The organism is Burkholderia sp. Bp9090, assembly GCF_003857985.1.
Classification (GTDB): Bacteria; Pseudomonadota; Gammaproteobacteria; order Burkholderiales; family Burkholderiaceae; genus Burkholderia.
Genome location: NZ_QTPV01000014.1, coordinates 1 through 115,343, shown reverse-complemented (window position 1 = coordinate 115,343; position 115,343 = coordinate 1). Strand labels below are relative to the sequence as shown.

At 67.9% G+C, this 115,343-nt stretch carries 100 protein-coding genes and 1 pseudogene; 62 read left to right on the top strand and 39 right to left on the bottom strand.

All coding sequences use genetic code 11. The annotated features are described in order from the left end of the window. Positions 1–273 precede the first annotated feature (273 nt). The 8 genes from DIE16_RS15825 (at position 274) to DIE16_RS15790 (ending at position 7,489) form a co-directional block, all read left to right on the top strand. Positions 274–1,284 carry an AraC family transcriptional regulator gene (locus DIE16_RS15825; RefSeq protein ID WP_124892679.1) on the top strand — a complete coding sequence of 337 codons (1,011 nt, stop codon included), beginning with the start codon at positions 274–276 and terminating at the stop codon, positions 1,282–1,284. Between the two features lie 11 nt (positions 1,285–1,295). Continuing rightward, on the top strand, positions 1,296–1,970 hold the full coding sequence (locus tag DIE16_RS15820; RefSeq protein ID WP_124892677.1) for an NAD(P)H-binding protein: 675 nt from the start codon (positions 1,296–1,298) through the stop codon (positions 1,968–1,970). 41 nt (positions 1,971–2,011) lie between these two features. Beyond that, positions 2,012–2,956: a patatin-like phospholipase family protein gene (locus DIE16_RS15815; protein ID WP_260434395.1), complete on the top strand. Its 945-nt coding sequence runs from the start codon at positions 2,012–2,014 to the stop codon at positions 2,954–2,956. A 108-nt stretch (positions 2,957–3,064) separates the two neighbouring features. Continuing rightward, complete coding sequence (locus tag DIE16_RS15810) at positions 3,065–3,682, top strand: START domain-containing protein (RefSeq protein WP_044847693.1); 618 nt, start codon at positions 3,065–3,067, stop codon at positions 3,680–3,682. A gap of 112 nt (positions 3,683–3,794) precedes the next feature. Then, entirely contained in the window at positions 3,795–4,628 is an 834-nt protein-coding gene (locus DIE16_RS15805) for an oxidoreductase (protein WP_124892673.1), read from the top strand. A 41-nt stretch (positions 4,629–4,669) separates the two neighbouring features. Then, positions 4,670–5,518, top strand: coding sequence for an SDR family NAD(P)-dependent oxidoreductase (locus DIE16_RS15800; RefSeq protein WP_124892671.1), 849 nt, complete (start codon positions 4,670–4,672; stop codon positions 5,516–5,518). A gap of 451 nt (positions 5,519–5,969) precedes the next feature. Beyond that, the gene (locus DIE16_RS15795) at positions 5,970–6,383 is read left to right on the top strand and encodes a DoxX family protein (RefSeq protein ID WP_044847690.1); all 414 of its coding nucleotides are present in this window, start codon (positions 5,970–5,972) and stop codon (positions 6,381–6,383) included. A gap of 161 nt (positions 6,384–6,544) precedes the next feature. After that, entirely contained in the window at positions 6,545–7,489 is a 945-nt protein-coding gene (locus DIE16_RS15790) for an SDR family oxidoreductase (RefSeq protein ID WP_124571242.1), read from the top strand. Between the two features lie 454 nt (positions 7,490–7,943). On the opposite strand, the gene DIE16_RS15785 is transcribed toward DIE16_RS15790, so the two are convergent. Further along, positions 7,944–8,558 (bottom strand): cytochrome c, encoded by a 615-nt coding sequence (locus DIE16_RS15785; RefSeq protein ID WP_124571241.1) that lies wholly within the window; start codon positions 8,556–8,558, stop codon positions 7,944–7,946. 519 nt (positions 8,559–9,077) lie between these two features. On the opposite strand from DIE16_RS15785, the gene DIE16_RS15780 reads away from it, so the two are divergent. Then, the gene (locus tag DIE16_RS15780; RefSeq protein WP_124521235.1) at positions 9,078–9,659 is read left to right on the top strand and encodes a hemerythrin domain-containing protein; all 582 of its coding nucleotides are present in this window, start codon (positions 9,078–9,080) and stop codon (positions 9,657–9,659) included. A gap of 70 nt (positions 9,660–9,729) precedes the next feature. Here the strand turns inward: DIE16_RS15780 and DIE16_RS15775 are convergent, their stop codons facing one another. Beyond that, complete coding sequence (locus DIE16_RS15775) at positions 9,730–10,101, bottom strand: DUF3564 family protein (protein WP_124892669.1); 372 nt, start codon at positions 10,099–10,101, stop codon at positions 9,730–9,732. A 190-nt stretch (positions 10,102–10,291) separates the two neighbouring features. On the opposite strand from DIE16_RS15775, the pseudogene DIE16_RS37105 reads away from it, so the two are divergent. The 4 genes and pseudogenes from DIE16_RS37105 to DIE16_RS15755 form a co-directional block, all read left to right on the top strand. Next, positions 10,292–10,469, top strand: a pseudogene (locus tag DIE16_RS37105) (RNA-directed DNA polymerase); the annotation flags it as partial. Between the two features lie 366 nt (positions 10,470–10,835). Continuing rightward, a complete protein-coding gene (locus DIE16_RS15765; RefSeq protein ID WP_044847685.1) occupies positions 10,836–11,165 on the top strand; it encodes an H-NS family nucleoid-associated regulatory protein in 330 nt (109 codons plus the stop codon). A gap of 226 nt (positions 11,166–11,391) precedes the next feature. After that, complete coding sequence (locus tag DIE16_RS15760) at positions 11,392–12,639, top strand: MFS transporter (RefSeq protein ID WP_124667149.1); 1,248 nt, start codon at positions 11,392–11,394, stop codon at positions 12,637–12,639. A gap of 85 nt (positions 12,640–12,724) precedes the next feature. Continuing rightward, the gene (locus DIE16_RS15755; protein WP_124892667.1) at positions 12,725–13,291 is read left to right on the top strand and encodes a DNA-binding protein; all 567 of its coding nucleotides are present in this window, start codon (positions 12,725–12,727) and stop codon (positions 13,289–13,291) included. Positions 13,292–13,487: 196 nt separating this feature from the next. On the opposite strand, the gene DIE16_RS15750 is transcribed toward DIE16_RS15755, so the two are convergent. The 4 genes from DIE16_RS15750 to DIE16_RS15735 all read right to left on the bottom strand — a co-directional run bounded on the left by DIE16_RS15750 (position 13,488) and on the right by DIE16_RS15735 (position 16,869). After that, positions 13,488–14,564 carry a polyamine ABC transporter substrate-binding protein gene (locus DIE16_RS15750; protein ID WP_409362230.1) on the bottom strand — a complete coding sequence of 359 codons (1,077 nt, stop codon included), beginning with the start codon at positions 14,562–14,564 and terminating at the stop codon, positions 13,488–13,490. A gap of 268 nt (positions 14,565–14,832) precedes the next feature. Continuing rightward, on the bottom strand, positions 14,833–15,003 hold the full coding sequence (locus tag DIE16_RS15745; RefSeq protein ID WP_221622533.1) for a hypothetical protein: 171 nt from the start codon (positions 15,001–15,003) through the stop codon (positions 14,833–14,835). 448 nt (positions 15,004–15,451) lie between these two features. Next, the gene (locus tag DIE16_RS15740; protein WP_124892665.1) at positions 15,452–16,144 is read right to left on the bottom strand and encodes a pentapeptide repeat-containing protein; all 693 of its coding nucleotides are present in this window, start codon (positions 16,142–16,144) and stop codon (positions 15,452–15,454) included. Between the two features lie 86 nt (positions 16,145–16,230). Continuing rightward, positions 16,231–16,869, bottom strand: a complete 639-nt coding sequence (locus tag DIE16_RS15735; protein WP_124488064.1) for a TetR/AcrR family transcriptional regulator — start codon at positions 16,867–16,869, stop codon at positions 16,231–16,233. A gap of 229 nt (positions 16,870–17,098) precedes the next feature. Here DIE16_RS15735 and DIE16_RS15730 point away from each other — a divergent pair, with 229 nt between their 5' ends. From DIE16_RS15730 to DIE16_RS15715, 4 genes are all read left to right on the top strand, one after another. Beyond that, complete coding sequence (locus DIE16_RS15730; RefSeq protein WP_124892664.1) at positions 17,099–18,223, top strand: Rieske 2Fe-2S domain-containing protein; 1,125 nt, start codon at positions 17,099–17,101, stop codon at positions 18,221–18,223. Between the two features lie 12 nt (positions 18,224–18,235). Beyond that, positions 18,236–19,963 (top strand): FAD-dependent oxidoreductase, encoded by a 1,728-nt coding sequence (locus tag DIE16_RS15725; protein ID WP_124892663.1) that lies wholly within the window; start codon positions 18,236–18,238, stop codon positions 19,961–19,963. Positions 19,964–20,076: 113 nt separating this feature from the next. After that, a complete protein-coding gene (locus DIE16_RS15720; protein WP_124892661.1) occupies positions 20,077–20,976 on the top strand; it encodes an acetoacetate decarboxylase family protein in 900 nt (299 codons plus the stop codon). Between the two features lie 54 nt (positions 20,977–21,030). Next, the gene (locus DIE16_RS15715) at positions 21,031–22,281 is read left to right on the top strand and encodes a trans-acting enoyl reductase family protein (protein WP_124892660.1); all 1,251 of its coding nucleotides are present in this window, start codon (positions 21,031–21,033) and stop codon (positions 22,279–22,281) included. A 232-nt stretch (positions 22,282–22,513) separates the two neighbouring features. Here DIE16_RS15715 and DIE16_RS15710 read toward each other — a convergent pair whose 3' ends face one another. Then, positions 22,514–23,608: an AraC family transcriptional regulator gene (locus tag DIE16_RS15710; RefSeq protein ID WP_124892659.1), complete on the bottom strand. Its 1,095-nt coding sequence runs from the start codon at positions 23,606–23,608 to the stop codon at positions 22,514–22,516. Between the two features lie 239 nt (positions 23,609–23,847). Here DIE16_RS15710 and DIE16_RS15705 point away from each other — a divergent pair, with 239 nt between their 5' ends. From DIE16_RS15705 to DIE16_RS15695, 3 genes are all read left to right on the top strand, one after another. Then, positions 23,848–25,239: an APC family permease gene (locus tag DIE16_RS15705; protein ID WP_124892658.1), complete on the top strand. Its 1,392-nt coding sequence runs from the start codon at positions 23,848–23,850 to the stop codon at positions 25,237–25,239. A gap of 64 nt (positions 25,240–25,303) precedes the next feature. Then, positions 25,304–26,701: an aspartate aminotransferase family protein gene (locus tag DIE16_RS15700; RefSeq protein ID WP_124646393.1), complete on the top strand. Its 1,398-nt coding sequence runs from the start codon at positions 25,304–25,306 to the stop codon at positions 26,699–26,701. Positions 26,702–26,737: 36 nt separating this feature from the next. Then, positions 26,738–28,162 (top strand): aldehyde dehydrogenase family protein, encoded by a 1,425-nt coding sequence (locus DIE16_RS15695; protein WP_124892657.1) that lies wholly within the window; start codon positions 26,738–26,740, stop codon positions 28,160–28,162. A 67-nt stretch (positions 28,163–28,229) separates the two neighbouring features. On the opposite strand, the gene DIE16_RS15690 is transcribed toward DIE16_RS15695, so the two are convergent. Then, positions 28,230–29,084, bottom strand: coding sequence for a FadR/GntR family transcriptional regulator (locus DIE16_RS15690; RefSeq protein ID WP_124892656.1), 855 nt, complete (start codon positions 29,082–29,084; stop codon positions 28,230–28,232). 233 nt (positions 29,085–29,317) lie between these two features. On the opposite strand from DIE16_RS15690, the gene DIE16_RS15685 reads away from it, so the two are divergent. The 8 genes from DIE16_RS15685 (at position 29,318) to DIE16_RS15650 (ending at position 38,089) form a co-directional block, all read left to right on the top strand. Further along, positions 29,318–30,526, top strand: coding sequence for an ABC transporter substrate-binding protein (locus DIE16_RS15685; RefSeq protein WP_124488055.1), 1,209 nt, complete (start codon positions 29,318–29,320; stop codon positions 30,524–30,526). A 69-nt stretch (positions 30,527–30,595) separates the two neighbouring features. Further along, positions 30,596–31,456 carry a branched-chain amino acid ABC transporter permease gene (locus DIE16_RS15680; RefSeq protein WP_124521209.1) on the top strand — a complete coding sequence of 287 codons (861 nt, stop codon included), beginning with the start codon at positions 30,596–30,598 and terminating at the stop codon, positions 31,454–31,456. After that, the gene (locus tag DIE16_RS15675; RefSeq protein WP_124892655.1) at positions 31,453–32,496 is read left to right on the top strand and encodes a branched-chain amino acid ABC transporter permease; all 1,044 of its coding nucleotides are present in this window, start codon (positions 31,453–31,455) and stop codon (positions 32,494–32,496) included. Before DIE16_RS15680 ends, DIE16_RS15675 begins: the two co-directional genes overlap by 4 nt. Beyond that, positions 32,493–33,260 (top strand): ABC transporter ATP-binding protein, encoded by a 768-nt coding sequence (locus DIE16_RS15670; protein ID WP_044847065.1) that lies wholly within the window; start codon positions 32,493–32,495, stop codon positions 33,258–33,260. Before DIE16_RS15675 ends, DIE16_RS15670 begins: the two co-directional genes overlap by 4 nt. Beyond that, a complete protein-coding gene (locus DIE16_RS15665) occupies positions 33,257–33,958 on the top strand; it encodes an ABC transporter ATP-binding protein (RefSeq protein WP_044847066.1) in 702 nt (233 codons plus the stop codon). Before DIE16_RS15670 ends, DIE16_RS15665 begins: the two co-directional genes overlap by 4 nt. A 34-nt stretch (positions 33,959–33,992) precedes the next feature. Continuing rightward, on the top strand, positions 33,993–35,273 hold the full coding sequence (locus tag DIE16_RS15660) for a Zn-dependent hydrolase (protein WP_124892654.1): 1,281 nt from the start codon (positions 33,993–33,995) through the stop codon (positions 35,271–35,273). Then, positions 35,270–36,772: a M81 family metallopeptidase gene (locus DIE16_RS15655; protein WP_124892653.1), complete on the top strand. Its 1,503-nt coding sequence runs from the start codon at positions 35,270–35,272 to the stop codon at positions 36,770–36,772. Before DIE16_RS15660 ends, DIE16_RS15655 begins: the two co-directional genes overlap by 4 nt. Positions 36,773–36,892: 120 nt before the next feature. Further along, entirely contained in the window at positions 36,893–38,089 is a 1,197-nt protein-coding gene (locus DIE16_RS15650; protein ID WP_124892652.1) for a beta-propeller fold lactonase family protein, read from the top strand. A gap of 146 nt (positions 38,090–38,235) precedes the next feature. On the opposite strand, the gene DIE16_RS15645 is transcribed toward DIE16_RS15650, so the two are convergent. Continuing rightward, a complete protein-coding gene (locus DIE16_RS15645) occupies positions 38,236–38,427 on the bottom strand; it encodes a hypothetical protein (RefSeq protein WP_185735474.1) in 192 nt (63 codons plus the stop codon). 340 nt (positions 38,428–38,767) lie between these two features. Between DIE16_RS15645 and DIE16_RS15640 the strand changes: the two genes are divergently transcribed. The 14 genes from DIE16_RS15640 to DIE16_RS15575 all read left to right on the top strand — a co-directional run bounded on the left by DIE16_RS15640 (position 38,768) and on the right by DIE16_RS15575 (position 52,339). Further along, positions 38,768–39,199, top strand: coding sequence for a hypothetical protein (locus tag DIE16_RS15640; RefSeq protein WP_124892650.1), 432 nt, complete (start codon positions 38,768–38,770; stop codon positions 39,197–39,199). Between the two features lie 107 nt (positions 39,200–39,306). After that, positions 39,307–40,119, top strand: a complete 813-nt coding sequence (locus DIE16_RS15635) for an alpha/beta fold hydrolase (RefSeq protein ID WP_124892648.1) — start codon at positions 39,307–39,309, stop codon at positions 40,117–40,119. A gap of 185 nt (positions 40,120–40,304) precedes the next feature. After that, positions 40,305–41,474, top strand: coding sequence for a class C beta-lactamase (ampC, locus tag DIE16_RS15630; RefSeq protein ID WP_124892646.1), 1,170 nt, complete (start codon positions 40,305–40,307; stop codon positions 41,472–41,474). A gap of 389 nt (positions 41,475–41,863) precedes the next feature. After that, on the top strand, positions 41,864–42,121 hold the full coding sequence (locus DIE16_RS37100; RefSeq protein WP_260434394.1) for a hypothetical protein: 258 nt from the start codon (positions 41,864–41,866) through the stop codon (positions 42,119–42,121). A gap of 12 nt (positions 42,122–42,133) precedes the next feature. Beyond that, positions 42,134–42,580: a contractile injection system protein, VgrG/Pvc8 family gene (locus tag DIE16_RS37095; protein WP_260434398.1), complete on the top strand. Its 447-nt coding sequence runs from the start codon at positions 42,134–42,136 to the stop codon at positions 42,578–42,580. Continuing rightward, positions 42,478–44,868 carry a T6SS effector BTH_I2691 family protein gene (locus DIE16_RS15620; protein ID WP_311769723.1) on the top strand — a complete coding sequence of 797 codons (2,391 nt, stop codon included), beginning with the start codon at positions 42,478–42,480 and terminating at the stop codon, positions 44,866–44,868. Before DIE16_RS37095 ends, DIE16_RS15620 begins: the two co-directional genes overlap by 103 nt. Positions 44,869–44,871: 3 nt before the next feature. Further along, a complete protein-coding gene (locus tag DIE16_RS15615; RefSeq protein WP_124892644.1) occupies positions 44,872–45,960 on the top strand; it encodes a DUF6708 domain-containing protein in 1,089 nt (362 codons plus the stop codon). Between the two features lie 9 nt (positions 45,961–45,969). Further along, positions 45,970–46,461 carry a hypothetical protein gene (locus DIE16_RS15610; protein WP_124892642.1) on the top strand — a complete coding sequence of 164 codons (492 nt, stop codon included), beginning with the start codon at positions 45,970–45,972 and terminating at the stop codon, positions 46,459–46,461. A 69-nt stretch (positions 46,462–46,530) separates the two neighbouring features. Continuing rightward, positions 46,531–46,791 (top strand): PAAR domain-containing protein, encoded by a 261-nt coding sequence (locus DIE16_RS15605; protein ID WP_069220720.1) that lies wholly within the window; start codon positions 46,531–46,533, stop codon positions 46,789–46,791. Positions 46,792–46,802: 11 nt separating this feature from the next. Further along, positions 46,803–47,942: a hypothetical protein gene (locus DIE16_RS15600; RefSeq protein ID WP_124892640.1), complete on the top strand. Its 1,140-nt coding sequence runs from the start codon at positions 46,803–46,805 to the stop codon at positions 47,940–47,942. Positions 47,943–47,946: 4 nt separating this feature from the next. Next, positions 47,947–49,824 (top strand): type VI secretion system baseplate subunit TssF, encoded by a 1,878-nt coding sequence (tssF, locus tag DIE16_RS15595; protein ID WP_124892638.1) that lies wholly within the window; start codon positions 47,947–47,949, stop codon positions 49,822–49,824. Between the two features lie 3 nt (positions 49,825–49,827). Next, positions 49,828–50,046: a hypothetical protein gene (locus DIE16_RS36890; RefSeq protein ID WP_221625267.1), complete on the top strand. Its 219-nt coding sequence runs from the start codon at positions 49,828–49,830 to the stop codon at positions 50,044–50,046. A 140-nt stretch (positions 50,047–50,186) separates the two neighbouring features. After that, a complete protein-coding gene (locus DIE16_RS15585) occupies positions 50,187–51,098 on the top strand; it encodes an NAD-dependent epimerase/dehydratase family protein (protein ID WP_124892636.1) in 912 nt (303 codons plus the stop codon). Positions 51,099–51,436: 338 nt separating this feature from the next. Then, the gene (locus DIE16_RS15575) at positions 51,437–52,339 is read left to right on the top strand and encodes a LysR substrate-binding domain-containing protein (protein WP_124892635.1); all 903 of its coding nucleotides are present in this window, start codon (positions 51,437–51,439) and stop codon (positions 52,337–52,339) included. Positions 52,340–52,477: 138 nt separating this feature from the next. Here DIE16_RS15575 and DIE16_RS15570 read toward each other — a convergent pair whose 3' ends face one another. The 7 genes from DIE16_RS15570 to DIE16_RS15540 form a co-directional block, all read right to left on the bottom strand. After that, positions 52,478–53,872, bottom strand: coding sequence for an efflux transporter outer membrane subunit (locus tag DIE16_RS15570; protein WP_124892634.1), 1,395 nt, complete (start codon positions 53,870–53,872; stop codon positions 52,478–52,480). Then, on the bottom strand, positions 53,869–57,060 hold the full coding sequence (locus DIE16_RS15565; RefSeq protein WP_124892632.1) for an efflux RND transporter permease subunit: 3,192 nt from the start codon (positions 57,058–57,060) through the stop codon (positions 53,869–53,871). Before DIE16_RS15565 ends, DIE16_RS15570 begins: the two co-directional genes overlap by 4 nt. Then, entirely contained in the window at positions 57,057–58,292 is a 1,236-nt protein-coding gene (locus DIE16_RS15560) for an efflux RND transporter periplasmic adaptor subunit (RefSeq protein ID WP_124892630.1), read from the bottom strand. The genes DIE16_RS15565 and DIE16_RS15560 overlap by 4 nt, the downstream gene beginning before the upstream one ends. 280 nt (positions 58,293–58,572) lie before the next feature. Then, positions 58,573–58,914, bottom strand: coding sequence for a DUF4148 domain-containing protein (locus DIE16_RS15555; protein WP_124571222.1), 342 nt, complete (start codon positions 58,912–58,914; stop codon positions 58,573–58,575). Between the two features lie 176 nt (positions 58,915–59,090). Further along, positions 59,091–60,233, bottom strand: a complete 1,143-nt coding sequence (locus tag DIE16_RS15550; RefSeq protein WP_124892628.1) for an FAD binding domain-containing protein — start codon at positions 60,231–60,233, stop codon at positions 59,091–59,093. 37 nt (positions 60,234–60,270) lie between these two features. Next, a complete protein-coding gene (locus DIE16_RS15545; protein ID WP_124892626.1) occupies positions 60,271–61,146 on the bottom strand; it encodes an alpha/beta fold hydrolase in 876 nt (291 codons plus the stop codon). 132 nt (positions 61,147–61,278) lie between these two features. Further along, positions 61,279–61,998: a TetR/AcrR family transcriptional regulator gene (locus DIE16_RS15540; protein ID WP_124529639.1), complete on the bottom strand. Its 720-nt coding sequence runs from the start codon at positions 61,996–61,998 to the stop codon at positions 61,279–61,281. A 362-nt stretch (positions 61,999–62,360) separates the two neighbouring features. Here DIE16_RS15540 and DIE16_RS15535 point away from each other — a divergent pair, with 362 nt between their 5' ends. From DIE16_RS15535 to DIE16_RS15525, 3 genes are read left to right on the top strand one after another with little or no spacing between them, the layout of a single operon-like run. Next, the gene (locus DIE16_RS15535; RefSeq protein WP_124488034.1) at positions 62,361–63,092 is read left to right on the top strand and encodes a YoaK family protein; all 732 of its coding nucleotides are present in this window, start codon (positions 62,361–62,363) and stop codon (positions 63,090–63,092) included. 48 nt (positions 63,093–63,140) lie between these two features. Continuing rightward, positions 63,141–64,082: a glyoxalase gene (locus DIE16_RS15530; protein WP_124488033.1), complete on the top strand. Its 942-nt coding sequence runs from the start codon at positions 63,141–63,143 to the stop codon at positions 64,080–64,082. A gap of 14 nt (positions 64,083–64,096) precedes the next feature. Further along, entirely contained in the window at positions 64,097–65,557 is a 1,461-nt protein-coding gene (locus DIE16_RS15525; protein ID WP_185643551.1) for an alginate export family protein, read from the top strand. 28 nt (positions 65,558–65,585) lie between these two features. Here DIE16_RS15525 and DIE16_RS15520 read toward each other — a convergent pair whose 3' ends face one another. Next, complete coding sequence (locus DIE16_RS15520; protein WP_044847188.1) at positions 65,586–66,491, bottom strand: LysR family transcriptional regulator; 906 nt, start codon at positions 66,489–66,491, stop codon at positions 65,586–65,588. A gap of 104 nt (positions 66,492–66,595) precedes the next feature. Between DIE16_RS15520 and DIE16_RS15515 the strand changes: the two genes are divergently transcribed. Continuing rightward, positions 66,596–67,246 (top strand): DsbA family oxidoreductase, encoded by a 651-nt coding sequence (locus DIE16_RS15515; RefSeq protein ID WP_124488031.1) that lies wholly within the window; start codon positions 66,596–66,598, stop codon positions 67,244–67,246. Positions 67,247–67,424: 178 nt separating this feature from the next. Continuing rightward, a complete protein-coding gene (locus DIE16_RS15510; RefSeq protein WP_124892625.1) occupies positions 67,425–68,465 on the top strand; it encodes an MBL fold metallo-hydrolase in 1,041 nt (346 codons plus the stop codon). 22 nt (positions 68,466–68,487) lie between these two features. On the opposite strand, the gene DIE16_RS15505 is transcribed toward DIE16_RS15510, so the two are convergent. After that, the gene (locus tag DIE16_RS15505) at positions 68,488–69,396 is read right to left on the bottom strand and encodes an AraC family transcriptional regulator (protein ID WP_124892623.1); all 909 of its coding nucleotides are present in this window, start codon (positions 69,394–69,396) and stop codon (positions 68,488–68,490) included. Between the two features lie 396 nt (positions 69,397–69,792). On the opposite strand from DIE16_RS15505, the gene DIE16_RS15500 reads away from it, so the two are divergent. The 3 genes from DIE16_RS15500 to DIE16_RS15490 all read left to right on the top strand — a co-directional run bounded on the left by DIE16_RS15500 (position 69,793) and on the right by DIE16_RS15490 (position 75,517). Continuing rightward, entirely contained in the window at positions 69,793–72,708 is a 2,916-nt protein-coding gene (locus tag DIE16_RS15500) for a winged helix-turn-helix domain-containing protein (RefSeq protein ID WP_124892713.1), read from the top strand. Positions 72,709–72,873: 165 nt separating this feature from the next. After that, positions 72,874–74,766 carry an amidohydrolase gene (locus DIE16_RS15495; RefSeq protein ID WP_124892711.1) on the top strand — a complete coding sequence of 631 codons (1,893 nt, stop codon included), beginning with the start codon at positions 72,874–72,876 and terminating at the stop codon, positions 74,764–74,766. A 79-nt stretch (positions 74,767–74,845) separates the two neighbouring features. Continuing rightward, positions 74,846–75,517, top strand: coding sequence for a phosphohydrolase (locus tag DIE16_RS15490; RefSeq protein ID WP_124488029.1), 672 nt, complete (start codon positions 74,846–74,848; stop codon positions 75,515–75,517). 249 nt (positions 75,518–75,766) lie between these two features. Here DIE16_RS15490 and DIE16_RS15485 read toward each other — a convergent pair whose 3' ends face one another. From DIE16_RS15485 to DIE16_RS15420, 14 genes are all read right to left on the bottom strand, one after another. Further along, positions 75,767–76,879 carry an alkene reductase gene (locus tag DIE16_RS15485; protein WP_124646369.1) on the bottom strand — a complete coding sequence of 371 codons (1,113 nt, stop codon included), beginning with the start codon at positions 76,877–76,879 and terminating at the stop codon, positions 75,767–75,769. 161 nt (positions 76,880–77,040) lie between these two features. After that, positions 77,041–78,258: an MFS transporter gene (locus tag DIE16_RS15480; RefSeq protein WP_044847102.1), complete on the bottom strand. Its 1,218-nt coding sequence runs from the start codon at positions 78,256–78,258 to the stop codon at positions 77,041–77,043. 184 nt (positions 78,259–78,442) lie between these two features. Next, positions 78,443–78,775 (bottom strand): hypothetical protein, encoded by a 333-nt coding sequence (locus tag DIE16_RS15475; protein WP_124488027.1) that lies wholly within the window; start codon positions 78,773–78,775, stop codon positions 78,443–78,445. Between the two features lie 141 nt (positions 78,776–78,916). Further along, a complete protein-coding gene (locus DIE16_RS15470; protein WP_044847103.1) occupies positions 78,917–79,834 on the bottom strand; it encodes a LysR family transcriptional regulator in 918 nt (305 codons plus the stop codon). Between the two features lie 71 nt (positions 79,835–79,905). Then, entirely contained in the window at positions 79,906–82,167 is a 2,262-nt protein-coding gene (locus DIE16_RS15465; RefSeq protein ID WP_124646368.1) for a molybdopterin cofactor-binding domain-containing protein, read from the bottom strand. Then, complete coding sequence (locus DIE16_RS15460; RefSeq protein ID WP_044847105.1) at positions 82,167–82,667, bottom strand: (2Fe-2S)-binding protein; 501 nt, start codon at positions 82,665–82,667, stop codon at positions 82,167–82,169. The genes DIE16_RS15465 and DIE16_RS15460 overlap by 1 nt, the downstream gene beginning before the upstream one ends. Further along, the gene (locus DIE16_RS15455; RefSeq protein WP_124529621.1) at positions 82,664–83,947 is read right to left on the bottom strand and encodes a cytochrome c; all 1,284 of its coding nucleotides are present in this window, start codon (positions 83,945–83,947) and stop codon (positions 82,664–82,666) included. The genes DIE16_RS15460 and DIE16_RS15455 overlap by 4 nt, the downstream gene beginning before the upstream one ends. 653 nt (positions 83,948–84,600) lie before the next feature. Beyond that, positions 84,601–85,725 carry an FAD-dependent monooxygenase gene (locus DIE16_RS15450; RefSeq protein WP_124892622.1) on the bottom strand — a complete coding sequence of 375 codons (1,125 nt, stop codon included), beginning with the start codon at positions 85,723–85,725 and terminating at the stop codon, positions 84,601–84,603. A 146-nt stretch (positions 85,726–85,871) separates the two neighbouring features. Continuing rightward, complete coding sequence (locus DIE16_RS15445) at positions 85,872–87,017, bottom strand: amidohydrolase family protein (protein WP_124892620.1); 1,146 nt, start codon at positions 87,015–87,017, stop codon at positions 85,872–85,874. Between the two features lie 29 nt (positions 87,018–87,046). After that, positions 87,047–88,693, bottom strand: coding sequence for a cation/acetate symporter ActP (gene actP / locus DIE16_RS15440; protein ID WP_124892618.1), 1,647 nt, complete (start codon positions 88,691–88,693; stop codon positions 87,047–87,049). Continuing rightward, entirely contained in the window at positions 88,690–89,049 is a 360-nt protein-coding gene (locus tag DIE16_RS15435) for a DUF485 domain-containing protein (protein ID WP_124892616.1), read from the bottom strand. The genes actP and DIE16_RS15435 overlap by 4 nt, the downstream gene beginning before the upstream one ends. 107 nt (positions 89,050–89,156) lie before the next feature. Then, positions 89,157–90,383, bottom strand: a complete 1,227-nt coding sequence (locus DIE16_RS15430; protein ID WP_124892614.1) for an FAD binding domain-containing protein — start codon at positions 90,381–90,383, stop codon at positions 89,157–89,159. 1 nt (position 90,384) lies between these two features. Beyond that, on the bottom strand, positions 90,385–90,867 hold the full coding sequence (locus DIE16_RS15425) for a VOC family protein (RefSeq protein WP_124521102.1): 483 nt from the start codon (positions 90,865–90,867) through the stop codon (positions 90,385–90,387). A 134-nt stretch (positions 90,868–91,001) separates the two neighbouring features. Next, positions 91,002–91,274 carry a ubiquitin carboxyl-terminal hydrolase 14 gene (locus tag DIE16_RS15420; RefSeq protein WP_124892612.1) on the bottom strand — a complete coding sequence of 91 codons (273 nt, stop codon included), beginning with the start codon at positions 91,272–91,274 and terminating at the stop codon, positions 91,002–91,004. A gap of 207 nt (positions 91,275–91,481) precedes the next feature. Here DIE16_RS15420 and DIE16_RS15415 point away from each other — a divergent pair, with 207 nt between their 5' ends. Continuing rightward, a complete protein-coding gene (locus tag DIE16_RS15415) occupies positions 91,482–92,753 on the top strand; it encodes an NAD(P)/FAD-dependent oxidoreductase (protein WP_124892610.1) in 1,272 nt (423 codons plus the stop codon). A 40-nt stretch (positions 92,754–92,793) separates the two neighbouring features. Here the strand turns inward: DIE16_RS15415 and DIE16_RS15410 are convergent, their stop codons facing one another. Then, the gene (locus DIE16_RS15410) at positions 92,794–97,878 is read right to left on the bottom strand and encodes an ATP-binding sensor histidine kinase (protein WP_124892608.1); all 5,085 of its coding nucleotides are present in this window, start codon (positions 97,876–97,878) and stop codon (positions 92,794–92,796) included. 357 nt (positions 97,879–98,235) lie between these two features. Between DIE16_RS15410 and DIE16_RS15405 the strand changes: the two genes are divergently transcribed. From DIE16_RS15405 to DIE16_RS15395, 3 genes are all read left to right on the top strand, one after another. Then, on the top strand, positions 98,236–99,705 hold the full coding sequence (locus tag DIE16_RS15405; RefSeq protein ID WP_185643550.1) for a winged helix-turn-helix domain-containing protein: 1,470 nt from the start codon (positions 98,236–98,238) through the stop codon (positions 99,703–99,705). A 101-nt stretch (positions 99,706–99,806) separates the two neighbouring features. Next, positions 99,807–100,178 carry a response regulator transcription factor gene (locus tag DIE16_RS15400; RefSeq protein WP_124488014.1) on the top strand — a complete coding sequence of 124 codons (372 nt, stop codon included), beginning with the start codon at positions 99,807–99,809 and terminating at the stop codon, positions 100,176–100,178. A 118-nt stretch (positions 100,179–100,296) separates the two neighbouring features. Beyond that, entirely contained in the window at positions 100,297–100,965 is a 669-nt protein-coding gene (locus DIE16_RS15395) for a response regulator transcription factor (protein ID WP_260426280.1), read from the top strand. Positions 100,966–101,069: 104 nt separating this feature from the next. Here DIE16_RS15395 and DIE16_RS15390 read toward each other — a convergent pair whose 3' ends face one another. Both DIE16_RS15390 and DIE16_RS15385 read right to left on the bottom strand, forming a co-directional pair. After that, positions 101,070–102,512 carry an efflux transporter outer membrane subunit gene (locus DIE16_RS15390; protein ID WP_124892606.1) on the bottom strand — a complete coding sequence of 481 codons (1,443 nt, stop codon included), beginning with the start codon at positions 102,510–102,512 and terminating at the stop codon, positions 101,070–101,072. Then, positions 102,509–103,537 carry an HlyD family secretion protein gene (locus DIE16_RS15385; protein WP_124892604.1) on the bottom strand — a complete coding sequence of 343 codons (1,029 nt, stop codon included), beginning with the start codon at positions 103,535–103,537 and terminating at the stop codon, positions 102,509–102,511. The genes DIE16_RS15390 and DIE16_RS15385 overlap by 4 nt, the downstream gene beginning before the upstream one ends. Before the next feature lie 83 nt (positions 103,538–103,620). Between DIE16_RS15385 and DIE16_RS15380 the strand changes: the two genes are divergently transcribed. Next, positions 103,621–105,207 carry an MFS transporter gene (locus DIE16_RS15380; RefSeq protein WP_124892602.1) on the top strand — a complete coding sequence of 529 codons (1,587 nt, stop codon included), beginning with the start codon at positions 103,621–103,623 and terminating at the stop codon, positions 105,205–105,207. 130 nt (positions 105,208–105,337) lie between these two features. Here the strand turns inward: DIE16_RS15380 and DIE16_RS15375 are convergent, their stop codons facing one another. After that, positions 105,338–106,159, bottom strand: a complete 822-nt coding sequence (locus DIE16_RS15375; protein WP_185640873.1) for an alpha/beta fold hydrolase — start codon at positions 106,157–106,159, stop codon at positions 105,338–105,340. A 549-nt stretch (positions 106,160–106,708) separates the two neighbouring features. On the opposite strand from DIE16_RS15375, the gene DIE16_RS15370 reads away from it, so the two are divergent. Then, positions 106,709–107,134, top strand: coding sequence for a DUF3331 domain-containing protein (locus DIE16_RS15370; protein ID WP_124646356.1), 426 nt, complete (start codon positions 106,709–106,711; stop codon positions 107,132–107,134). A 67-nt stretch (positions 107,135–107,201) separates the two neighbouring features. Then, positions 107,202–108,023 carry an alpha/beta fold hydrolase gene (locus DIE16_RS15365; protein WP_124892600.1) on the top strand — a complete coding sequence of 274 codons (822 nt, stop codon included), beginning with the start codon at positions 107,202–107,204 and terminating at the stop codon, positions 108,021–108,023. 49 nt (positions 108,024–108,072) lie between these two features. On the opposite strand, the gene DIE16_RS15360 is transcribed toward DIE16_RS15365, so the two are convergent. Beyond that, positions 108,073–108,318 (bottom strand): hypothetical protein, encoded by a 246-nt coding sequence (locus tag DIE16_RS15360; RefSeq protein WP_124892598.1) that lies wholly within the window; start codon positions 108,316–108,318, stop codon positions 108,073–108,075. A gap of 56 nt (positions 108,319–108,374) precedes the next feature. On the opposite strand from DIE16_RS15360, the gene DIE16_RS15355 reads away from it, so the two are divergent. The 3 genes from DIE16_RS15355 to DIE16_RS15345 all read left to right on the top strand — a co-directional run bounded on the left by DIE16_RS15355 (position 108,375) and on the right by DIE16_RS15345 (position 112,431). Beyond that, the gene (locus tag DIE16_RS15355; protein WP_124521076.1) at positions 108,375–108,797 is read left to right on the top strand and encodes a hypothetical protein; all 423 of its coding nucleotides are present in this window, start codon (positions 108,375–108,377) and stop codon (positions 108,795–108,797) included. A gap of 192 nt (positions 108,798–108,989) precedes the next feature. After that, entirely contained in the window at positions 108,990–110,795 is a 1,806-nt protein-coding gene (locus DIE16_RS15350; RefSeq protein ID WP_124521276.1) for a winged helix-turn-helix domain-containing protein, read from the top strand. Positions 110,796–110,967: 172 nt separating this feature from the next. Continuing rightward, positions 110,968–112,431 carry a mechanosensitive ion channel domain-containing protein gene (locus DIE16_RS15345; RefSeq protein WP_124892596.1) on the top strand — a complete coding sequence of 488 codons (1,464 nt, stop codon included), beginning with the start codon at positions 110,968–110,970 and terminating at the stop codon, positions 112,429–112,431. Between the two features lie 55 nt (positions 112,432–112,486). Here DIE16_RS15345 and DIE16_RS15340 read toward each other — a convergent pair whose 3' ends face one another. Beyond that, positions 112,487–113,395 (bottom strand): LysR family transcriptional regulator, encoded by a 909-nt coding sequence (locus DIE16_RS15340; protein ID WP_124488003.1) that lies wholly within the window; start codon positions 113,393–113,395, stop codon positions 112,487–112,489. Positions 113,396–113,617: 222 nt separating this feature from the next. After that, positions 113,618–113,899, bottom strand: a complete 282-nt coding sequence (locus DIE16_RS15335; protein WP_124488002.1) for a XapX domain-containing protein — start codon at positions 113,897–113,899, stop codon at positions 113,618–113,620. Positions 113,900–114,207: 308 nt separating this feature from the next. On the opposite strand from DIE16_RS15335, the gene DIE16_RS15330 reads away from it, so the two are divergent. Continuing rightward, a complete protein-coding gene (locus tag DIE16_RS15330) occupies positions 114,208–114,894 on the top strand; it encodes a hydrolase (protein WP_044847130.1) in 687 nt (228 codons plus the stop codon). 170 nt (positions 114,895–115,064) lie between these two features. Then, positions 115,065–115,232, top strand: a complete 168-nt coding sequence (locus DIE16_RS15325; protein ID WP_044847131.1) for a DUF1427 family protein — start codon at positions 115,065–115,067, stop codon at positions 115,230–115,232. The last annotated feature ends 111 nt before the right edge of the window (positions 115,233–115,343 follow it).

Below are 115,343 nucleotides of genomic sequence, written 5' to 3'. Positions count from 1 at the left end.
GATGAACGGGCCGCCGGGAGAAAGCCGCGTTGCCGAGTATGAACGGTCATCGCGACGCGACGGTTGACAGTAAGCACGCCGTAAAGAATCGTTTGGATTCTTCGCATGCCTTGCGCCCGCCCGCTATCTCTTGTGCAACTGCCGCCCCCTCTCGAATGTCACATCCTGCGATCGATTTGGCGCGCATTGCATGTATCCGATCGCGGTTCAACAGCTAAGCTGTTACCGCACACCGGACCAGGTCCGGCCATCATCGACTTTTGGTGCACACCAATGGCACGCAATCTCACTTTCTCTCTGGATATCGCATGGCGCACGCTGCTGAAGGACTTCGGCGTGCAGCCCGACCACGTGCTGCGCAGGGCGCGTCTGCCTGAAGACCTGTTTCATCGCGCAGATCGCGGGCTCGACACGGACGAGTACTTCCGCTTCTGGCGCGCGCTGGAGCTGGAAGCGAACGACCCCATGTTTCCGTTGCGCCTCGTCGAGATGGTCTCGGCCGAGGTATTCGATCCGCCGCTGTTCGCCGCCCTGTGCAGTGCCAACCTGATGCAGGCGGTGCAGCGCCTGGCCAAATACAAGCAACTTGTGGCGCCCATGAGGCTCGAGGTCGACGTGGATGAGGCCGGATCGCTGACGGTGTCGCCGCGCTGGTTGTCGGTGCAGACCGAGTTGCCCTATTCGCTGCAGGTGGCCGAGGTCGCGTTCTTCCTGCGGCTGGCTCGCCTGGCCACACGCGAGCCCGTGCAGGCATTGCGGGTGGCCCTGCCACAGCTTCCGCCCGCCAGCTGTGCGCCGCGCTACCAGCGCTTCTTCGGCGTGCCCGTTCAACGTGGCGAGCGTCCGGCCATTACCTTTGGCGCCACCGATGCCCTGCGCCCGTTCCTGACCGTGAACGAAGGCATGTGGCGCGTGTTCGAGCCCGAACTGCGCCGTCGGCTCAGCGAACTGGACGCAACGGCCACCATGGCCGAGCGCGTGCGTGCGGTGCTGCTGGAACTGCTGCCCGGCAACACGGCCACCATCGAGAAAGCCGCCGAGCGCCTGGGGCTGAGCAAGCGCACGCTACAGCGCCGCCTCGAAGACGAAGGGGAGAATTTCCGCTCGCTGGTGAACACCACCCGGGAAAGTCTTGCCCGCCACTACCTCGGGAGCACGACGATGACTGCCGGCGAAATCGCCTTCCTGCTTGGTTTCGAGGATCCCAACTCCTTTTACCGCGCCTTCCTGGAATGGACCGGGCAGACGCCGGATACCGCGCGCAATGCCATGCGCCTGAACTGAGAACGACACTCATGACCCTGCAAGAGAAACAACGCAAAGTGCTGCTGGCAGGTGCCACCGGACTCGTGGGCGGCCTGATGCTGAAGGCCCTGCTGGCCGACCGGACGGTCTCGGAGGTCCATGCGCTGAGCCGCCGCCCGCTGGCTGTGCGCGACCCCAGGCTCCAGGTCCACCAGGTGGATTTCGGCTGCTTGCCCGCGCTTGCGCAGGTCGACGAGGTGTACCTGTCCATGGGCACAACGATCAAGGTGGCCGGCAGCAAGGCGGCCTTCCGCGCGGTGGACTTCGATGCCAACCTGGCCGTGGCGCAGGCCGCATTTGCGGCGGGCGCGCGGCGCGTGGGGCTGGTCAGCGCCGCAGGGGCGAATGCCCGGTCGTCCATGTTCTATACCCGCGTCAAGGGCGAACTGGAAGATGCGCTCAAGGCCATGCCCTTCACGGCGCTGGTCATCGCGCAACCTTCGCTGCTGCTGGACTACCGGGACGGCCTGGGCCAGGCCACGCGGTACGGCGAGATCATCGCGATCCCCGTCGCCAGACTGCTCGCGCCGATCCTCCCCGGCGCCTACAAGCCCGTACACGCCGAGGCCGTTGCCCAGGCGCTGGTACGAACCGTTCCCACGTCCCGGGGCGTGGTGATTCTGCCTTCTGCCGAACTGGCCCGGCTCGGCGCCGCGCAGAATTGAGCGGGATGGGAACGCGTTGGCTGCGCGCAGGCTTGCCTTGGATGCTGGCGGTCAGCCTGCTGAGCGCATGTGCCGGCGCGCCGAAGCGGGCGCGGCCCGGCTTCGAGGGCCTCTGGCTGGTCGACGGCGTCTTGCAGGCGCCAGCGGCCGTGCCGCCTGTCGCACCGCTTGCCGCCAGACCCCGGTTGGCCCTCGTGCTGGGTGGCGGGGGGCTGCGCGGCTTTGGGCACGTCGGCGTGTTGCAGGCGCTGGAAGAAGCCGGCATCCGCCCGGATCTGGTCGTGGGCACCTCCGTCGGCGCCATCATCGGTGCGGCCTATGCGTCGGGCCGCTCGCCCGGCCAACTCGGGCAGCAGGCCAACAGCATGCGGATGCGCGCGCTGGTCGATGTTGCCCTCGGCGGTCCCGGCTTCGTCAAGGGCGAGGCGCTGGCGAGCTGGGCCAACGGCCTGGTCGGCGGGCAAGCCATCGAGCGCTTCCCGGTGCGTTTCGCCGCCGTCGCCACGGACCTCGACCAGTCCCGGCCCTACGTGATCACGCGAGGTGACGCCGGCCAGGCGCTGCGTGCGTCGGCCGCGATTCCCGGCGTGTTACTGCCGGTGCAGGCCGGCGGCCACCTGCTGGTCGATGGCGGCGTCGCCGCACTGGTGCCGGTGCGGGCAGCGCGTGCGCTGGGCGCCGACGTCGTGATCGCAGTGGACATCTATTGCCACGGACCGCAATACCCCTCCAGTTCGGCGGTGTCGATGTGGTTGCGTGTGTCGCAGGCACAAAGCTGCTTGCTCTCGGGTCCGGAGGCCGCGTCGGCCGACGTGCTGATCGCTCCGCCGATCGCGCCCGCGGGCATGGACGATGCCGAGGGCCGGGAAACGGCACGGCGCCTGGGCTACGAGGCTGTCGTCGCGCAATTGCCTGCCATCCGGTCGGTCTTGCAGCGCCACGGCCTTGCAGCCCAGGTTGCACAGGCGCGAACGAAATCGCCCTGAGCCGCGTTCAGGCTGGCGCCGATCGCCATCCCTCTGGCGCGCGTGGCGAGTTCGCTGCGCAGCGTGGCCCTCTATGGTGAAGGCATCTTCACTCCATGAGGTTTCGCGATGATCGCCCGACGCAATCTTCTTTCCGCCGCCCTGCTGATTGGGCTGCTGGCCAGCCAGACGACCTTCGCGCAGGACGGCTGGTCGCTCGCCAGGCAGGCCGATGGCATCAGGGTCTACGTGCGCAACGTCGACGGATCGCCGCTGCGCGAATTCCGCGGCGAGGTGCAGATCCGGGCTACCCCCGATGACGTCGTCAAGGTGCTGCGTGACGCCGATGCCTACCGTCAGTGGATGCCCGACGTGGCCGCTTCCGAACTGCTCAAGGCCACCGACACCGAGCAGTTCCATTACCTCGACAACAAGGCGCCCTGGCCGGTCTCCAACCGCGACGGCATCTACCACTTCACCTACACGAAGGCCGGCGACGGCGCGGTCACCGTGCGCGTGGAGGCGGTCCCCGACTACCTGCCGTTGCGCGAGGGCAAGGTGCGGATTCCGCAGGCCAAAGGTCAGTGGAAGCTGGTGCCCGACGCGGAGGGTGTGAAAGTCACCTATCAGATGCATGCATCCCCCGGCGGCGCCATTCCCGACTGGCTGGCCAACCGGACAGTGGTGGACACGCCGTACGGGACGCTCAAGGCACTGCGCAGCCGTGTGCAGGAGGCCGGCCGATGACCATCGCGCCTCGTGCGGCGGCGCGGATCGCAAGCCGTTTGGCACATGACGCGAGGCAAGCGGCCTGCTTTTCCTGAAAAGCTAGCGGCAATTCAACAAAACGAGGTGCGACATGTCCACCACAGGAAAGAGAAAAACGGCTTTGGTCACCGGCGCATCGTCAGGCATGGGCAAGGCCATTGCCCAGCGTCTGATCAAGGACGGCTATCGGGTCTATGTCGCTGCACGCAGTGTCGACAAGATGGACGACCTGGCGCGACTCGGCGCCGAGCCTCTGCGCATGGACCTCTCCAGGGACGACGAGATCGTCGATGGCGTCAAGTTCATCCTGTCCCGGACGGGCGGGGTGGACGTGCTGGTCAACAACGCGGGCTTCGGCCTGTATGGGCCGGTCGAGGAAATCGGCATCGACGAGGCGCGCTACCAGTTCGAGGTCAACCTGTTCGGCGCCGCGCGGCTCACGCAACTCCTGCTGCCGGCCATGCGGGCCAGGCGCTCCGGATACATCGTCAACATCACCTCGATGGGCGGCAAGATGTACAGCATCCTGGGGGCCTGGTACCACGCGACCAAACACGCACTGGAAGGCTGGTCGGACTGCCTGCGCCTGGAAGTGGCCGAGTTTGGCATCAAGGTCGTGATCGTCGAACCGGGCGTGATCGAGACGGGCTTCGGTGATGCCGCCACCGACAGCATCGTCAAGCGCTCGGCCAGCGGCCCGTATGGCCGCCTGGTGCAGATGGTGGCCAAGTCGATCAAGAAGACATACGGACACGGCACCGGTAGCGATCCGCGCGTGATCGCGGACGTGGTCTCCAAGGCCGTCTCCAGTCGCAAGCCGCGCACGCGCTATGCGGCCGGCAAGTTCGCCAAGATGCTGATCCGCATGCGCGTCTGGCTAGGCGACCGCATGTTCGACCGCATCATCCTCAGTCAGACGCGCTGACAGACCGTACGGCTCTTTTCCCCAACATGGAGGTATGCGATATGACATCGAAAGTCTGGTTCATCACGGGCGCCGCACGCGGATTCGGGCGCATCTGGGCAGAAGCCGCGCTGGCGCGCGGCGACAGGGTGGCTGCAACGGCCCGCAACGCCGGCTCACTGGACGTGCTTGCGCAGCGCCATGGCGACCGCGTACTTCCCCTGGCCCTGGACGTGACCGATGCGCAGCAGGTTGCGGACGCAGTCACGCAGGCGCACCAGCATTTCGGGCGACTCGACGTGGTGCTGAACAACGCCGGCTACGCGTTGGTCGCCGCCATCGAAGAAGCCACGGTCGACGACGTGAAAGCCGAATTCGAGACGAATTTCTTCGGTGCGCTGCGCGTCATCCAGGCTGCGCTGCCAGTCCTGCGCAGCCAGCGCCGCGGGCATATCCTGGGCGTTTCCAGCGTAGCGGGCATCGTGGCCGGTCCCATTTCCGGCTTCTACAACGCCTCCAAGTGGGCGCTGGAAGCCCTGCACGACAGCCTGGCGCAGGAAGTCGCCAACTTCGGCATCAAAGTGACGCTGATCGAGCCCGGTGCCTACGCGACCGACTTCGCGAGTCCCGCGTCCCTGAAGATCGCCGAGGGGCTGGAGGCCTACGCAGCGCTGCGTCAGCAAGCGTTCGCGCGGGGTGCGGCCATGGAATTCGGCGAGCCGCAGGCCACGGCGCAGGCCGTGCTGCAGGTCGTCGATACGGACAAGCCGCCGTTGCGTCTGTTCCTGGGTACCGAGGGCATGCCCGTCGTGCGTGCGGCCTATGCGGCGCGACTGGCCGAGTGGGAGCAATGGGAGGCCGTATCGAATGCGGCCCAGGGCGTCTCGATCCGCCAGGCCATCGTCACCTGAGGTCATGCCGTGGCCGGTGCCATCGGCATGTCCGGCGGGTGCCGTCCGGCGTATTCGCGGGCCGAGGGGGCTTCGACGCTGCGCTGGCCGGACCCCCGCCGATCTCCGGCTGCCTTTGCATGGAAGGGAAAGCCGCGATAGCCCTTTCGTATGCGATGCCCCGCCGGCCGCCTATGACGCGTTTGTTACGTGACAATTGTCCACTAAATCGAGACAGCAAATCTTGTTATGGCGGATTGATGATTTCCGGTGAGACAGTAGACTGCACCCGTGCTTCGCCAGAACCGTTCCGCAGCGCGCCACGACGGCGCGACCGGACGGATTCTTCGGCAGCGGGCCGGCCGGCCCGCGGTTCGATCGTGCGAGGCGGGTTCGTTGTCGATCAGTGAGTTCGCCGTTGCGGCGGACGTCGGCACCGAATGCGTCAAACCGTCAAATCAAGGTGATTGCTATGCGTTACGTTTCGCTGGAGTCGAAGAAGGACGAGCTGCTGCTGGCGGCTCGCGTGCTGCTGATGATCCTGTTCGTGCTGTTCGGCTGGCAGAAGCTGAACGGCTTCTCGGGCACGGTCGCGTACATGGCGTCGACGGGTGCGCCGTCGCCGGAGCTGTCGGCGGTGATCGCGGTGGCGGTCGAGCTGGTCGGCGGCGCGCTGATCGCGGTCGGCTTCTATACGCGTCCGCTCGCGCTGGTGTTCGCGGTCTATACGCTCGCGACCGCGTTGATCGGGCATCGCTACTGGGCGCTGCAGGGCATGGACCAGTACCTCGCGATGATCAACTTCTACAAGAACATCAGCATCATCGGCGGGCTGCTGTTGCTCGCGGTGAGCGGGCCGGGGCGGTATTCGTTCGACCGGAAGTAAGCGGGCGCGAGAATTCGTGCTGCACGACGGGCCCGGTGCGTGGAAGCGCACCGGGCCCGTGTTTCATCATCCGCCCGTCGTCGACGGGCGAGCGAAATCGACATCGGTTGCCGGTTCTCGTATAGATTGGGGCCCCTCATCCGCTCTCATCGTTGGCTACCGTGTCGCACCCGACCATCCTTCTCATCGGCGCGTCCGGCCTGCTCGGCCGTGCGGTCGCCGCATCGTTGTCCCGCGCAGCGTCGCTGACGCTCGTCGCAACCATCCGGAACCCGGACGCCGCGGGCGCACGGCGCCTCGCATTGCCGCCGGAAAACATCGTCCGACTCGACGTGCTCGATCAGCCGGCACTCGAACGTCTGTTCGACACGCGCCGCCCGGCCGCCGTGATCATCTGCGCGGCCGAGCGCCGCCCGGACGTCTGCGAACGCGACCCCGCGGCCGCGCGCGCGATCAACGTCGACGCGCCGGCCCGCATCGGCGCGCTCGCCGCGCGCTACGGCGCCTGGACGCTCGGCATCTCCACCGACTACGTGTTCGACGGCAAGGCCGCGCCGTACCGCGAAGATGCCGTGCCGAACCCGCTGAACATCTACGGCCGCACCAAGCTGGAAGGCGAGGCCGCGTTGCTCGCCGCGTCGCCGCTTGCCTGCGTGCTGCGCCTGCCGTTGCTCTACGGCCCGATCGTCGACTGGCGCGAGTCGGCCGTCACGAGCCTCGTGCCGGCGATCGTCGCGTCCGCGCGAGCGGGCGCGGATGCGGTCGGCATGGACGCGTGGGCGATCCGCTATCCGACCTACACGCCGGACGTGGCGGACGTGATCCGCGACCTGACGCTGCGCCAGCTCGCGGGTTCGCCGGTCACGGGCATCCGTCATTGGTCGGGTGAGGAACCGATGACGAAGTACGACATCGCGCAACGGATCGCGGCCGCGCTCGGCATCGACGCCGCGCTCGCGCGGATCGACACGCCGGCCGATGCGACGCCGCGTCCGTACGACTGCCATCTGGATGCATCGCGCGTGCGCGCACTCGGGATCGATCATGTGACACCGTTCGCGACGGGGCTGCAAGCCGTGTTGCGCGACGCACCGCCGCTGCCGTAAGCGCGGCGCGCCGCAATGCCGCAACGTGTGGCAGCGGTCGGCGCCGGGGCGCGGCTGGACGTTACACCGCGCAACATTCCCGTTTGGGGGAAGCGTCCGGGCCGCAAGGCGGCCCGTCCGGTTCGCCGATACCCTGGCGCATTCGAAAAATCACGCGAGCAAGCGAGAGCCGATCGTGGCGTGTCTTCGTATCGGACGCGATCGCGCGCGACCTCGTGCGTGCCCGTTCCCGACCGACTGCTTTCTGGTCGAGTTGCCGGACGAAGCGGAACGTTACGTTATCCATATCGATATCGGCACGTTCCATGCACCGTGGCTAGGGACGAGCCGGGCTGAACCGGGATCGATCGTGTCAACTGTCACCGTGGTTGCATCCGCAACTGTGGGTTGCGGACGCAATCGTGGATCGATTCGGCAGTGCCGGCGACGTGCGGAGGATTTCGCGCTGACGACCCTACTGCGATTCGAGCCATGTGGCGACCGCATTGGCGTCGTCGGCATCCAGCGTATGAGCAACGGCTGTCATGACGGGGGAATTGGCACGTGTCTCGTTCTTGAAGAACTCGATCTGCCGAAGCAGATAGTTCACGTGTTGTCCGGCAAGCCGCGGGAACGCGCCGGCACCCTGGCCCTGCGGGCCATGGCACGACGCGCATGCCGGGGTCCCCCGGTCCGGTACGCCATGCTCGAAAATATCTTTCCCCCTGGCCATCAGCGCGGCGTTGCCTGCCTTGCCATGCACCGGTTCCTGATGCGAGTAATAGGCTGCAAGCGATGCAATCGTCGCATCGTCGAGCCGCGACGCAATACCCCACATATACTCGCGCGCATGCGTCTCGCCCCGCGTGTGCTCGCGGAAGCCCTTGAGCTGCACAGTGAGATATTCCGGTGTCTGGGCGCTTAAGCGCGGGAACATGGGTGATTCGCTGTGTCCCCGTGCACCGTGGCAAGTGGCACAGACCTGCCGAGCCAGTTGCTCCCCGTCCTCGGCGCGTGCGTGCGACGGGACGCCGCCGATCGCGATGACGATCGGTAGCAGTGACATTGGCAAGAAAAACATCTTGTTCATCTTTCTTTGCTTCCAGTCGAACCGCGGTACAGCCAAACAGCCGGTATCGGTCGCTTGCGTTGGTATCGATGTCTTCCCTGGCGGCCTCATGCTTGCGTAGCGATACTGAATACAGTGTGAGAGCGCCGGAGACGGATATCTTGATTGAAGTCAAATACGAGTGTATTTCGCCGCTCGCCGCGGGTGCTTTGCCGGTCCATCGCTGTCGCCCGTCTTTCACACGATCGCGCTGGCGGCGGAGCGCACCCGGACCTCGAAAACCAGGTGCCGGATCGATGACAAGCACGAGCGATTCAGTCGGCAGGGCACCTGTTCGAATCGGCCGACGCATGCCGACTTCGCGCGTTGCCGGGCCGGCATGCTCTTTGATCTCCCTCAAGGCCGTCGCGTCGGCACACTTTGATGTCGAGCCGCAGCCGACCAAGATGGAAATTGTGGGCACTGGCTGACGGGCTCGCCGCGCAAGCGAGTCGATCGAGCGATCGCCAGTGCATTCCGCCTGTTTCCGTGAGGTCTGGTATGTCGTCGTTGGGGCCGAGGGCCGCGATCACCGTCATCCTCCGTGAGCACGAGCGGCTGTCTGCCGTCGTCGAGGGCATGCGGCGCTATGTCCATCTGCTTGCGGCTGGCAAGCCCGTTCCGGGTCTCATGGTGTTCCGGGCGATGCTCTATTACATTCGAGAGTACCCCGAGCAGATACATCATCCGAAAGAGGAGCGCTACCTGTTTGCACCATTGCGGGATGTGGCTTCCGAATTCGACGGCGTGATCGACGAACTGGAGACTCAGCACGCGCGAGGTGACGGGATGTTGACCAATCTCGAACACGCGCTGACCCGGTACGAGTTGAAGGGCGCGCCCGCATTAGCGGCACTGGTGGCGCTGGTGGATGAATATGCCGAGTTCTATTCGGATCACCGGTTTACCGAGGAGACGCTGATTTTGCCGGCCGCGAGACGTTTGCTGTCAAACGAGGACTGGGCGGAACTTGACCTCGCCTTCGGAGCCAATCGCGATCCATTCGACGGGGTCAAGCTCGAAGCCGATCTCGGCAAGCTGTTCTCGATGATCGTCAATGCGATTCCGGAAACGGAAGATTAGCGGTTCGCGCGTGGGTCTGGGCCGAGGCCCTCGACCGAGCCAGGATTCCGGCTCCGTGTGTGCGACGCACTCAGCATGCGTCGTCTGCAAACAGCCGGTGCTCGGGTTCGGCCTGCTCGGTATCGAGACATTGCACGCGCCAGCGACCGGCATCCGGCGCGTGATGGGCATGCGGGTACCAGCGTGCCATGCCGGATGCACCGACAGTTGGTGCTTGGGCATTGCCGGACGCGAAGCCGTCAAGGACGACGAGCGGACGGCTGGCATCGGGCACGGCAAGCCGGATGCCGTCGCCGGTCCGGGCAAGCGTCCCCCATGAGGGCATTGCCATCGCGTAGTGGCCTTCACACGACCACTTTTGCTCGTCGAAATCAAGCCAGACGATCGCATACGCCGACGGGCCGGCATGCGCGAACGTGTCGAGATGAACGGTGATGCGCATGGTGGATTCCTGTGATGAGTGACTGCCGACATCCGGTGAGAGGGCATGGGTCCAGTCTAGGTTTGGCCGTGCGGCCGGCCTTGACGCACGTCAACCGGTCAAGCGGCATGACGGCCATCGACGATCGCTGGCTTGACGACTTCGGTCGTGGTTTTCTCGTGACGCTGACGACAAGCGTCGCGGCGGCTGCCGCCTGATCCTGACCAACTGGATCCGCCGCGGGCCGGCGTCGCGGAACCCGCGCCGCGCATCCGGATTTCCGCGGACATCTGGCCGGACGCGTCGGCCATGCAAGCGCGCTGAACGCCGCGCGCGGTCCGAAGCTGCATGCGCGGATCGCGCGGGACGGGTGCCGCTTCGGCACGTGAAACGCCGCGCCGGCGTCGAGGCTCGCGGGCCAAGGCCGGCGAGTGTGCGCCGGACCGCAAAAGTCCTCGAACATGACGGATGCGCACTGCTATCATTCGCGCCATGCCGCGCCTGTGCCAGGGTGCGGCGCCAGGCGGCGAGGAGGTCGCCGCCGAAGGCTCGCCGCGCGTTCGAACGCGGCGCGCCAGGTGTTGCGTGCCGATGTCATGCGGTTTTCGACGATGGTGTCGCGTTCGGCACACTTCGAAACCCTTACAGATGCCGGCAAACGATTCACACATCGCAACACAGATTGGCGGAACTTCGTGATAGGTTCTGCCATCGGAGGTTTTTTGAATAAAAACATGCCCAAAGAGGATGAATACATGACCCAGGCTCTGCAGGAACTCGAAGCACAACTTCGGGACCTGAACATCAAGCTGTCGGAAGCCAAGCAGAAGGAGAAGCAAGCCGCACTGGCGGCATTCAGGGAGCAGGTCCAGCTGTTGGGCATCTCGCAGCAGGAAGTGCTGAGCGCCCTCGGCTACATCGTCCAGCGAAAACGCAAGGCGCCTGCCAAGTATTACGATCCGACGACCGGCCGCTCGTGGTCGGGCCGCGGCCCACGACCCAAATGGCTCGAAGGCCGGGATCTCGATACGCTGCTCGTCGACCGCGAGGCCAAAACCTGGTGGCCCGGGGACGATCAGGGCTGAGGCAGCACCGCGCCGGCCTCACCACTCCCGTTTCATCCCGTTCTTTCGGTGTCCCAGCCTGCTGCGGGATCGCCGGCTTCAACATCTTTCAAATTCATTACCGCCGCTGCCCGCTTCCGTTCCCGGAAGCGGGCAGCGCGGCGCTTTCTGCGTGCGCCCGTGCACGGGCCCGTCATGCGCGGGAACAGGCTTTAGAATGTCGCCCGGACATTTCCGGCGGGACACCATGGCAGCAAACATGAAATCTTCGGCGCTCGACGATCCGGCGGCGCCGCGCGGCGGGCAGGTCGGGGCGTACGCGTGGAAGGCGCTGGCCGGCTCGGCGATCGGCTACGCGATGGACGGCTTCGACCTGCTGATCCTCGGCTTCATGCTGCCGGCGATCACCGCGGCTTTGCAGCTGACGCCCGGGCAGGGCGGCGCGCTCGTCACGTGGACGCTGATCGGCGCCGTCGCGGGCGGCATTTTGTTCGGTGCCCTGAGCGACCGCTACGGCCGTGTGCGCGTGCTGACCTGGACGATCATGCTGTTCGCGGTCTTCACCGGCCTGTGCGCGTTCGCGCAGGGCTTCCGGGACCTGCTCGTGTATCGCACCATCGCGGGCATCGGCCTCGGCGGCGAATTCGGCATCGGCATGGCGCTCGCGGCCGAAGCGTGGCCGGCGAGCAAGCGGGCGCGCGTGTCGTGCTACGTCGCGCTCGGCTGGCAGGCCGGCGTGCTGCTGGCCGCGCTGCTGACGCCGCTGCTGCTGCTCCATATCGGCTGGCGCGGGATGTTCGTGGTCGGCGTGTTGCCCGCGCTGCTCGCGTGGGTGCTGCGCAACCGGCTGCACGAGCCGGAAGTCTTCGTGCAGCGCGCGACGCGGCCGCGCGCCAACGCGTTCCGGATGCTCGTCGCCGACGCGCGCACCGCGCGCACGAGCCTCGGCATCGTGATCCTGTGCTCGGTCCAGAACTTCGGCTACTACGGGATCATGATCTGGCTGCCGACCTTCCTGTCGAAGCAGATGGGCTTCTCGCTGACGAAGTCGGGGCTGTGGACCGCGGTGACCGTCGTCGGGATGATGATCGGCGTCTGGACCTTCGGGCAGCTCGCCGATCGTATCGGCCGCAAGCCGACGTTCCTGCTGTACCAGCTCGGCTCGGTCGTGACGGTCATCGCCTACGCGCGCCTGTCGGACCCGACGGCGATGCTGTGGGCCGGCGCGCTGATGGGGATGTTCGTCAACGGGATGGTCGGCGGCTACGGCACGCTGATGTCCGAGGGCTATCCGACCGCCGCGCGCGCGACCGCGCAGAACGTGCTGTGGAATATCGGCCGTGCGGTCGGCGGCTTCGGGCCGGTGGCGGTCGGCGCGCTGGCCGCGCGCTACTCGTTCCAGACGGCGATCGCGCTGCTCGCCGGCCTCTACGTGCTCGACATGGTCGCGACGCTGTTCCTGATCCCCGAGCTCAAGGGCGTCGAACTCGAATGACGACGCGCGATGCGTGGCCGGGTTTCGCAGCCAGGTGCCGCGCCGCGGTTCAATTCAACGATTCATCACATCACCGGAATACATGATGCAACGCAACCACCGAACGATCGGCGTGATGGGCTCGGGCAAGGAACCGTGGCTCGCGTTTTCCGAGCCGCTCGGCGCATGGCTCGCGCAGGCCGGCTTCAACCTGCTGACGGGCGGCGGCCAAGGCGTGATGCTGGCGGTCGCGCGCGCGTTCGCCGGCGTGCCGGGGCGGGCCGGCCGGTCGATCGGCATCCTGCCGACGCAGGCCGATCCGCACGCGGGCTTCGTGCCGCTCGACGGCTACCCGCATCCGTTCGTCGAGATCCCGATCCTCACGCCGCTGCCGCGCCGCGAACCGGGCGCCGATCCGCACACCATCAACCGGAACTACGTGAACGTGCTGAGCAGCGACCTGATCGTCGCGCTGCCCGGCGGGCACGGGACCGCCGAGGAGATCGCGCTGGCGCAGCGCTGGCGCAAGCCGCTCATCTGCCTCGGGCCCGACGGCGCGTTTCGCGAGCTCGCCGCGGGCGCGACGTGCACGTCGTCGCTCGACGACGTGATCCGCTTCATCGACGCAGCGTTCGCGGCGGAGTTGCCGCATGCGGAGCCGGCGCAGCGATAGTGCGGCGAGGCCGGGCATCAGTCGCCGGGTGCGAGTGCCGACGGCGGCTGGTCGTGCAGCCGGTCGAGCACGGCCCGTTCGGATCGGCGGTCGTGCATCCGCGGCCGTTTCCCGAACAGCGGATGATCGTCGCGGGAACGCGTCGGTGCGTGCCGGCGATCTGTCGGGGCGGCCCGACTGAGCCGCCCCGTGCTGGTCAGCGCCCCGTCTTCAGTTGCGCCCACAACCGGTTCTGGAGCCGGCGAATCTCGGGCGGCATCGGCTTGAGCAGCGTCATCTTGCTCAGCACCTCGTCGGCCGGATAGACCGACGGATCGCGCGCGATCGCGGGCTTCACGAACTGGCGCGCGGCCTTGTTCGCGGTCGGATAGAACACCGCGTTGGTGATCCCCGCGTTGACCTTCGGGTCCTGCAGGTAGTTGATCCACTTCAGCGCGGCATCGCGGTTCGGCGCGTCCTTCGGGATCACCATCATGTCGAACCACAGCAGCCCGCCTTCCCGCGGATTCGCGAAGCGGACCTCGTACGGACGCTTCGCTTCCGCCGCACGGCGATGCGCGATGCCGACGTCGCCGGAATAGCCGAACGACACGCACAGGTCGTTGTTCGCGAGATCGTTGATGTAACCCGACGAGTTGAACTGCGTGATGTACGGGCGCACCTTCTTGAGCACCTCGTATGCGGCGCGGTAATCGGCCGGATTCGTGCTGTTCGGATCCTTGCCCATGTACTGCAGCGTCGCGGCGAACACGTCGACGGCCTGGTCGAGGAACGATACGCCGCAGCTCTTCAGCTTCGCCATGTTGGCCGGGTCGAACACCAGCGCCCAGCTGTCGACCGGCGCCTTGTCGCCGAGCGCCTTCTTCACCGCCTGCACGTTGTAGCCGATGCCGTCGGTGCCATACGCCCACGGCACGCCGTACTGGTTGCCCGGATCGGCATCGGCGACCATCTTCATCAGCAGCGGATCGAGGTTCGACAGGTTCGGCAGCTTCGTCTTGTCCAGCGGCTGGTAGACGTTTGCCTGGATCTGCTTGGCCATGTAGTTCGACGTCGGCACGACGATGTCGTAGCCGGAGTTGCCCGACAGCAGTTTCGCCTGCAGCGTGTCGTCGCTGTCGTAGTTGTCGTAGCGCACGTGCAGGCCGGTCTGCTTCTGGAAATTCGGAATCGTGTCCGGCGCGATGTAGTCGGACCAGTTGTAGATGTTCAGCTCGCCGGCGGCCTGGGCGTGCGTGGTGACGAAGGAGGCGATGCCCGCGACGGACATCATGGCGGCGGTTGCGATGGTGCGGCGAAGGGTGCGGAGTTGCATGGCTTGTCGTTCGTATCGGGAGGCTCGGCGGTTGGCTGCTCGCCGCGCCACGGTTCAAGGGATGGACGTGTGCAACCGGCCGGCGCTCGAAACGAACGCCGGCGGTGCATGATGATCAGGAGTCGGCTCGGCCTGCGAAGCGAATCGTGAGGGCACGCAACGCGAGCCGACCCTGTCGCGAGTCACGCGACACGATGCGCAGGTCGAACGGAACGGAGGGGGCGCGCTAAGGCAGCAGCGACGCCACGTCGTCGGTGTGGATCGCGACGTATGCGCGCGCGGCGACGGCGTTGTGACGGCGGACGGAACGGCGGGACAGGATGGTGTAGATCGACAGATGCAGGCGAGGACTTTGCCGGCGGTCACTGTCGCCGGTGGACGAGATCGATGCCCGCACGTTGCGCGCATCGCCTCGTCTCCACCGCACCAGCGGGCCACGGATTCTCACGATTGCTCTCGACCGGGTTGTTGAAAGTATTGAACACCTGGCGACTCGCGGACGCTGGCCGTTTCACGTGTCGATCGCAGCATTTGCCGCGCGGCGGCAGCGGGACCGTCAAGCAAAACGAAAGCATGATGCAAAGCGAAATCGCCGAAACATCGCGTTCCTGTGAATCATCAGGTAAATCGCTGTAAGGATGTCTCCGGATTTTCCCTAGTGATTCGCGCGTCGACGGATCGGGTCGTCGAGCGTGAGCGCAAGGGCGTGCGTGACGTGTGCCGTTCGGGATGCGGTCGAAGTGATGAGAATATTCGACAGATTGCCGGCAGCACATGCGACATGCGCGGTTCGCGGCCGGCGTCGCGCATGTCGGCCGCGGGGCGAAGCAACGCGCGTGCGGTCGTCAGGCGACCCGGATCCCCAGATTCTCGATCAGCATCGCGGCCTGGTCATACGAGATGGTCGCGCCGCGCAGCACGCCCGACGCGAGCAGCTTCGGCGTGCCGCCGAGTTCCACGTCGCGCAGGTCGGCCCCGTCGAACCGGGCGTCGTTCAGATGCGCGTTGCGCAGGCTGCCGCCTTCGAACACGGCGTCGCGAAAGTCCGTGCCGGCGAGATCGGCATCCGAGAAGTCGAGCGCCACGAGCCGCGTTTTCCGGAACGAGAAGCGGCGCAGGCTCGCGCCGACCAGCAACGTGTTCGCGAATTCGATGCCGAGCGACTTGCATTCCTCGAAGTCGGCGCCGGTCAGCCTGCATTCGTCGAAGCGCGCCGAGCCGAGCTTGCTACGGCGCCAGTTCGTGTTGTTGAGATCGCAGGACTGAAACTGCGCGTCCTCGAGGTCGGCCGACGAGAAGCTCGTCTGGCGCGCGCGGCAGCGAATCCAGGCGGTCTGCGCGAGCGTCGCGCCGACGAACGACGCTTCCGCGAGCGCGCAGCGCTCGAATCGCACGCCGCGCAAATCGAGCCGCGACAGGTCCGCACCTTCGAGATCGCAGTCTTCGAGACGAAGCGGCGCAGGCGAGCCTTCGACGAGAAGCAGCAGGTCGGCGCGATCGAGCGTTCGGCCGGAGACGGAAACTCCGCAGGTCGTCATGGGGTAGTCCGGTGTGAGTTGAAATGTTCGAGGCCGGTATCGGATGGTATCGGCCGGGCTGCGCGACATCGCGCGGGCGCCGCCGCTCAGCGCGCGGCCTTCATCCGGGCCGCGACCGGCTTGCCGGCCGGCTCGCGCTGGAACGTCCACAGGATGCGCATCTGCGCGCGCATCGCCTGTTCGTCAGCCGGAACCAGGCAGTACGCGAGCCCGATACGGCTGATCAGCGCGATGATGTCGTCGAGCGCGGGCACCCGCGCGCCGTGCACGGCGACGTATTCACGGTACGGCTTTTCGAGCACGCGCTGCCACATCGGCGCGATGTTCTCGACGATGTAGCCGAACACGTCGGTGGACAGGCTCGTGGCCAGATAGTTGTGGTGAAAGCCGCCGTGATGACGGTCGCGATAGCGCACCGCGAAGCACACGCTCTCTTCGCAATAGGCCTCGAAGTCGTGCTCGAAGGCGGTGAGCGCGCGCTGCATCTCGTCGAAGAATTCGGCGTTCTGGATGCCGATCACGCCCTGGATCAGCTCCTTTTTCGTGCCGAAGTAGCGGTACAGCGTGCGCCGCGAAATGTTCGCGCGGCGTGCGACGTCGTCGATCGACAAACGGTCGATCCCGTGCTCGATCATCGCGTCGAGCGTGGCGCGCAGGATCGCGCTTCGCCCGTCGTTGACGCTGTCCATCCTGCTGGCGTCGCCCCAGCGCAGTTGCCGATCCATACCTTTCCTCGTTGCCGTGCGTTGCGCGGCGTGTGCCGATGAGCCGACCGAATGCGTCGGTTCGGAATTTTCGCATACGTTGTCACAAAAATGGAATTTGTGCCATTATGCGTCACAAAATAAATGTTTTGTGACATAGCGCCGGGTGCATCGACCCGCCCGGCATATTCCCGGCAAGGTCCGCCACGCAGGTGCAGGGCTGCGCCTTTCGACTGGAAGGAGACGATCCATGACCGAATCATCCGCGCCGGCCACCCGGCATCCCGTTCACCGGATTCATGCCGCACCCATCGACGCGCGCTACGCGCGCGGCTGGCATTGCCTCGGGCTCGCCGACGACTACCGCGACGGCCGCGCGCACGGCCTGTCGATCTTCGGCACGCGCGTGGCGGTGTTCCAGGGCGAGGACGGGCAGTTGCGAATCCTCGACGGCTACTGCCCGCACATGGGCGCCGACCTCGGGCGCGGCCACGTCGACGGCAACGCGCTCGTGTGTCCGTTTCACGGCTGGTCGTGGGCCGGCGACGGCACCTGCACTGCGATTCCGTATTCGCAGCGCATCCCGCCGAAGGCGCGCATCAAGTCGTGGCCGGTGATGGAGCAGAACCGCCTGCTGTTCGTGTGGAACGATCCGGAGGGCAATGGGCCCGATCCGGCGGTCGAGATTCCGCGCATCGACGCGTGCTTCTCCGATGCGTGGAGCGACTGGGCGATCGTCAAGTGGGTGATCGACACGAACTGCCGCGAGCTGATCGACAACCAGTCCGACATGGCGCACTTCGGCCCCGTGCATGGCGCGCCGATCGACTACTTCTGCAACACGTTCGCGGGCCCGGTGGCCTACCAGAAGCTGCGCGGCGGCAGCACGCGGCTGGCCGGCAGCGGCGGGTTGACGGCCGACTCGGCCTACTTCGGCCCGGCATACCACGTCACGCTGATGACGGGCGAAGCGCAGGGGCAGCCGCTCAGGTCGATCCTGCTCAACAGCCACGTGCCGATCGATACGAACAGCTTCGAGCTGCGCTTCGGCGTGATGGTCGAGAAGAATCCGGCGCTGACGGACGAACAGAATCGCGCGATGGTCGACGGCTACGTGCTGGCCGCGCAGTCGGCATTTCGCGAGGACGTCGCGATCTGGGACCACAAGACGCGCGTCGACAATCCGCTGCTGTGCGAAGGCGACGGCCCGATCTATCGGCTGCGCCAGTGGTACCAGCAGTTCTACACGGACGTGGGCGAGCTGCCCGCGCGGCACGCGAGCGTCGAGGTGCACGAATACCGCGGCGAGCACGGCGCCTGGCGCCAGCTCGCCGACGTGCCGGCCGATGCGGCAAGCTGCCTTGCCACGATCTGAGCGGAGGCGATCATGTACGACGATCGACACGATTCGTTCGGCGACGCCACGTACGACGTGGTGGTGGTCGGTTCCGGCGCGGGCGCGATGACGGCGGCGCTGCGCGCGCATGACCAGGGGCTGTCGGTACTGGTGGTCGAGAAGAGCACCGTCTATGGCGGCACCACGGCGGTGTCCGGCGGCGGCATCTGGATTCCGTGCAACGACCAGATCGCCGCGCTCGGCGGCAGCGATTCGTACGACGAAGCAATCATGTATTTGCGCGACGTGGTCGGCGAGGATTTCGACGCGCAGCGCATCGATGCGTATCTCGACAACGGCCCGAAGATGGTCGCGTATCTCGCGAAGCACGCGCACACGCGGTTCAATGCGGTGCCGCGTTATCCCGACTACTACCCGGACCGCAAGGGCGGCAAGCCCGGCTACCGGACGATGGAGCCGGCGGCGTTCGATGCCGCGCGTCTCGGCGCGCATTTCGACACGTTGCGCGCGCCTTCGCCGGCGACGCTGATCGGCGGGCGCATCGCGATGACGCAGATCGAGGCGCACACGATCCTCACGAAGGAGCGCGGCTGGCTGCGGCTCGCCGCGCGCCTGATGCTGCGCTATGCCACCGATTTCAAATGGCGGCGCCGCACGCCGCGCGACCGGCGCCTGACGCTCGGCAATGCGCTCGTCGCGAGCCTGCGCGCAGCGCTCGAGCAGCGCGGCATCGCGCTGTGGCTCGCAACGCCGATGCGCTCGCTGCACACCGACGGCGCACGCGTGAACGGTGTGGTCGTCGAGCGCGACGGCCGACCGTTCGGCATCCGTGCGACGCATGGCGTCGTGCTCGCGTGCGGCGGATTCGAGGCGAACCAGGCGATGCGCGACCAATTTCTGCCGAAGCCGACGCGCGCCGAGTGGAGCGCGGCGCCGCCGATCAACACCGGCGACGGCATCCGCGCGGGGCTCGCGCTCGGGGCCGACGTGGCGCTGATGGGCTTCGTCTGGGGCGTGCCGACGGTGCGCGTGCCGGGCGAGGAGAAGCAACGCGGGCTGTTCGTCGAGCGCTCGGCGCCGCGCTGCGTGATGGTCAACCGGCTCGGGCGGCGCTTCGTCAACGAATCGGCGCCGTATCCGGACGTGATCCACGCGATGTATGCGGACCATGCGAACACGCAGGCCAACGTGCCCGCGTGGCTGATCTTCGATGCCGAATATCGCAGGCGTTATCCGTGCGGCGTGCTGCTGCCGGGCAGCGTGCAGCCGGACAGCAGAATCCCGCCCGGCTGGCTCGACTCGGTCATCTATCGCGCGGGCACGCTGGCCGAGCTGGCCGCGAAGATCGGCGTGGATGCGCGGGGGCTCGCGCAGACGGTCGAGCGGATGAACGGTTACGCGCTCACCGGCATCGATACCGAATTCGGCAAGGGCGGCAACCTGTTCGATCGCTACTACGGCGATGCGTCGTCGAAGCCGAATCCATGCCTCGGGCCGATCGAGCGTGCGCCGTTCTATGCGCTGCGGGTCGACCCGGGCGAGATCGGCACGAAGGGCGGCTTGCGTACCGATGCGCATGCGCGCGTGCTGCGTTCCGACGGTTCGGTGATCGACGGCCTCTATGCGCTCGGCAACACGTCGGCGGCCGTGATGGGCAAGACCTACCCGGGCCCCGGCTCGACGATCGGGCCGGCGATGACGTTCGGCTATGTCGCGGCCGATCACATCGCGGCCGCGCGTTCCGACCGCTTCCTCTAGTCGAGGCCTTGACCTTGAAGTCGGGTTGAATCTTAGAGTGCCTGCTGACGGCAGTGAATCGGCAGGCCCGCACGTTGCCTGCGACGATCAATCTTCGACGAGAGGCAACGCAGATGGACAGGCGCTTTACACAGGTCGAATTCGGGCCCCACAAGGTCGATGTGCCCGAAGGCGGGTACTACGACCGGTTCCGGATGAATCCGGATCTCGACGCGGTCGCGTGCGATCCCGCCGCCGGGAACATCGATTTTTTCCGTCGGATCCCGAAGCGTCAGGTTGCGTCGCGCGTCGGTCCGACCTGGGCGCCAAATTTCTACTATCGCTCCAGCAGCATCCAGGTGCTGTTTCTCGCGCCGCTCGAGCGCCTGCGTACCACGCTGCCGGTGCCGCTCGAACCGCTGCGCGCATTTCCCGGTTACGGGCTGGTCGCGCTGACGTTCTTTTCGTATTCGGTCTGCGACAACGATCCGTATGACGAGGTGTCCGTCGCGGTCGTGATTCGCCGGCCGGGTGCGCGCGGCTCGCATGCGCTCGAGCTGCTCGACGCGATGCGGCGCCGGAGCTTCTTCGCGCATGTGCTGGCGCTGCCCGTCACCACGGAAATCGCACGGGTGCGCGGCGTGCACGGCTACCAGCTGCCCAAATGGCTCGCCGATATCGACATGAACATCGGCGCACGCGTGAGCGCGCGGATCGCCGGGATGGACGGCCGGCTGGACCTGACGCTGAACGCACCGTCGCCCGCGCTGATCGACGTGCCGTCGCAGTCGCGGATGGGCACGAATACCATGGTCAATCTCGTCGACGGCGTGTGGCACCAGAGTTCGGTGCAGACCAATACGCTATCGTTCGCACAGCGCGTGTTGCCGCGCGGCCTCGAGCTGGTGCGGCACGGTGGGCCGCTGAGCCAGCTGCTCGACGGGCTCGGTGTATCCACCATCGTGCGGTTCGACGTGGTCAAGGATGCCCAGCTGGTGCTGAATCTGCCGACGCCATTGGGGAGCGTTCGATGAACCCGTTCGATGAATCCGGCTGCTCGTAACCAACCCGTTTCGGAGGAAACATCGATGACCCAGCCGACCCGTGATCTGGATCTCGTCGTATTCGGTGCCACCAGCTTCGTCGGGCAGATCCTGACGCGCTACCTGTCCGAATACCTGTCGGGCAGCGGAGAATCGCTGCGCTGGGCGATCGCCGGCCGCTCCGAGGCGAAGCTCCGGCAGGTCAGGGACGCGCTGGGCGCAGCGTGGCAGGCGCTGCCGATCATCGTGGCCGATGCAGCCGACGTAGCGCGCTTGCGTGCGTTGTGCGAGCGCACGCGCGTCGTCGTGTCGACCGTCGGGCCGTACGCACTGTATGGCGAGCCGCTGGTGCGGATCTGCGCGCAGACCGGCACGGACTACTGCGATCTCACCGGCGAGACGCAGTGGATCAAGCGGATGATCGAACGGTACGAACCGGCGGCCAGGCAATCGGGCGCGCGCATCGTGCATTGCTGCGGTTTCGATTCGGTGCCGTCGGACATCGGCGTCCTGTTCCTGCAGCAGCACGCGCGGCGGCAGTGGGGCCGGCCGGCCACGCAGGTGAAGATGCGCGTGAAGACGCTGAAGGGCGGCGCGTCGGGCGGAACGGTCGCGAGCGTGATCAACGTCGTGCGCGAAGCCGCGGCCGATCCCGCGTTGCGCCGCGAACTGCTCGATCCGTATGCGCTGTGTCCGAAGGATCATCGCTTTACGGTGCGGCAGCACGCGGTCCGGTCGGCCGAATTCGATCGCGACGGCGGCACGTGGATTGCGCCGTTCGTGATGGCGGCCATCAACGAGCGCGTCGTGCATCGCTCGAACGCGCTCGCGGACGACGCGTACGGCAGCCGGTTCGCGTATGACGAAGCGGTCATCACGGGCACGGGTTTCAAGGGCCGCCTCGCCGCGCTCGCGATGATGGCCGGCCTCGGCGCGTTCATGGCGGGCGTTCTCGTCAAGCCGGCGCGCAGCCTGATGGAGCGCTTCCTGCTGCCGAAGCCCGGCGAGGGGCCGAGCGTCGCCGCGCAGCTGGCCGGCCGTTTCGATCTGCGCTTCTTCGGGCGCGCCGACGACGGGCGGACGCTGCGCGTGAAAGTCACCGGCGATCGCGATCCGGGCTACGGCTCGACCGGGAAGATGCTGGGCCAGGCCGCGCTCAGCCTCGCGCTGGATTGCAGCCGCGACGGCGAGAAGACCGGGCGCGGCGGGGGCTTCTGGACGCCCGCGACGATGTTCGACGAGCGCTTCGTCGAGCGCCTTGTGCGTCATGCCGGGTTGCGTTTCGAGGTGCTTTGAGCGCGTGGCGCACGCGTCCGGGTCGACAGGAATCGACGCGCCGCCATTTTGTCGGATGGCAGGACACATACCCATGGCCTCGATACGCTTGCCGAGGCAAACCGTAACCTTTAAGTGAAGTTCAAGGGCAGGCGCTTTTCGCCTTGCCTTTGCGCGGGCGCGCGTTGCCCATGACGAGGCCGGGAAGTGCCGGTACGGCGCGGAGTGGCTGACGTTCGCGCGCCGCGCGATTTCAGTCGTTCGCGCCCGCGCGCGGCGTCTTGCCGGTCCAGCGCCGGTACGCATGGCGGAAGCTGCGCGGCTCGCTGTAGCCGAGCCGCTCCGCGATCGCGGCCACGCTCAGCGCCGGTTCTTCGAGCAGCCGCACCGCCTCCTGGCGACGCACGTCGTCGAGCAGCGACTGAAACGTGATGCCGTCCTTGTCGAGCCGGCGTCGCAAGGTGCGCTCGGTCAGGTGCAGCGCGTTCGCGAGCGACGTCATCGACTTGAAGCGCGCGAGGTCGCGCGCCATCAGCTCCTTCGCGCGATCGGCGAAACGCGTGCCGACCGACGCGGCCCACTGCCGTTCGAGCGCTTCGCATTGCCCGTGCAGCGCATTGAAGCTGACTTCGTTCGCGAGCCGCGGGGCTTCCGTGCCGTTCACGCTCGTGAACACGAGCCGGTTCTCGCCCGCATTGAACGTGACCGGGCAGTCGAAGTGGCGCGCGTAGTCCGCGCCGTTGCGCGGCGTGCGGCGGGCGAGATGCAGCTGCGCGGGCCATACCGGCTTGCCGACCAGATCGGACACGATCAGGCGCAGGCTCGACAGGCACATGTCGGTCTGGAACACCTCGAGGTCGGGTTCGCCGTTGTAGCGGCCGATCGTCACGCTCATCCCTTCCGCGTCCGCGTGCGCGTGCACGCGCACGTCGAAATACAGCCCCATGAACAGCGGAAACTGGCTCATGCACCGGAACGCCTGCATCACGGAGCCGCTGATCAGCATCGCGTAACCGGCGAGGCCGAGCGTCGACACATGGAGCCGCGCGCCGATCGACAGGCCGATCGACGGTACGCCGCTGCAGCGCAGCAGGTTGCGGAAGCAACGCTGCTCCTGGCCGCGATTCACGTGCAGGTTCGGCGACGCGACTTCGGCCGCGCCGAGGCCGGTGCCCTCGAGCAGCGCGGCACCGTCGATGTGCCGGACGCGGCATTCGTCGAGCGCGACCGCGATCGCGTGCACGGTGGCGGGAATGTCTTCCTGGCGTCCGGCCGGACGCGCGAGGCCGAGCGCCGAACGCAGGCTGCGTTCGGCGCGGCTTTGGGGTCGATGGGACTTGCTGTCCATGGCGAAGGGCGGCAACGGGTTCGCGTAGAACATAGCCGGAATGTCCGCGAAACGCCAGAGGGCCCGCATCAGCGGGGGGCGGCCGCCCGCCACGCGTCCGGAAATATCCCCCGATTACGTCCGCTTTTCTCATTCGTCGTCGATTTTTTGGCGCACCACACTCGTTTCCGGATCGCGCAATGCCCGCATTGCCGACGAGACGAGTGTTGATGTCATGGACCACGCCACGTGAGGACAGCATGAAAGACACCAGGCCGGCGCAGCGCACGCCCAGCGCCGCGACAGACGACGTGCGGGCACGCACGGACGGGCACGCCGACGCAGGGCCACGCGCCGCGCATTCGCTCGGGCTGTTCACGCTGGTGATCTTCGGCCTCGCATACATGCTGCCGATGACGGTGTTCACGACCTACGGGATCGTCACGCGCGAAACCAACGGACACCTGACGATCGCGTATGCAGTCACGCTGGTCGCGATGCTGCTGACCGCGCGCAGCTACGGCCACATGGCGCGGCTGATGCCGAGCGCCGGTTCCGCCTATACGTTCGCGAGCCGCAACTTCGGCACCTCGGCCGGCTTCATGGTCGGCTGGGCGCTGCTGATGGACTACCTGTTCATCCCGATGATCAGCTACCTCGCGATCGGCATCTACATGAAACAGCTGTTCCCGGCCGTGCCGGCCAGCGTGTGGATCGTCGCGAGCATCGCGCTGGTCACCGGGCTGAACATCGTCGGCATCCGGCTCGTCAACCGCGTGAACCTGATCCTGATCGCGAGCCAGCTCGTGTTCATCGCGGTCTTCGTCGCGGCGGCCGCGCATGTCGCGAGCGGCGAGGGGCTGGCGCCGACGCTCGCGCTGCCGTCGTCGGGCGACGCACGGGCGATCTTCGCCGGGTCCGCGATCCTGTGCCTGTCGTTCCTCGGTTTCGATGCGGTGTCGACGCTGTCGGAGGAAACGCGCGAGCCGCGCCGCACGGTGCCGCGCGCGATCCTGCTCTGCACGCTCGCGAGCGGCCTGCTGTTCATGCTGATCGCGTATGCGGGACAGGTGGTGTTCCCGGACTGGCATGCGTTCAAGGATCTCGATTCGGCCAGCCTCGAACTGATGCGGCGCATCGGCGGCGGCACGCTGTCGGCGCTGTTCGTCGCGGTCTACGTGGCCGGCTGTTTCGCGAGCGCGATGGCCGGCCAGGCGAGCGTCACGCGCGTGCTGTTCGCGATGGGCCGCGACCGGGTGCTGCCCGAGCGCGTGTTCGGCCACCTGCATGCACGGTTGCGCACGCCGGTGCGCGCGACGCTCGCGGTCGGTGTCGTGTCGCTGTCCGCGCTGTTCATCTCGCTCGATCTCGCGTCGACGATGATCAGCTTCGGCGCGCTCGTCGCGTTCGCGGTCGTGAACCTGTGCGTGATGCGCAGCTATCTCGGCCGCCCGGAACATCGCCGCTTCGCGGGCTGGATCAGGTTCGGCGCGGTGCCGGCGCTCGGCTTCGCGATGAACGTCTGGCTGTGGTCGGGCCTGTCGCGCCAGACCTTCTACGTCGGCATCGGCTGGCTCGCGATCGGGCTGTGCCAGCTGCTGTGGCTCACGCGCGGCTTCACGCGCCCGGCGCCCACGCTGTCGATGAACTGAACGACCGGCCGGCGGCTTCCGGCTGCGGGCCGCCGGTCTCGAATCCCTGAAGGAGGAATGACCCATGAACGGTGTTGACGTCAATCTCGATGCGGACCTGCAGGCGCTCGGCAAGCGCCATCTGCTGATGCACTTCACGCATGCCGATGCGTATCGCGACCACGCGCTGACGGTGTTCGACCGCGGCGAAGGCTGCTGGCTCGTCGATCGCAACGGCAAGCGCTACTTCGACGGGCTCGCCGGGCTGTACTGCGTGCAGGTCGGCTACAGCCACGGCGCGGAGATCGGCGACGCGATCCGCGAGCAGATGGTGCGGCTGCCGTTCGCGACCAACTGGGGCTACGGCCACGAACCGGCGATCCGCCTCGCGCACAAGCTCGCGGCGCTCGCGCCGGACGGCCTGAACCGCGTGTTCTTCACGTCGAGCGGCTCGGAGTCGAACGAATCGGCGATCAAGCTGGTGCGCCAGTATCACCAGGCGCGCGGCGAGCCGCAGCGGCGCAAGTTCATCGCGCGGCGCGTCGCGTATCACGGCACGTCGTTCGGCGCGCTCGCGCTGAACGGGATGACCAACTTCCGCAAGCATTTCGAGCCGCTGATGGCGGGCGTGCGGCACGTGAGCAACACGAAGCGCTACGGGCGGCCGGAAGGCGAGACGGAGGCGCAGTTCACGCGCCATCTGCTCGACGAGATCGAAGCGCTGATCGTCCAGGAAGGGCCGGACACCGTCGCCGCGCTCGTCGTCGAGCCGCTGCAGAACGCGGGCGGCAGCCTGACGCCGCCGGCCGGTTATGCGCAGGGGCTGCGCGCGCTGTGCGACCGGCACGGCGTGCTGCTCGTGGCCGACGAAGTGATCTGCGGGTTCGGCCGGCTCGGCGAATATTTCGGGTCGACGCGTTACGGGCTGAAGCCGGACCTCATCACGTTCGCGAAGGGGATCGCGTCGGGCTACGTGCCGCTCGGCGGCGTGATCGCGAGCGACACGGTGGTCGACACCGTGCTCGCCGGCCCGCAGCAGATGTTCCTGCACGGCGCGACCTACGGCGGCCACCCGGTCGCGTGCACGGCAGCGCTCGCGAACCTGGCGATCATGGAGCGCGAAGGCGTGCTCGCGAACGTCCGCGCCAACGAGGCGGTGTTCCGCGAGACGCTCGACGGCCTGCTCGAGCTGCCGTGTGTCGGCGACGTGCGCGGCGACGGCTACCACTACTCGCTCGAACTCGTGACCGACAAGGCCGCGCGCCGCTGGGCGGCCGGCATCAGCGCGCAGACGTTCGTGTCGACGCTGCTCGCGCCCGCGATCTTCGAAGCCGGGCTGTTGTGCCGCGCGGGCGTCGACCACGAAGGCACGCCGATCGTGCAGTTCTCGCCGCCGCTCGTGATGTCGCGCGACGAGATCGTATGGTTCGTCGCGAAGATCCGCGACATTCTCGCCGACACTTACGCGCGTGCGACGCGCTGAGCGCGGCAGCACCGTTCGTCATTCCAGGAGCCTTCGATGCGAACCTCACAACAGAGCTATATCGCCGGACAGTGGTGCGATCCGGTCGATGCGCGCGCGATCGACGTGATCGATCCGGCGACCGCGAAGCCGTATGCGCGGCTCGCGATCGGCGGGCCGGCGGACGTCGACCGCGCGGTCGGCGCGGCGAAGCAGGCATTCGACGCGTATTCGCGCTGGACGGTCGACGCGCGCGTCGCGCTGCTGCAGCGCGTGCTCGAGATCTACCGGCGCCGCTACGACGAAGTCGCGCGCACGATCAGCCAGGAGATGGGCGCGCCGATCGCGTTCGCGCGCGCGATGCAGGCCGCGGTCGGCACCGCGCATCTCGAACAGACGATCCGCGCGCTGCAGTCATTCCGGTTCAGCACGCAGACCGATTCGCTGCTGGTGTCGCACGAGCCGATCGGTGTGTGCGCGCTGATCACGCCTTGGAACTGGCCGATCAACCAGATCGTCTGCAAGGTCGCGCCGGCGCTCGCGGCGGGCTGCACGATGGTGCTCAAGCCGAGCGAGATCGCGCCGTTCAGCGCGATCCTGTTCGCGGAGATCCTGCACGAAGCCGGCGTGCCGCCGGGCGTGTTCAACCTCGTGCATGGCTACGGGCATGAGGTCGGCGATGCGCTGTCGCGGCATCCGGACGTCGACATGGTGTCGTTTACCGGCTCGACGCGTGCCGGTGTCGAAGTCGCGAAGGCTGCGGCCGATACCGTGAAGCGCGTGCACCAGGAACTCGGCAGCAAGAGTCCGAACCTGATCCTGCCCGATGCCGACATCGAGGATGCCGTCACGCGCGGCGCGCGCAGCTGCTTCAGCAACAGCGGACAGTCGTGCAACGCGCCGACGCGGATGTTCGTGCACGTCGATCAGCTGGCCGCGGCCGAGGCGGCGGCGCGCGATGAGGCTGCGCGCACCGTCGTCGGCGATCCGCGTTCGCCGGAAACGGGCATCGGGCCGGTCGTCAGCCGCACGCAGTTCGACCGCATCCAGCAGCTGATCCGGAGCGGCATCGACGAGGGCGCGACGCTCGTCGCGGGCGGGCCCGGCCGTCCGGACGGGCTCGGCGACGGCTTCTACGTGAAGCCGACGGTGTTCTCGAACGTCACGCCGGACATGACGATCGCGCGCGAGGAGATCTTCGGGCCGGTGCTGTCGATCCTGACCTACCGGACCGAGGATGAAGCCGTGGCGCTCGCGAACGATTCGGTCTACGGGCTCGCGGCTTACGTGCAGACGAAGGATCTCGAGCGCGCCCGCCGCATCGCGGCGCGCTTGCGCGTGGGCAACGTGCACATCAACTATCCGGCGTGGAACCCGGCCGCGCCGTTCGGCGGCTACAAGCGTTCGGGCAACGGACGCGAGTATGCGGAGTTCGGCCTCGTCGAATATCTGGGGACGAAAGGCACGACGGGGTACGCGTGAGCGGCGCTGGCCGACCGTCGCCGGACGGTCGGCTTTTGCCGCGAGCCGGCTTCGCGTGTGCCGACAGTCAGTTGTCCTCGCCATCCGTCGCGGCCGCATCGGCGCCCGGAACGGGCGCGGCGGCCCGCCTGCGGATTTCGGAGTCGAGGATCAAGCGCCCGCGCAGCTTCCCTTTCATTCGTTTCACGTGCTTGGGCGCCTCGGTCATGTGCTCGACCATCAGCGCACGTACGCGCTCGGCATCGCGCGCTCGCGCGGCCAGCAGGATTTCCTTGTGGATCGACACGTTCGCTTCGCCGAAGCGCTTGTGCTCCGCGAGCGGCGTATCGTTCCTGAACTCGATCAGCTGCCGGATCATCTCGTTGATCAGCTCGCAGCTGAAGCGCAGGAAGGGGTTCGGGTTCGCGGCCGCGAGGATGTCGTGGAACGTCGTGTCCTCCTGCCGCTGGCGCAGCATGTGGCCGCGGTCGTGCACGCCCGACGCGCCGTCGCAGCACGCGATGTTCGCCTCCAGCGCCGCGAAGTCGCGCTCGGTCAGGTGCGGCACGGCGCCCGCCGCCAGCTCGGGTTCGAGGAGCTTGCGCACCGTGTAGATGTCGTCGATCGTCACGTCCTTGAAGAACAGGTAGTTCTGCAGAAGTTGCAGCGTGCGGTCGAGCGGCACCTCGACGACCATCCCGCCGCCCGACGGCCCCGTCGTAACCTTGATGAGCCCCTGCACCTCGAGCGACTTCAGCGCCTCGCGGATCGTGCTCTTGCTCACCGCGTACAGCTGCTGCAGTTCCGCCTCGCGCGGCAGGCGGTCGCCCGGTTTCAGATCCTTCTCGGTGATCAGCCGCTTGATCTCCTCGGCGACGAGATCCGCCCGCTTCGGCTGCTTGATTTCGACCGCGAGGCCCGCCCTGGCTCGGTCCATGACCATCTTCAAGACTCCTTTGTCTGACTGCGCGCCACATCGTCGTCGACGATCCGTTCGGGCGCGGGGTACGGAATTTTGCCTGATTGACACCAATTTTGATCAACTCTAGCATCAGGTTCATTCTATTTATAATGATAAATAGGATCAACCGGCAACGCGCATCCTGCAGGGCGTGGATACGGTTTGGGTTTGGCAGTCGGTCGCATCGTGTGTCCCCCTTTATCAGGAGCGTCAACTTGAATCGCCGAGAACTGTTGAAACTGGCCGCGTTGTCGGCCGTGCCGGGCGCGCTCGGCAGCATGTCGTCCCGTGCCGCATTCGCGCAGGGTTCGACCATCCAGCTTGCCTGCCCGGTGCCGATGTCGGGGCCGTTCGCCGCCAATGGCAAGTACGCCGATCTCGGCATGCAGCTCGCCGTCCGGCAATACGGCAAGGTGCTCGGTGCGCCGCTCGCGTATACGGCACTCGACACCGAGGGCAAGCCCGCGACCGCCGTGCGGCGCGTGCAGGAGATCGCGCAGCAGAAGGGGGCCCGCTTTTTCGCGGGCGGCATCCTGTCGTCCGAATCGCTGGCAATGGGCAAGGAAGTCCAGAAGGCGGGCGGCGTGTTCATCACGACGGCGGGCGCGGATGAACTGACCGGCAAGGACTGCAACGATGCGACGTTCCGCTGGTCGGTGCCGACCTTCGGCGCGATCGAGCAGACGGTGCGGCCGTTGCTCCAGATGCTGCCAAAAGCGAAGCGCTGGTACACGATCACGCCGCAATACGTGTTCGGCGAGGGCCTGCTGTCCGCCGCGAAGGCGATCTTCAAGGAGAAAGGCATCGAGCATGTCGGCAACAGCTACCACTCGCTCGCCGAGAAGGAGTTCAGCGGCTACCTGACGAACGCGGCGGCCGCGCAACCCGACGTGCTGCTGATCCTGAACTTCGGCTCGCAATCGTCGGACACGCTGCGCCAGGCCGTCAGCTTCGGGATGAAGCGCAACTGCACGATCCTGCTTGCGTGGGCGTCGGGCCTCGAGCAGTTCGAGGCGCTCGGCCCCGACATCTGCGACGGCGTGTATTTCGGCGCGCAGTACTGGCACGGCATCGATTCGCCGCTGAATCGCGACTTCGTGAAGCGGGCGAACGCCGCGTTCAAGGCGAACCCGAACTACAGCCTCGCGGGTTCGTACATCTGCTCGAAGATCCTGCTCGACGCGATGGTGAAGGCCGGCAGCGCCGATCCGAAGAAGGTCGTCGCGGCGATGGAAGGCATGAAGTACGACGGTCTCACGGGCCCGGAGGAAATCCGCAAGGGCGACCACCAGGTGCTGAAGAACTACTACCTGCTGAAGGGCAAGCCGAAGAGCCGGATGAAGAACGCGGACGACTACGCGGATATCGTCAGCTCGGGGCAATCGTTCCTGTCCGTCGACAAGACGGGGTGCAAGCTCGCGTAACGCGATGCGCGCGTTCGCGGCCGTCGCGCGCCGCGGACGTCCGTTTCACTCCTTTCCGGTACGGAAGCCATGAACGTCTATCTGCTGCAGATCGTCAACGGCATCGGTGTGGGCATGCTGTATTTCCTGCTCGCCGTCGGCCTGTCGATCGTGTTCGGCCTGCTGCGCTTCGTGAACTTCGCTCACGGCGCGTTCTATCTGCTCGGTGCGTACCTTTGCTACCAGGCGCTGCAATGGTCGGCCAACTTCTGGGTTGCGCTCGCGGTCGTGCCGCTCGTCGTCGGCGCGTTCGCGTGGATCGTCGAGAAGCTCGTGCTGCGTCACGTGTATGCGCAACAGCATGAATTCCACATCCTCGCGACCGTCGGGCTCGCGCTCGTGCTGCAGGAGTGCGCGATCCTCGCGTGGGGCCCGCTCGGCGACAACGTGCCGCCGCCCGACGCGCTGAACGGCGTCGTGATCTGGGGCGGCTTCGTCTACCCGAAATACCGGCTGTTCGTGATCGCGTTCACGGCCGTGCTTGCCGGACTGCTGTGGTGGGTGCTCGAAGGCACGCGGCTCGGCAGTACGGTGCGCGCGGGCAGCGAATCGACGGAGATGGTGTCGCTGCTCGGTATCAACGTGACGCGCGTGTTCAGCCTCGTATTCGCGCTCGGCGCGGCCACCGCCGCGCTCGCCGGCGTGCTCGCGGCACCGATCCGCGGCGTCGATCCGTTCATGGGCATCGAGGCGCTCGGCGTCGCGTTCGTGGTGGTCGTCGTCGGCGGGATGGGGAATTTTCTCGGGGCGCTCGTCGGCGGGCTGCTGGTCGGCATCGTGCAGAGCCTGATGAGCACGCTGTGGCCGGAAGGCGCGCGCTTGATGATCTACGTCGCGATGGCGGCCGTGCTGCTGCTGCGTCCGAACGGATTGCTGGGGAGGGCTGCATGATCGAATCGTCGAAACCGCTGCCGCCCGCGGCGGCAGCCTCGCCGCGCGCGCGGCCGTGGCACGGCGCGCTGCGGCGGCCGGAGGGCTGGCTCGCGGTGGCCGTCGCGTGCGTGCTGCCGCTGGCGCTGAGCTCGGGCTCGCTCGCGACCGAAGTGCTGGTGTTCGCGCTCGCCGCGCTCGGTTGCAACCTGTTGCTCGGCTATACGGGGCTGCTGTCGTTCGGGCAGGGCATCTTCTTCGGGCTCGGCAGTTATGCGGCGGGGCTGGTCCTGACGCACGGCGTCGGGTCGGTGACGGTTGCGCTCGTCGCGGCCGCCGTGCTCGGCGCCGCCGCGGCCGCGCTCGTCGGCTGGTTCTCGATCCGGCAGCGCGGCACTTACTTCGTGATGCTGACGCTCGCGTTCGGGCAGCTGTTCTACTTCCTCGCGTATACGACGCCGGATGTGACGGGCGGCGACAACGGGCTGCTCGACATCCCGCGCCCCGCGCTCGCCGCATTCGGGCATCCGCTCGTCCCGCTCGATTCGCCGTGGCGCTACTACGGCTTCGTCGCGGTGCTGTTTGTCGCGGTGTTCTGGCTGCTGCTGCGCGTATCGCGCTCGGTGTTCGGCCGGACGCTGCTCGCGATTCGCGACAACGAGGCACGCGCGGCGGCGGCCGGCTACGACGTGCAGCGCTTCAAGCTCGCGGCGTTCGTGATATCGGGCGCGGTCACGGGCCTCGCGGGGGCGCTGCACGCGCTGATGACGGGCATCGCGCCGCTGTCGAACATCGACTATCACACGAGCGAGATGATCCTCGTGATGACGGTGATCGGCGGCACGGGCAACCTGTTCGCGTCGGTGCTCGGCGCGGCATTCTACGTGCTGTTCGCGGATTGGCTATCGACGCTGTGGCCGCGCTGGCTGCTGCTGCTCGGCCTCGTGCTGATCGCGGTCAGCCTGTTCATGCAGCGCGGATTGTGGGGGCTCGGCGAACGCGTCGCGGCATCGCTGCGGCGCGCCGATCGTACTGCGGCTACGGCCAGGGAGCGGCAATGAGCGAAGCGATTCTCGAAGCGCGCGGCATCGTCAAGCGCTACGGCAAGTTCACGGCGCTGGGCGGCGTCGATCTGCGGATCATGCCGCGCACCGTGCATTCGGTGATCGGCCCGAATGGTGCCGGCAAGACGACGCTGTTCCATACGCTGACCGGCACGCTGCCGATCACGTCGGGCTCGATCCTGTTCGATGGTCACGACGTGTCGCGCGAACCCGATCACAAGCGCGTGCGGCGCGGCATCGCACGCTCGTTCCAGGTGACGAGCCTGTTTCCGAACCTGAGCGTGCGCGAGAACCTGCGCGTCGCCGCGCAGGGCGTCGAATCGCGGCGCGCGTTGAATCCGTGGACACCGCCGCGCGGCGCACTCGCGCATGGCGGCATCGTCGACGAGGTGCTCGAGCGGCTCGGCCTGCAGCGCTTCGCCGACACGGCGGCCGGCGTGCTGTCGCACGGCCAGCAGCGCCGGCTCGAGGTCGGGATGGCGCTGGCGGCGCGGCCGCGCGCCATCTTCCTCGACGAGCCGACGTCGGGCATGGGCATCGACGACCTCGACGACATGAAGGCGCTGATCCGCGGCTTGCGCGACGACTACACGGTCGTGCTGATCGAACACAACATGGGAATCGTGATGGACATCTCGGACACGATCACGGTGATGCAGCAGGGGCGCGTGCTGGTCGAAGGCAAGCCCGATGCGATTCGCGGCGACGCGCGCGTACGCAGCGCGTATCTCGGCAACATGATCACCGGAGGCCGCGCATGATGCTCGACGTGAAGGAGGTTCACGCCTGCTACGGCAAGAGCCACGTGCTGCAGGGCATTTCGCTGAACGTGAACGAAGGCGAGACGGTGACGCTGCTCGGCCGCAACGGCGCGGGCAAATCGACCACGCTCAAGGCGATCGCGGGTGTCGTCGCGCCGACCGGCGGGACGGTGACGTTCGCCGGCCGGCCGGTGTCCGGGCAGCCCGCGCACCGGATTGCCGCGTGCGGCCTGTGCTTCGTGCCCGAGCATCGCGGCATTTTCCGGCTGCTGTCGGTCGAGGAAAACTTGCGGCTCGGCGCGCGCCGCGATTCGCCGTGGCAACTCGACGATATCTACCGGATCTTCCCGCGCCTGAAGGAGCGCCGCCGCAACGGCGGCGCGCAGTTGTCGGGCGGCGAGCAGCAGATGCTCGCGATCGGCCGCGCGCTGATGAACCACCCGCGGCTCCTGATGCTCGACGAGCCGGTCGAAGGGCTCGCACCGGTGATCGTCGAGGAGATCGTCGCGCAGCTGAAGCAGATCAAGGCGGCCGGCGTCGCGATCCTGCTCGTCGAACAGAACCTCGAAGTGTGCACGCAGCTTGCGGACCGCCACTTCGTGATCGAACAGGGCGTGATCGTCTACGAAGGCAGCAACGCGGCGTTCGCGGCCGATCACGAGGTGAAGGACCGTTACCTGGGTGTCGGCGTCGCGTAAGCGCCGGGCCCGTTCATTGCGAGGAATTCCACCGATGCAAGTTCTGGATTCGACACAGGGCGCCACGGCGTCCGGCCTGCGCGTCGACGGCGCGCGGCTGTGGGACAGCCTGATGCGTCTCGCGCGAATCGGCGCGACCGACAAGGGAGGCGTGTGCCGCCTCGCGCTCACCGAACTCGATCGCGAGGCGCGCGACCTGTTCGTCGCGTGGGCGAAGGAAATCGGCTGCACGGTACGCATCGATGCGATCGGCAACATTTTCGCGCGACGTGCGGGCGAACGCGACGACCTGCCGCCCGTGACGACGGGCAGCCATATCGACACGCAGCCGACCGGCGGCAAGTTCGACGGCAACTACGGCGTGCTCGCCGGCCTCGAAGTGCTGCGCACGCTCGACGACGCGGGCGTGCGCACGCGTGCGCCGCTCGAGGTCGCCGTGTGGACCAACGAGGAAGGCTCGCGCTTCGTGCCCGTGATGATGGGCTCCGGCGTGTTCGCGGGTGCGTTCACGCTCGACCACGCGCTCGCGCAACGCGATCGCGACGGCACATCGGTGGGCGATGCGCTGGCCGCGATCGGCTATGCGGGCGACGCGAACGGTGTGCATCCGGTCGGCGCGTATTTCGAAGCGCATATCGAGCAGGGGCCGGTGCTGGAGGCGCACGACACGACGATCGGCGTGGTCGAGGGCGCGCTCGGGCAGCGCTGGTACGACGTGACCGTACACGGGATGGAGGCGCATGCGGGACCCACGCCGATGGAACTGCGGCGCGACGCGCTGCTGGTCGCGGCCGATCTCGTGCGCGCGGTGAACGGCATCGCGCGTGCGCACCCGCCGCACGGGCGCGGCACGGTCGGCTGGGTCGACGTCCATCCGAATTCGCGCAACGTGATTCCGGGCCGCGTGACGCTGACCGTCGACTTGCGCGCGGCCGACGATGCGACGCTGGCGGCGATGGATGCGGAACTGCGCGCGGCCTGCGCCGATCTAGGGGCGGTGGCCGACATGCGGATCGACGTCGAGCAGGTCGTGTATTTCGCTCCGCAGCCGTTCGACGCGGCACTCGTCGAGCGGGTGCGCGCGGGCGCCGGTGCGCTCGGGCTGTCGTCGATGAACGTGATCAGCGGCGCGGGTCACGACGCGGTGTATCTCGCACGCGTCGCGCCCACCGCGATGATCTTCGTGCCGTGCAAGGACGGGATCAGCCACAACGAAATCGAGGACGCCGATCCCGCCCACCTCGAAGCGGGTTGCAACGTGCTGCTGCATGCGATGCTCGGCGCGGCGGGCGTGGCGGAGGGCGCCACGCGATGAAGATCCTGATCGCCCGGATGAACCACGAAACCAATACGTTCTCGCCGGTGCCGACGCCGCTCGCCGCGTTCGGCCGCAACGGCCCCGACTGGGGTGACGACGCGTATCGCGCGAATCGCGGGATGCGCACCGCGATGGCCGCGTTCATCGATGCGGCGGCTCGCGCAGGCGCGGAGATCGTCACGCCGGTGTCGGCGGCCGCGAACCCGAGCGGGCCGGTCGCCGCCGACGCGTATGCGGCGATCTGCGACGCGATCGTCGCGGCCGCGCCCGGCTGCGACGCGGTGATGCTCGACCTGCACGGCGCGATGGTCGCCGAGCAGAGCGCGGACGGCGAGGGCGACCTGCTCGCGCGCGTGCGCGCCGCGCTGCCCGATGCGCCGATCGCGGTCGCGCTCGACCTGCACGCGAACGTCACGCAGAAGATGATCGACCATGCGGACGTAATCGTCAGTTTCAAGACCTATCCGCACGTCGACATGTACGAGACGGGCGAGCACGCGGCGCGTGTGCTGCTCGACCGGCTGCACGGCCGCGCTCGGCCCGTGCTCGCGTGGCGGCAGCCGCCGCTGATGACGTCGACGCTGCGCAGCGCGAGCGCCGAAGGCGCGATGCGGCGCGCGGTGGAGGCCGCGCGTGCGGCCGAAGCCGACGGGATGCTGGCGGTATCGGTGCTGCCCGGCTTCTCGCTCGCGGACATTCCCGCGCCGTGCATCAGCATCGTCGTGGTCGCCGATGGCGACCACGCGGCGGCCGATGCGGTGGCCGAGCGCATCGCCCGGCAGATCTGGGACGCACGCGACGCGTTCGTCTACCGCAGCGCGCCGCTCGCCGAATCGGTCGCGCAGGCCGCGGCGCTGGCGCGCGGTGCGGACCGTCCGGTGCTGATGCTCGATCACGGCGACAACTGCATGTCGGGCGGCCCGTGCGACACGATGGACCTGCTGGAGGAAGCGCTCGCGCAGGGGCTCGACGGGATCGTCAGCGGGCCGCTGTGCGACCCGGATGCAGTCGCGGCGCTGATCGACGCGGGCGTCGGCGCGACCGTGACCGTGCCGGTCGGCAACCGGATGCCGTCGCACGGCGGCGCGCGGCGCGCGCCGTTTCGGGCGACGGGCATCGTGCGCGCGATCACCGACGGCGAATACGTGATTACCGGGCCGACGTATACGGGCCAGCGCGCATACATGGGCCGCGCGGCGGTGCTCGATATCGGCGACGCGACGCTGGTCGTCACCGAGCGCACGCAGGAGCCGTGGGATCTCGGCGTGTTCGAGAGCGTCGGCATCGATCCGCGCCGGGCGCGATTCCTGCTGCTGAAGTCGCGGATGTACTGCCGGCCGGTGTTCGTGCCGATCGCGGCCGCGCTCGTCGAGTGCGACAGCCGCGGCGTGACCGGATCGGATTACGGGCTGTTCCGCTACGAGCGGCTCGCGCGACCCGTGTATCCGCTCGACGACGTCGATCGGTGGGACAGCGCGGACGTACGCACGACCTGAGCGGCGGGCGCGAGACGCCGGTTTCGCGCGCTTTCGTGCATCATGCGGTGGCATCGACCCGTCGAGCAGCAGGGTCGTGCCAGTCCTTGCATCCGCAACCGATCCGGAGAACCGACCGCCATGCATTCGAATCGCTTTCGCCTTCGTCGCGCCCGCCTGCTCGCCGCGCTGACGCTCGCTACCACCACCGTCACCGCCGTCACCGCGCACGCGGCCGACTGGATCGTGTCCGGCAACGACGGCAAGTATCAGCGCGTCGAAGGGCGCGACACCTATCTCGCGTCGCCGCCCGCCGACACGCTGACGTTGCTCGACGCGAGCGTGTTTCCGCCGAAGGTCGCGCTGCAGGTCGACGTCGAGAACGGCATCCAGGGCCCGCCGCAGGCCGTCGCGATCGCACCCGACGCGAAGCTCGCGCTGGTCGGCGCGCCGACGCGCTACGACCAGACCGCGAAACAGCTCGTGTTCGACACGTTTGTGCAGGTCGTGAACCTCGCCGCGTCGCCGCCGGCGATCACGCGCATCGAACTCGGCACGCACCCGCAGGGGATCGCGATCGACCGGTCGGGCCGGCTCGCGCTGGCGGCGAACCTCGACGGCAGCGTGTCGATCCTGCGGATCGACGGAACGCAGGTGACGCTCGACGGCAACCTGAAGATCGGCAAGAAGCGGCTCGCCGGGATCAGCTTCACGCACGACGGCAAGCATGCACTCGTGTCGCTGCGCGACGAGCAGGGCATCGCGGTGCTGAACGTCGACGACGGCAAGGTGACCGACAGCGGCACGCGGCTGAGCACGGGCGTCGCGCCCTACACGATCGACGTGTCGAGCGACAATCGCTGGGCCGTCGTCAGCAACGTCGGGCTCGCGGGGCTGCCGGGCTATACGGGCACGCTCGCGGGCGATGCCGATTCGGTCGCGCTGATCGACGTGTCGCGCACGCCGTTCCGCACGGTCCAGTACCTGACGGTGCCGTCGCTGCCGGAAGGCGTCGCGATCTCGCCGGACGGAAAGTGGATCGCCGTGCAGGCGATGGACGGCTCGAACCTGACGCCCGACAACCCGGGCCGCCACAAGCTCGGCAAGGTGGTGCTGTTCGAGATCCGCAACGGCCGTGCGGTGCAGACGAGTGAAGTGCCGGGCGGCGAAGCCGCGCAGGGCATCGTGTTTACCGCCGACAGCCGGCACGTGATCGTGCAGTTCAACGTCGAGCGGCAGCTCGCGCTGTATGCGGTGGAGGGCGGCAAGCTGCGCGATACGGGCAAGCGCATCGCGCTCACGGGTGGGCCGTCGTCGTTGCGGACGTTGCCGCGGTGATGGGTTGAAGCGTTCGACGGGCTGGCCGACGCGTGCGGCGCGCCGGTCCGGGATGCCGGCATCTTGCGCCGGGCCGTGGCCCGCCGGTCGGCGTTTTTCAGTGCGGCGGCGAAGCGCGTCCGCCGCTGCCGCGCGCGCCGCCGTCGTTACGGACGCAGCAGGTCGAATCCGCCGAACACGACCACGCCGCTGAGCGCAATCATCGCGACCGAATGCTGGCCGAAATAGAGAATCGCGGCCGCGAGCCACGTGGTCAGGCAGAAGGCGCCGATGCGGGCCATCGTGAATTCCTCGAAATGCGTGATGAAGGGGGGCGTGCCGAAGTCGGCGCGTCGCATGTCGATGCGGGCGCGGGGCTCGCGTTGCGACGGCGCCGGACGGCATCGCGTATCGGGCCCGACCGGGCGGGCACCGACGCGGGGTAGCCCGCGCGGCCTTGCCGGAAGCAGCCGGTGTGCTGCGGCAGCAGGCCAGCCGGCGATTTTACCAGCGTCGACGGCCGGCTAATCTGGCCCCTTCGCGACGATCGGCGGTACGCGTACGGCGCGGGCATCTCGGGGCATCTCAGGGCAGCTGGAAAGGCGGGGCTCAAGTTTCATCCGACGAATACCGTAAACCGGTTGCAAGGTATCCCCTGTTCAACCGACTCGAGTCACACACTCACTACGGACCGACACGATGCAGATCGACCCTTCTTCCGCCGCGCAGACCTCGCCCGCCACCGGCAACGCGACCGCCAACCAGTCCGGCACCGGTGCCGCGTCGACGGCGACGTCCGCCGCGTCGTCGCCGGCGGGTGGTGCCGCGCAGTCGGACGGCGCGGGGCAGACGCCGGGCGCGTCGGGATCCTCGGCCGAGGATCCCGCGGTCAAGCAGTTGAAGCAACTCATCGAGCGCCTGCAGAAACAGCTTGCGCAACTGCAGCAGCAGATGGCGGCGGCCGCGCAGCGCGCGAAGCACGATCCGGCCGCGGCACTCGAGCAGCAGACGCTGGGCGCGGAAGCCAGCACGATCTCCGCCGCGTTGTCGACGGCGATCGCACAGCTTGCGCAGGCGATCCAGAAGTCGGGCGGCTCGACGTCCGGCGCGCTGGTGTCGACGCAGGCCTGAAGGCACGGCGCCGCGCCGTCGCGCACCGCAGCGCGCGGACGCGTCGCGGCACGCCATCGCGCGCATTACAATCGCAAGCTCGTCTCCCTCGCAAGGACGGCAGAACGATGAACGCGGAATTCGCCGACGACGACCTCGTCCGCTTCGACGCGCAAGGCGGCGCGCCGCTGCCGGCGGCCGACGCCGAAGGATGGCTGGACCACGACGGCGCGCGCATCTGGCACGCGTCGTTCGGCCACGGCCCGCCCGTCGTGCTGCTGCACGGCGGCCTCGGCCACGGCGGCAACTGGGGCAACCAGGTGCCGGCGCTGCTCGCGGCCGGCTACCGCGCGATCGTGATCGACAGCCGCGGCCACGGCCGCAGCACGCGTGACGATCGCCCCTATTCCTACGAACGCATGGCCTCCGACGTGCTGGCGGTGCTCGATGCGCTGCGCATCGGGCGCGCACGCTTCGTCGGCTGGAGCGATGGCGCGTGCGTGTCGCTCGTGCTGGCCGCCCGCGCGCCGGCGCGTGCGGCGGGCGTGTTCTTCTTCGCGTGCAACATGGATCCGGGCGGCACGAAGGAGATGATGCCGAGCCCGCTGATCGACCGCTGCTTCGCGCGGCACCGCAAGGACTACGTGCGGCTGTCCGCGACGCCGGACCGTTTCGACGCGTTCGTTGCCGCCGTCAGCGAAATGATGCGCACGCAACCGGATTACAGCGCGGCCGACCTCGCGGCGATCGCCGTGCCGGTCGCGATCGTGCAGGGCGAGCACGACGAGTTCATCCGCCCCGACCATGCGGCGTATCTCGCGAGCACGATTCCGGACGCAACGCTGACGATCCTGCCGGGCGTGAGCCACTTCGCGCCGCTGCAGCGGCCGGCGCGCTTCAATGCCGCGATGCTGGCGTTTCTCGACCGCTTGCCGGACTGACATGCGCGGGACCGGTTCACGCGCCGCATAAGATTTTCTTTAGGCTCGCGCAACATATCGTCGATTGTCGGTTGGCGGCCGGCAGCGGATAGTCCTGCTTCGACGGGACGGCTGGCGCGGCGTCCGCGCGGCGCGACCAAATCCGTTGTTCATGCAACCATCTGAAAATCGAAGGAACCGCACCCATGCGATTCAACGCGATCCGCATCGCCGCGACCCTGTTCGTCGCCGCATGCGCCGCCACCACGGCCGGCCGCGCGGCCGCTGCCACGCAGGACGAGATTCACGACACCGTAACCCGCCACGTCGCACCGCTGATGAAGCAGTTCGCCATTCCCGGCATGGCGATCGGCATCGTCGCCGACGGCAAGCCTTATGTGTTCGACTACGGCGTGATGTCGACGCAAACCGGCCAGCCGGTGACCGGCGACACGCTGTTCGAGATCGGCTCCGTCAGCAAGACGCTGACCGCGACGCTCGCATCCGACGCGCAGGAGGGCGGCGAGCTGTCGCTCACGGATCCGGCCGGCAAGTATCTGCCCGCGCTGCGGGGCAAGCCGTTCGGCCGCGTGACGCTGCTCGAGCTCGGCACGCATACGCCCGGCGGGATGCCGCTGCAGGTGCCCGACAGCATCCGCGACGACGCGGGCCTGATGCGCTATCTCGACGCGTGGCGCCCCGCGTACGAGCCGGGCACGCGGCGCACCTATTCGAACGTGGCGATCGGGATGCTCGGGCAGCTCACCGCGATGGCGATGAACCGCGACTTCGCGGGGCTGATGGAACAGCGGCTGTTTCCCGCGCTCGGGATGGCGCACACCTACATCAACGTGCCCGCCGCGCGCCAGGCCGACTATGCGCAGGGTTATACGCAGGACGGCAAGCCGATCCGGATGACGGGCGGCATGCTGTGGCAGCCGGCGTACGGCGTCAGGACGACGGCGGCCGACCTGCTGCGCTTCGTGCAGGCGAACATGGGGCTCGTCGAAACGGCGCCGCGGTTGCAGCGTGCGCTCGAACGCACGCACACCGGCTATTTCCACGCGGGGCCGTTCACGCAGGACCTGATCTGGGAACAGTATCCGTATCCGGTCGCATTGCCGACGCTGCTCGCGGGGAATGCGCCGCCGATGCTCCACGACGCGACGCCCGCGACCGAACTCAAGCCGCCGCTCGCACCGCGCCCGGACGCGTGGATCAACAAGACGGGGTCGACCAACGGCTTCAGTACCTATGTCGCGTTCGTGCCCGCGAAGCGGCTCGCGATCGTGATGCTCGCGAACCGCAGCTTCCCGATCGAGGATCGTGTGAAGACTGCGTACCGGATCGTCGAGTCGCTGGGCGGCAAGCCGTAATCAGCGTCGGCACGAGCAGTAGTTGCAGCGTACGGCGGTGGACGATCAGAACCCGATGTTCGGATGGCTATCGCTCGAGGTCGAAGAGCGCCGTGCCGCGATCCTGTCGCCCGACGGACGCTCCTTTGAGCCAGCGCACGACGGAGCGACAGCGCACGCGACGTACCCAGATCGGGCGGATCGATGCCGAGTTGCTCGCCGAGATGCGCCGTCCACCATTGGCTCAGCGACCGAACCCCTTCCGATGGGCCTGTTCCGTGCTTTGTGGTATACGTCTGAGCTTATGTTGTGCGCTGGGGCGCGGCAGTTCAAATTTGATGCGCCCCCTTTTCCGAGGGCGCACGGGCGGCCCAGCGGCATTTCGCGCCCGGATCAACGGATAAAAAGCAATGCAGAACACGGCACAAGCCCTGAGAGACCTTGCGCTGGGGCCGCAGCACAACCGGCAAGTGCAAATCAACTTTCCGGACGATAACGCGCCTTGCAGAATCTTGCTGCCGAACGCATTCGAGGCGGTTGAAGCGCTATCAAAGGATTTCGCGTACAAGATCGAAATCCTGTCGGACAACGACCAGCTCGCGCCGAAGGATTTCATCGGTAAGCGCGTGACGGCCAGCATGGCATGTGGCGACGGCAGCCAGCGCTAATTCAACGGTTATATTTTTGCATTCCGACACATTCGCACGGACGGCGGCTGGGTTTTCTATGAGGCGCACGTCGGCCCATGGCTGCGCTATCTGAAGTACAGCCAGCACAATCGCCTGTTCCTCGATCAGAACCTGCACGACCAGACTGCGACGATCTTCCAGGACTACGGCGCGTTGCCCGAATGGGATTGGCAGGTCGGCGAAGACGATCCGCGTATGACGATGGCCTGTCAGTTCGACGAAGACGATCACAATTACGTGCATCGGCGCTGGGAACACGCCGGCTATCTGTACTGGTACGAGCACACCGCCACGTCGCACAAGCTGACCGTCTCCGATCCGACACGCTGCGCGCATTGCGCCCTGGCTATCTGTACACGTACGACGAGAAGCGGAAGAAGCTGGCCGCCTATATGGTTCTCGACGACGGGATCATCTGGAATTTCCCGCCGGACGTGACGCCGCCGCCGGGCGACGCGGAGAACGCGCTTACCCAAGGCTGCGCGATGAACGGAGACTTGGCTTTCGAATCGTTTGGCCGTTGTGTGAGCGTTGAACACACGCCCGGAAGTGACGAGGCGGCCAACCTCTGGATTGGCTGGTCGAGTGTGCGATGGACCAAGGACCTCGTACACAACAAAATCAATGACGCCGCTTGGCGCAAGCAGCATATGCAGTGCATCAGCGTTCCCGCGATGCTGGCCGGGGGCGCGACCGATACGGGCGAATTTCAGGCCACCCAGAGCAAGATCGCGCATTTCGCGATGGACGCTCAGGCGATGAAGTCGGCGTTTGGCTTTAGCAACCGCGCGCCCAAGGACGAGATTCGCTTACGTCAGCGCAACGTCGCCAAACGAATCGGCGATGCGATGGCCGAGTCGCCCAACAAGAAAGGTTTTGTGGTCGCGGTCAACGACCCTGTCGGCCTCACTAACGATCTCGCGGAACTGACGGTTCCCAACCTGAACAACGGTTTCGACGAACAGGTGTATTGGAAGTGGACATCGGCACAACTGCTCGAACGTGCTGAAGCGGGAATCCGAGCGAATGCGAAGGCCGTTACGGGACTGACCTATGGAACCTCGAAAACCATCGCGGACGCCAATGCAGTCAATATGAAGGTCGGCGCACCAATTGCACCGGATGCGATTGGTTTTTTCCACGTGATGCGCTCCTGGATTAGAACGGGAAGTCTTGAGCAGGCAATGAAGGAAGAGGATCGAAAGACCGAGAACGTTCCCGCAACGCAGGAAGATGCGGCGAACGAGGCTTGGGAGGACGCAGCATTCAAGGTCGGTCCCGATGGGAAGCGAACCAGCGTGCTCGATGAAGAGGCGTTGAAACGCTTCCCGCAGGAGTATCAGCAAGCGCTCGAAGCCTTCAAGTCGAAGTGGCAACCGCTAGTGCAAGCGCACGCGGATTGGCTCAAGTCGCAATTGCTCGCTGAATGGATGGCTGGTGTTCACGATTCGCAAGATCTTCGGAGCGGCTACGCGTACAGTGAATCGTGCGCACAGGCTATTGGCGCTGCTGTCGGTACCGAGGCTTGCAAGAAAGTGCTCGATGACTGGTTGAACGGTCAAGCTTCGAATATCCGCAATCTGTACGTGCGTGCCCTGATGTTCAATCAGGACACGCTGATGAAAGCGGCGGATGCACAGGTGCACGGTTCTGATATCCAGTATGAGAACTTCCTGAACCTCTACAAGGAAGCGTTCAAAAAGATTGAAAAACTCGGTAACGCGGCCGACCTGCGCGATCGACTCATCGTGACGACCGCCAATCAGATCGTCGGCGTACTCACGAAGGCAACGCGGGGGGCCGCGCTCGGCTTCGTGACCATTCGTTTGGCGATACAGTCAGGTGTTCGACTCAAACCGTCACAAGTCAGCAAGCTTGCCATTCGCGACTGGGCTTTACAGCAAGCCCGGGAGTTGGGCGTCAAACTGGACGGCAACCGGACCGAACAGCGCGCGTCGGCGACCCAAGTCGGGAAGCAGGTTCTGAGGACGGCACCACCGAGTGATCCGAATATCGTCGCCTACGAGATGGACGTCGACGCTCTGGTCCGGGACGGGAAGTTGGAGGCCAGCGCGATCAAGGCCGTTAAAGTTCCGGGAGTGGACTCAGCTAAGAAGTGGCTCAATTCGTCGACCGAGTTCAATTTGGGCGTCGTGACTGTAATCTTCCAGATGACCACGCTCACGTTTGCCACCCTAGATTGGAAGGACCGAGATCAGTTCAATCAGACCGAAACCACTCTGAAGGGCATTGGTGCTGTTGTTGCGATCGTCGGCACTCTCGTCGAATACTCGTCGGAGACCGTAGTGAAAACACCGGCTCATCCTTTGTCAGCATATCTCATGAAAGCGTGGGGCGTCTCCAAGGGAGGCGCTGAGGCGGGGGTAAAGTTTGGCCGTGGACTCGGCGCGGCCGCAGGCATCTTCTTGGCTGGGTATGACATTTTCAAGAACGCGCCTGAGGCTTTCCAAAATCACGAGAAGAAATTGGGATGGCTCTATATCGGCAGTGGAAGTCTTGGCGCGTACGTTGCTATTGCCGCACTTTTCAGTTGGCCCCTATTCTGGCCGGCCCTGATTTTGTCGATTCTGATAGCAATTGCGATTGCAATTTTCAAGGCGTCAGCCCTCAAGGATTGGGTCTCACGTTGCAAATTCAGCAAGGGGGAGCACTACGACTCCCTTGAGGCGGAACTCAAGGCATTTAGCGCGGCGGTGGGAGGCTGACATATGGACGAACGCGTCATGAAGAAGTGCATCGGCAAGCCGATACCAAAGTGGGATCTAGCACATCGCTTGCCGATCGATCGATTTGTCGGTCCGGATGTTCAGGATTGCGGGGCAACATTCAGCATTAACTCGATCTTTATGGATGTGATCGAGCCTTCCTTTCTCGAAAAACAATGGTTTGTCACTGGCGTAGTGTTCGCCTTCCTGTGTATAGGGATCGGGCCATATGTCTATTGGCTCACTCATATTCGCTACCCATACGCGGCTGATTCACTGGGCGATGTTTTTGCGGTATGCATTTCTCTAGGATTTGGTTTCATAGTCTGGAAACTTGGGCGCGGCCTGTTCTTTGGTCTCCGCCACCGCCCGATCCGCTTCCATCGCGAAGCCCGCAAGCTTTTCGCGATTCGCGCGCGGCGCTTTTTCGCGAAACCCGGCGAGGGTGACATCGTTTGGCAAGCACCGTGGACGGAAGATTCGATCTTTTGCCTGCACCGCGAAGACACGTCCTTCGGAACGATCTTCCACATTCGGCACTATACGGTCGACGACCACGGCAATGTCACTCGCGTGTTCTCGATCGGTCGGGAATGGACCGGCAAGCGGCAGGTCGAAATGGCGCTCGCGCAGTGGAACTATTGGTGCGCGTACATGAATGACGGCCCGAACGGCTTGCCCAAGCCGATGCTGTTTCACACGCAGCATGAGACGCCGCGCGAGTCGTTCCTGTTTTCGTTGTATAGCTTTGGGATGCGTGCGCCGGTCTTCATACGTCTGTTGATGATGCCGCTGATTCTGGTTTTCACCGTCATGCGAATCCTTGCGAATGCAACGTGCCGCGATCCCGTCTGGCCTGCCGCGATCGAGCAAATCTCCGCGATCGCTCCCGACGATCTTTACGCGGAACCCCGCTCCGGAACGCCTGTCGGATGGGGGGACACCGTGCTGGCCCAGCAGCGCGGCGAGTACCCGGATGATCCGAAAGCACGGGTCGAAGACTGGGCGGGAGAACCCGATGGCGGAACGTATGCAGCAACTTGGCTCGAGAACCCTGATGCCGACATGATGCACGCGGCGACCCGCAGCTAACGATGAATGATGAAGAGGGTTTCCGGCATGATAGAGAGGCGAATCGTAGCGACACTAGCCACTACGCTTGCGTTGTTCGTTGGATGCACACCAAGTGCGTTCGCAAAATACGATGCTGCGGAAAAAGCGGTTCGGGCAGCACTGTCCGATGACCAGGACGTCGAGTTTTCCGACTTATATGAAAGCACTCCCGATTTGCGTGGGATAAGTCAAACGCCGAACGACAAGCACACGTTCATTTGCGGTTACGCCACCTACAAAAAACAGGATGGCAAACCAGTTCGAGTACGCTTTATCTATGTGGTCCATTCGGATGATCCGTCTCTCGCCGACTATGGCCCACTCAACCTGGAGAAGCCTGAGTTGAATTACGGCATTCGTGATGAAAGCAGTGGAGGCAGGTATGCGACCGCGTTCGAATTCTCCGGGTGGAATCGCGTTTGCGCCAATGCTCAGCATCCGAAAACTTTTAGCGGAGTCGCTCCGAAGAGCGACGGTTGACCTGGATGCGGTACCGATCGGGTCTCGCTAGTTCAACAGCATGGCAATGCAAACGATACGGAAAGGATGATGAAGGATGAAAACGGACGAGGCGTGATCCGCCTGCACGACAAAACGACCCACGGCGGCGAAGTCATCACCGCGAGCGACGATCTGACAGCGCTTGGTGTTCCGGTTGCGCTGAAGGATCACCTGACATGGTGTCCGAAGTGCGGCGGGCAGTTCAGGATCATTCCGCAAAACAGCACGCGCAACCATCACGGTACGCCAGTCGCCTTTCACGACGATTTGACGGAGTGCGGGGCGCGACTGATTTCGTCGCTTGAATAGAGGTATCGCGCATGAGCGGTTCGGTAGGTCGGGTGGAGAAAGTAACTTTGACGGGTGCGTCGTCCCGCAATCCCGTTTTGATATCCGAGGCCCAGCGTCAAGCGCTGCGCGCCGACATTCGTCAACGGCTCGTGACTGCGCTGATGCGCTCGGGCGACGCCGTCACCGATCCGAAGCTCGCTCGCTTGCCCGGACCGGTTCGCTATCGGGTCACGGGTGCGCTCGCCGCGTGGGACGCGCTGCGAGCTGAAACAGATTGCGTGGCGTCGCCGACCCTAACCGAGATGCTGCGGTCGCACGGCATCCTTCGTTTGACGCGCTATTTCGATCGGTTCACACGGGACCTCTTGCCGCACGGCGCTGACGGCCGCCCGGCCGACGTACTCGCCGGGGTCGCTCAATACAGCGCCGTGTGGCTGGCATTCGAGGTACGCAAAGGAGCTTTTTACGAGCCGACCCCACCGCTGCACCGTCTGCTCGACGCCACCTATATCGCGGAGGATGTGCCGATCGGCATGCTCAAGATGCCGACCGATACGCTGTGCATCATTCCCGAACCTACCCGCTGGAAACAGGCTGGCGACATCGAGGCGATCGCGATTTTCAAGAACGACCGGTCGATCGGGTTTGCGACATGGCTAATGGCCGGTGGTCCCGATGATGGTGCGACGATGGATTCGATTACGCTTCCGCTGGAAGACCCCGACAAGACGATCCGTGAGTTGGTGGACGACTTGTTCCAGCGGCCTGCGGCTGACGGAATGCCCGATCCGCCTGCCGCTCAGCGGTTCTGGCGCGACGCCCTGGACTATGCGATCAAGATGTTGTTGTACCTCAACGTACGCGATGCACAGGTCGTCGATGATCGCGCTTATTCGAACGCGCCGCGACACTTTCCCGGGCTCGGCAAGCGCAAGCGCACGGAACGGCTCGCCGAAATCGAACAACTCTACGATCGCCACGTCGTCGGCCCCGCGATTCTCGACGCCGAGGCGGCCGGATCAGTCCCATCGGACAGCGTACAGCGCGAAGTAAGCGGCCACTGGCGGCGGCCGCACTTCCGGATGCAGCCATACGGCCCACAAGCGGCATTGCGCAAACTCATCTTCGTCGGCCCAACGCTCGTGCGTCCCGATCGACTGGGGCTGTAGCTGAATGGATCACCTGCTGTCGCATTACGAATACGAACTCGGGTTGTTCGCGCGGGCGTTGGGCGATTTCGCGATCCGCTATCCGAAGATTGCCGCTCGGCTGGGCATCCAGAGCGGCCGGGCCGACGATCCGCATGTGACGCGTCTGATTCAGACCTTTTCGTTTCTTGCCGCGCACCTCGATTCGAAGCTGGCCGACGACTATCCCGAATTCACCGAGGCGTTGCTTGAGGTTGTCCACCCGCATTATCTGCGCACGGTGCCATCGTGCGCGATTGCCCGATTCGAACCAAGGGCGCTCGTCGGTCAACTGACAGAGCCGGTCGTCGTGCCGCGTGGCGTGGAGTTGAATGCACGCACAGCCCCGGTGCGATTCCGGTCGGCCTACGACGTGACCATCTCGCCATTGCAAATCCGGTCCGCGCGGTATGCGCCGACGACGCTGGCACCGTCGGCCGTGAGATTGCCCGCCGACGCAACTGGCGTGCTGTCGATCAGTTTTACGTCGGCTGCCGGCCCGTTCACGGCGGCCATTACAGACGGCCCCATACGTGTCTACCTTTCCGGCGAGCGGCCGTTTGTCTCGTCGCTGCTGGATGCTTTGCTGCTGCGTGCCGCCGCCGCGTATGTTGAGGTCGATCAATGTGGGCGCTGGCGGGCCATATCGAAGGTGCCGTTTGAACCGGTCGGTTTCGCAGATGACGACCGCTTGCTGCCGGGTAGCCGAACCACCAGTCGCACCGCGACCACCTATCGCTACTTGCTGGAATACTTCGCGTTTCCCGAATTGTTCGATTTCGTCGATCTCGACATCGGCCGCGTGCGGCGTGCAGCAAGCGCCCCCGATGCTCGGGAGCTGACCTTGCACGTCGTACTGCGCGATACGCCCGCCGATTCGGTCGCTGCGCTGGCGCTCGCGTCGCTCGACGCAACGGCGTTCAAGCTGTTTTGTACGCCGGTCGTGAATCTCTTCTCTCAACCGGCCCAGCCCATTGTGTTGAAGGGGCAGGGCGCCTATCCGGTTCAGCCCATGCGACTGGCGAAACATTCGCCGCTGGGCGTGTATTCGGTCGACGCGGTCTATCTGGGCGAGCTGTCCAATAAGAAGGACAAGGACGAGGACGTGTCGCTCGACAGTGATCGGCCTAGAACCCTGGTGAGACCCTATCAGGCACTGAGTCACGATCCACGCCCCGATGCGGCGACGGTCTATTGGGTTGCGTTTCGTGATCGCGACGCGGGATCGCCCGATCGTCAAACCATGATGCTGTCGCTGGTCGGACTGGACGGACAGTCGGCCCGGCCAAAGCTGCCTCAAATCGATGTGGTGACGACAGTGACCAATCGCGACTTGCCGGCGCGCTTGTCGATCGGCAATTCGGTGGGCGATCTGCTGCTCGAAAGCAAGGCGCTGGATTGTCCGATTCAGTTGATTACTCGACCGACATTGACGGCCGAGTTGCCGCGCGGCAACGGCGCGCTGTGGCGTGTGCTGTCGACGTTATCGCCGCATCCGCTGGATCTGACGCGGGACGGGCTGCCGGCCCTGAAAGCATTCATGCGGCTGCACGCGGTGCGCACGACGCCGCTCGCGCAGCGCTGCATCGACGCGATCACCGGCCTGGACTACAAGCCGGCGATCAAATGGATGTCGCTCGATAGTCAGTTTCCGTCGTTCGTGCGCGGCATCGAAATCATGCTGTCATTCGACGAGACCGCACTGCGAGAAGTCAGCTTGGTCGTGTTCACGAAACTGCTCGAACGGTTCTTCGCGCCGTACGGGCCGATGAACAGCTATGTTCAACTGGTGGTTCGTTCGGCGCAGACGGGCCGGGAACTGACGCGAGGCGTGACCACGCCCGGCACGCAGCCGCTGATTTGATCGTTGTATGCCAAGCCGCTTACCTGCGGACGCAATATCGACTACCTGATCACGCAGGTCCCGGTGACGACGCTGCTCGTGTCTGCGATTTCGATCGCGATCGGCATCGCGTCGTTCTACACGTCGCTGTTTCGCGGGCTGCCGCCGCCGATCTTCCCGCCCGGATCAAAACTCTTTTCACGATCGGCCTCTTTCGCCGCCCGCGCGCGGCATCGATACTGACGCGACAGGCCGCGTTGCGCAGGTTCGACGCGCTGCACGGCCGGCATCGACGGCCCGCGCCCATCCGACACCGGTGCGCGCGGGCCGACTCATTTCCGCGAGGCGCGGGCAGTTTCGCGGCCTCGCCATCGGAGCGGTGGATGAAGGGCATCAAGGTATTCGTGACGGGCGCGGCCGGCTACATCGGCGGCTCGGTGGCCACACGGCTGGTATCGGAAGGGCATGTCGTCACCGGGCTGGCGCGCGACGGCGAGAAGGCCGCGGCACTCGCGGCAGCCGGCATCATGCCGGTCATCGGCACGCTCGACGACGCGGCGCTGCTGCATGCGTTCGCGAGCGACGCGGACTGCGTGATCAACGCGGCGAGCAGCGACCACCGCGCATCGGTCGAGACGATCGTCGCGGCGCTGAGCGGCTCGGGCAAGACGTTCCTGCATACGAGCGGCACCAGCGTGATCGCGGACGACGCACAGGGCGCGCACGGCGACGCGCCGGTGTTCGACGAAGCGACGCCGGTCGTCGCGCCGGCCAAGCCCGAGCGCCGTGCGATCGATCAGCTCGTGATGTCGGCGGCGACGCTCGGCATCCGCTCGGCGGTGATCTGCAACAGCATGATCTACGGCGACGGGCTCGGCATCCGGCGCGACAGCGCGCAGCTTCCGCTGCTTGCGGCGATCGCGCGCGAGGCCGGCGCGGTCCGCGTGATCGGCAAGGGGTTGAACCGCTGGTCGAACGTGCATGTCGAGGACGTCGCCGATCTCTACGTGCGCGCGATGCGGCACGCGGCGCCCGGCGCGCTGTATTTCGCGGAGAACGGCGAAGCGTCGTTCGCGGACATCGGCGCGGCGCTCGCCGCGCGTCTCGGTTTGCCGTCGGTCGTCGAGTGGGACATCGCCGAGGCCGAGCAGGTGCTCGGCCACTCGCGCGCGCATTTCTCGCTGGCGTCGAACAGCCGCGTGAAAGCCGTGCGCGCGCGGCAGGAACTCGGCTGGGCGCCGCAGCATGGCGCGATGCAGGACTGGATCCGCCACGACATGCCGATCGCGGCCTGACGCCGCAGAATTGCTTCGCAGCACGCAGCACGCAGCACGCAGCACGCAGCACGCAGCACGCAGCACGCAGCACGCAGCACGCAGCACGCAGCACGCAGCACGCAGCACGCAGCACGCAGCACGCAGCACGCAACACGCAACACGCAACACGCAACACGCAACACGCAACACGCGCCCTCCCGGGCGCGTGCGCCCCCGGCCCGCGATCGCATTGCTCGGACAATATTACCCGCGCATTCTTGAATCTGAATCAACTATGATTCGCGCCGGCTTCCGCTTATCAAACGGGCGCTGCGGCACTATCGTGACGATTCTGAAACCGTCACCGATTCCCGACCATGAAGACCACTCTCGACGAGATGCTCGCATTCGTGACCATCGCCGATACCGGCTCGTTGACGGGGGCGGCGGACAAGCTCCACCAGCCGACGTCGGTGATGAGCCGGATCCTGCGGCGTCTCGAGGAAAAGCTCGACACGACGCTGATCCGCCGCACGACGCGCCGGCTCGAAGTGACGGAAGAGGGCACGCTGTTCCTCGAATACGCGCGCGAGATCATCGCGTCGGTCGAATTCGCCGAGGAACAGCTCGCCAGCCAGCGCGAGAAGCCGGCCGGGCGGTTGCGCATCAACGCGGCGATGCCGTTCATGCAGCACGTGATCGCGCCGATGATGCCGGGCTTTCGCGAAGCGTTTCCGGCGATCGAGGCCGAACTGCATACCAGCGACGAAATCATCGACTTGCTCGAACAGCGCGCCGACGTCGCGATCCGGATCGGCGAGCTGCGCGATTCGACGCTGCACGCGCGCAAGCTCGGCAGCAGCCGGCTGCGCATTCTCGCGAGCCCCGCGTACCTGGAGAAGGCCGGCGTGCCGACGCGCGTGGCCGATCTCGCGGACCATACGCTGCTCGGCTTCGTGCAGCCCGAAACGCTGAACCACTGGCCGCTGCGCACCGCGGACGGCGACGTATACCGGATCCATCCCGCGCTGCAGGCGTCGAGCGGCGAGACGCTGCTGACGCTCGCGCTTAACGGCGCGGGCATCGTGTGCCTCGCCGACTACATGACGGGCACCCATCGCCGCGACGGCAGCCTCGTCGAAGTGCTGGTCGACGACACGACCGAATTCCGCCAGCCGATTCACGCGGTCTACTATCGCAACGCTACGCTGTCGTCGCGCATCGTCAGTTTTCTGGACTACTTGAGCGCACAGCTGAAGGAAGGCGGCGATATCGACTGAAGGGGCGCGCAAACCGCCGCTCGTCTCGTGCGAAGGGCGACGTGTTCGATCGATATCGGGCACGTCGCCCTTTTTTCATGGCGACCGACGCGACCAACGCGACCGATGCGCCGCACCAGCCGCATCGCACCAACCCGACTATTGTCCGAGCGCGGTCATCAGCCTGACCTGCGCGAGCATCTCGTCGGTGCGCGCCTGCGCGAGCGAATCCTCGGCCGCGAGCAGCGAGCGCTGCACCTCCAGCGTGTCGATGAACGCCGATTCGCCGCTGCGCCACGACCGGTTGATCTGCGCATAGGCATCGCGCGCATTCGACGCCGCGCGTTCGAGACGCTCGGTCCGGCTGTGATCGCGGGCGGTTGCGGCGAGCGACGTTTCGACGTCGCTGACCGCGCCGAGCACGGCGGAGCGATAGGCGGCGACGGCCTGATCGGCCTGCGCGCGTCGCAACGCGACGATGCTGCGGCGCCGTCCGCCGTCGAACAGCGGCGCGCTCGCGCCGGCGCCGGCCATCCAGGCGAGCGAACGCGCGAGCGTCGCGCCGGAGAAGCCGTCGACGGCCGCGCCGATCACGCCGATCAGCTGCAGGTGCGGCCTGAGATCGGCTTCGGCCACGCCGATGCGTGCATACGCGGCGACGACCCTCGCTTCGGCGGCGCGCACGTCGGGCCGGCGGCGCAGCAGGTCAGCTGGCGTGCCGATGCCCGGCGCCGCTGCCGTCCACACCGGCCCCGGCGCGGGCGGATCGAGTTGCGCATAGACGTCCTGCGGCGTCGCCGCGGTGATGATCGACAAGCGGTGAATCGCGGCCTGCCGCTGCAACTGCAGCGCGGGCAACTCGGCGAGCGTGGTTTCCGCCTGCGCGGCGGCGCGGTCGACGTCGGCGATCGGCACGACGCCCGCGTCGAACAGGCGCCGCGTCGATGCCTCGGTGCCGCGCTGACTCTCTGCGTTCGCCTCGACCAGCGCGAGCCGCTGCTCGAGCCCGCGCACCGTCACGTAGGTGCGCACGGTTTCGTCGATCGTCGCGATCCGCACGGCCGCCGCGTCGTTCTGCGCGGACGCGATGTCGGCGTCGGCGGCCGACACGCCCTGGCGGATGCGCCCGAAGATGTCGATTTCCCACGCGACGCTCGCATTCAGGTCGAACGCATTGCCGGTCGTCGGCGTGTCGGTCGGGAACGCCTGCGACGCGGACAGCCGCTGACGGCCGGCGCCCGCATTCAGATCGAGCGACGGGAACCACTGCGACGCGGCGCCGATCCGTACCGCGCGCGCCGCGTCGATGCGCGCGACCGCCGCCTTCAGGTCGAGGTTGTTGGCGAGCGCGCGATCGACCAGCCGGTCGAGAATCGGATCGTGAAAGCCGTGCCACCACGCGTCGGTCGCGGCGGCAGGGCCGGCGGCGACGAGATCCGCGTTCGCGTAGGTCGCGGCGAGCGGCGGCGGGGCGACGGTGGCGACCGGCGCGCTCGTGCACGCGGTCAGGACGGCCGCCGCGGACAGCGCGGCCACGAGTCGGATGAATTTCATTGCACCACCTCCGCGGCCGCCGCCGCGACGCCGGATTTGCGTGTCGCGAGCCGGCGGACCAGCACATAGAACACAGGCGTGAACAGCAGCCCGAAGAACGTCACGCCGATCATCCCGAAGAACACGGCCGCGCCGACCGCCTGGCGCATTTCCGCGCCGGCGCCTTCGGAGATCACGAGCGGCAGCACGCCGAGAATGAACGCGAGCGACGTCATCACGATCGGGCGCAGCCGCTGCACGCACGCGTCGACCACCGCGTCGACCAGCTCCCTGCCGTCGGCCTCGAGCTGCCGTGCGACCTCGACGATCAGGATCGCGTTCTTCGCGGCGAGCCCGACCAGCACGATGAAGCCGATCTGCGTGAGGATGTTCACGTCCTGGCCGAGCGCGCGCACGCCGAGCGACGCGGCCAGCAGGCACATCGGCACGATCAGCAGGATCGACACCGGCAGGCTCCAGCTGCCGTACTGCGCGGCGAGCACCAGATAGACGAGCAGCACGCACAGCGGGAACACGAGCAGCCCCGTGTTGCCGGCCGTGGTCTGCTGGTACGACAAGTCGGTCCATTCGAACGAGATGCCCGGCGGCAGCACCTGCTTCGCGAGCGTCTCCATCGTCTTGATCGCAAAACCGGAACCGAGGCCGGGTGCGGTATCGCCGTTGATCTCGGTGGCCGGATACAGGTTGTAGCGCGGTGCGCGATCGACGCCGAGCGTGTCGTCGATGCGCGTGACGCTGCCGATCGGCACCATGTCGCCGTCGCGGTTGCGCACCTTCAGGCGCCCGAGGTCGGAGGCCGTCACGCGGAACGGCAGGTCGGCCTGCGCGGTGACGCGATAGGTGCGCCCGACGATGTTGAAGTCGTTGATGTAGGTCGAGCCGAAATACGTTTCGACCGCGTCATTGATCTCCTGGCTCGGCACGCCGAGCATCTCCGCCTTCTCGCGATCGAGCTCGACGTGAACCTGCGGACTCGTCGCCGAGTAGGGCGTGTAGACGCCGACCATGCCGGGCGTGCGGTTCGCGGCGTCGACGAGATCCTGCGTCGCCTTCGCGAGCGCGGCCGTGCCGAGGCCGTTGCGGTCTTCGAGCCGCATCGCGAAGCCGCCCGTGCTGCCGAGGCCCTGCACCGGCGGCGGCATCGCGACGACGATCGACGCTTCGGTGATGCCCGCGAGGCGCTTGCGCAGCTCGGCCGCGATCGTATCGATGGTGAGGCCCTGCGCCTTGCGTTCGGGCCAGGGCTTGAACACCGGGAACAGGCCGGCGCTGTTCGCCGAATTCGTGCCGGTGGCTGCGTTGACGCCGGAGAACACCGGCACGCGCGCGACGCCCGGCACCGACAGCGCGATGTCCTCGATCTTGCGCGCGACCGCGCTCGTGCGTTCGAGCGTCGCGCCGTCGGGCGTGCGCACCAGCACCACCAGGTAGCCGCGATCCTGCGCGGGAATGAAGCCCTTCGGGCTCGATACCAGCAGATAGCCGGTCGCCGCGATCAGCACGACGTACAGCACGCTCATCGCGGGGATGATCCGCACGAGCTTCCTGACCATCGCGCCGTAGGCGTCGGACACGCGCTGGAACACGCGATTGAATGCATCCGCGAAACGCTGCACCGCGCGCATGAGCGGCGCGAGCAGCGCGACCGTGCGCGACGTCGACGCCGGCGCATCGTGCGCGGAGTCGTGCGCCTTCAGCATCATCGCGGACAGCGCGGGCGCGAGCGTGACCGACGTGAAGAACGAGATCGCGGTCGACACGGCGATCGTCACGCCGAACTGGCGGAAGAACTGGCCGGAGATGCCCGGAATGAACGAGGTCGGCACGAACACCGCGCACAGCACCAGCGTGATCGCGAACAGCGCGCCGCCGACTTCCTTCATGGTCAGCAGCGTCGCATCGCGCGGCGCGGTGCCGGCCGCCAGGTGCCGCTCGACGTTCTCGACCACGACGATCGCGTTGTCGACGACGATCCCCACCGCGAGCACGAGGCCGAACAGCGTCAGGTTGTTGATCGAGTAGCCGAGCACGGCCATCGCCGCGAACGTGCCGACCAGCGACACCGGAATCGACAGGATAGGGATGATCGAAGGCCGCCAGCCCTGCAGGAACAGCAGCACGACGAACACCACGAGCACGACCGCCTCGTAGATGGTCTTCACGAGTTCGTGGATGCTGTCGCCGATGAACGCGGTCGGGTTGTAGCCGATGTTGTAGACGATGCCCTTCGGGAACGCCTTGCCGAGCTCGGTCATCTTCTTCTCGACCGCGTCCATCGTCGCGACCGCGTTCGCGCCGGGCTGCTGCAGCACCTGCAGCGCGATGGTCGGGTGGCGCAGCATGTAGCTGTCGGTCGCGTACGCGAGCGCGCCGACCTCGATGCGCGCGACGTCCTTCAGCCGCACGAGACGCCCGTCCTGCCCCTGCTTGACGACGATGTCGCTGAAATCCTCGGGCCGCTTCAGGCGCCCTTCGAAGATCAGGTTCGGCTGGAACGCCTGGTTCGTGATCGGCGCCTGCGCGACCACGCCGCCCGCGAGCTGCGTGTTCTGCGCGCGCACCGCGGCGATGAGGTCGCGCGGGCTCAGGCCGAACGACGCGACGCGTTCCGGGTCGAGCCAGATGCGCATCGAGTATTCGCGCGCGCCGAGCGGGTTGATGTCGCCGACGCCGTCGATCCGCTTCAGCACGTCGGCGACGTTGCGGATCGCATAGTTCGACACGTACAGCGGATCGTAGCGCTGGTCGGGCGAGGAGATGAAGATCGTGCCGAGCTGCGTCGGCGACGACTTGCGGACCGACACGCCGCTGCGCTGCACGGGCTCGGGCAGGCGCGGCGTCGCGAGCGCGACGCGGTTCTGCACCAGCACCTGCGCCTTGTCGACGTCGGTGCCGGGCTTGAACGTCGCGGTGATGTTCAGGCTGCCGTCGGAGGTCGCCTGGCTGTACATGTACAGCATGTCCTCGACGCCGTTCACTTCCAGCTCGATCGGGGTCGAGACGGTTTGCGACACGGTTTCCGCGGACGCACCCGGGTAGCTCGCCTGGATCACGACGGTCGGCGGCGCGATGTCCGGGTACTCGGACACCGCGAGCGAGAAATAGGCCAGCGCGCCGGCGATGGTCAGCACGATCGACAGGACGATCGCGAGCACCGGCTGCTGGACGGACAGGCGGCCGAGGTTCATTGCGCGCTCCCGGTCGCGGTGCTGGACGAAGCGGTTGCGTTCGCAACTTTGTCGGAATTCGTCGCATTCGCCATCTGAGCCGCATCGATCGCGCGCGGCACCGCGTTGACCTGATCGCCGGCCTGCACGCGCTGGAAGCCGTCGACGATCACGCGGTCGCCGGCCTTCAGCCCCGCATCGATTTCGCGCAGGTTGCCGAACAGGCGGCCGGGTGTCACCGGGCGCACCGACACGGTGCCGTTCGCGTCGACGAAATACAGCACGCGGCGCGTCGCGTCGGTCGCGACGGCCGAATCCGGCACGAGCAGCGCCGCGTGCGCGACGCGGCTCGACAGCGACACGCGGCCGAACTGGCCGGGGCTCAGGCGTCCGTCCGGATTCGCGACGCGCGCGCGCTGGCGTAGCGTGCCGGTCGAGTTGTCGAGGCGGTTGTCGACGAAATCCATCGTGCCCGACAGCGACGGCTTCGCGTCGCCCGGCAGCGCGATCGCCACCTGTCGCGACGACGCGCTGCCGCCATGTTGCGCGGCTTCGCGCGTGTAGCGCAGGTAGCTTTCCTCGTCGACGTCGAAGTAGATGTCGATCGGGTCCTGCGACACGATCGTCGTCAGCACCGTGGCTTCGCTGTCGCCGCCCTTCACGAGGTTGCCCTCGCTGACGCGCTTGCGGCTGATGCGCCCCGACATCGGCGCGACGATGCGCGTGAACGACAGGTCGAGCCGCGCGCGTTCGAGCGCGCCTTGCGCGCTCGTCACGTCGGCCTGCGCGCTTTGCACGGCCTGGCGGCGCTGGTCGTACAGGCTCTGCGCGATGGTGTCGGTCTTGATCAGGACGCTGGCCCGCTCGAAATCCTGCCGGCTCAGCTTCAGTTGCGACTGCGCGCGCTCGAGCGTGCCTTGCGCGGCCGTCACCGCCGCCTGGTACGGGCGCGGATCGATGACGAACAGCAGGTCGCCTTTTTTCACGGTCGCGCCATCCTGGAACGCGACGCGTTCGAGATAGCCGCTCACGCGCGGGCGCACGTCGACCGTGTCGACCGCTTCGAAGCGGCCCGTGTAGACGTCGACGTCGTTCACGTTGCGCGCGACGGGCGCGCTGACGATCACGTTCGGCTTCGGGGCCGGCGCGGTGTCGTCCGACCGGCAGCCCGTCAACGCGAGCAATGCGGCGAGCGGAAGGGCGGCCAGCACGGCCGGTCGCGCGAAGCGCTTCAATCCTGGGTAGCTGTTCATGTTGTTCGGGGTATCGAATGACGCGCACGGCGCCGGATGGTGCGCAGTATCGTGCGTGGCGCGCGATGGATAAACGGACGCGGCGTCATAAGAACTTGTACTGCGCAGTCACGAATCGCGCGGTGCGGCGACGATGCGCGCGGCAGGGGCGTGATGCGGGAAGCGGTGCGACGACGCGCGGCCCGAACGCCTGTTCAGGCGATTCGGGCCGGCGATGCGGAGGGGACGGACGAGCGGAGGCGCGTGGCGGGCAAGGTGCTCGCGCGCGCGTCGATGCCGCTCAATGACCGCGATAGATCGCGTCGCGGCCGTTGGTCGTCAGTGCGCGGCCGGATGCGCTGGTGCCGGTGCCTTCGCTGCCGTAGCCGGTCGTGTCGGCTGCCGGTGCGGTGTTCGATGCCGCTTGCGCGACGGCGTTTTCACGCACGCGCTTTTCGGCGGCGAGGATCGCGACCGGATACTGGTTGTGGTCCAGTGCCGGCGTATAGCCGACAGCCGCGAGGCGGGCCATTTCGGCTTTCACTTCGGCGCGGGTCAGCGGGCGGTCATGCTGCTGCGCGAACGAAACGGCCGGCGTGGCGATGATCAGTGCGGCAAGCGTGGAAGAAACGAGCGTTTTCATCAGGGGTACCTATCGGGTCGAGTGAACCGCAACCACGTCGTCGTCGTTGCGAGTGCTGCCAATATAGGTATCCCGACGCCGCGGAAAAACGGGCCGCCGGCGAAATCATTTTTGACCTGGAATCACGAATCGGCGGTCGATGCAAACGATCGAGCCCGCACACGGCGGCCGGCCGGTCACGCGCGCCCCATGATCCGCGCGCCGAGCGAGATGCCGAGTTCGGACAGCGACGCGCTGGTGGCGAGCTGAACAGCTTCCCAGCGCGACAGCGCGGCGTCGAACGCGTTGGCGGGCACGCCGCCGCGCAGCGCCTCGGCAAGACCGACCGCGTTGTCCGCCGCTTTCGCGACACCTGCGGCCGTATGCGGCCGCACGAGGCAGGCCGCGTCGCCGAGCAGCACGGCGCGGCCGAACGCCATGCGCTCGACCGCGAGATCGAGGATCGCCTGTGCGAACGGCGCCTGTGTCGCGTCGACGAGCGCGGCGAGCGTCGGTGCGAGCATCCGGCGGCCGGCGTTCACGAGTTCGAGCCGGTTGTCGTCGCGCATCGCGCCGGGCGGCAGCGAGCCGTCGCGCTGCATGCCGTCCTGGCCGAGAAACAGCGATGGCAGGCGATCCTGCGCGAGCCGCCGGTACCAGACCCAGTTCACGCGCCGCTTGCCGGGCGCGATCGCGCCGTCGCGGCCGGGCACCAGATAGGTCAGGAACAGATGGGCGTCGCCTTGCTGGAACGTGAAGCGCTCGCGCAGCACCTGCAGCACCGTGTCGGGAAGCAGGTGCTCGTCGACGAGCCCGCGCCACGCGACATACCCCGCGTATGCGGGCCGCGCATCGGGCAGCAGCTGCGCGCGCACGGCCGAGCGGCCGCCGTCGGCGCCGACCAGCAGGTCGGCCTGCTCGACGCGGCCGTCCGAGAAGTGCGCGAACACGCGCGCGCCGTCCTGCTCGAACCGGTCGAACGCGACGCCGGCGTGCAGGACGTCGGCGGGCAGCGCGCGCTTCAGCGCCGTATAGATCACGTTCCATGCGGTCTGCGTCTGCGGCATGTAGAAGCGTTGCACGATACGGTCGCGTTCGTCGACGTAGATCCGGTCGCCCGAATCGACGCCCGCGTCGCGCGGCACAGGCACGCCGCCGAACGCGAACGCGCGCTCGATCGGCGGCTGCAGCACGATGCCGCCGCCGCGACTGTCGAGATCGTTCGGCGATTGCTCGAACACCTTGACGCGCCAGCCGGCCGCCCGCAACGCGGTTGCCGTGAACAGTCCGCCCACCGATCCGCCGACGACGATCGCCGACGGGCCCGAAACATCGCTCATGATTGCTTTCCCCCGATGATTCGCCGCACGCGGCAGTTCAACCTTCCCAGTGCGCGAGGAAGTCGAGCAGCAACGCGTTCACGCGCTCCGGCTGCTCCTCCTGCGGCAGGTGTCCGCACTGCGCGATCGGCTCGGCGCGCAGGTTCGTCGCCATGCTTTCCCACACGGACTTCATGTCGAACATCTTGCCGACCGCATAGAAATCCTCGCCCCAGATGGCCATCGTCGGGCAGGCGATCGGGACGTCGGCGTCGACGAGATCCTGCTTCACGTCCTCCGCGTTCGCGCGATAGTCGGCCAGCGCGCCGCGCACGGCGCCCGGGCGCCGGTACGCACGCACGTACGTGTCGAACGCGTCGCCGGAGATCGCGTGCGGGTTGTAGCACCAGTCGGCGAAGAAATGGCTCAGCCACTCGGCTTCCTTGCCGGCGATCAGTGCCTCGGGCAGGTCGGGCACCTGATGGAACAGGAAGAACCAGTACGCGCGCGCGGTTTGCGCGGTCATGTTCTGCGCGACGATGCGCGTCGGCACGTTGTCCATCACGACGAGCCGGTCGACGCGCTCGGGGGAGTCCTTCGAAAAGCGCGTCGCGACACGCGCGCCGCGATCGTGGCCGACGAGCGCGATGCGGCCGATGCCGAGCGCATCGAGCAGGCCGGCTACGTCGCGCGCCATGTTGCGCTTGTCGTAGCCGGCGGCCGGCTTGTCGGTTTCGCCGTAGCCGCGCAGGTCGGGCGCGATCACGCGGTAACGCCGCGCCAGCGCCGGGATCTGGAAGCGCCACGCGAAGCTGGTTTCCGGGAAGCCGTGCAGCAGCACGACGACCGGCCCGCTGCCGGCATCGATGTAGTGCTGGCGGATGCCGTTCGCGGTGACGGTGTGATGCGTGATCGAAGGCGCGTCGTGGGTCATCGGGTGGTCCCTGTCCGGTTCGGTGTGCGCGCAGCCGGGAGGCGGGCGCAGATGCCGTTCGAGGATAGGCGAAGCGATCGGCGCGCCGGATAAATTGTTCTGAAATCGTCTGGCGGCGTGCGCCGCGCCGGATTACGCGCGCCGGCGGCGCCGGCCACCCGCGCCGGACGCGAGCTGCTTCAGCGTCGCGGGCGTGCCGTGGAGAAACGCATCGACCAGCCGTTCGATTTCGGTGTCGAGATCGTCGGGCACCGGCAGGCCGTAGACCCACTTGCGGACGCCGAAATAGAAGATGCTCGCGTGCAGGCTCCAGACCAGTTCGATTTCCGCGTTGCGCTGGGCTTCCGTCGCCGGCGTGGCGATGTCGTACTCGTGCCGCAACTCGCGCAGCACCGGCAGGAACACGCGTTCGCGCAACCGCGACAGGTAGCGAGTATTGAAACCCTCGCGGCTGAGCCCCGCGAAGATGAAGGTGCGGATCCATTCGCGCCGCAGGATGGTTTGCGCGTACGCGCGATAGAACGTGACGAGCCGTTCCTGCAGCGGGACCGTGCGGTCCGCGATCAGTTTTTCCCAGTCGGAGTTCCACGTGTAGATCTCCTCGTACACGCGATCGATCAGCGCTTCCTTGCTCGGGAAGTACCGGTACAAGAGCGGCTGGGTGACGCCGATTTGCCGCGCGAGTTCGCGCGTGCTGCCGGAAAAGCCGTGCGTCGCGAAGTGCTCGATCGCCTTCTCGACGATTTGCCGCTCGCGCGCTTCCGGCGCGAGCCGGCGGCCCGGCGTGACGGCGTTGCCGTCGGCGTCCGTCCCGCGCTCGCGGGCCGGCGTGCTGCGTTTTCTTTCGGTCATGCATCGGCTCCTGATGGCGCGCTTAAGCTATCGCTCGAAAAATAACACGATCGGACCGTGCGGGCCGATCGCTGCGCCGAGGTCGCTGCGATGCGAGAGCGTTTTCCTAAGCGTACCGCGTCGCGTCGACCCCGCAGTCCGGCCGGGCGTCCGGGCGGCATATTCAGGAAAATTCAGGGCCGCCGCCATGACATTAAGACGTTCCTTAACTAGTCTTGCTTCCGAACCGCCGTTGGGACCGGACGCCAGTCGGCGCCCCCGGGCCGTTCGGCGTAACCGGAGCGGAACATGCGTTATCTGAACTCGCCGGACGCAGGCAGCACGTGCGCCGGCGCAACCGTCGCCATCCAGGAAGCCGGGCCATGCCGACGCAGCCGGTAACCGCGGCCGCGGCGCCCGATCACGTGCGCGGCGAGGACGTGTTTCTCGCGTCTATCGCCGGCTACGTCGACACGCTCGGCTTCGTCGCGCTGTTCGGCCTGTTCACCGCGCACGTCACCGGCAACTTCATCCTGATCGGCTCGGGGCTGGCCGGCGTCGGGCAAGGGCTCGTGATCAAGTGGCTCGCATTCCCGGCCTTCATCGCCGGCATCGTCGGCGCGCGCGTGCTCGACCACCGGATGCGTTCGCTCGGCCACGGCCCGCGCGCGCGTTCGTTGTATGCACTGCAGGCCGTGCTGCTGGCCGGGTTCATGCTGGCCGGCGTGATGGCGTCGCCGATCGCGGACGCCGACGCGCCGCGCACGATCCTGTGCGGCCTGCTCGGCGCCGCGGCGATGGGCGTCCAGAACGCGCACGGCCGGCTGACGGCGCGCTCGGTCGTCGCCAACACGGTGATGACGGGCAACGTCACGCAGGCGGTGATCGATGCATTCGACTGGCTCGTGCCGCTTGCCGCGCCGGCCGAACGCGAAGCCGCGCGCGCGCGGCTGCGGCGCACGCTGCCGCCGGTCGCGGGCTTCGCGCTCGGGGCCGGCGCGGGGGCCGCGGCCTACGTGTCCGCCGCGTTCTGGGCGCTGGCGTTGCCGCTCGCGGCCTTGTGCTTCCTCGCCTACCGATCCGGCCGGCCCGACGACGGGCCGGCGTCACGCTGAATCCGCGCGCGGCGTATGGCCGCGCTTGTCATTTTCAAGGAGATTTCGATGATTGCACTGAAGTTGCGACAGGTACTGCGGATGATGGCCGCATCGACGGCCGTGTTCGGCGCATTGCTGGCGAGCGCGCCGGCCCACGCGGACGAGACGCGCCTGCTCGATACCTCGTCAGGGAAGGTGCCGGCCGTCGCGGTCGGCCCGCAATACGACACGACGCACGTGTGCGTCGCGCCGGAAGACTTCGACCGCTTCACCGACAGCTTCGTCGCGACGTTCGGCGGCAAGAAGTCGCAGCAGGGCGTGTTCCAGGTCACGCCGACGCCGAGCCAGACGATGTCGCAGCTCGTGCTGACGCCGTTCGGCACGATTTCAGTGTTCGGCTTCAAGACGCCGATCCCGTATCCGTTCTGCGAGGAGCGCACCGGCTACCTCGTCACCGACATGGACGTCGCGATGAAATCGGCGCGCGCGCACGGCGCGGACGTGGTCGTCGACACGTTCCCCGATCCGATCGGCCGCGACGCGATCATCCGCTGGCCGGGCGGCGTGAACATGCAGCTGTACTGGCACACCCAGGCGCCGCACTACGACCCGCTGCAGACGGTGCCGGAAAACCGCGTGTACGTGTCGCCGGAAAGCGCGAGCAAGCTGGTGCACGACTTCGTCGCGTTCTCGCGCGGCAAGGTCGTGTCCGACGTGCGCAAGGCGCCGGGCATCGAGATCGGCCGGCCGAACGACACGTATCGCCGCATCCGCATCGAGTCGGGCTTCGGCAAGATGACCGTGCTGGCGACCGACGGCCGTCTGCCTTATCCGTTCGGGCGCGAAATGACGGGCTACGAAGTGCCGGACCTCGCCGCCACGCTGGAGAAGGCCAAGGCCGCCGGCGTGACCGTGCTGGTGCCGCCCTTCACGTCGGACGGGCGCGATGCGGCGCTCGTGCAGTTCCCGGGCGGCTACGTCGCCGAGATCCACGCGCGGTCGAAGTAATGGCGCATCGGGCGATGAGGTGGGCGTGGCGGGGCGTGCTGCCGGCCGCCGTGCTGGCGGGCGGCGTCGCGACATACGCCGGGACGGCGGCCGCCGCCGAGGACACCGTGGCGCCGGCGCCGACCTCGGCCTCGGCCTCGGCCGCCGGCACGACGTGCACCGCGAAGCGGCCCGCGGTGCTGTTCAACCGCTGGCAGGAAGACTGGTCGGTGCTCGCGAATCCGTGCGTGCCGCGCAAGCCGCTCGACGGGCTGAAGTACATCCCGCTCGGCGGCGACCCGTCGACCTACCTGTCGCTCGGCGCGAACCTGCGCGAGCGTTTCGAGCTGAACAACGCGCCGCTGTTCGGGCTCGGCACCGCGCACGACGACAACTACGTGATCCAGCGCGCGACGGTGCACGCGGACCTGCGCTATGCCGGGCATTTCCAGGCGTTCGTGCAGTTCGTCGATGCGCGGCCGTTCGGCAAGGACACGGTCGGCACGGTGGACAAGGATCAGCTCGACATCGAGCAGGCGTTCGTCGCGTATGTCGATCAGCTGGGCGGCGGCACGTTCAAGGCGCGTGTCGGCCGGCAGGAAATGGCGTACGACCTGCAGCGGTTCGTGTCGGTGCGGGACGGCCCGAACGTGCGTCAGGCATTCGACGCGCTGTGGGCGGATTACGAAATCGGCAACTGGCGGCTGATCGGCTACGTGACGCGTCCGGTGCAATATCGCAACGACGCGGTGTTCGACGACGTGTCGAATCGGCACCTGCGCTTCGACGGCGTGCGGATCGAGCACAACGCCGTGGGCCCAGGCGAACTGTCGGCCTACTGGTCACGCTATACGCGCGACAACGCGCGCTATCTCGCCGGCGCCGGCACCGAGCGGCGCGACGTGTTCGACATGCGCTACGCGGGCAAGTCTTCCGGGTTCGACTGGGACGCCGAAGCGATGCTGCAGACCGGCCACATCGGCCAGGACACGATCGGCGCATGGGCCTTTGGCGCGCTCGGCGGCTACACGTTCGCGAAAGCGCCGGGCACGCCGCGCATCGGCATCCAGGTCGACGGCGCGTCGGGCGACAAGCATCCCGGCGACGGGCGCATGGGCACCTTCAATCCGCTGTTCCCGAACGGCTATTACTTCACGCTCGCCGGCTACACCGGCTACAGCAACCTGATTCACGTGAAGCCGTCGCTGACGTTCAAGCCGGCCAGCAACGTGACGGTGCTGACCGCGGTCGGTTTCCAGTGGCGCCAGACGACCGCCGATGCGATCTACGGGCAGGGGATGCAGGCGGTGCCCGGCACGGCCGGCAAGGGCGGCGCGCGCACGGGCATGTATGCGCAGGCGCGCGTCGACTGGCTGGTCAATGCGAACGTGGCGCTGGCGGTCGAGGCCGTGCATTTCCAGGTCGCCGATTCGATTCGCGCGCTCGGCGCGCGCAATGCCGACTACGTCGGCATGGAGGCGAAGTTCGGCTGGTAACGCGGCAAGCCGCGCCGCGTCGCGCGGCTCACGGCTGCGCGCGTGCGAGCGCCTCGACGAAATCGATGAACGCGGTGACGCGCTTCGAGCCGCGCTGATTCGGCAGGTACAGCGCGGTCACGACCGAGCGCGCCGCATCGGGCGTGACGTCGTACGCTTCGAACAGCCTGCGCAGGCGGCCCGACTGGACATCGGCATCGACGAGCCAGTCGGGCAGCAGCGCGATACCGGCGCCGTCGAGCACGGCCTCGCGCAACACTTCACTGTGATTCGATTTCAGGCGCCCGGCAACCAGCACCCGCGTCGTGCCGTGCGCATCGGCGAACGACCACGCCTGCTGGTCGCCGCCGAAGTGAAAGCGCACGCACGCGTGATCGACCAGTTCGCCCGGCGTTGCCGGCGTGCCGTGCGCGTCGAGATAGTCGTGGCTCGCGACGACGTAGCGCTGGAACGTCGCGAGCTGCCGTGCGACGACCTCCGCGGAAGGCGCCGCTTCGCCGAGCCGGATCGCGACGTCGATCCGGCCGGCGACGAGATCGACGCGTTCGTCGGTGAGCTGCAGGTCGAGGTCGAGTTTCGGATGGCGCGCGAGGAAGGCCGCGACATGCGGCGCGATGCGTCGCACGCCGTACGCGACCGGCACCGACACGCGCAGCGGTCCGGACGGCTCGTCGCCGCGATCGGAGACGAGCGCGTCCGCTTCCGCGAGCTCCTCGAGCAGCCGCTTCGCGCGCGCGTAGTACATGGAGCCGGCATCGGACAGCGTTACCTGGCGCGTGGTGCGGTTCAGCAGCGCGGTGCCGAGCGATGCCTCGAGCGCATCCACCGCGCGCACGACCGACGAGGCCGCGAGGTCGAGACGGCGTCCCGCGCTCGAGAAGCCGCCGGCTTCCGCCACTTCCACGAACGCGCGCAGCGCGGAGAATTTGTCCATGTCGTCGCCTTTGTGCATGCCGCAACGATCCGTTGCGCGCCGTTCGCATTCTAGCGCCGGCCGGCAAGCGCTATCGTTGAAACTGCAATCAACAGGAGAGCGCAATGAATTCCGTCGAAGTCACGGTCACCTACGACCTCATCTGCCCGTGGTGCTGGATCGCCGAGCGCAGGCTCGCGGAGGCGATCGACGCAGCGGGACTGACCGGTGACGTGAAGGTCAGGTTCGTGCCGTTCGAACTGAACCCGGCGATGCCGGCCGCAGGCATCGATCGCAAGGCATACCGCAGCGCGAAATTCGGCAGCTGGGCGCGCTCGCAGGCACTCGACGCGCAGGTGGCCGAGGCCGGCCGTGCGGCGGGCCTGGTGTTCGATCACGCGCGGATCGCGCGTACGCCGAACACCCGGCTCGCGCACCGGCTCGTCTGGTTCGCGCAGCAGCGCGGCAGTGCGGCCGCGCTCGTCGATGCATTGTTCGCCGCGTACTTCCGCGACGGCCGCGACATCGGCGATGCGGACATGCTCGTGGAGATCGCGGCCGGCGCCGGCTTGCCGGGCGACGCGGTGCGGGCGTTCCTCGCGTCCGGCGAGGGGCTCGACGCGGTGATCGCGCTCGAGGCCGACGCGGTGCGCGCAGGCATCGCGTCGGTGCCGTCGACGCGCATCGGATCCACCGTCATCAGCGGCGCGCAACCGGCCGCCGTGTTTCGCGGCGCGTTGCTGGCCGCGCAGCGCGCGCATGACGCCGTAGCCTGAAGCGGTGCCCACCCTGAAGCACGGCCGGCGCCGTTCCGGCCCGGCTTCAGAACGTTTCATGTCCGGCTCAGGACAAGGGCGCGAGCGGCCGGTAGGCTCGATGTCGCGCGTACAGGCCCGGCCGACCGTCGGACCGGCAAGCGTCGCGCGACGTCGACACGCAACCGGGGGATCGGACATGAACTCACTGAAGCGGCGCATGCGCGCGCTGCGCGCGGGCGGCGTGCTGCTCGTCGCGTGGTACGTCGGCCTGCTCGCATCGACCGCATCGACCGCATCGGTCGCATCGGTCGCGTCGACCGCCTCGGTCATATCGACCGCATTCGCCGGCCAGCCGGGCGACGGCACTCAGCCGCCGGGCTTCTACCGGCAGAAGCTCGGCGACCTGACGATCGTCGCGCTGTCCGACGGCACGCATCCGTTTCCGGTCGATACGGTTTTTCGCGATGTGTCGAAGGACGAGATCCGGCGCGATCTCGACCGCGCCTTTCTCGAGCCGCCGGTGCAAGGGTCGATCAATGCGTTCCTGGTCGACACGGGATCGCGGCGGATTCTGGTCGATACGGGCGCCGGCGTGCTGTACGGCGACTGCTGCGGAAAGCTGCTCGACAACCTGCGCGCGGCAGGCTACGCGCCGGAGCAGATCGACGAGGTGCTGCTCACGCACCTGCACAAGGATCATGTCGGCGGCATCGTGACGGACGGGCGGATGACCTTTCCGAACGCGGTCGTCCGGGTGAACGAGATCGAGGCGAATTACTGGCTCGACCCGGACCACAAGGCGCAGGCGCCGGCGTTCCTGGCGTCGTTTTTCGATGCGGCGGCCGCGTCGGTCGCGCCGTATGTCGCGGCCGGCCGTTTCAGGACGTTTCGTGGCGAAGCGACGCTCGCGCCCAGCATTCGCGCGGTGCCGATGCCCGGCCACACGCCGGGCCATACGGCCTATCTGATCGAGAGCGGCGATGCGGGACTGCTCGCATGGGGCGACATCGTGCACGTCGCGGCGATCCAGTTGCAGGATCCGGATGCGACCGTCCAGTACGACAGCGATGCCGATGCGGCGCGCCGCACGCGGCACGACGTGCTCGGGCGCGTGGCCGGCCGGCGCTATCTGGTCGGCGCCGCGCACATCGCGTTTCCCGGGCTCGGGCACTTGCGCAGGGACGGGGAGCGGTACGACTGGGTACCGGTCAACTACGACGCGACGCCGCTGCGCTGACCGGATGACGTGCGCGACGGTGTCAGCGCGTCATGCCGCGCCGCCATGCGCCGGGCGGATGGCCGACGATGCGCGCGAAGATGCGGTTCAGGTGGCTCTGGTCGGCGAAACCGCAGACGGCCGCGATTTCCGCGAGCGTCATGTCGGTCGTCTCGATCAGCTGGCGGGCCCGGATCACGCGCTGCTCGAGCAGCCACTGATGCGGCGTGCGCCCCGTCGTGCGGGAGAACGCGCGGATGAAATAGCCGCGCGACAGATCGCATTCGCTCGCGACTTCCTCGATCGATACGCCGAGGTTCGCCTTTTCCATCAGCAGTTCCTTGGCGAGCGCCGTCTTGGCCGGCGACAGCAGGCCCTTGTGCTGCAGGTCGCGCGCACGCGCGTTGCCGTAGCGGCTGGCGAGATGCGCGCCGATCGCGACTCCCATCTGCTCGACGAACAGCGTGTTCAGCGCGCCCGGCACGTCGAGGCTGTCGGCGACCGCGTGCGCGAGATGGCCGAGCACCGGGTCCTGCACGTCGGGCGCGCAGGTCAGGCCGCCGATCGCCGTGCCGTCGTGTTCGCGGCCGAGGCGGTCGAGATAGCTGTGCGACAGCTCGATCAGCACGAAATCGAACTTGCCGTACAGGTCGGCGCGGAAATTCCGGGAAAAGTCGCGAATGTAGATCGAGTCGTGCTGGAACCGCCGCTCGGATTTGCCGGCGCCGCCGTAGATCGTGCGCCGGTGGCCGTCGTTCAGCGACACGCCGATCAGGAAGCCGCGATCGCTGGCGGCCATCTCGATGCGCTCGAAGTGTTCGTCGCGCATGCATTTGCGGTGGAGCGTCAGGCCGCCGACCGACCGGTCGATATCCTTGGACAACAGGCTCGACACGCATCCGAGCGTATCTTTCGGCACCGCCGCGGGCACTGCGGCGAAAGGATCTGACATGACGGAACGTCCTTCAATGGGGTACGGCATACGAGCAGTTTTACGTGCAAGTTTATACGGCACACACATCCGGCTCAGCATAACTTGAATAAATGTCCGCTTGCTGACGAAAAAATCGCCGTCCGGCCGGGCGCCGGCGCCGACGCTCGACCTGCTGGCGGAAGCGACAGGTCGAACGATATCGCCCCATTTATATCCGCGCGGCCCGCGTATCCGCCGCGGGCCGAGGCGGCGGGCGCCAGTGCATTTTCGTTCAAGATTTTTATCGATATGGCGTTTAGACTCGGGCCACTTTTTGAGACTTTGCGCCCGCCTGCCGTGCAGCCGGGCGCGGACTCCCGCCCCGGTGAACCGCGTGTTCACATGGCGGTCATCGTGGGGAACCTGGAGGCGGCCATGATCCAGATCGGGAATTTGTCGGTGGATTTCGAGCAGCGCGACATACGCGACCACGGTGCGTCGTTGCGTATTGGCGCGCGTGCGCTCGACATACTGGAAGTACTGCATCGCGCGAACGGCTCCCTCGTATCGAAGGACGACATCATGGACGCGGTGTGGCCGGGCCTGATCGTCGAGGAGAACCGGCTGCAGGTGCACGTCGCGACGTTGCGCAAGGCGCTGGGCCCGAACCGCGACCTGATCAAGACGGTGCCGGGCCGCGGCTACCTGCTGATCGCGCATCCGCCGGTCGCGCACGCGGTGGCACCGCGCGCATCCGAGGTTGCACCCGAGGTTGGGCCCGAGGTTGGGCCCGAGCCGGCCGCGGCACCCCATCCGGCGCCGCTCGTCGGGCGTCAGACCGAGATCGGGCAGATCGTCGACATGCTCGAGCGGGCATCGGTCGTCACGCTGGTGGGCGCGGGCGGCATCGGCAAGACGAGCCTGGCCGAGCGCGTCGCGCATGAACTGCGCGGCCGCGCCGGCGAGCGCGTGCTGTTCGTGGAACTGGCGCGCGCGGCGACGCGCGACGACGTGCTGCGCGCGATCGGCGCGGAACTCGGGCTCGACGCGGATGGCGTGCCGGCCGTCGAACGGATCGGCGAGGCCTTCGCCGCGTCGCGCGGCCTGCTCGTGCTCGACAACGCGGAGCACGTCGTCGACCTGGCGGCCGACCTCGTCGAAACGCTGACGTCGCACGCCGCGCCGCTGCGCGTGCTCGTGACGAGCCGCGAGCCGCTGCATATCTCGGTCGAGGCCGTGTTTCGCGTGAGTCCGCTGGCGGTGCCGGACGCCGATGCGGGCGTCGACGAGATCGCGCGCCATTCGGCCGTCGAGCTGTTCCTCGCGCGGATTCGCGCGGCCACGCCCGATTGCGCGGTCGATGCGGCCGGCATGCGGCTGATCGGCGACATCTGCCGGCGCCTCGACGGGCTGCCGCTCGCGATCGAGCTGGCCGCCGCGCGGGTCGCGACGCTCGGGCTCGAGGTCGTCGCGGCGCGTCTCGACGACCGGCTGAACCTGCTGACGGGCGGGCTGCGCTCGGCGTTGCCGCGCCACCAGACGCTGCGCGCCACGTTCGACTGGAGCTACGTGCTGCTGGATGCGGCCGCGCGGTCGCTGTTTCGCCGGATGGCCTGCTTCGTCGGCCCGTTTACGTTCGATGCCGCGCGTGATGTCGCGATGGACCCGGGCATGCCGTCCGCCGAAATGATCGCGCTGCTCGGCGAGCTGGTCGCAAAGTCGCTGGTGACCGTCGAGTTCAACGGCGCGCAGGCGCGCTACCGGCTGACCGAATCGACCCGCGCGTACGCGCTCGAAAAACTGCACAACGAAGGCGAGTTCGACACGGTCGCCGCACGTCATGCGCGCTACGAACACGAGCAGGCGGATGCCGCGATGGCGGCCCAGGCCCAGGCCGCGCATGCGGCCAGCCTGGGTGCCGGCGCGGGCATCGCGCCGCTGCGCGAACTCGCGGTGGCCGGGCCGCCGGCCGCGGAAATCGACGCGCTGGCGCATGCGTTGCTCGAGCCGGCGCGCATGCGCGAAAGTTCGATCCCGGCGAGGCGCGCGCTCGACACGCTCGATGCCGGCGCCCACGGCGCCGTCGACGCGGCACGCGAGATGCGCCTGCGCGCGGCCTACGCGGCGGCGCTGCTGCATACCGACGGCGATACGCACACGGCCGCCGCGACGTGGGACAGGACGCTCGGTCTCGCCGGCCGGATCGGCGACGAGGCGTTCGACGCGCGCGCGCTGGTCGGGCTGTGGAACACGATGCTGACGCGCTCCGACATTCATGAATCGCTGCGCTACGCGACGCGCTTCGAGCGGGCCGCGGAGCGGCGCGGCGACCGGCCGCAGCGGCTGCTGGCGGACGCGATGGTCGCGACCTCGCTGCATTACTTCGGCGAGCATGCGCAGGCGCGCGAGCGGCTGGAGGCGGCGACGGCCGAGCTGGCCGTCGCCGGCGAGCCGCCCTGTGCTCAGGCGGCGCTGGGCATCGACGTCGCGACGCTCGGCCGGACGATGCTGACGCGGCTCGTCTGGCTGCAGGGCGATGCGGAATATGCGATGCGGCTGGCTGCGCAGGCGGTCGAATCCGCGCGCCGCAGCGGCTCAGCGCCGGCATTGTGCGTCGTGCTCGGCGCCGCGGCCGTGCCGATGGCGTTGTCCTACGGCGATCATGACGCGATTTCCGATTATCTGGAGACGCTGCGCTCGACCGCCGATGCGCACGGCTTCGACATCTGGCGCAGCCATGCCGAGTGTCTCGCCGGGCAGTTCGACATGCAGGCCGGCCATCCCGGCGCCGGGCTCGCGCGGCTCGAGCCCGCGCTGCGGCGCATCGAAGCGAGCGGCTTCCGGCGCCTGCTCGCGCCACTGGTCGTCGCCTACGCGGAAGGGTTGACGCGCACGGGCCGCGCGGCCGACGCGTGCACGAAGCTCGACGAGACGCTCGCGCGCTGCCGCGCGCACGGCGAGCATCTGTTCGTGCCGGAACTGCTGCGCGCGAGGGGGCTGGCGACGCTCGAACAGGCCCGCACCGCCGACCCGGATCTCGCGATCGCGTGCGAAGCCGACGGGCACCGTCACCTGCTGATGGCGATTCATGCGGCGAACGGCCAGGGTGCCGCGATGTGGGCGCTGCGCGCGACGCTGGACCTGGCCGATCACCTGATCGAGCGCGGGCGCACCGCGCAGGCGTCGTCGCTGGTGGCCGACCTGTCGGGGCATGTCGACCCGCAATCGCGGGCGTTCGACGTGCGCCGCCTGGCGCGCCTGCAGAACTTCGTTCGCCCGGAGACGGCTGCGCCGACGGGCCTGACGCGCAGGCGACGCGAGGCGGCGGATGCGATGCAGTCGGCGGCGTAACGGCGTGCCGGGCCCGCGCCGGGCGCCGTCGCGTCCGCGCGCCGCGGCGCGGCGGCCTGATCGTGCAATGTTCAAGGGGGAAGGGATGGTCGGTGTATCGTCAAACCGGGTGCATGCCGCGTGCGGCCGCATGCCGGCGTTCGGCGCGAGCAGGGGGGGCTGACGGTGCTCGACACGACGGCATTCGCCGAAGCGGCGGACCTCATCGTCTACAACGGCAAGATCGCGACGCAGGACGTGCGGCAGTCGTTCGTGACCGCGCTCGCGGTGAAGGACGGCCGGATCCTCGCGAGCGGCAGCGGCCGCGACGTGCTGCGCCATGCGCGCGACGGCACGCCGCGCATCGACCTGAACGGCCGCACCGTGATCCCGGGGCTGAACGATTCGCACCTGCACATGATCCGCGGCGGCCTGAACTTCAACCTCGAGCTGCGCTGGGACGGCGTGCCGACGCTGGCCGACGCGCTCGGCATGCTGCGCCGCCAGGTGCTGCGCACGCCCGCGCCGCACTGGGTGCGCGTGGTCGGCGGCTGGACCGAATTCCAGTTCGCGGAAAAGCGCGGGCCGACGGTGGCCGAGCTCAACGCGATCGCGCCCGACACGCCGGTCTTCATCCTGCACCTGGGCGACAGCGCGCTGCTGAACGCGGCCGCGCTGCGCGCGATCGGCTACGGCCGCGACACGTCCGATCCGCCCGGCGGCGAGATCCAGCGCGATCGCCTCGGCCGGCCGACCGGCATGCTGATCGCGCGCCCCGACATGGGCATCCTGCATGCGGTGCTCGAGCGCGCGCCGAAGCTCGGCCACGACGACCAGATCAATTCGACGCGGCATTTCATGCGCGAACTGAACCGTTTCGGCGTGACGAGCACGATCGACGCGGGTGGCGATTTCCAGGCCTATCCGGACAACTACGCGGCGGTCATGGCGCTCGCGAAGCGCGGCGAACTGACGGTGCGCATCGCGTACAGCCTGTTCGTGCAGCAGGCGGGGCGCGAGCTCGACGACTACGCGCGGTGGGTGACGCTGGCCAAGCCCGGCGACGGCGACGCGTTCCTGCGGATGAACGGCGCCGGCGAACTGCTGGTGTATTCCGCGGCCGATTTCGGCAATTTTCTCGAACCACGCCCCGACCTGCCCGACGCGCTCGAGGCGGAACTGGCCGCCGTGGTCCGGCTGCTGGTGCGGCACCGCTGGCCGTTCCGGCTGCACGCGACCTACGACGAATCGATCGGCCGCTTCCTGAACGTGCTGGAAGCCGTGAACCGCGAGCTGCCGTTCGACGGGCTGCGCTGGTTCTTCGATCATTGCGAGACGATCTCGGATGCGAACATCGCGCGCATCGCCGCGCTCGGCGGCGGCGTGACGGTCCAGCACCGGATGGCGTTCCAGGGCGAGTACTTCATCGCGCGCTACGGCGCGGAAGCGGCCGCGCGCACGCCGCCGATCCGCGCGATGCTGGCGGCCGGGCTGCCGGTCGGCGCGGGTACCGATGCGACGCGCATCGCGAGCTACAACCCGTTCCTGTCGCTGTACTGGATGGTGTCCGGGCGCACCGTCGGCGGCACGGCGCTTTATCCCGAATGGAACCGGCTCGGCCGGATGGAAGCGCTGCGCCGCTATACGGTCGGCAGCGCGTGGTTTTCGAACGAAGACGATCGCAAGGGCGCGCTGGTGCCCGGCCAGTACGCGGATTTCGCCGTGCTGACGGACGACTACTTCACGATCGACGAGGCGCAGATCAAGACGCTCTCCTCGGTGCTGACCGTCGTCGGCGGCAAGGTCGTGCATGCGGCCGACGAGTTCGCGCCGCTGGCGCCGCCGCCGTTGCCGGTCAGCCCCGCGTGGTCGCCGGTGGTCGAATTCGGCGGTTTCGGCCGGCGCCGTCCCGCGGCGGCGTCGCTGCGCGCGGCGGGCGGCGGCAGCGCGGATGCCGCCCGCGCGGACGCCGGTGCCGTGCGCGGCCCCGCGGTGCGTTTCGCGCGGCGCCTGCAGGTGGCTGCGCGGGAAGTCGTCGAGCAGTGCGAAGCATTCGGTTATCCCGGCGTCGCCTCGTAGGCGGCAGGTCGGCGGGCCGGCGCGTGCGGCCCGATGAACAGACAATTTTCCGCCCCGGCGCGGGGCAGAAGGAGACGAGATGAGTGGAGCGCCGACGTGCGCACCCGCCGATGACGAAGTCGCCGGCGTTCGCATTCCGCGGACGCCGATGGCGATCGAAGCGGCCGAAGCGGCGTGTGCATCGTTGCCGCCGGTGCTGACCGGTCACGCATGCCGGGTGTTCGTCCTGGCGTCGCTTGCCGCGCGCCGTGCCGGCGAGACGCTCGATGCCGATGCGCTGTACGTGGCCGCGATGTACGCGAACATGGGGCTGAGCCCCGCCTATTGCCGCTCGAGCGCGCGCTACGAGGTCGACAGCGCCGATGCCGCGCACGCGTTCCTGCTGCGGCATCACACGTCGCAGCGCCAGCGCGACGACGTGTGGCGCGCGATCGCGCTGCATACGACACCCGGTGTGGCCGCGCGCGTCTCGCCGCTGGCGTGCGCGCTGGCCGAGGCTGTGGCGGCGGACCTGATGGCGAGCGGCTTCGACGCGTATTCGGTGGACGAGCGTCGGGCGCTGCTCGCCGCGTATCCGCGCGAAGACGGGTTCGGTGACGCGTTCCTCGATGCGGTCGCACGTGGCGTCGCGCACCGGCCGGCGTCGACGTTCGGCACGTGGAGTGCCGATGTGCTCGAGCGTGCCGACCCGGATTTTCAGCGGCCGAATTTCTGCGGGCGCGTGCTGGGCGCGCGCTGGAAGGACGTTTGACGGCTTCGTTCCGGAGCCGGCGGCGCGAGCTTGCCGCGGCGGCAGCTTGGCCGCTGTTGCGGTGCATGGGCGTTCAGGTGCTCAGGCGCTCAGACGTCCAAGCGTCCAAGCGTCCAAGCGTCGAAGCGTCCAAGCGCCCAAACGCCCAAACGCCCAAACGCCCAAACGCCCAAACGCCCAAACGCCCAAACGCCCAAACGCCCAAACGCCCAAACGCTCAAACGCTCAAACGCTCAAACGTTCAAACGTTCAAACGTTCGCGCCCGCCGCGTCATGACGCGCATAGTCGACGTATCCCGCGCGGTCGCCGCCATACCAGCCGACCGGCTTCGGCGCGGCGAGCGGCGCCTTCGCCGCGATGCGCTCGACGAGGTCGGGGTTCGCGATGTAGGCGCGCGCGAACGCGACGAGATCGGCATCACCCGCATCGATCAGCGCATTCGCGGCCTCCGGCGCGATGCCGCCGTTGACGATCAGCGTGCCGCGATACGCGTTGCGCGTGTTGGCGACGATCCGCGGCAGGTCCGGCTCGCCGCTCCAGCCGTTGGTGTCCGCCGCGTGCAGATACGCGACTCCGGCTTCGTCGAGCATGCGGCCGACGTACGCATACGTCGCATCCGGATCCGCGTCGCGCACGTTGTTGTACTTCGCGTACGGCGAGATGCGCACGCCCACCCGGTCGAGCGGCAGCACGCCGCCCACCGCGTCGACGATTTCCTCGAGGAAGCGCGCGCGGTTCGGGAGCGAGCCGCCGTAGCGGTCGTCGCGGCGGTTCAGCGTCGACGACAGGAACTGGTGCGGCAGGTAGCCGTTGGCCGCGTGAATCTCGACGCCGTCGAAGCCGGCCGCCTTCGCGCGCAGCGCCGCCTGGCGGAATTCCTCGACCGTCGCGGCGACCTCGTCGGTCGTCATCGCGCGCGACGGCGTCGCATGAATCTTCGTGTAGTAGCCGTTCTGCAACTGCGCCCACACCTGCAGCTGTTCGAGATCGTCGTTGACGCCGGACGGCGACAGCGGCGCTTCGCCGCCGAGCAGCGTCAGCGAGCTGACCCGGCCGCCGTGCCAGAGCTGCGCGAAGATGCGCCCGCCGTTCGCATGAACTGTGTCGGTGACCTGTTTCCAGCCGGCCGCCTGCTCGTCGGTGACGAGCCCGGGCGTCAGTTCGAACGCCGCGGAGGCCGGGCTGACGTTGGTCGCTTCGGTGACGATCAGGCCGGCGGATGCGCGCTGGGCGTAGTACTCGGCCATGAGCGCGGTCGGCTGGCCGCGCGAAGGCGCGCGAGAACGCGTCATCGGCCCCATCACGATACGGTTGGGAAGCGGCAGGCCGCGCAGATCGTAGTGGCTGAGCAGGGAAGACATGAAGGATTCCTCTTCAGTGGAGCAGGGCGCCGCCGCATGTCGTCCGGTTGCGGCCGGTGCGGCGGCTGGCGCTGCGGAAAATCGGAGATGACGTGCCGGCAGCATTCCGGTGCGCGAAGCGCCCGCTCGGGATTCGCGCGTGAACCGGTGCCGGCGCCGGTTCAAGCCTGGGCGTGGCGTTGCGCGTGCGGCCGCCCGATCACGAGGTAGTGGGCGAGCGCGACGATCGGGAACGCGCCGGCGACGGCCGCGACGAGCGGCCAGCCGCCATGCTCGTACAGCGGGCTCGCGAGCGCGGAGCCGACGGCCCCGCCGACGAAGATGCTGGTCATGTACAGCGCGTTCAGGCGGTTGCGGCTCGCCGCATGCAGCGCGTAGATCTCGCGCTGGCCGAGCACCATGTTCATCTGCACCGCGAAGTCGAGCACGATGCCGGTGACGACGAGGCCGTACAGCCCGGCACCGTGGACCAGTGCAACCGCATACGACAGCGCACCCGCGACCAGCGCGATCAGCGTCGCCCGCACCGTGTGCCCGGCATCCGCGAGGCGGCCGGCGACGGGCGCCGACGTCGCGCCGATCGCACCGACCAGCGCGAACAGGCCGATGGCCGATTGCGACAGGCCGTAGTGACGCGTGAGCTCGACAGGCACGGCGGTCCAGAACAGGCTGAACGACGCGAACATCAGGCCCTGGTAGAACGCGCGATGGCGCAGCACCGGCATCGTGCGGACCAGATGCAGCAGCGAGCCGATCAGTTCGAAATAGGTCGCGCGGTGATCGGGCTGGCGCGACGGGATCGTCAGCGCGAGCACGGCCGTCACGAGCGTCATCAGCACGGCGGCGGCCGCGAACACGAAGCGCCAGCCGAACGCGTCGGCCACCACGCTCGACAGCGGGCGCGCGAGCAGGATGCCGAGCAGCAGCCCGCTCATGATCGTGCCGACCACGCGGCCGCGGGAATGATCGGGCGCGAGGTGCGCGGCGAGCGGCACGAGGATCTGCACGGCGACCGAGCTGAAGCCGATCAGCAGCGAGATCGCGAGGAACGGCCCGGGCGTATGCACCATCGCCGCCGCCGCGAGGCTCGCGATCGACACGACGGCGGTCGTGATCATCAGCTTGCGGTTCTCGAGCAGGTCGCCGAGCGGCACGATGAAGAACAGGCCGAGCGCGTAGCCGATCTGCGTCAGCGACACGATGAGGCTCGCGGTTTCGCCCGACATGTGCAGGCTGGGTGCGATGAGTTCGGTGATCGGCTGCGCGTAGTACAGGTTCGCGACGATCGCGCCGCAACTGAACGCGAACAGCAGGATGAGGCCCTGCGTGAGCTTGGCCGCGTGCCCCTGGGGCGCGAGCGGGGTGGATTCTGCTGACATGGTCGACTCCTTCGAAAGAGATGTCGGGTGCCCGGTCGTCGGGCGGATGATGCGGTGTGGGTCGCGGCGAAACGGAAGCCGCCGCATTGCCGTCAAGATTATTGATCGATCGATAACAAGGGAATACGGCCGCCGCGCAATCGAGCATTGCGCGGCGCGCAAAGGGGGCGGATCGCGGGCGGCGTCATGCGCGTCCGCCGCGGCAGGGATCGGCCGCGAACCGCATGCCGGTGACGGCGAGCCCGGCCGCGGCGGGCGCGCAGGTGGACGCCGGTGGCGGCGAGCCTGGCCGACGCGAGCGCGCAGGCGGACGCCCGGGGGCGGCCAGATGGCCGCGCAACGGTTCGCCGTGCGTGTCGGGAAAGGTGGTCAGGCGGCGCAGTACCGCGACCGCGCCGCCCTGAGCGGGCGACGGCCGGTCGCGACGTTCGTGGACGGCGGCCTCGCGGCCGATGCAATTCAGCGTGACGGCGGCAGCCAGGCCCGCGATGGAGCCGCCGGCGATCGCGATCTTCATGATGGCCTCTCGTCGCGGGCCTCCGGCGCGGATATCGCGGATCGCGAAGCCCATGAAACCAGTCTGGATCGCGCGGGCTGAATTGTCCTAAAACGCCGCCTTAAATCACTTGATTCATGCGCTGCGCGATGCGGGTGGCCTTCAGCCTCGCTGGCCCTGCAGCGTCGGGATCTGCGCGAACAGGCCGGCGAGCCAGTCGACGAAGACCTTGAGCTTGACGGGCGTGTGCCGGTTGGGCGGATACAGGATCGAGATCGGCCGCGGCGGCGTGTTGAAATCGGTCAGCACCTCGCGCAGGCGTCCCGATTTCAGGTACGGCTCGACCAGGTACAGCGAGGTCTTGATCAGGCCGATCCCCGCGACGCCGCATGCGATGTAGGTGTCGGCGTCGTTGACCGCGACCGTGCCGCACATCTGGATGATGCGCGTCTCGCCGTCGACGACGTAGTCCCACGGCCGCGGCCGGCCCGTATCGGCCGACATGTGGCTGACCGCGATGTGCTGCGCGAGGTCGTCCACCGTATCGGGTGCGCCGCAGCGCTCGAGATACGCGGGGGCCGCGCAGGTGCAGGTGGTGAGGCTGCCGATCCGTTTCGCGACCAGCCCCGAGTCGTCGAGCGCGCCGATGCGCACGACGCAGTCGACCCCTTCGCCGACGAGGTCGATCTGCCGGTCCGTCACGCCGAGTTCGACCGAGATGCCCGGATGGGCGGCGAGGAATTCGGGCAGCGCGGGCACCATGATCTGTTTCGCCATCGCCGGCGGCAGGTTCACCTTCAGGCGGCCGCGCGGCACGTTGCGCGCCTGCGAGACGGCCGCTTCCATGTCGTCGATCTCGCGCAGCACGCCGACGCAGCGTTCGTAATAGGCCTGCCCGTCCTCGGTCAGCGAGATGCGGCGCGTCGTGCGGTTCAGCAGCCGGCAGCCGAGATGCTGTTCGAGCGTGCTCAGCAGCGCGGACACGCGCGGCGTCGTGAGCCCGGTGGTGTCCGACGCGCGCGTGAAGCTGCCCGTCTCGACGATGCGCGTGAACACGCGCATCGAAAGCAAGGTATCCATCGTTCAGAAATCTCCAGCCTGTCGGGTTGCCAGCGCCGGTCCGTGCCGGCGCGGTCGGTTGTGAGGTGCGGCTATGCGTCGATCCGTTTCCTGAGCGAATCGCCGGCGAACGGCATTTCGCGCATGCGCTGGCCGGTCGCGTCGAAGATCGCGTTGGCCAGCGCGCCCGCGGTCGGCCCCATCGACGCCTCGGCCGCGCCGAGGAACGGCGCACCGGGGCGATTGATCAGATGCACCTTGATGCTTTGCGGGGCCGAGCCGAACCGCAGGATCGGATAGCTGCTCCAGTCGAAACTGCGAATGCGCTGCGTATCGTATTTCAGCGCCTCGTACAGTGTCCAGCTGGCGGCCTGCACGATGCCGCCCTCGATCTGGTTGCGGATGCCGTCCGGCGACACGACCTGGCCGGCGTCGACCGCGACTTCCGCGCGATCGAGCGTCACGTGGCCCGTCTCCGGCTCGACCGTGATCTCGACCGCGATCGCGACGTAGGCCATCAGGTTCTTGTACTTGCCGAACGCGAAGCCGACGCCGCGATTGCGCGCGCGCGGCGGCCGCGGCCAGCCGAACCGGGCCGCGGCGAGCTGGATCACCTGCCGCGCGCGCGGGTCCTGCATGTGGCGCAGGCGGAATTCGACCGGATCGACGCCGGCGGCGTGCGCGAGCTCGTCCATGAAGCTCTCGATGGCCCACACGTTGGTGTGCGCGCCGAGCGAGCGCATCGCGGAAGTCTGCAGCGGCATCGTCGGCGAGAAGTTGTTGACGATGTGCATGTTGGGCAGCGCGTAGAGCGGGATCGCGTTGCGATCGCCGCCGCCCTCGGGCTGCAGCATCGGCGTCGACGGCGCGGACACGAACGGCGGCTCGAGCATCCGCGCGGGCAGCAGCCGGCCGGCGTTGACGATGCGCTCGTTGTGCGAACTGCTCCACAGCGCATAGTTCCAGTCGACGATGCGACCGCCCGCGTCGAGCGACGCGCTGAGCTCGGTGACCATCGCCGGCGTGAAGTGGTCCCACGTATGTTCCTGCTCGCGCATCCATTGCACGCGGATCGGCTTGCCGGGCATCGCCGCCGCGATCAGCGCCGCATGCGCGGCCGCATCGTCCGCGCCGTTGTGCCCGTAGCAGCCGGAACCCTCGGTGTGAATGCAGCGCACGCTCGCCTTCGGCAGCGACAGCATCTCGGCAAGGGCGTCGCGCAGCGGGTACACGCCCTGCGAGTGGGTCCACACCGTCAGCGTGCCGTTCTCGAGATGCGCGACCGAACACGACGGCCCGATCGAGCCGTGCAGCAGGTAGTTCTTCAGGAACGTGGCGGACAGCGTCTTCGTCGCAGGCGCGGTGGGCGCATGCGTGTTGGCGATTTCGATGCGCTGGGTCGCGATCCGCTTGAGCTCCGCGTGGACCGTCGCGCGATCGGGCAGCGTGCGTCCGCCGGACCAGCGGCAGCTTGCGGCCAGCGCGCGCTGCGCGACGACCGCCTGCCATTCGCCATGCGCGACGACCGCGAGCATGCTGCCGTTGCGCACGATCCGCACGACGCCCGGCATCTTCAGGATCGCGGCTTCGTCGAACGACTGCAGTGCCGCGTCGTACACCGGCGGCATCACGACGCGCGCGTGCAGCATGCCCGGCAGTTCCATGTCCTGCACGTAGCTGACGCCGCCCGTGACCTTGTTCGGGATGTCGACGCGCGGCAGCGACGTGCCGATCACGGTGAACGTGGCCGGGGGCTTCAGCGGCGAGGTCGGCGTCGCGTTGCGGTGCAGGTCGACGATGCGCACCGCGTCGCCGTAGCGCATCGTGCGACCGTCCGGCGCCTTGATGACGGCATCGGCGACGGTGAGCGTGCGCGGATCGACGCCGAACTGCTTCGCCGCGCCGTCGACCAGCAGCCCGCGCACCTGCGCGGCGGCGTTCAGCAGCGCGGAGCCGCTGTCCGCCATCGTGTGGCTGCCGGCCGTCAGACCCTCGTCCGGCGACGCGCCGGTGTCGGCGGTCAGGAACGTGATCAGCGAGGGCTTCATGTTCAGCTCCTCGGCGGCTACCTGCAGCAACGCGGTGCGCACGCCGGTGCCGAGCTCGACCTTGCCGGTAAACACGGTGACCTTGCCGTCGGGCGCGATCTTGATCCACGCGTCGAGCAGCGGGTTGGTCTTGAGGCTGCCGGCCAGCGTTTCGGTGGCCTTGGCGACGTGGACGGCGGCGCCTTCGTCCGCGATCACGACTTCGGCGGCCGCGCGCGCGGCCGGCGCGAGGCTGAACGCGACGAAGAGCGCGCCGGAGACCATGAAGTGCCGGCGGCCTTCGTCGATGTCGTCGGGTGCGTTCATCAGATTCCCTTGCTGATCATGACCGGCGCGGCGGACGGTTCCGGCTCCGGCAGGCCCGCGACCTGGCGCACGGCGGCCAGGATCCGCATGTGGGTGCCGCAACGGCACAGGTTCGGTTCCATGTGGGTGCGCAGCTCGCGTTCGGTCGGTTTCGGGTTGCGTTCGAGCAGCGCCTGCGCGCGCATGATCATGCCCGCGATGCAGTAGCCGCACTGCGCCGCCTGGTGGTCGATGAACGCCTGTTGAAGCTTGCCCGGATGGTCGGCCGTGCCGAGGCTTTCGACGGTTCTGACGCGGCGCTCGCCGAGCGCGGCGACCGGAATCAGGCACGAGAACATCGGCTTGTCGTCGACGATCACGGTACATGCGCCGCATTGCCCGAGGCCGCAGCCGAATTTCGCGCCGTGCAGGTGCAGGTCGTTGCGCAGCGCGTACAGCAGCGGCGTCGACGGATCGATGTCGAGCGTGTGCCGCACGCCGTTCACGGTGAGGGCGATCATGGTGCGCGGTCCTCCTTTCTGAGCTTCGCGGCTAGGGTGTCGATGCCGCTCCATGCGGGGCGATCGGAATACGTCTCGCGCAGGTAGGCGGCGAGATCCGCGATCTGCGCGTCGTCGTACTGGTCGAGGTAGGACGGCATGTAGTTCAGCGTGTCCTCGCCATGCCAGCCGATGCCGTTGAACATCATCTGGATCGCGTTGCGCGGCGTGTCGGCATGGATGGCCGTGCTGAACGCGAGCGTCGGCCGCTCCCCGATCGACTGCATCGGCGAGACCGGCCCGTGACACTGCGCGCACGACGCCTGGAACAGTACGGCGCCGCGCTGCGCGGCCGGCGTCGTCGGGCCGTGTTCCGTGGCGGCCGTCGTTGCGGGACGCGCGGCGGCAGGCTTCTGGATGGACAGGATGTACGCGGCGATCGCCTCGACGTCTTCCGCCGGCACCGTCGCGAGATCGCGCGTGACCGGCAGCATCGGTCCGGCAGCCGCGCCGTGCTCGCTCGCGCGGCCGGTGCGCAAGTACGTGACCAGTTGCGCTTGCGTCCACGGCCGGGCCGCGTTGCCGAGCGTGTTGAGCGGCGGCGCGTCCCAGCCGTCGACGATGCCGCCGTCGAACGCCTTGCCGGCCTGTTCGCCGCCGATCGCGTTCAGCGGCGAATGGCAGGACGCGCAGTGCCCGAGGCCGTCGACGAGCATCTTGCCGCGATTCCATTGCGCGGATTGCGACGGATCGGGCTGGTACGCGCCCTCGCGCAGGAACAGCACGTTCCAGAACGCGACCAGCGGCCGGAAGTTGAGCGGGAAGATCAGGTCGTTCGCCGGCGTCTTCGTCTGCACCGGTTCGCGCGTCATCAGGTACGCGTATGCGGCCTCGATGTCCTGGTCGGACATCCGCGTGAAATGGATGTACGGAAACGCCGGGTAGAGCGGATGGCCGTCGCGGGCGATGCCGCTGCGCAGCGCCCGCGCGAACGCGGCCTGCGACCAGCGGCCGATGCCCGTGTCGGCATCCGGCGTGATGTTGGTCGCGTAGATCGTGCCGAACGGCGTCGCGAGCGGCAGGCCGCCGGCGAACGGCTTGCCGTCCTTCGCGGTGTGGCACACGACGCAGTCGCCGAGCGCGACGACGCGTGCGCCCGCGCGCACGAGCTGCGGATCGAAAGACGTGCGCGCGGGCGGATCGACCGGCGCGATCGACGGCCGGACCATGATGCCGATCGCGACCGCGAGACCGACGACCGCGACAACCGCCGCGCCGAACCAGAGTCTTTTGTGCTTCATGCGTACTCCGCGCGAACCGGTTCATCCGGCGTCATGCAATCGGCGTGGCACGGGAACGGACGCCGGCCAGGCCGGTTGCCCGCTGCGGCGCGCACCGGTGTGGCGTAGCGCGCGGGCCGGTGTGCGCGGCCTGGACAGCGCGTGCCGGCGGTGGATGTCGCAGCCGGGGCCGCCGGATGGCGATGCGGCATCGCCGATCGATCCGGCCATGCGAGGCCTGTCCGGCCGCAGCGATTCGCGGCGGCAATCATGTCGTCACTCCTGGGGTGGGGCGCGCGGGCCAGAGGCCGCGCGGCGATTGATGGAGGCAGTCTACGCTGGCGTCGGCGGCAATTCCTGAAGCCGCGCTGAATCGTTCTGAACGGTGACGGGCGGCGCACGCGCACACGCCGGCCGTGACTTGCGCGCGAGCGGCGCCAGCGCCGGCGCGAGCAGCACGAACGTGAAGTCGCCCACCTTCGACCCTGCCGGCGGCGACCACTTTCTTGCAGCCGTGCGCGGGTCGAATGATGCGCGTGGCAAAACAGGCCGGCGCAGCAATGGCCGCGCCGTGCGGCATCAACCGGGCAGGTTCCGTCGAAGAACGCGGCCGCCGATGCCACAAGGTCAGGATAACGAAGCAGAAAGGAAACACGGAACATCATGCAATGACCTCAGCGCGGCGAGCCGAGGCCGAACGATGCGGCGAGTTGCGGCCCTTTCTCGAGCAACGCGGTCACTTCCTCGCGCCGCCGCGCCGACCATTGCGCGAGCCGCTCGACGACATCGGACGCGTCGGCCGGTAGCGCTTGCGCGAGCGACACGGCATCGCCCGCCGCCTTCGATGTGCCGGATGCCGTGTGCGGGCGCACGGTGCAGGCCGCATCGCCGACCAGTGCGACGCGACCGTCGGCGAAGGCGGGGCTCAGCACGTCGAAGATCGCCTGATTGAATGGCGCGCGTGTCGCGAGCACCAGCTGCGACAGCGATGCCGGCAAGCGCTCTTGCGCCAGTTGCCGCAGCGACGCAACGGTCTCGTCGGCAAGCATGCCGGGGTGCACGGACGCATGATGGACGTTGCCGTTCCGGTCGGTCAGGTGGCGGCGCAGCGCGGCGCGATCGGCTTCGTTGCGATACCACAGCCAGTTGAAGCGGCGCGTGCCCGGCACGAGCGAGCCGTCGAGCGCCGGAATCAGGAACGCCATGAACAGTTCGCCCGGCGCCTTGTGAAGCGTCATGTTCTCGATCAGCGGCGCGATCGCGGCGGGCTCGAAGCCGGCTTCGTCGACGATGCCGCGCCACGCGAGGTAGCCGGCAAACGACGGCGCATGGCCGGGAAACAGGCGCGTGCGCAGGCTCGAGCCCGCGCCGTCGGCGGCGATCAGCACGTCCGCGCGGATGCGTTCGTCGCCCAGGTGCACGTCGACCCCGCCGGCATCCTGCTCGAAGCCGCTGACCGCGCGGCCATAGCGGATGCGTCCGCGCGGCAGCGTGTCGCACAGCGACCGGTAGACGGCGTCCCACGACGAGAACGGCAGCATTTCGGGTTCGTCCCGCGTGACGCTGCCGTCGCGCTCGATCCAGCGACGCCGACGCGTCGGCACGCTGATCATCTGCCGGCAATGACGGCCATGCTGTTCGAGAAACGCCATCATCCGGCGCAGCACGGCCACGCCGCCGCCCTGGCCGCGCAGCGGGGACGGCGAGCGCTCGTAGACCGTCACGTCGTGACCGATGCAATCGAGCGTCAGCGCGGTCGCGAGACCGGCGATCGACCCGCCGGCAATGACTATCTTCATTCTGCGTGGTTCCTTGTTGGAAAAGCGGCATGGCGGTCCGGCTGCGCGGCGTGCCGACGGCTCGCCGGATGATGGCATGTCGGCCGGCGGGCTGCGCCGATCGTGCAAGCGTCGTCGCGGGAGCGCGACATGGCGGCCCGATCGCGCTAGATCCGCAGCAGCTTCCCCGCATTGCCGCCGAGTATCAGCGCGCGCTGGTCCGCGCTCAGGTCGAGCCGGTCGAGAAAGCGGACCGGCTGTTCGTAACCCATGTCGAAGCAGTAGTCGCTGCCGAGCACGAGCCGGTCGATGCCGACGTTCGCGATCAGGAAGTCCAGCACCGGCCCGGAGTGGGACACCGTGTCGTAGCTGAAGCGCCGCAGATAGCTGCTGGGCTTCTGCGCGAGCCGGCGCGTTTCGGGGCGCACGGTCCAGCCCGCGTCGAGGCGCCCCGCGACGATCGGCAACGCGCCGCCGGCATGCGGCAGCGTGAAGTGCAGGTCCGGATGGCGATCGAGCACGCCACCGAGGATCAGGTGCGCGGCCGCGATCGCCGTGTCGAACGGATTGCCGAGCAGGTTGCTCAGATAGAAGTCACCGAGCCGTGCGCCGCCGACCGTTTGCTGCGGATGCAGGAACACCGGCAGGTTCAGTTGCGCGATGCGCGCGAAGACGGGTGCGAACAGCGGGTCGTCGAGATCGCGATTGTCGATGTTGGTGCCCATGTACACGCCGCGCACGCCCGGCAGCTGCGCGGCGCGCTCGAGTTCGTCGATCGCGTCGGTCGCGTTCAGCATCGGCAGCGTCGCGAGTACGACGAAGCGCGTCGGATGCCGCTCGTAGACGCGCGACGCGGCCGAGTTCCAGTCGCGCGCGAGCTTCGCATTGAACGGCCGGTCGGCCCAGTACGCCATCGGCACGCTGAGCGACAGCGCCTGGACGTCGACGCCGGACGCATCCATGTCCGTGAGCCGCGCATCGACGTCGATGAACTTCATCGGCAGCGGGCCGAGGCCGCCGGCGGGCGTGCGGAACGTGAACGACGCGTCGTCGCACGTGAACGACCCGCCGAAGCGCTTGCCTTCGCCGCCGACCAGATTGCAGAAGCTTTCCGGGTAGTAGTGCGCGTGGATGTCGATCGCGCGCGGCCGCTGCAGCGGCGCGGTGGCCGATGCGGCCGGCGTGCTCGCGGTTGCGGCAGCCGGTGCCGAACGGCCGGCCAAGGCCGTGCCGGCGAGCGCGGCGAACGTGCCGAGCAGGCGTCGCCGGGCCGGCGACGGGCAGCAGGTGCAGGTCAACGTGGGATGTCTCATGAGGATGTCGGCCCTTCGAATCGTGCGGCTCAGCCGCGTTGCGTGATGCCCGTTGTGGTGCCCATTTCGCACGCGACGAGCTGGGTGTCGAACTGCGCACGCTCGTGTCGCGCGCGGGCCGAGCGATCGGTGACGGAGAACAGGGCGACGCCGGCGAACGCCGCCGCCATCGAGAACAGTGCCGGGTATTCGTACGGATAGACCGCATGCGCATGACCGAGCACCGTCACCCACACGGTCGGGCTCAGCACCGTGAGCGTGACGGCGGTGGCGAGCCCGAGCAGGCCGCCGAGCACCGCGCCGCGCGTCGTGAGCCCGCGCCAGTAGATCGAGAGCAGCAGCACCGGAAAGTTCGAGCTCGCCGCGATCGAGAACGTGAGGCTGACGATGAACGCGATGTTCTGCTTCTCGAACGCGATGCCGAGCAGGATCGCGAGCACGCCGAGCACCACGGTCGTCGCGCGCGCCACGCGCATTTCCTCCTGGTCGGATGCGCGTCCGCGGCGCAGCACGTTCGCGTAGAGATCGTGCGAGATCGCCGACGAGCCCGCGAGCGTGAGTCCGGCGACCACGGCGAGGATGGTCGAGAACGCGACCGCGCAGATGAAGCCGAGGAACACGTTGCCGCCGACCGCGTGCGCGAGGTGGATCGCCACCATGTTCGCGCCGCCCGTCACGGCGCCGGACGCGTCGTGGTAGTGCGGGTCCGGCGCGACGAGCGCGATGGTGCCGAAGCCGATGATCACGATCAGCACGTAGCCGACGCCGACGATGCCGGTCGCATGGAGGATGCTCTTGCGGGCAGCCTTGACGTCGCCGACCGTGAAGAAGCGCATCAGGATGTGCGGCAGGCCCGCCGTGCCGAAGATCAGCGCGAGGCCGAGCGACACCGCCGAGACCGGATCGGAGACCAGGCCGCCGGGGCGCAGGATCGCCGCATGCTTCGGATGCACGCTGACTGCCTGCGCGAACAGTGCGTCGAGGCTGAATCCGAAACGGCCGAGCACCATGAACGCCATGAACGCCGCGCCGGCGAGCAGCAGCACGGCCTTGATGATCTGGATCCAGGTGGTCGCGAGCATCCCGCCGAAGAATACGTAGACGACCATCAGCACGCCGACGACGAGCACCGCGACCGTGTAGTCGAGACCGAACAGCAGCTCGACGAGCTTGCCCGCGCCGACCATCTGCGACACGAGATACAGCAGCACGATGACGATCGAGCTCGACGCCGCGAACGCGCGGATCGGCCGTTGCCGCAGGCGATAGGACACGACGTCGGCGAGCGTGTACTTGCCGAGGTTGCGCAGCGGCTCGGCGATCAGGAACAGGATGATCGGCCAGCTCGCGAGAAAGCCGACCGAATAGATCAGGCCGTCGTAGCCGCTCGTGAACACCAGCGCGGAAATGCCGAGCAGGGATGCCGCGGACATGTAGTCGCCGGCGATCGCCCAGCCGTTCTGGAACGCGGTGATCCGGCCGCCGGCCGCATAGTGGTCGGCCACGCTGTGGTTCTTGCGCGCGGCCCAGCGCGTGATGACGAGCGTCGATGCGACGAACAGCAGGAACATGCCGATCGCGACCGGGTTGTGCCCGTGTGCGATCGCCGCGGGGCCGGCCGCGAACGCCGGTGCCGTGCCGGCGGCGGCGATCGCGGCGAGAAGCAGGCGTTTCATGGCGTGTCTCCGTGACGAAGGGACGCGACGAGCGCGTCGTGGACCGAATTGGCCTGGAATACGTACAGCGCGACGAGCGCGAACGTGACGACGAACATGCCGAAGCCGACCGGGATGCCCCACGGCGTCGGCCGGCCCGGCACGATCGGCTGACCGAGCAGCGTCGGCGAAAACGCGAGCGTCAGGATGAACGCGAAATAGAGGGTGAGCATGACGACGGTCAGCGACCAGGCGAGCAGCCTTCTGCGCCTGACGAGCGCGCGAAAACGGGCGTCGCGCAGCAGCGGATGGGCGGGCTGCGCCGGCGAGTCATGCGCGGGCGCGGTGCCGGCGGTGGCTGGAAGCGGATGGTTCACGGTGTCTCCTCGATGGATCGAATGTCGCGGCCGGGCGTCGGGCGTCGCGCGTCTCGTGCGCGGCGCCCGCCCGTGCCCGGCTCGGAAATGCGGCTCAGAAATGCGGCTCAGAAATGCGGCGGCACCGCGGTTTCCCGCATCACGACTTCCGGCGTGCGATAGCGCTCGGCCATTTCGCGCTCGGTGTCGTTTTTCAGTTGCGCCTGCATGTACGCGCCGAGATGGCGCGCGTGCTGCACGATCGCGACGCCGAAGGCGGTGCGCGTCTCGCTGTATTCGCACAGCGCGTCGAGCGTGTCGGCGCGCGTGGCGAGCGACGCGACGAGCGCGAGCGCATCGCCGGCCGCCTTCGTGACGCCCATTCCGCAGTGCGGCCGCGCGACGAACGCGGCATCGCCGAGCAGCGCGATCCGGCCGAACGCCATGCGCGGCACTTCGAGGTCGTAGATCGGCTGGAACAGCGGCTGCGTCGCGCGTGCGACGACTTCCGCGAACTGCGGCGCGAGCAGCGCGTGGGCCGCGTCCTCGAGATCGGCGAGGACGTCGCGCCGGATCAGCGTCGGCGGAATGCCGCCGGCCCACAGCTTGCCGGTCTCGTCGGTCAGCAGGTTCGGCAGGTCGGTGTCTTCGCGCGTCGCGCGATACCAGACGAAGTTGTAGCGGCGCTCGCCGGGTTGCGTGCTGTTGCCCTGGCCGGCGACCGGGTAGCCGAGGATCTGTTCGTGCGGCGGCAAGCCGAACGCGAACTTGTCGAACAGGCTCGCGTGGGTCGCTTCCGACAGCGCGGCTTCGTCGACCAGCCCGCGCCATGCGACATAGCCCGCGTATTGCAACTGCGCGTCCGGCAGCAGCCGCTCGCGGATCGCGGAGCGGAACCCGTCGGCGGCAATGACGAGATCGGCATGCACGACCGAGCCGTCGGACAGCGTGATAGACGCGTGCTCCGGCCCGTCCGCGACGTCGGTCACGACGGCGCCCGCGTGATAGTGCTGATCGGGCAGCGCCGCACGCAGCACGTGGTACATCTTGCTCCACGCGGTGAGCGTCTGCGGCAAGCGCCGTTCCGATTCCACGGCGCCGTCCTGCGACAGCGTGATGCGCGACTCGACCTTGACGCCGATCGACGCGTCGATGCGCACGCCCGCGGCGAGCATCACGTCGAACAGTTCCGGATGCGTGACGATGCCGGCACCACGGCCCGACAGCGCCTCGGGCACCCGCTCGTAGACGTCCACGTCCCAGCCGTTGCGCAGCAGGAGGTTGGCTGCGAACAGCCCGCCCAGCGAGCCGCCGACGATGGCGGCCTTGCGTTTGCTTGCACTGATGTTGTTCATGTCAGTCTCCGGTGGATGCGCCAGCCGATGCGGCCGCGTCGGGAAGCGCGAGGCCCTCGACCTCGGCGGCAGGGAAGTTGAGTTCGATCGTCACGCCGGACGGATCCTCGATGAAGACCTGGTGCAGACCGAGGCTCGGCACCGTGCGGTCGCGCCACGGGATGTTCTCGGCGCGCAGCGTGCGCCACGTCGCCTCGACGCCGGTCGCGAGGAACGCGATGTGGTCGACGGTCCCGGTGCCGGCGGCCGGCAGCGGCTTGTCGCCGAGATAGGCGGCAAGGCCGTCCGGATTGGACGGATCGACGCCGATGATGTGGACGATGCCGTAGTCGGCTTCGTCGCCGCCCTTGTAGAGCCACGCGCCCGGAAAGTCGAACGGCGGACGATAGCCGCGTTTGAAGCCGAGCACGCGTTCATAGAACCGGCACGATTTCTCGAGATCGAGCGTGCGGATCGAGTAGTGCGCAAGTCTGGATACAGGCATGGGACACCTCGTGTTTATCAGTCGATAAGTTATCGTTCGATAAATTCTAGTGGAAAAGATCGGCAGGACAAAGCCGCGATCGAGCGGTGTTTACCCGCAGTGGAAATGGGTGCCGGATGCCGGCGCGCGATGCGCTACGACGCGATTTCGCCGGCCATGACTTCGTCCGCGTAGCACCATACCCAGCGCTCGCCCGGCTCGATCGAACGGGCGAGCGGATGGCCGGTTTCGTGGAAATGCCGGCTCGCGTGGCGATTCGGCGACGAGTCGCAACAACCGACTTGCCCGCAGCTCAGGCACAGGCGCAGATGCACCCACCGGCTGCCGGACTTCACGCATTCCTCGCAGGTGTGCTTGTCGGTGTTCAGGACGCGTGCTTCGCCGAGATGCGTGCAGGTCGTGGTCATCTTTCGCTCCGGTGCCGGCGCCGCAGGGTGCTCGCAGCGCGGCCGGCACGACGCTGCAAGCGGAGGTGGACGGGCTTCATTGTGGACGGCGCGCGGCGCGCGCCGACCTTAATTCTTGTTAACCGAGGTGGCGCGGAGGCGACGAGGACGTACAGTCGCCGGTGCGGCCGCCATGAAACGCGGCAGCGCGCTTACCGGGAGGGATTCATGACGCAGTCTCAGCATGTCAAGGTCATCGGCTTGCCGAACAGCAAGGAAGCCTACGCGATTCGCGATTTCCTGAAGCGCGGCGTGGTCGGGTACGCGTGGTGCGAACTGAGGTCCGACACCGACTGCATGCGCGAACTGGGCATCGCGCCGCTCGCCGACCTCCGGCTGCCGGCCGTGGTCTTCCCGGACGGCACGTGCCTCTACCAGCCGACGCTGCCGGAGATTGCCGCGAAGCTCGGCTGGGTCGCCCGGCCGCGCTTCGTCGAGTACGACGTGTCGATCTACGGTGCCGGCCCGGCGGGCCTGTCGGCTGCCGTCTACGCGGCATCGGAAGGGTTGCGGGCCGTCGTGATCGAGCGCGATGCGGTCGGCGGACAGGCGGGGACGAGTTCGCTGATCGAGAACTACATGGGATTCCCGGACGGCATACCGGGCGCCGAGCTGGCCGAGCGTGCGCGCCAGCAGGCGGTCAAGTTCGGCGTCGAGCTGCTGATGATGCGCGAGGGCGTGCATGCAACGTTCGTCGACGGCAAGATTCGCGTCGACCTGGCCGACGGCTCGATTCTGACCGCGCGCGCAAATATCTGCGCGACCGGCATCGAATACCGCAGCCTCGGTCTGCCGGACGAACAGCGCTTTCTCAACGCGGGCCTGTTCTATGGCGCGGGATCGAGCGAGGCGCCGATGTGCGAGGGCAAGCACGTGTTCATCGTCGGCGGCGGAAATTCGGCCGGGCAGGCGGTGATGAACTTCGCACGGCACGCGCGTGAAGTCACGATGATCGTGCGCGGCGCATCGCTCGCGGCAACGCTGTCGCGCTACCTGATCGACCGGATCGAGCGCATGCCGAACGTGACCGTCCGCTACGGCACGACCGTCGACGCGTTGCAGGGCGACGGCCGGCTCGAGGCGATCGTGCTGCGCACGGAAGACGGCGCGCGGGAAGTGCTGCCGGCCACGCACCTGTTCGTCTGCATCGGTGGTGCGCCGAACACCGAATGGGCGAGGGACACGAACATCATTCGGAACGAGAGCGGCTACCTGGTCACGGGCAGCGACCTCTACGACTGTCCTGCATTCGGGCGCGTGTGGCCGCTCGAGCGCCGGCCCTACTATCTCGAAACGAGCGTGCCGGGTTCGTTCGCGGCGGGCGACGTCCGGTCGGGCTCGGTCAAGCGGGTGGCGTCGGCGGTCGGCGAAGGGGCGATGGCCGTGACCTTCGTGCACCGGTTCCTGAGCGAGGACGCGCAGCGGCAGGGCGCAGCCTGAGCCGTGCGGCGCCGGCGCCGCGATGCGTTGGCCGCCGGTATCAGCCGCGCGTCGACACCGGCAGCCGGAACGTCATCACGGTACCGTGCCCGTCGCGTGGCGCGGCGTCGAGCGTGCCGCCATGCGCCTCGATGATCGAGCGGCAGATCGCGAGTCCCATTCCCATGCCGTGCGATTTCGTCGTGAAGAACGGATCGAAGATCCGGTTGGCGATGTCCGCAGCGATGCCGGCGCCGCGATCGGCGATGCGGACCACCGCATGGCCGTCGCTGACCTGCGACGCGATTTCGAGTTCGCGCTGCGTGACGAGTCCGTCCATTGCGTCGAGTGCATTGGTGACGAGGTTGAGGATCACCTGCTGGATCTGGGTGCGGTCGGCCATCGCGCAGATGCCGTCGCAGTGCAGTTCGGTGCGCAGCACCACCTGCTTCGCGTCGATTTCCGTCTCGGTGAGACGCAGCATGTCGCGAATCAGGTCGTCGATCGCGACCGGCGCCAGCGCGGGCGGCGTTTGGCGCGCGAGCGATCGCAACGCGCGGACGATGTCGGCCGCGCGCACGCCGGATGCACGGATGTCGTCCAGGCTCGCGAGCGCCTCGCCGAGATCGGGTTGCGGGCCGCGCAACCAGCGCATGCCCGCGCCGGCGCTCGACACGATGCTCGTCAGCGGCTGATTGATCTCGTGCGCGATCGATGCGGCGAGTTCGCCCATCACCGTCATGTGCGCGGTGCGCGCGAGCTCGGTGCGCGCGTGCCGCAGCGCGGCCTCGGTCTCGACCCGGCGCGCGTTCTCGTCGATCAGTTCCGCGTAGAGCCGCGCGGATTCGAGCGCGTTGGCGGCCTGCGGCGCGAGCACTTCCAGCATCGCGATGCGCCGCGGCGAGAACACGCCGTTGCTCAGTGCATTCTCGAGATAAAGCACGCCGACCAGCGCGCCCTGTTTCAACAGCGGCAGGCAGAACAGCGAGCGCGTCGGGTGCGCGCGCAGGCTGTCGACGTGATCGGGCACGCCGTCGCGCTGCGCATTCGCGAGCACGATCGGCTTGCGCGTGCGCGCGACGGTGTTCAGGATCGACAGCGGCACATCCTGTTCGGTGGGTTCGCTGCGGGCGATATCGACGATCACGTCGCTGCCCGCGATGCGCGCCACCGCCTCGATGGTCAGCCGGTCGTGCCGGGTGAGCAGCAGCAGGCCATGGCGCGCGCCGGCATACACGAGCATGTTGCGCATCAGCGTCTGGATCAGGCGCCCGAGCACGATTTCTTCGGATAACGAATGGGCGGCGCGCATCGCGAGCGCGAAATCGAGATCTTCGCGCGCGGGCGCGGCCGGGCCGCCCGGCGACGGATCCATCACGAGGAACGGATGCTGCGCTTCCATCGCCCGCGTCTTGCCGGTCGCGCCCCAGCGCCGGTAGCACGCATGGGCGAGCCGCAACTGATGACGGGCCTGGCCGCCGAGCCCGAGCGACGCGGCATGCTGCGCGGCCCGCTCGTGCGCGAGCGCCTGTTCGTGCACGAAGCCGTGTTCCGCCGCGAGGCTGGCCGACGTTTCGTACTGCTGCATCGCGACCACGTGCTCGCCGCGCACGCGCGCGAACTCGGCATCGATCAGCGCGAGCTTGTTGAGAAACGTTCCGGGATTTCGCTCGCTCCACACCGCGAAGCGGGCGCGCTGGGGCGCGAAGCGTTCGAGCATGCGTTCGGGCGGCGTTGCGCCGTCGTCGCATGCGATCCCGGCCAGCACGCTGAACAGGTGGAAATCGGCGAGCATGATGTGCGCGGGCGTCGACCATGCACTCGACGTAGCCGCATCGAGCGATGCGCGCGCCGTCGCGGCGTCGCCGAAGATGAAGGCCGCCTGGCCGGCGAGCACGTCGGTCCAGAACGCCAGGACCGACATCGGGGTCCGCGATGACGCACGGGCACGCCAGCTGCCGATCAGCCGGTCCTGGCCGAACTGCAGCGCATCGATGAATTCGGATTGTGTGGAGACGAGGTCGGTGATGTCGTCGTAGTGCGCGCCACGCGCGATCTCCAGCAGCGGGTCGATTTCGGCGCGGATCGCGGGCAGCGCCTCGCCCATCGACAACAGATCGCTGACGATGTGATTGCAGCTGTAGCACATCCATCGCAGCTCGGCGCTCGCATTGCCCGCGGCTTTCGCATCGCGTGCGCGTTCGAGTGCGTAGGACAGCGGCTGGGTCCAGACGCTCACCTGGTCGAGCGCGATCAGCGTGGCGGAGCGATAGCGCTCGAAGCCGTGGCGATCGACCAGCGCGAGCGCGACCCTGGCGAATTCGAAGCCGTCTTCATACGCGCCGTGGTGCTCCGCGATGCTCACGCCGTACCACGCGAGCCCCTGCACCGACGCGGCGGTGACGCCGTGGCGCAGCGTCAGCCGCACCATCGTCGCGAAATGCAGCAGCATCAACCCGCCGCTCGGATAGAACATCGCGGCTTCGAGCGCGGTCAGCAGTGCCATCGTGGCTTCCACGCGCGTATCAGTCATCACTGGCAGGTTGACCAGGTCGGCGATGGCGCGGCCGTCGAGCGCCGCGCGCACCGCATCGCAGGCCGCCGCGAGATCGGCCTCGACCGGCTCGGCGGGCAGTTCGACGCCGAGCAGCGCCAGCCCGGCCAGCGCGACGTCGATGGCTTGCCGGTAGTGCGCCTCCACCGTGAGCTGGGCGGCCTTCAGCCGATGCGCCTCGGCGCGGTCGGCGGGCGTGCGCGTATGTGCCATGAGCGTGTCGATCGCGTCGGACGCCTGTGCGGTTTCGCCGGTCGCGAGCAGCAGGCCGCTGCGCAGGATGCCGATCCGGCTGGCGAGGCCGTAGTGTTGCGACCAGGCATGCGGGCCGAGCAGCGATTGCGCCGACGCAAGAAACGACAACGCACGATCGCGCGCGGCGGCCGTGGCCGCGGCCTCCGCGGCGTCGGCGAGCGCACCCGCGTATGCGAGCGCGAGCGTGTCGTCGAGCGGCACGCCTTGCGCCAGTTCGATCTGGGCGGCGAGCGCCAGCAAGGAGTCCGGTGACGGCGGGTTCGCGCGCGCGAGCATCGCGGCGGCGATCCGGGCGTGGCGCAGCGCGCGCTCCGGGCGCCCCGTGAGTGCGTAGACGGCCTCGAGGATGCGGTCGTGAGCGAAGCGCCAGCGGTCGCCGGAGAGCGACACGAGACCCATCCGGCGCGCCGGGTCCAGCCAGAAGCGGAGTTCGGCCAGCGTTTTGTCGGCGGCCGCGCGCAACAGCGCTTCGTCGATGTCGATGCCGATACAGGCCATCAGCGCCAGCAGCGTTCTCGTTTCGTGCGGCAAGCGCTGCATCCGGACCGCGAGCAGGCTCACGACGTTCTCGGTCTCGTGGCGCGCCTCGATGTCGTCCGCATTCCATTGCCACGCTTGCCGCACCGGATCGTAGCCGAGCAGCTGCTCGTCGATCAGCGTGCGCAGCAGCTGCTGGATGTAGAACGGATTGCCGCCCGTCCTGCGATGAACGATGTCGCCGAGCCCGGACAAGCGGGCCGGCGCCTCGCCGAGCATGCCGGCGAGCATCCGCGTGACGTCGGGCGTATCGAGCGGTGCCAGCGTCAGCGACGCGACGCGGGCGCGATCGAGCTGCTCGCGCAGGTGCCGGAACGCCGGCGCGTCGTCATGCGGCGGCCCGCTCCGATAGCTGGCGACGATGCAGACATGGGCCGGCGGATCGAGCGCGATCGATGCGAGGAACGCGAGCGTCGCTTCGTCGGCCCACTGGATGTCGTCCAGTGTCATGACGAGCGGCTCGCCCGGCGCCGCGAACGCGCGGAATGCATTCACGACGATCTGGCACAGATGGAATTCGGGAATCGCATCGGTAGGGTCGAACGCGACGGGCTCGACGTCGAGCAGCCACCCGGTTTCCGGGAAGATCGCCGCAAGAAGACTGGCCTGCCGACCCACGCAGTCGCGCAGCCGCGCGGCGATCGCCGCGATTTCGTCGTCGCGCCTCGCCAGCGCACTGCCGAACAGCGTGCGCAGCGCCTGCAGCACGGGCGCATACGGCCGCGCGGGCTGGAACCGGTCGACCGTGGCCGACGCGAACCAGGCGGTGCGCGACGCGGCGCGCGCATGACGCACGAAGTGTTCGGCGAGCGCGGTCTTGCCGACGCCGGCCGGTCCGCCGACCAGCACGAGGGCCGACTCGCCGGTGCGCGTGACGCTCTCCAGGATCCCCTCGAGCAGATGAATTTCCACGTCTCGGCCGACCGGCAGGTCGAGCGTGTGCAGACCGGCGAACGGATCGCAGCCGCCGAGCGCGAAGGGCTCGACGCGCCCCGCGGCGAGCCAGTCGTGCAGGATCCGTTCGAGATCGTGCTGCACCGCTTCACAGGACGGGTAGCGATCGGCGGGTTCCTTGGCGATCAGCTTCAGGATCAGATCGTTCAGGATGGCGGGCACGTCGCCGCGAAACGCCGCGGGCGGCGACGGTTTGATCGCGACGTGCGCGTGGACCCAGTCGGACGTCGACGCGGCCTTGTAAGGCATCGCGCCCGTCAGCAGGCGGAACAGCGTGATGCCGAACGCGTACAGGTCGGCGCGCTCGTCGACGCACGCGCCTGCCGAGACTTCCGGCGCGGCGTACGCGGCGAAATCCGTGCGCATCGTGCGGTCCGCCGCCTGTTTCGTCGCGCGCTCCCGGGCATGGGCGAACGAGCGGAGCATGACGGTGCCGTCCGCTGCGATGACGAAACTGGCCGGCTGGAGATCGCCGTGCAGCCAGCCGCGCCGATGCAGTTCCCCGAGCGTGCGGGCGGCGCCGATCGCCGTTTCGAGAAAGGCGTCGAGCGGCAGCCGGACGTCGGTCAGCGTGTCGAACGCACGCACGTCCAGGCGCGGATGAACGAGCACCGGGCCGTCGGCCGCGCGGATCAGCGCCACCGGCAAGAGCGCCCAGGCCGGGTCCAGGATCCCGTTCAACGCATGTTCCTGCTCGAACTGCCGGCAGCGCTGGTCGAATTCCCAGCCGGTCTGGCACGCCGGCCACACGCGCCCCGTCGCGCGGTCGGTCAGGTCGAAGGTCAGGACGTCGCCCGAGCGCACCACGTTCGACAGGCGGGCACGCGCGAGCCATTCGGCATCCATTCGGTTCGTGTCGTCCGGGTTACGCAAGGGCTGATTCACGGTGGGGCGGCGGGCTGGGTGGAGGAGGTGGAAGCGGCTCGCGATGCGGGATCGGCCGGGCTCGGTCGCGCGCGTTCGGGCCGCGACCCGTGCATTGTCCGACAGCCCGCGGGATTTTGCAGTACCCGCCGCGCCCTTGAGCCCGGGCGGCCGGCCGGGGCCGGACTTAAACCTATGGATAATATTCGCGGCGCCGGTTGCGACCTACGATACGGTCACGCCTTCCGGCATGCATCGGCATGGCCGGACGGGCAACCCAGGAGCGCGTCGCCTCGCGAGGCGGCGCGAGGTGGCAGGCAGCATAAGCGAGTGCGGATCATGTACACGTTCGGACGGGTGACGGTTTCCCTTGAATGCCGCGAAGTCTGTGTCGACGGGCAGCCCCGGTATATCGGCGCCCGGGCGTTCGAGATCCTCGAACTGCTGGTGAAGGCGGCCGGCCGGCTCGTGTCGAAGGACGAGATCATGCAGGCCGTGTGGCCGAACACGATCGTGGTCGAGAACAACATCCAGGTCCACGTCTCGACGCTGCGCAAGCTGTTCGGCGGCAAGCACGGGTGGATCCGGACCGAATCGGGCCGCGGCTACCGGCTCGCGCCGCCGGCCGACCATGCGCACGGCGATCGCCCGCCGCTCGCGTTCGACTCGGCAGGCAATGTCCGCGCGAGTGCTACGCCGCGCAAATGTCCGATGATTGGCCGGGAGCAGGAAGCGGCCGAGCTGCACGGGCTGCTCGATCGCGAGGCGCTCGTCACGCTGGTCGGTCCCGGCGGCGTCGGCAAGACGCATCTGGCGCTGGAAGTCGCGACGGCCTGGTCGATGGCGCACGCGATCGAGATGGTCCGGGTCGACCTGGCCGGCCTGCGGGCCGACGCGACCTTGGCGTGCGCGGTGCTGGACGCGTTCGACCTGCCGGGCGGCCCGGGCGCGGGTCCCGCCGACGTCGTCCGGGCGATCGGCGAGCAGCGCGTCGTGCTCGTGTTCGACAACGCCGAGCAGTACGTCGACGAACTGGCCGACCTGAGCGAAGCGATCGCGGACGCGAACCCTGGCGCGATACTCGTCGTGACGAGCCGGGAGCCGTTGCGGGTGGCGGGCGAGCGGGTCTATCGCGTCGGGCCGCTGTCGTTGCCGCCGGCCGGCGCGAACGCCGACGACATCGTCGCCAGCGGCGCGGTCCGGATGTTCCTGGCGCGCGCGCGCGCGATGGGTACGGATCTTCCGGCGGACGCGAAGACGCTCGACGCGATCGCAACCCTCTGCCGCCGCCTGAGCGGCCTGCCGCTCGCGCTCGAGCTCGGCGCGGCCCGTGTCGCGTCGCTCGGCATCCAGGGGCTGGCGGCGGATCTCGACAAGTCGGTGCTGTCGCTGTCCGGCGGCCTGCGCACGGCGCACCCGCGCCAGCAGACACTCAGGGCCACCATCGAGTGGAGCTATCGGCTGCTCGACGACATGGAGCGCACCGTGCTGTGCCGTCTCGCGGTGTTTCCGGATGCGTTCCGGCTCGACGCGGCCTGCGCGCTGGCCGCCTGCAACGAACTGGGTGCGGACGAGGTGCTGGACTGTCTCGTCAGCCTGGCGTCGAAATCGCTGCTGGTCGTTCATTCGGTCGGACTGTCGAAGCGCTACTCGCTGCTCGAGGTCGTGCGCGCGTATGCGCTCGAGAAACTGGCGGAATCGGGCGAAGCCGGGCGTCTCCACGCGCGCCGCGCGTCGTTTGCGGCCGACCCGCACGCGGACGCGCTGCAGCCGGCGCCGGCCGTGCCGGTCGCCGGATCGTGGGCGTGACAGCCGGGCTGCGCGGACCTGGCGCGCAGCGGCGGCGCCTGTCGATGCGGCATGAACCGCACGGCGCTCACCTCGATTGACACCATTTAGGTTTTTATTTCATGGCCCTTGTTTGCATCATCGATGACGATGCGTCGGTCCGAAAGAGTCTTGCCAGCCTGCTGAAATCGGCGGGCCATACCGCATTGCCGTTCGCGTCGGGCGAGGAATTTCTCGCGACCGGCCCGCTGGACGACGCGGCGTGCGTGCTGCTCGACCTGAAGATGAAAGGGATGGGCGGTCTCGACGTCCAGCGCCTGCTGGTGCGGCGCAACGCGGCGCTGCCGGTCATCCTGATGTCGGCGCACGGCGACGACGAGTCGGTCCGCCGTGCGCTCGCGCAAGGCGCGGTCGCGTTCCTGCGCAAGCCGTTTCCATCGGACGACCTGCTCGACCTGATCGATCAGGTCGCATCCGGCACACCGCCCGCGTGAGTGGCGCGTCCGCCGTCATGCCGCGCGCGCCAGCGTGTCCGCCCGGACTTTTCTCGGTTTATCATTCGATAATGAAGCGGATGCCTACACGAGGAATGCGATGGCGAGCACGCCGGATATGACTTCGAACCGTCACCAGGGCGCGGGCGATCCCGCGCCGATCGTCTATGTGGTCGACGACGACGAAACGCTGCGGCGCGCGCTGAGCGCACTGTTGCGTTCGGCCGGGTTTCGCGTCGAGACGTTCGCGTCGTCGCGCGCGTTCCTCGCATTCGAGCGGCCCGACGTGCCGAGCTGCCTGATCCTCGACGTGCGCCTGGCCGACGAGAGCGGGCTCGCCGTCCAGGAGGAAGCGGTGCGCGCGGGCATGAACGTGCCGATCCTGTTCATGACGGGTTACGGCGACGTGGCCACCACCGTCAAGGCCATGAAGGGCGGCGCGCTCGATTTCCTGACGAAACCGTTCGACGACGACACGATGCTCGATGCCGTCGGCCGCGCGCTGGCCCGCGACGGCGAACGCCTCGCGCGCGAGCGTGCGCTGGATGCGGTGCGGCAGGCCTATGCATCGTTGACGCCGCGCGAACGGGAAGTGATGAGCCAGGTGATCGCGGGCCTGATGAACAAGCAGATCGCGGCGAATCTCGGGCTGCAGGAAATCACGGTGAAGGTGCATCGTGCGCAGGTGATGAAGAAGATGCAGGTCCGCACGCTGCCGGATCTCGTGCGCCAGGCCGAAGCGCTCGGCGTGCGCCCGGCGGGGGCGGGTGGCAGAGCGGGTGACTGAGCGGGTGACCGTGCAACAACGAAAAAAACGTTAGGAAAGCTTAAGAGCGGCATGAAAGCGTCTGACGCCCGTCCGGCGAACGCGCGGCGCGCGTTCGTGCAGCGTCACAAGCGTCCGGCGCGACGTGCGTCGCCGGCCGACGCCGACGCCGACGCCGGCGGCGTCCATCCGCCGCCCAGTGCGCGCACCAGGCCGATCGTCGCGATCGCGAGCGACTGCCGGCTGTGAATCAGCTGGCGTTGCGCGCTCAGTGCATCGCGGTCCGCGTCGATCACCTCGAGATAGCTGACGTAGCCGTGCGCATAACGGCTCAGCGACAACCGCGCGGCCGCCTCGGTCGCGTGCGCCGCGCTGTCGTAGCGCGCGATCCGCTCCTTCTGCGCGGCGATGTCGTTGAGCGCGTCCTGAACCTCGCGCAGCGCGCCGAGCGCGGTCGCGCGATAGTTCGCGTCGGCGAGGTCCGCGCCGGCCGTCGCGGCGGCCACCGCGGCGTCGCGCTTGCCGCCGTCGAACAGCGTTTCGGCGACGCTCGCGCCGAGCCCCCACAGCGAACTGTTGCGATCGAGAAACGTGCCGAGATCGCGGCTCGCGAAACCACCCTGCGCGGTCAGCGTCAACGTCGGCAGCCATGCGGTGCGGGCGACGCCGATCTCGAGCGACGCCGCGTCGGCACGGCGCGCGGCCGCGTAGACGTCGGGCCGTTGCGCGAGCAGCGCGGACGGCAGCCCGGGCGGCACGTCCGGCACGCGCACGAGCGATGCGGTGGGCGCGACGGCGAATGTGGTCGGCGACACGCCGGTCAGCACGGCGAGCGCGTCGACGAGGTTCTCGCGCAGCCGGCGGCTGTCCGCGAGATCGGCGCGTGCCGTATCGAGATCGGCCGACGCGCGCAGCGCGTCGAGATCGCTCGCCGCGCCGGCCCGCACGCGCGCGGCGATCACGTCGAGCGCGGTGCGGCGCAGGTCGATCGCGCGCGCGAGCGTCGCGAGATCCTGTTCGACGAAATGGAGCGTCAGGTAGTCGGCCGCGACGTCGGTCGCCACGCGCAGGCGCACCGCCGCGCGATCCGCGTCGGCCTGCAGCACGTTCTGCCGGCCGATCTCGGCGTCGCCGCGCAGGCGGCCCCACAGATCGACTTCGTAGCTCGCGGTGAACGGCACCGACCAGTTGTGCATCGTGCGTTTCGGCAATGCGTTGTCGACCGTGCCCGACACGCGCGAGCGGCTGAACGACGGCGCGACACCGACGGTGGGCGCCAGCGCGGCTTCGCGCACGCCGAGCAGCGCCTGCGCCTGGTCGACGCGCGCCGCGGCGGCGCGAAGGTCGGGATTGCCGGCGAGCGCGGCGTCGACGAGCGTGACGAGCGGCGGCGCGCCGAACCATGAGGGCCACTCGGCGAGCGGCGCGGCGGGTGGGTTCGCCGCATCCGCATGGCGGAACGGGGCCGGTCCGACCGCTACGGGCGCAAGCGGCCGCGGCGCGATCGTGCATGCGCTCAGCAGGCAGGCCGCGAACACGGCGGCGAACGGGGCGGCGATGCGGATCATGGCTGCGCGCGCTCGGGTTGCAGCGTGACGACGACCGACAGGCCGGGCCGGATGCGCGGCTCGGTCACTGCCTGCCCGTCGAGCAGGATCTTCACGGGCACCCGCTGCGTGACCTTCGTGAAGTTGCCGGTCGCGTTGTCGGGCGGCAGCAGCGAAAACTGCCCGCCGGTCGCGGGCGACAGGCTGTCGACGTGGCCGCTGAAGGTCCGCTCCGGCAGCGCGTCGAAGCGCAATTGCACGGCGTCGCCGGTGCGCACGTGCCGCAGTTGGGTTTCGCGGAAGTTCGCGACCACCCACGGGTGCGGCTCGACGAGCGTGAGCAGCGCCTGGCCGGGCGCGACGTGCTCGCCGGTCTCGACGGTCTTCTTGCCGACATAACCGTCAGACGGCGCGACGACGGTCGTGTATTGCAACTGGAGTTCCGCGTCGCGCAATTCGGCGTCGTTCTGGTTCGACACGGCGGCCGCTGCCTGCCACGCGGCCTGCGCGCTGCGCCATTGCGCGTCGGCCGCGTCGATGCGCGCGCGGGCGGACTTGCGGGCCGCGTTGGCCGCATCGAATTCCTGTTGCGACAGCCCGCGCGGTGTTTCGCGGGTCAGCTCGCGGGCCCGCGCGTAATCGAGCTCGGCCTTCTCGGCATCCGCATGCGCCGACACGCGCGTCGCGTCGGCCTGCTCGACCAGCGCCTTCGCGCGGCTCGCATCGGCGTGGGCCTGCGCGACGCGCGCCCGCTGCAGCGCGACGCGCACGTCGAAATCGCGCGGGTCGAGCCGCACGAGCGGCTCGCCCGCATGCACGAACCGGTTGTCGTCCACCAGCACGCGCTCGACCGTGCCGGCCACGCGCGGCGAGATCACGTGCAGATGGCCGGTCACGTACGCGTCGTCGGTGCCGCGCTCGTGCGCATCGTATTCGTAGACCAGCAGCGCGACGAGCAGCAGCGCGCCGGCGGCGATCAGCACGACCGGCCACTTGCGCGAACGCGCGGTGGGAACGGACGGCGAGTCCGGCGGGTTCGGGGTCATGGTCGGGATACTCCATCGTACGGACGACTTTCTTCGTATCGCGCTATGCTTGCGCGAGCCTCATATGCGGGAGCCGCTCGACGATGAACACCACGTTCGCCCCCGGTGGCGCGACACCGGGGCCGGCCGCCGCGCCGGCCGCCGACATACCGACGTTTCGCTCGATCGCCGCGATCGCGTCCGTGCTTCTCGGCGCGATCATCGCGACGCTGACGTCGCGCATCACGTCGCTCGGGCTCGCCGACGTGCGCGGCGCGCTCGGCGTCGGGTTCGACGAAGGCGCGTGGATCAACACGGCGTTCACCGCGTCGCAGATGTTCGTCGGCCCGCTCGCGATCGCGGCGGCCTTCGTGTTCGGCACGCGCCGCGTGCTGCTGGCGGGCGCCTCGGTGTTTCTCGTCGTCGAAACCGTGCTGCCGCTGTGCACGAACTTCGGCACCTTCATCGCGTTCCAGAGCCTCGCCGGCTTCGCGTCCGGCGTGTTCGTGCCGCTGACCGTCGGGTTCGTCGTCCGCACGCTGCCGCCGCGGCTGATCCCGTTCGGCATCGCCGCGTATGCGATGAACCTCGAGATGTCGCTGAACCTGTCCGCGACGCTCGAAGGCTGGTACAGCGAACACCTGAGCTGGCGCTGGCTGTTCTGGCAGAACGCGCTGCTGACGGTGCCGTTCATCGTCTGCCTGCTGCTGTCGCTGTCGAACGAGCCGGTCAAGCGCTTCACATCCGGCCTCGACGCGCGCGGCATGCTGCTCGGCGCCGGCGGGTTCGCGTGCCTGTGCATCGCGCTCGACCAGGGCGAACGGCTGTTCTGGTTCCAGTCGCCGCTGATCGTCGCGCTGCTGTGCATCGGCATCCTGATGATTGCCGCATTCCTGATCCACGAACTCACGTCCCGGCAGGCCGGGCTCGATCTCGGCTACCTCGCGCTGCCCAACGTCGCGCTGCTGATCCTGCTCGTCGGTCTCGTGCGCTTCACCGTGCTCAACACGAGCTTCATTCCGTCGGTGTTTCTCGCGAGCACCTACGGGCTTCGCCCGCTGCAGATCGGCGATACGCTGCGCTGGATCGCGATTCCGCAACTGCTGTTCGCGCCGTGCGTCGCGTGGCTGCTGCAGCGCGTCGATCCGCGCCGGCTGATCGTGGCCGGTTTCCTGATGGTGGCGGTCGCGTTCGCGCTCGGCGCGCGTCTCACGCCCGCGTGGGCCGAGCCGGACTTCATCCCGTCGCAACTGCTCCAGGCGCTGGGGCAGACGATGGCGCTCACGTCGGTCATCTTCTTCTTCGGCAAGCATGTGACGGCCGAGCACGCGCTGACGTTCGGCGCCGTCGTGCAGACGACGCGCCTGCTGAGCGGGCAACTCGGCACGACGTCGATCGCGGTGATCCAGCGCATCATGGAGGCTACCCATTCGAATCTCGTCGGTCTGCATGTCACGCTGTCTGATCCGCAAACGCTCGCGCGGCTGCGGGCTGGCACGGCGTCGCTCGTGTCGCACGGCGCCACCTTCGCCACGGGCGATCAGGCGACCTATGCGCTGCTCGACCGGGCGGTCCGGGTCCAGGCGACCACGCTCGCGCTCGCGGACAATTTCCGGGTCGCGATGGCGTTCGCCGTCGCGGGGGTGTTGATCGGCATCCTGCTCAGGCCGGCGCGCGCGCCATCGCCATGAGCCCCCGGCATCGCGCAGCGACGATCTTAGCGATCGCGCTCGCCGCGACGGAATGGCGCCGGGCTGAAAATTCCTGAATCTTCCTGAACGGCGCGCCGGCGCCAGGGCCGCGCGCGCCGTGCCGCAGCGCTTACGCCTTCAGGAACGCGAGCAGTTCGGCATTGATCAGGTCGGCATTGACGACGCACATCCCGTGCGCGCCGCCGGGGATCACCTTCAGCTGCGCGTGCTTCACGATCTTCGCGGACAGGCGCGCCGAATCGTCGATCGGCACGATCTGGTCGTCGTCGCCGTGCAGGATCAGCGTCGGCACGTCGATCTTCTTCAGGTCCTCGGTGTAGTCGACCTCGGAGAATTCCCTGACGCACTGGTACTGGCCGTACACGCCGCCCATCATGCCCTGCGCCCAGAACGCGTCGATCGTGCCTTGCGACACCTTGACGTTCGGCCGGTTGAAGCCGAAGAACGGCACCGCGAGATCCTTGTAGAACTGCGAACGGTTCTCGGCGACGTTCTTGCGGATGCCGTCGAACACGTCCATCGGCAGGCCGCCAGGATTCGACGCCGATTTCACCATCTGCGGCGGCACCGCGCCGATCAGCACGGCCTTCGCCACGCGCTTCGTGCCGTGCCGGCCGATGTAGTGCGCGACTTCGCCGCCGCCGGTGGAATGGCCGACGAGCGTGGCCTCGCGCAGGTCGAGCGCATTCATCAGCGCAGCCAGGTCGTCGGCATACGTGTCCATGTCGTTGCCCTGCGACGGCTGGCTCGAGCGGCCGTGACCGCGCCGGTCGTGCGCGATCACGCGGTAGCCGTGCTGCACGAGGAACAGCATCTGCGCGTCCCACGCATCGGCGCACAGCGGCCAGCCGTGCGAGAACACGACCGGACGGCCGCTGCCCCAGTCCTTGAAGTAAATCTGCGTACCGTCTTTGGTGGTGATCGTGTTCATCGCATGGGCTCCTTGATGGGCGGAAGCGGCGTGTTTGGGGGCGGCGGCGGCAGCGGCCGGCAGCGCGGCGGCGGCAACGGCGGTCGCGCCGGCCAGCAGCATGTCTCGGCGGCGCGCCGAGGGAATGGCGTCGTGATCTGCGGGACGCATGAGGACTCCTTGAACGTGCGGTGCAATGGTGCCGCGTTGGATTTGAAGGGTTTCGGATCTGCCCGCGAGCGGCGCTCGCGCGGGCAGCCGGCGCGTTCGCGTTCGCGCGCCGGCAGGCACGCAAGGGCACGAACGAACGCCGACAGGAGGCTATCCCGCGACCGCGCGGCGCGTACTGAAATCGTGCTGAATTGTCGTGAACGCGGCCGCCGCGCGCCGCGCGAGCGCGCCCGCCAGAAAAATTAAGCCCGGCGTAAAGACTCTTCAGCGGCGGCCCGTTATCGTCGGCATCAGGTCATCCCGTCGCGGGTCTTGCCGGTTCGCGGCGGCGGATGACGCATCGCGATGCGTGCGGGTGCGAGACATCCGGCCCGTCGCCACTTGCCCGGATACGCCGCCATGGACGCCTTCAATCGCTGGGAACACGTGATGACGCTGCTCGACCCGTCGGCAGCCGCGCGCCGCCACGCGCCGCCGCCACTTCGCGACCCGGACGCCGCGTGCCGTCGCCATCGCGACGAAGTGCCGGCCGCGTCGAGCGACGGCATGCGCCGCCGGTGCGCGATCGTCGCGGCCGAGCGGCAGACCGATTCGTCGGTCCTGATATCGTGGAGCGATCCCACGCGCTTTCGCTACGACGAGCAGCGCTGGATCAGCGCCAAGTCGCGCGGCCTCGGACGCTGCGCGCTGACCGGCATCACGATCCGTGCCGGCGATGCGATCTACAAGCCGCAATGGCGCGGCGCGAAGCGCCCGGCGAACTATCGGGACGTGATCCTCACGTCCGAGCTGAACCGCTTCATCGCCAGGCTGTCGCGGTCATGACGCGGCACCCCGCGCGCCGTCCGTCGGCACCGGCCGGCGGCCGCCTGATCACCACCGAGGAATCCGCATGAGCACGTTCACGACACGCGACGGCGTTTCGATTCACTACAAGGACTGGGGCGCCGGCCGCCCGGTCGTGTTCATTCACGGCTGGCCGCTGAATGCGGACATGTGGGACGTCCAGATGCATCATCTCGCGTCGCACGGCATGCGCTGCATCGCCTACGACCGGCGCGGCTTCGGCCGCTCCGGCCAGCCGTGGACGGGTTACGACTACGACACGCTGGCCGACGATCTCGCGACGCTGATCGAGACGCTCGGGCTGCGCGACGTGACGCTCGTCGGCTTTTCGATGGGCGGCGGCGAGGTGGCGCGCTACATCGGCCGGCACGGTACGCGGCACATCGCGAAAGCCGTGCTGATCGGCGCGGTGACGCCGCTGGTCGCGCGCCGCGACGATCATCCCGACGGTGTCGACGTTGCCGTGTTCGACGGCATTCGCTCGGGCATCGTCGCGGATCGCGCGGCGTTCCTCGAAAACTTCTGGCCGCTGTTCACCGGTTCGAACCGGCCCGCGTCGACGATCTCGCGCGCGGCGCTCGACTGGACCACGTTCATGGCGTTGCAGGCCGGGTTGAAGGGCACGCTCGATTGCGTCGGGGCGTTTTCCGAAACCGATTTCAGGGCGGATCTCGACCGGTTCGACGTGCCGACGCTCGTGATTCACGGCGACGACGACCAGACGGTGCCGCTCGCGCTGACGGGCGCCGCGACCGCGAAGCGCGTGCCGCGCGCGACGCTGAGCGTCTACGAGGGCGGGCCGCACGCGCTGTATCTGACGCACGCGCAACGCCTGAACGACGAACTGCTGGCGTTCGTCCGCGCGTGATGCGGCGGCGGAGCGACGCGGCGCGGCGAACACGGCCGGCCGCTCGCACTCACTCCGCCCATTTCGACCCGAGCACCAGGCCGCAGAAATTCGTCCGACGATAGTCCGGGTCGCAGCGCTCGAGCACGTCGGCGACGACGTTGCCGAACGCGATTTCGGGGCGATGCGCGGTGCCCGCGGCGTATGCCTCGAGGAACGGCGCCTTGAAGCGTGGGCTCCGCCCGAGGCCACGCCTGCACGATCTCGTCGCGTTTTGGCGTGTTTTGGCGCGGCCCACCTCGTCGAAACGCAGCACAAAGAGATCCGCTTCGACCCCGCGCCGAGTAATGCCGTCGGTGGTGTCATGTACGGATGAATGCCGACAGCCGCGTGCAGCGCAATCGCGCGCCATACCGCGGCCCCGTCTTCGGCGGCGACGCCGTGTCCGCCGGGAAAGAGAAACGCGTGCGTGACGTTCGCGCCGTCGCTTTCGTCGCGCCGGCGCCTGTGCCGCTGGCCTTCCGTCGGCCCGATGCGATGGAACAACGCGGCGGCGTACAGCAATTCGGCATCGAATGCGATGCCGCGGCGCATACCGATGATCGATGCAAATGCGAACACGCGCATCGCATGCAGGAACAAAAGTTTTTTCCCGCAACCTCGGCGCAATTCATTCAAATCGCCACGGCAAGTGATTCGTGCAAAAGCAAATCAGGAATGGCGGCGCTTTTATCACACCAAACGGGTTCATTGGTGAATCGCTGTTTCGCCTGTTGCCGGCGCCGGAAGCCGTGATGCGCGGCGCCGGACGAGGTGCAGCGCGAATACCGGCCTGCGGCGGCCATTCGCGGTTGTCGTCGATTCAAAAAATTTGCTCTTTGGCTTCTAATAATTTGAATCAATGGATGCTTAAAATGCCGTAGCATCTGCATCACCGGTGTCATTTCCGACAGGGCATCGATGAATGGAAAGCGATTAAGAATTCAAATGATCCGGATTGGAACACTTCACGTTTTCCTCGACAGGCGTGAAATTCGCTCGAACGGCAAACTGCTGCGAATCGGCAGTCGCGCATTCGAAATTCTCGAACTCCTGATTCGGGCGAACGGTGCGTTGGTATCGAAAGACGAGATCATGCAGCGCGTGTGGCCGCACACGGTCGTGGAGGAAAACAACCTGCAGGTGCATGTCGCCGCGTTGCGCAAGGCGCTCGCCGACAACCGGAACCTGATCATCACGGTGCCGGGGCGCGGCTACCGGCTGGTCGGCGGGCAAGCGCAGGCACAGGCGCCGGCCGCGGCGCCCGTGCGTCCCGCGACATCGCGGCTGGCGCCCGCGCCGACCGCACTCATCGGCCGCGAGCAGACGGTCGCGGACGTCCTCGCGGCGCTCGACACCGCGCGCGTCGTGACGCTGGTCGGTGCGGGCGGCATCGGCAAGACGCGGGTGGCGCTCGAAGCGGCCATGCGGGCCGAAGCGCGCTTTCCGGATGGCGCCGCGTTCGTATCGCTGGCCACGGTGGCGTGCCCGCACTTCGTGCCCGACGCGCTGGCCGGCGCGTTCGGCCTCGTGCACCCGGCCGGGTCGCTGACGCTCGAAGCGGTGCTCGCCAGCGTCGCGCATCGGCGGATGTTGCTCGTGCTCGACAATTGCGAACACCTGCTCGATGCCGCCGCGCGGATCGCGACCGCGCTCACCGAGTCGGATGCCGGTTTGTGCGTCCTGGCGACCAGCCGCGAGGCGCTGCGGATCCAGGGCGAGCGGCTGTGTCCGGTTCCGCCGCTCGAGGTACCCGCCGAGGGCGCGGACGAACGCGAGACCGCGGGCGCGAGCGCGGTGCAGCTGTTCTCGGCGCGCGCCCGCGCCGCCGACCCGCGCTTTCCGCTCGACGAACGCTGCCTGGCGCTGATGGCGTCGGTCTGCCGGCGTCTCGATGGGCTGCCGCTCGCGATCGAGCTGGCCGCGGCCCGCGCAGCCGTGCTCGGCATCGACGTGCTGGCCGCGCATCTCGACGACCATTTCCGGCTGCTGACCGGCGGCTTTCGCACGGCGTTGCCGCGTCACCAGACGCTGCAGGCGATGTACGACTGGAGCTATCGCCTGCTCGACGACGCGGAGCGCCTGCTGCTGCGCTGGCTCGGCGTGTTCCGCGACAGCTTCTCGATCGACGCGGTGCGCGACATCGTCGGAACGAAGGGGCTCGTCGACACGGCGCTGCTCGACGCGATCGCGGGCCTTGTGTCGAAATCGCTGCTGAGCCTCGAGAGCGCGCATGGCGCGCCGCGCTACCGGCTGTTGACGACGACGCGCGCGTACGCGCTGCAGCAGCTCGAGACCAACGGCGAATGCGCGGCCGCGGCGCTCGCGCACGCGCGCTACTTCCTGGCGCTGTTCCGGCGTGCGCCCGGTAGCGACGACGGGCAGCTCGCCGAATCGCGGCTCGACGTGATCCGGCGCGAACTCGGCAATCTACGCGCGGCGCTCGACTGGGCGTTTTCACCGAACGGCGACGCGCGGGTCGGCATCGCGCTGGCCGCGGTCGCGGTGCCCTGCCTGTTCGACCTGTCGCTCGTGGACGAGTGTCGCGAACGGGCGCGCGCGGCGCTCGACGCGATGCGCGATCTCGACGACACGCCCGCGTGCGCCGACGCGCGCGTGCGGCTGCTGGCCGCGTATGCGGCCGCGCTCGCGCACACGTCGGGGCCGACGCAGATCGCGCACGACGCATGGTCGGCGGTGCACGCGCTCGGATTCGAGGCGGGCGAGGCCGAACTGCCGCCGCGCGACGCGTAGCGCGGCGCGCCGACCGCGCATTCAGAACATTTCAGGCCGAACACAGGACCTGGCCGGCCGGCGCGTCTACATTGCATGCGCGGGGACTGTCCGCTCATCGCTGTCGCGACGCCACCGACTGCCGGCGCAGGGTCCCCGCCCGTCGCGAAGCACGCCCTCAGCCCATTCCAGCATGCCGAACCTGTCCGTCACGGTCGCTTACGGCGCGCCGATCGTTCTTGCCGACCTGATCGCCTGGCGGCTGCTCGGGCGCGGCCGTTCGACGACGAAAGCCGTGTGGCGCTGCGCATCGTTCGCAGCGTTGACCTACGTGCTGTTCTCGACCGGCGTGAGCCCGCTCGCGGTGCCGGCGTCGCCCGACCGGTTCGACCGGCTCGCGATCCAGGTGATCGGCGTCGCATGGTGGCTGCAGTGCGCGCTGGTGTTCAGCCTGATGCTCGATCATCTGCTGCTGCCGCGCGCATGGCGCAACCAGCGGCTGTTCCACGATATCGCCGCGGGCGCCGTGTTCGGTGCGGCCGCCGTCGCCGCGCTGGGCTACGTGCTGGGGCTGCCGCTCAGCGGCGTGGTCGCGACGTCGGGGGCGGTCGCCGTCATCCTCGGGCTCGCGGTCCAGAACACGCTGAACGACGTGTTCTCGGGCCTGGTGCTGAATACCACGCAGCCGTTTCGTCTCGGCGACACGGTGGCGATGGGCGCGCTGGAAGGGCGCGTCGTCGAAAGCAACTGGCGCGCGACCAAGCTGATCGACAGCCTCGGCAACCTGGTCGTCGTGCCGAACAGCGTCGCGGCCAAGGCGGCGATCGTCAACCTGAGCGAACCGGCGAACGTGTACGGCGTGACGCTGACGATCGAGCTCGACCCGCAAGCGCGGCCCGCGGTCGTCGTCGATGCGCTCGCGCATGCCGCGGCCAGTTCGCTGGACGTGCTCGCCAGCCCGGCGCCGATCCCGGTTGTCAAGGCGTTCAGGACCAACTCGATCGAATACGAACTCGTCTGTTACGTCGACTCGCTGCAGAAAAAGATCGACGTCCGCAACCGGCTCTACGATCTGGCCCACCGGCATCTGGCTGCCGCGGACGTCGCGCTGCGCCCGCTGACGGGCGCGCCGGCGGCATCCGGTCCGGCGTCGCGCGGGCAACGCCTGCTGCGCGCGGTCGAGCTGTTCAGGCAGCTCGACGACGCGGACCTGGCGATACTGGCCGATGCGCTCGCGTCACGCGTGTTCAACAAGGGCGAGGTGATCTACGCGTCGAACTCCGACGCGCGCCTGCTGACGATCGTCGCGGCCGGCGTCGCGGCGGTGTTCGTGCCCGGCGCGACGGGCGACACGGAAGTCAGGCGGATGGCGCCCGGCGACGCGATCGGCCAGTCCGTCGTGCTCGCCGGCACGCAGCTGCATGCGAGCGTCTACGCGGTGACGGCCGTGACGGCCTATCAGCTGAGCAGTCGCGACCTGTCGCCGCTGCTCGCGAGGAAGCCCGAACTGGGGCGGCTGATGTGCGAATCGCTCACCGAGCACATCGCGACCGAGGAGAAGATGCGGATGCCGCCGGCCGCGAGCGAGCATGCGTCGTTCAACCTGATCGAGTGGCTCGAGAAGGAGATGAAGCGCCTGCACGATTCGTTCGGCTGACGCGGCGGGTGGCGGGTGGCGGGCGGCGGCGGTCGCGGCCGCGAAGAGAGCGGGCTCAGGCGAGCGCGGTGAACCGGTCGACGAGGTCCGGGCGGTCGAGTTGTTCGACCCACCAGTGCAGCGCGCGTCCGGCCTCGTCGCCGCGCCACGCGAGGTAGCACTGGGTCGTGTCGCGCATGCCGGTCACCTGGCGTGCGACCAGCTTGCCTTGCGCGATCGCGCGTGCCGCGATGCAGTCGGGGAGCGTGCCCACCGCGAGTCCTTCGCACTGCGCGGCCAGTTTGGCGGCGAGGGTGGGGACGGCGAGATACGGCTGCCCCGCGTCGATGGCGACCGAACGCGGCGGCAGCTCGCGGGACGTATCGGAGATCGCCGCGCCGCGATGGGCGACGACCGATGCCAGCGACAGCGGTTCCGGCAGCGCCGCGAGCGGGTGGGTGGGGGCGACGGCGAACACGTGCCTGAGCGTGCCGATCGGCCGTGCCACGATGTCCGGCAGCTCGGGCGGCTCGCCCGTGGCGCCGACGACGAGATCCGCGCGGCGCGAAATCAGCGCATCCCAGGTGCCGCCGAGCACTTCGGTGGACAGTCGCAGCCGCGTGTCCATCTCGAGACCGTAGAACGTGTGCACGTACGGCCACATCGCCTCGAACGGCAGGATCTCGTCGACACAGATCCGGACCTCGGTTTCCCAGCCCTGCTGCGCACGCTGCGCCTTGCGTTCGAGCTGTTCGGCGGCATGCAGCAGCCGGCGGCCCTCTTCGACGACCACGCGCCCCGCGTGCGTGAGTTTTGCGCGGCGTCCGCTACGGTCGAACAGCGCGACGTCGAGGTCGCTTTCGAGCTTTTGTACGAGGTAAGTCAGCGCGGACGGCACGCGGTGCAGCAGTTCGGCGGCTGCGGCGAACGTGCCGGTGCGGTCGATCGCGTCCAGTGCTTCGAGCGCTTCGAATGACAGCTTCATGGCGAATTCCACGGAGGGACGTCGGGCTGCCATGTTAGCGTCAAGCGCCGCTCGATCCAATACCGTTCAGGACGATCCATCGCGCGGCCAGGCGGCGGGACGCAACGGCATGGCGCGGGCCAGGCCGCGTGGCACCACCGTGATCGAAGGAACACGACGGCGTGGCGATGCCCGCGGACGGGCATGGCTGCAACCGGTCAACGTGCGTGCGTCACGTCGGCGTCACGTCGGCGTCGAATCGCGGCGCGTCGCGGCGGTGTCGGGTGCGTGGGCACCGGGCAGCGCACCGAACATGTGCTGGCTGCACTTCGCATCGCGCCACGCGGTGCCGAGCCGGATACCGCTGAACATCCGCCGCGCGACCGGCAGGATCTGTTCGCCGGCCAGGATGCCCAGCAGGCCGACGAGCGCGACGATCGGCGGCGCCGGCGACGGCACGTCGATCAGCGCATAGACGATACCGGCGAGGAGGCCGGCGAACAGCGAGGCGGTGTACGGTTTCATGGGATCCGGGTGAAATGGCGGCCGTGTAAAAAATACGGATAACTACCGATCCGGCGTCGCTTCGGCAGTCCGCGATCAGCCTATCAGGTCTTCGCGTTCACCATGGTTCGGTTCAACGAAATTCAGATCTTTTAAGCCTGAGCGTCGCGGCCCGCGCGAATCAGAATGATTAATTGGCGTGATCGGGAATTTGCGTATTGAATGATGCCGGCTGGCTGTCGAATCTCCCGGCACAGCGTATTGGCTGCCTCCCGCATGGGTCGGCGAGGCAGGCCGCATTTTTCTCCGCGTCAAAGGACATCACCGCCATGAGCAACCCGAAGCTTGAAGTACTCACTCCGCACAACAGCCAGCTGATCTTCATCGACCAGCAGCCGCAGATGGCGTTCGGCGTCCAGTCGATCGATCGCCAGACGCTGAAGAACAACGTCGTCGGCCTCGCGAAGGCCGCGAAGGTATTCAACATCCCGACCACGATCACGACCGTCGAAAGCGACAGCTTTTCGGGCCACACGTATCCCGAGCTGCTCGACGTGTTCCCGAACCAGAAGACGCTCGAACGCACGTCGATGAACTCGTGGGACGACCAGAAGGTGCGCGACGCGCTCGCCGCGAACGGCCGCAAGAAGGTGGTCGTCTCGGGCCTGTGGACCGAAGTCTGCAACACGACGTTCGCGCTCTGCGCGATGCTCGAAGGCGACTACGAGATCTACATGGTCGCCGACGCATCGGGCGGCACGACGCAGGCCGCGCATGATTTCGCGATGCAGCGCATGGTGCAGGCCGGCGTGGTGCCGGTCACGTGGCAGCAGGTCCTGCTCGAATGGCAGCGCGACTGGGCGCACCGCGAGACGTACGACGCCGTGATGGCGATCGCGAAGGAGCATTCGGGCGCGTACGGCATGGGCGTCGACTACGCGTACACGATGGTCCACAAGGCACCGCAGCGCACCGCGACGCCGCACGAGTCGATCCCGGCCGTTCCGGCGAAGTAAGCGCGGACGGTCTGCGACCGTCGATGCCGGTGCGGCGGGTTCGATGTGAACGCGCCGCGCCGGCTCCGTTGCCGCGGACGGCGGACCGTGAACGAATCACGGATGCCGTCCGCGGCATGTTGGCCGGGACGTCAGGACCTGCTCTCCAACCAGTCCGAGAAATTGATCGTATGGAACCCTATCTGGTTTCCCTTGGTGCGGGCTTGCTGATCGGTGTCATTTACAGCGCCATCAAGGTGCGCTCCCCGGCACCGCCGCTGATTGCCCTTGTCGGGTTGCTCGGCATGGTGATCGGCGTGCAGGCCATCCCCACCCTCAAACAGCTCTTTGGCTTCTGATCGAAGCGAGGTGATGCATATGACCGCAACCGGGACTCAACCGGATCTGATCCTCCACAACGGACGATTCACGACCCTCGACCGCGCGAACCCCGTCGCGACTTCCGTCGC

Coding starts and splice junctions, on each gene's coding strand:
- DIE16_RS15615 (WP_124892644.1), top strand. CDS start 44,872: ATGGACGAACGCGTCATGAAGAAGTGCATCGGCAAGCCGATACCAAAG.
- DIE16_RS15480 (WP_044847102.1), bottom strand. CDS start 78,258: ATGTCAGCAGAATCCACCCCGCTCGCGCCCCAGGGGCACGCGGCCAAG.
- DIE16_RS15355 (WP_124521076.1), top strand. CDS start 108,375: ATGAATGCCGACAGCCGCGTGCAGCGCAATCGCGCGCCATACCGCGGC.
- DIE16_RS15610 (WP_124892642.1), top strand. CDS start 45,970: ATGAAGAGGGTTTCCGGCATGATAGAGAGGCGAATCGTAGCGACACTA.
- DIE16_RS15820 (WP_124892677.1), top strand. CDS start 1,296: ATGACCCTGCAAGAGAAACAACGCAAAGTGCTGCTGGCAGGTGCCACC.
- DIE16_RS15570 (WP_124892634.1), bottom strand. CDS start 53,872: ATGAAATTCATCCGACTCGTGGCCGCGCTGTCCGCGGCGGCCGTCCTG.
- DIE16_RS15505 (WP_124892623.1), bottom strand. CDS start 69,396: ATGTCAGATCCTTTCGCCGCAGTGCCCGCGGCGGTGCCGAAAGATACG.
- DIE16_RS15530 (WP_124488033.1), top strand. CDS start 63,141: ATGATTGCACTGAAGTTGCGACAGGTACTGCGGATGATGGCCGCATCG.
- DIE16_RS15345 (WP_124892596.1), top strand. CDS start 110,968: ATGCCGAACCTGTCCGTCACGGTCGCTTACGGCGCGCCGATCGTTCTT.
- DIE16_RS15675 (WP_124892655.1), top strand. CDS start 31,453: ATGATCGAATCGTCGAAACCGCTGCCGCCCGCGGCGGCAGCCTCGCCG.
- DIE16_RS15555 (WP_124571222.1), bottom strand. CDS start 58,914: ATGAAAACGCTCGTTTCTTCCACGCTTGCCGCACTGATCATCGCCACG.
- DIE16_RS15780 (WP_124521235.1), top strand. CDS start 9,078: ATGTCGTCGTTGGGGCCGAGGGCCGCGATCACCGTCATCCTCCGTGAG.
- DIE16_RS15705 (WP_124892658.1), top strand. CDS start 23,848: ATGAAAGACACCAGGCCGGCGCAGCGCACGCCCAGCGCCGCGACAGAC.
- DIE16_RS15370 (WP_124646356.1), top strand. CDS start 106,709: ATGGACGCCTTCAATCGCTGGGAACACGTGATGACGCTGCTCGACCCG.
- DIE16_RS15645 (WP_185735474.1), bottom strand. CDS start 38,427: ATGCGACGCGCCGACTTCGGCACGCCCCCCTTCATCACGCATTTCGAG.
- DIE16_RS15330 (WP_044847130.1), top strand. CDS start 114,208: ATGAGCAACCCGAAGCTTGAAGTACTCACTCCGCACAACAGCCAGCTG.
- DIE16_RS15550 (WP_124892628.1), bottom strand. CDS start 60,233: ATGAGCGATGTTTCGGGCCCGTCGGCGATCGTCGTCGGCGGATCGGTG.
- actP (WP_124892618.1), bottom strand. CDS start 88,693: ATGAAACGCCTGCTTCTCGCCGCGATCGCCGCCGCCGGCACGGCACCG.
- DIE16_RS15810 (WP_044847693.1), top strand. CDS start 3,065: ATGATCGCCCGACGCAATCTTCTTTCCGCCGCCCTGCTGATTGGGCTG.
- DIE16_RS15545 (WP_124892626.1), bottom strand. CDS start 61,146: ATGACCCACGACGCGCCTTCGATCACGCATCACACCGTCACCGCGAAC.
- DIE16_RS15425 (WP_124521102.1), bottom strand. CDS start 90,867: ATGCCTGTATCCAGACTTGCGCACTACTCGATCCGCACGCTCGATCTC.
- DIE16_RS15520 (WP_044847188.1), bottom strand. CDS start 66,491: ATGGACAAATTCTCCGCGCTGCGCGCGTTCGTGGAAGTGGCGGAAGCC.
- DIE16_RS15535 (WP_124488034.1), top strand. CDS start 62,361: ATGCCGACGCAGCCGGTAACCGCGGCCGCGGCGCCCGATCACGTGCGC.
- DIE16_RS15420 (WP_124892612.1), bottom strand. CDS start 91,274: ATGACCACGACCTGCACGCATCTCGGCGAAGCACGCGTCCTGAACACC.
- DIE16_RS15560 (WP_124892630.1), bottom strand. CDS start 58,292: ATGAACAGCTACCCAGGATTGAAGCGCTTCGCGCGACCGGCCGTGCTG.
- DIE16_RS15350 (WP_124521276.1), top strand. CDS start 108,990: ATGATCCGGATTGGAACACTTCACGTTTTCCTCGACAGGCGTGAAATT.
- DIE16_RS37100 (WP_260434394.1), top strand. CDS start 41,864: ATGCAGAACACGGCACAAGCCCTGAGAGACCTTGCGCTGGGGCCGCAG.
- DIE16_RS15775 (WP_124892669.1), bottom strand. CDS start 10,101: ATGCGCATCACCGTTCATCTCGACACGTTCGCGCATGCCGGCCCGTCG.
- DIE16_RS15525 (WP_185643551.1), top strand. CDS start 64,097: ATGAGGTGGGCGTGGCGGGGCGTGCTGCCGGCCGCCGTGCTGGCGGGC.
- DIE16_RS15540 (WP_124529639.1), bottom strand. CDS start 61,998: ATGACCGAAAGAAAACGCAGCACGCCGGCCCGCGAGCGCGGGACGGAC.
- DIE16_RS15475 (WP_124488027.1), bottom strand. CDS start 78,775: ATGAAGATCGCGATCGCCGGCGGCTCCATCGCGGGCCTGGCTGCCGCC.
- DIE16_RS15660 (WP_124892654.1), top strand. CDS start 33,993: ATGCAAGTTCTGGATTCGACACAGGGCGCCACGGCGTCCGGCCTGCGC.
- DIE16_RS15730 (WP_124892664.1), top strand. CDS start 17,099: ATGACCGAATCATCCGCGCCGGCCACCCGGCATCCCGTTCACCGGATT.
- DIE16_RS15680 (WP_124521209.1), top strand. CDS start 30,596: ATGAACGTCTATCTGCTGCAGATCGTCAACGGCATCGGTGTGGGCATG.
- DIE16_RS15510 (WP_124892625.1), top strand. CDS start 67,425: ATGAACTCACTGAAGCGGCGCATGCGCGCGCTGCGCGCGGGCGGCGTG.
- DIE16_RS15395 (WP_260426280.1), top strand. CDS start 100,297: ATGACTTCGAACCGTCACCAGGGCGCGGGCGATCCCGCGCCGATCGTC.
- DIE16_RS15650 (WP_124892652.1), top strand. CDS start 36,893: ATGCATTCGAATCGCTTTCGCCTTCGTCGCGCCCGCCTGCTCGCCGCG.
- tssF (WP_124892638.1), top strand. CDS start 47,947: ATGGATCACCTGCTGTCGCATTACGAATACGAACTCGGGTTGTTCGCG.
- DIE16_RS15655 (WP_124892653.1), top strand. CDS start 35,270: ATGAAGATCCTGATCGCCCGGATGAACCACGAAACCAATACGTTCTCG.
- DIE16_RS15515 (WP_124488031.1), top strand. CDS start 66,596: ATGAATTCCGTCGAAGTCACGGTCACCTACGACCTCATCTGCCCGTGG.
- DIE16_RS15455 (WP_124529621.1), bottom strand. CDS start 83,947: ATGAAGCACAAAAGACTCTGGTTCGGCGCGGCGGTTGTCGCGGTCGTC.
- DIE16_RS15490 (WP_124488029.1), top strand. CDS start 74,846: ATGAGTGGAGCGCCGACGTGCGCACCCGCCGATGACGAAGTCGCCGGC.
- DIE16_RS15665 (WP_044847066.1), top strand. CDS start 33,257: ATGATGCTCGACGTGAAGGAGGTTCACGCCTGCTACGGCAAGAGCCAC.
- DIE16_RS15715 (WP_124892660.1), top strand. CDS start 21,031: ATGACCCAGCCGACCCGTGATCTGGATCTCGTCGTATTCGGTGCCACC.
- DIE16_RS15385 (WP_124892604.1), bottom strand. CDS start 103,537: ATGACCCCGAACCCGCCGGACTCGCCGTCCGTTCCCACCGCGCGTTCG.
- ampC (WP_124892646.1), top strand. CDS start 40,305: ATGCGATTCAACGCGATCCGCATCGCCGCGACCCTGTTCGTCGCCGCA.
- DIE16_RS15815 (WP_260434395.1), top strand. CDS start 2,012: ATGCTGGCGGTCAGCCTGCTGAGCGCATGTGCCGGCGCGCCGAAGCGG.
- DIE16_RS15585 (WP_124892636.1), top strand. CDS start 50,187: ATGAAGGGCATCAAGGTATTCGTGACGGGCGCGGCCGGCTACATCGGC.
- DIE16_RS15485 (WP_124646369.1), bottom strand. CDS start 76,879: ATGTCTTCCCTGCTCAGCCACTACGATCTGCGCGGCCTGCCGCTTCCC.
- DIE16_RS15735 (WP_124488064.1), bottom strand. CDS start 16,869: ATGGATCGGCAACTGCGCTGGGGCGACGCCAGCAGGATGGACAGCGTC.
- DIE16_RS15670 (WP_044847065.1), top strand. CDS start 32,493: ATGAGCGAAGCGATTCTCGAAGCGCGCGGCATCGTCAAGCGCTACGGC.
- DIE16_RS15800 (WP_124892671.1), top strand. CDS start 4,670: ATGACATCGAAAGTCTGGTTCATCACGGGCGCCGCACGCGGATTCGGG.
- DIE16_RS15390 (WP_124892606.1), bottom strand. CDS start 102,512: ATGATCCGCATCGCCGCCCCGTTCGCCGCCGTGTTCGCGGCCTGCCTG.
- DIE16_RS15500 (WP_124892713.1), top strand. CDS start 69,793: ATGATCCAGATCGGGAATTTGTCGGTGGATTTCGAGCAGCGCGACATA.
- DIE16_RS15710 (WP_124892659.1), bottom strand. CDS start 23,608: ATGGACAGCAAGTCCCATCGACCCCAAAGCCGCGCCGAACGCAGCCTG.
- DIE16_RS15415 (WP_124892610.1), top strand. CDS start 91,482: ATGACGCAGTCTCAGCATGTCAAGGTCATCGGCTTGCCGAACAGCAAG.
- DIE16_RS15410 (WP_124892608.1), bottom strand. CDS start 97,878: ATGGATGCCGAATGGCTCGCGCGTGCCCGCCTGTCGAACGTGGTGCGC.
- DIE16_RS15335 (WP_124488002.1), bottom strand. CDS start 113,899: ATGAAACCGTACACCGCCTCGCTGTTCGCCGGCCTCCTCGCCGGTATC.
- DIE16_RS15380 (WP_124892602.1), top strand. CDS start 103,621: ATGAACACCACGTTCGCCCCCGGTGGCGCGACACCGGGGCCGGCCGCC.
- DIE16_RS15760 (WP_124667149.1), top strand. CDS start 11,392: ATGGCAGCAAACATGAAATCTTCGGCGCTCGACGATCCGGCGGCGCCG.
- DIE16_RS15465 (WP_124646368.1), bottom strand. CDS start 82,167: ATGAACGCACCCGACGACATCGACGAAGGCCGCCGGCACTTCATGGTC.
- DIE16_RS15605 (WP_069220720.1), top strand. CDS start 46,531: ATGAAGGATGAAAACGGACGAGGCGTGATCCGCCTGCACGACAAAACG.
- DIE16_RS15565 (WP_124892632.1), bottom strand. CDS start 57,060: ATGAACCTCGGCCGCCTGTCCGTCCAGCAGCCGGTGCTCGCGATCGTC.
- DIE16_RS15795 (WP_044847690.1), top strand. CDS start 5,970: ATGCGTTACGTTTCGCTGGAGTCGAAGAAGGACGAGCTGCTGCTGGCG.
- DIE16_RS15405 (WP_185643550.1), top strand. CDS start 98,236: ATGTACACGTTCGGACGGGTGACGGTTTCCCTTGAATGCCGCGAAGTC.
- DIE16_RS15755 (WP_124892667.1), top strand. CDS start 12,725: ATGCAACGCAACCACCGAACGATCGGCGTGATGGGCTCGGGCAAGGAA.
- DIE16_RS15750 (WP_409362230.1), bottom strand. CDS start 14,564: ATGATGTCCGTCGCGGGCATCGCCTCCTTCGTCACCACGCACGCCCAG.
- DIE16_RS15575 (WP_124892635.1), top strand. CDS start 51,437: ATGAAGACCACTCTCGACGAGATGCTCGCATTCGTGACCATCGCCGAT.
- DIE16_RS15340 (WP_124488003.1), bottom strand. CDS start 113,395: ATGAAGCTGTCATTCGAAGCGCTCGAAGCACTGGACGCGATCGACCGC.
- DIE16_RS15725 (WP_124892663.1), top strand. CDS start 18,236: ATGTACGACGATCGACACGATTCGTTCGGCGACGCCACGTACGACGTG.
- DIE16_RS15365 (WP_124892600.1), top strand. CDS start 107,202: ATGAGCACGTTCACGACACGCGACGGCGTTTCGATTCACTACAAGGAC.
- DIE16_RS15325 (WP_044847131.1), top strand. CDS start 115,065: ATGGAACCCTATCTGGTTTCCCTTGGTGCGGGCTTGCTGATCGGTGTC.
- DIE16_RS15600 (WP_124892640.1), top strand. CDS start 46,803: ATGAGCGGTTCGGTAGGTCGGGTGGAGAAAGTAACTTTGACGGGTGCG.
- DIE16_RS15640 (WP_124892650.1), top strand. CDS start 38,768: ATGCAGATCGACCCTTCTTCCGCCGCGCAGACCTCGCCCGCCACCGGC.
- DIE16_RS15445 (WP_124892620.1), bottom strand. CDS start 87,017: ATGAGACATCCCACGTTGACCTGCACCTGCTGCCCGTCGCCGGCCCGG.
- DIE16_RS15785 (WP_124571241.1), bottom strand. CDS start 8,558: ATGAACAAGATGTTTTTCTTGCCAATGTCACTGCTACCGATCGTCATC.
- DIE16_RS15375 (WP_185640873.1), bottom strand. CDS start 106,159: ATGAACACGATCACCACCAAAGACGGTACGCAGATTTACTTCAAGGAC.
- DIE16_RS15460 (WP_044847105.1), bottom strand. CDS start 82,667: ATGATCGCCCTCACCGTGAACGGCGTGCGGCACACGCTCGACATCGAT.
- DIE16_RS15720 (WP_124892661.1), top strand. CDS start 20,077: ATGGACAGGCGCTTTACACAGGTCGAATTCGGGCCCCACAAGGTCGAT.
- DIE16_RS15400 (WP_124488014.1), top strand. CDS start 99,807: ATGGCCCTTGTTTGCATCATCGATGACGATGCGTCGGTCCGAAAGAGT.
- DIE16_RS15740 (WP_124892665.1), bottom strand. CDS start 16,144: ATGACGACCTGCGGAGTTTCCGTCTCCGGCCGAACGCTCGATCGCGCC.
- DIE16_RS15470 (WP_044847103.1), bottom strand. CDS start 79,834: ATGGATACCTTGCTTTCGATGCGCGTGTTCACGCGCATCGTCGAGACG.
- DIE16_RS15635 (WP_124892648.1), top strand. CDS start 39,307: ATGAACGCGGAATTCGCCGACGACGACCTCGTCCGCTTCGACGCGCAA.
- DIE16_RS15430 (WP_124892614.1), bottom strand. CDS start 90,383: ATGAACAACATCAGTGCAAGCAAACGCAAGGCCGCCATCGTCGGCGGC.
- DIE16_RS15695 (WP_124892657.1), top strand. CDS start 26,738: ATGCGAACCTCACAACAGAGCTATATCGCCGGACAGTGGTGCGATCCG.
- DIE16_RS15690 (WP_124892656.1), bottom strand. CDS start 29,084: ATGGTCATGGACCGAGCCAGGGCGGGCCTCGCGGTCGAAATCAAGCAG.
- DIE16_RS15700 (WP_124646393.1), top strand. CDS start 25,304: ATGAACGGTGTTGACGTCAATCTCGATGCGGACCTGCAGGCGCTCGGC.
- DIE16_RS15825 (WP_124892679.1), top strand. CDS start 274: ATGGCACGCAATCTCACTTTCTCTCTGGATATCGCATGGCGCACGCTG.
- DIE16_RS15765 (WP_044847685.1), top strand. CDS start 10,836: ATGACCCAGGCTCTGCAGGAACTCGAAGCACAACTTCGGGACCTGAAC.
- DIE16_RS15805 (WP_124892673.1), top strand. CDS start 3,795: ATGTCCACCACAGGAAAGAGAAAAACGGCTTTGGTCACCGGCGCATCG.
- DIE16_RS15450 (WP_124892622.1), bottom strand. CDS start 85,725: ATGAAGATAGTCATTGCCGGCGGGTCGATCGCCGGTCTCGCGACCGCG.